This is a genomic window from Ancalomicrobiaceae bacterium S20 (assembly GCA_040269895.1).
Lineage (GTDB): Bacteria > Pseudomonadota > Alphaproteobacteria > Rhizobiales > Ancalomicrobiaceae > Methyloraptor > Methyloraptor flagellatus.
Genome location: CP158568.1, coordinates 4385168 through 4500510 on the forward strand (window position 1 = coordinate 4385168; position 115343 = coordinate 4500510).

A 115343-nucleotide genomic window follows, 5' to 3' on the forward strand; every position below is an offset into this window, starting at 1 on the left:
GCCGGGCCAGCCAGAAAGCCGCGCCGCCGCCGGATTTGCCGCCCGATCCCCCGGAAGCGATCGCCCTCGAGGTGGAGGCGATGAAGGCCCGACTGAAGCAACGGGCGGAGACGTTCCGTCTCGCCACCGGCGCGCGGCTCGCCTTTGCCGACGGCGCGCCCGACATCGTGGTGCACGCCGAGACCCGCGAGGGCTGGGCGCGCCTCTGCCGCCTGCTGACGCTCGGCAATCGGCGCGCGCGCAAGGGCGAATGCCTGATCACGCTGCCGGATCTCCTCGCCGACACGCATGGCCTGCTCCTGACATTGATGCCGCCGCGCGAGACCGCACCCTGCGCGGAGATCCTGGGCCGGCTGCGGGAAGCCGCGCCCGGCGCCGTCTGGCTGGGGCCACCATGCCGCGCCGGGGCGACGATCGACGCCGGCTCGCCGGCCTGGCGCGTCTCGCCGCACAGGCCCGCGTGCCGCTGCTGGCCACCAACGACGTGCTCTACGCCGATCCGTCGCAACGCGACCTGCAGGATGTGCTGACCGCCATCCGGACCGGCCGATCCATCGACACCGCTGGCCGGCTCCTCGAAGCCAATGCCGAGCGGCACCTGAAGCCGCCACGCGAAATGATGCGGCTGTTCGCCGACTGCCCGGGGGCCATCGCGGAAACGCAGAACCAGCTGGCGCGCATCGGCTTCTCGCTCGAGCAGCTGCGCTACGAATATCCGGACGAGGCCATCCCACCCGGTATGACGCCGCAGCAATGGCTGGAAGTGCTGACCTGGCGCCATGCCGCCATGCGCTATCCCGCCGGCGTGCCGGACAAGGTCGAGACGCTGCTGCGGCAGGAGCTGGCGCTGATCGGCATGCTCGACTACGCGGCCTATTTCCTGACCATCTACGACATCGTGCGTGTCGCCAACGACAAGGGCATCCTGTGCCAGGGGCGTGGCTCCGCGGCCAATTCCGCCGTCTGCTACGTGCTCGGCATCACCGCGGTCGATCCGGCCGAGCACAATGTACTGTTCGCCCGCTTCATCTCCGAGGAGCGGCGCGAGCCGCCCGATATCGACGTCGATTTCGAGCACGAGCGGCGCGAGGAGATCATCCAGCACATCTACCAGCGCTACGGGCGTGAACGCGCCGGCATCGCCGCGACGGTGATCCATTATCGCCCGAAGAGCGCGATCCGCGACGTCGGCAAGGCGTTGGGGCTGACCGAGGACGTGACCGCGGCGCTCGCCTCGACCCAGTGGGGCAGCTGGGGCAGCGACATCACGCGCGCCGAGGTCAAGCAGGCGGGCCTCGACCCGGACAATCCGCAGATCCTGCGCGCGGTCGGTCTGGCGCGCCGCCTGATGGGCTTTCCACGCCATCTGTCCCAGCATGTCGGCGGCTTCATCCTGACGCGCGGCCGTCTCGACGAACTGGTCCCGATCGGCAATGCCGCCATGGCGGACCGCACCTTCATCGAGTGGGACAAGGACGACATCGATGCCTTGCGGCTGATGAAGGTCGACGTGCTCGCGCTCGGCATGCTCACCTGCATCCGCAAGGCGCTCGATCTCTTGCGCACGCAGGAGGGTTTGGGCTGGGGCCTCGCCGACATCCCGAAAGACGATCGGGCCACCTACGACATGCTGTGCCGCGGCGATTCCATCGGCGTCTTCCAGGTGGAGAGCCGGGCGCAGATCAACATGCTGCCGCGCCTGAAGCCGCGGGAATTCTACGATCTGGTCATTCAGGTCGCGATCGTCCGCCCCGGTCCGATCCAGGGCAACATGGTGCATCCCTATCTGCGCCGCCGATCGGGCAAAGAGCAGGTTGTCTTCCCGTCGCCGGCGCCTGAACACGGGCCGGCGGACGAGTTGCACGCCGTGCTCGGCAAGACGAAGGGGGTACCGCTGTTCCAGGAACAGGCCATGCAACTGGCGATGGTCGCGGCAAAGTTCAGCGACATCGAGGCCAACCAGTTGCGCCGGGCCATGGCGACCTTCCGCAATCTCGGCACCATCCAGCAATTCGAGGGGCGGATGGTCGAACGCATGGTCGGCCGCGGCTATGATCGGGAGTTTGCCCAGAACTGCTTCGAGCAGATCAAGGGGTTCGGTTCCTATGGCTTTCCCGAAAGCCATGCGGCATCCTTCGCCAAGCTCGTCTATATCTCCGCCTATATCAAATGCCATCATCCGGAGATCTTCGCGGCTGCGCTGCTCAACTCCCAGCCCATGGGCTTCTATGCGCCGGCCCAGATCGTGCGCGACGCGCGCGAGCATGGCGTCGAGGTGCGCTCGATCGACATCAACTGGTCCGAATGGGACAACGTGCTGGAGGCGGATACGCCGGACGGGTCGGGTCGCGAACGCCGTCCGGCGCCTTTGCGGCTCGGCTTCCGGCAGGCGGACGGTATCCGGGAGGAGGAGGCGCGGCGCCTCGTCGCGAGCCGGCGCAGCGGGTTTGCCTCCGTCGAGGAATTGTCGGCGCGCGCCGCGCTGCATGGCCGATCGCTGAATGCGCTCGCCGATGCGGATGCCTTCCGCTCCATCGGGCTCGATCGCCGCGCCGCCTCATGGGAAGTCCGGCGTCTGCCCGACAGCGCGCCCCTGCCGCTGTTCGCCGTGCAGGACGCCCCGGAGCTCGGCGAGGAGCCCGACGCCGCCCTGCCGGCCATGAGCCTCGGCGAGCATGTCGCGACCGACTACCAGACCCTGCGCCTGTCCCTGAAGGCCCACCCCATGCAGCTTCTGCGGGCGCATTTCCGGCGCGAAGGGATTTCGACCAGTGCCGAGGTCAACGCCAGCCGAGACGGGCGCTTCGCGCGCATGGCCGGCCTCGTGCTGGTGCGGCAGCGTCCCGGCAAGGGCAATGCCGTGTTCATAACGCTCGAAGACGAGACCGGCATCGTCAATTGCGTGCTGTGGGCGCGCGATTTCGAGCGGCTGCGCCGCCCGGTCATGGCGTCGCGCCTGATGCTGGTCGCGGGGCGGGTGCAGAAGAGCGAAGACGGCGTCGTCCATCTGATGACCCGTCAGGTCATCGACCGGTCGTACGAGCTCGACAAGCTCTGGGGCGCGGACCGCGCCGGGCTCGCGCCGAGCCTGCCGCCCGAGGGCATGGCAGAAGCAGCCTCGGGCCGGCCGATCCCGGCCGCCCCCATCCTTCCACCGAGGAGCCGACACCCGCGCGACGCCCGCATCCTGCCGAAATCACGCGATTTCCATTGATGTTGGTCTGCTCGCGACCGACTGTCTTGCCGTGCGGAACGGTCGCAGAGGCTCGTCGTTTTCGGTTCGATGGACGAGGCACAAATGTAGCAAGCGTCTGTGGCGTCCCGTCGCCTCCGTCTGTTGGCTACACCCGGACCCGCCTCGCCCAACGGCGCCTTCATTCCTCGCCGAAGAAGTCTTCGTTCTGCCGCTTGAACTCGACGGTTCGGTATCCTTGCACGCCGACGCCATGTTCGATCATGAGATCGGCAAGCTCCTGACCATCGATCAAGATCACGCGTTGGGGCGAGATGTTTGACGTAGTCGCGTGCCGGCTGGCTGAAGCTAGAGGTCGTTACAAAGGCGCAAAGAGTCGCCATGATCTCGGCGATCGCGTCCACAGATGATCCACAATGTGGTATACATCTGCGGGGAATAACGTAGGATCGTTGGTTGCTCAGCCCGATTTACCAACAAGATCATATAATTTCCGCTTATAGGAAGCGAGGCGCAACTCTGTTCGAGGGCATGTAAACGCATTGGACGCATGAGTGCCGCGGCTCATCGAGCGCGAATCTTCATTGTGGCTCAAATGCGCACTCCTGATCGATTCGTAGAGCACGCCGGATCGACCAAGACGGGCTCTTTCCCGTGAACGAAATGAACAATCGTCGACATCGTGAGTTGCGAAATCAACCCGTGTCCGTGTTCTTTGATGGATGCCAAGAAAACACTTTATTCCTCATCAGGACACCCGATGACAATCCGTGAAAATCGCCCCAAATCGGGGACAGAAATACTTCAAGCCATCCAACTTGACGCGATCCGACCGAGCGCCCTGAAAGCGCGCGGAGACGAAGACGGTCCGGAGATCCGACAAGCCCCCGTCTCTGCCGGGATCGAGGTTCCCGCCGATCGCGCTCCGAGAGGCGATTGGACGCGGCGTCTGAAGCCGTATCGCAAAGCCGACCGCGGGCGGGCTGTCTTCGAATTGCTGATCACCTTCGTTCCGTTCGCCCTGGCCTGGATGCTGATGGCGGCGGCCGTGATGAACGGATGGATGGTGGCTCATGTCCTGCTGTTGCCTATCGCGGCCGGCTTGCTGGTTCGGCTCTTCATGATTCAGCACGATTGCGGTCATGGCTCGTTCCTGCCCGGCCGCCGCGCGAACGACTGGACCGGACGTCTCATCGGCATCCTCACGCAGACACCCTACGATTATTGGCGTCGCAGCCACGCAACGCACCATGCGGGCGTCGGAAACCTCGATGCCCGCGGGATCGGCGACATCGACACCTTGTCGGTCCGCGAGTACCTGAACCGCAGCCGCTTCGGAAAACTCCGCTATCGGCTCTATCGGCATCCCGTGATCATGTTCGGGATCGGACCCGCCTATCTCTTCCTGATCCAGCATCGGTTCCCGAGCGGATTGACCCGGAACGGCGCGACGCCATGGGTGAGCGCGATGGCGACCAATCTCGGCATCGTCGGTCTCGCTGTTGCAGGCATGGCGATCGTCGGGCCGGTCGTCGTCCTCGCCGTGCAGCTTCCGATCGCTCTTCTGGCCGGAACCGTGGGCGTCTGGCTCTTCTATGTTCAGCACCAGTTCGAGGAGACCTACTGGGAACCTGCGGCCGACTGGAACGCGTCCGAGGCCGCGCTCAGGGGGAGCTCACATCTCGACCTCCCTCCGGTTCTGCGCTGGTTCAGCGCCAATATCGGGCTGCACCACATCCATCATCTCTCGAGCGGAATTCCCTATTACCGGCTGCCGGCGGTTCTGCGCGACTATCCTGAACTGCGCGAGGTCAACCGGCTCACGATCGGCCACAGCGTCCGATGCCTGCGGCTCGTCCTTTGGGACGAGACGGCCAAGCGCCTGATCTCCTTCCGCGAGCTGAAGGCGCAGCAGGTGAACGACCGGATCGGCGCGGCGCCGCGATTCGAAGCTTCGGAGAGGGCAGGATGAGGATCCGGCATCGGACCACCTACCGCTACCTGGCGCCGATGGCGTTCAGCACGCATCGGCTCCTGTTGCGGCCGCGTGACGGTTTCGCCGTCCATGTCCGACGCTGCGACCTCAGGATTTCACCCGCCGCGACCGTGAACTGGGCCGAGGACGCACTCGGCAACGCCGTTGCGACGGCGAGTTTCTCCGCGATGGCGGACACGCTCGTCGTCGAGAGCGAGGTCGAACTGGACCTGTTCGCGCCCCCCTGGCCGGTCTTCAACATCGCGAGCTCCGCCACCCGCTACCCGTTCGCCTACGAGCCGGACGATTGGCGAGATCTCGGCGCCATGACCCGCACCGACTCCGCGACCGACGACGTGGCGGCCTGGGCGCGCGGCTTCGTCGCGGGACCGGACACCGATTCCCTGTCGTTGCTGCGCGACATCAACTTCGGCATCGCGCGCGGCTTCGCCTACGAAGCCCGAGAGCCGGAAGGGACGCAAGCGGCGCATGAAACCCTGGCGCTCGGGCGGGGATCCTGCCGTGATTTCGCGGTTCTGTTCGCGGAGGCTGTCAGGTCTCTGGGTTTCGCCGCGCGGCTGGTTTCCGGCTATTTCCGGGATCGCAGCGTCGGGCTCGGTCCGCTTCGCTCGACCCACGCGTGGGCCGAGGTCTTCCTGCCCGGTGGTGGTTGGATCCCGTTCGATCCGACCAATGCGACCATGGGCGGTTACGACCTCGTTCCGGTCGCGATCGGCCGGGACATGGACCGCATCATGCCGGTCTCCGGAAGCTATATCGGACCCGTCGACGCCTATCTCGGCCTGACCGTCGAAATCTTCATGACGGATTGAGCGCCGAAGCGGCCATAGCCGAGGGACACCTTGTAACGCTGTTTCGGTACTCCATATACCATCCAGACGGATGGTCATTGGATGGAGTCTGCATGTCCGAGATATCCAGAAAGACGGACGACACAGAAAAGATCACCATCAACGTCGGCTATGTCGACCTCGGCCGGATCGACCTCCTGGTCAGCGAGGGGTTCTACTCCAACCGGTCGGACTTCATCCGCACCGCGATCCGCAATCATTTGAACAGCCATCGCGACGTGCTCGATCGCTCCCTGGAGCGGCGGACGCTGGATCTCGGCCTACGGGAAATCTCGCGTGCGGAACTCGAAGCCGCCCGCGACCGCGGCACGCCGCTGCACATCCGGGTCGTCGGGCTTGCCCGCTTCTCGCCCGATGTCACGCCCGATCTTGCCGCAGCGGCGATCGGGACCATCACCGTACTCGGCGCCTTGCAGGCGCCCCCCGCGATCCGGTCGGCCATAGCGGATCGGATTCGCTGAGCCGACGAACAAGGACAAAGTCATGAATGAAATCCTGGCCGACGCGCTGAAGCGCGCCGCATCCCTTACGCGCGCCGGAGACCCTTTCGAGGCGAGCCGGGTCATCCAGTCCGCTCTCGTCGGTGCAACGGCGCGCAACCCCTCGGACCGGCCGGCCGACCGGACGGAGCGGGCAACGCCGACGTGGCCGTACGTCGCCACGGTCGACCAGATGCGGATCACAGGACCGCGGAACGACGCCGAGGCGGAGCGGCTGGCCGGCCCGGGAGCGCCATCTGCCGGCCGGGGCCGAAGCGCCCTGAAATTCGCTAGGCCCTTGGCCGAGACCTTGCGGGATATCACGGCGCTGCGCCGGACGCTGGACGCACGCCCTCAGGGACCGTCGCATGCGCCGCCGATCCCTGAGGGTGCGCGCTACCTATCCCGTACGTTCGACTGCGGGTATGGCGGCCGCGACTACCGTCTCTATATCCCCGCGGCGGCCGCCGAAGGCCGTGCCACCGGTCTCGTCCTGATGCTGCACGGCTGCAAACAGGATCCCGACGATTTCGCGACCGGTACGGACATGAATTCGAAGGCCGAGGCGGCCGGGATGGTCGTGGTCTATCCGGCGCAGACAACTGCCGCCAATGCGTCGCGGTGCTGGAACTGGTTCAGCCCGGCGGATCAGCGTCGTGGCGGTGGGGAGGCGGCGCTGCTCGCCGCACTCGCCCGCTCGGTCGCGGCCGAGTTCGAGGTTCCCGCCGATGCGGTCTTCGTCGCCGGACTCTCCGCCGGAGGAGCGATGGCGGCCATTCTGGCGGAAGCCTATCCCGATGTGTTTAAGGCCGCCGGCATTCATTCGGGCTTACCGGCAGGCGCCGCTGCGGACATGCCTTCCGCCTTCGCGGCCATGGCAGGCCGGGGCCTTGTAGCCGGCTCGACATCCGATGCGACCGCAGAGACCCGCCTGATCGTCTTTCACGGTACGGCGGACACCGTCGTGCGGCCGATCAATGGTGAGGCCATCGTCGAAACCGCGCGGCGCCGGGCGCAGACTGTCGATCACCATGACGGCCGGACCGGCACGGGCCGGACCTATCGGCGACACGTGTTCCGGAGCGCCGAGGGTCGCGCCCGGGCGGAACACTGGATCCTGAACGGTCACGGCCATGCATGGTCGGGTGGACGGTCGGAGGGCAGCTACACCGATGCGGACGGCCCCGACGCATCGGCCGAGATGATGCGGTTTTTCCTGGAGGGGCGACGCACGCGGTCGGATTGAGGCGCGGCCACGATGCCGGGCCGCCGGCTTTCTGACGAGCCGGCGGCCCGAGATCTCCTGCTCAGGCAGCCGCAGGGGTCGGGACGATCGGGTCGGCGCTGCCGGTCAGTGTCGTCTTCGTTCCGGGATTGCAGTCCGCCACTGCAACGACCGCTTTCATCTGGCGCGCGAGGGCCGAAATGAGACTGGTGCCGAGGCCGACATGCGCCTTGGCTCTATCCTTCGGCATGCCTATGCCATCGTCTTCGACCGATAGGGCCCATTTGGGCGGATCGCTTCGATAGCGGACGACGATCGAGCCGGCCCGGCTGTCCGGAAAAGCGTGCTTCAGCGCGTTGATGACCAGTTCGGTCACGATCAGGCCCATGCTGACCGCCACATTCGAATGGACGACGGATTCGTCGGCTTCCACCGTCAGCGTGACGGGGCGGTGGCCGCGAATCATCGAGGCGGACAGGCTGCCGGCGAGGCTGGTCAGGTACGGCCCGACCGCGATGTCGTCCAGACCTTCGCACAATTGTCTCTGGATCCCGGCAATGGTGAGGACCCTGTCGCAAGCGTCCTCCAGGTGCATCCGGCCCTCGTCGGATTTCACGGCACGCGCCTTGAGCATAAGAATGCTGGCGATGATCTGGAGGCTGTTGGCGATCCGGTGCCGCATCTCGCTGATGAAAAGGCTCCGGTCCTCCGCGGCCTGCGACCGTTCGCGCAGGAGCGCATCCCGCTCCCGCACCAGCCGTCTTTCGGCTTCCGCGGCAAGACGCGCGTCGGTCGTATCTTCGATGGTCAATAGAACACGCGCCTCGGCGACGCTGCCCGAGGCGACCTTGCGCGCATTGACGCGCAGACGTCGGACTGCCGTGTCCGGCCGCTTCAGATCCATCTCATAGGTGTCGATGATGGGGCCATCGCCGAGCGCGACTTCGATCAGGCTATGCAATTGCGGGACGGACCATTCGCCGAGCCCCAATTCCGCGAGCAGCCGATGTTCCGGGTTGCCATTGGTCTCGAACGTCCTGGCGAAGGAGCGGCTGGCGATCACGACGCGCGTGTCGCCATCGAGCAGCAGGGCGGGCATGAAGGACGAGAGCACCAGCTGTTCAGCCAGACCTTCTCCCGTTGTCATCGCTGAGTTGGCCACGACAGGGCCTTTCTGGATTCCCCTGCCCCGACAAAGTGATCAGGGGATGAAACCCGTTATATGCGACGGGACGACAAAGACATTGCCGTAATCCCACGCAGAATGGTAGCACGAATTCCTCATTTAACATAACTAAAATTAATCCGGTTTTCGGAATTCGCCGCTTCTACCGGTCGTGACACAAATAATACCGACAGGATGCACTTTCGTCTTGGTGCGTATATCTCCGCGCGCCGCGGATCGATTTTAAGGCCGCGCGCAGATAGCGTCCCGCCCGACTCCGTTCGCCTTCAGTGTTGGCGAGGCGGTCGCTCCGAAACCACCGCCGATGATCCGTAAAGCGGCCGTTGCGAACCGACGCCCCTGTGGCGAGGAGATCGTCACCGAGGCACGGTCCGGAATGGCTCGATCGTCTGAAGACCGCCACGATGGACTGGAGTCACGGTCCTGCCGAGCGAGGCCTCGATCGGAGCCGTGTCGGCACCGAGGTTCCTCAGACCATGCGAAGCACGCCGGTGGCGATCACGAGAGCCACGAACATCAACGGCACGACGACGAGCGGTACGAACCAATTCGGTATGACGGCGCCTCATCTCCCGAGACCAGGCCCGGGATCTCCTTTCGGTTCGATCCGGGGTCAGGGCGGCTCCGAGCGCCGCTCCATCGCAGGCTTCGGATGCTCGCTTGATCCGGTCCATCCGGAGTCCGTTCGCGGCCGCCACTGCTCGGACAATCCTGTCGCGCTCGGGCCGGGGCGCATGGTCGCGGCCCTCCGGGCCTCCTGACCACTGGGACTCCCGGGTTCGTCGTGATCATCCCTGAACGGCCTTGCTGACGCCCGGTCCGCCGGCCTCCGGGCGGAACCGAAGGCCTGAGCGATCGGCGTCCGATCGCGCGAGGACGGCTTCCAGGATCGCATGCGCGCATTCCCGACATGCCGCGGCCGCCAGTTCGAGGACGGCCAGCGCATAGGCCTCGACGTCGTCGGCGCGCTGATTGAGACTGGCGGTCGGCCCCGACGGGTCGAACGCCGATACGCCGGCACTGGCATTGGCATTGTCGCGGCCGGTATCGACCCATGTCGCAACCTTTGCGTATGCGACATCGACACTTCGAACACTGAGCGCGATGACCTCCCCCATTTCGTCCATCCGGTTCTCGGCGCGCTTGCGCACGCCCTCGGAGATTCCCAGCGGACCGGTCTGGGCCTGCTCGAGGAGGCGGTCGAGATCGTGCAGACGCAGTCGAATCTCGGCGTACCTCAGTTTGACATGGTCGTTCATGGTGGTCTCCTAGGCTTGTTCAAGTGAACGCCTCGCACTCGACGTCAGCTGTCGTACTCGAAATTCAAATCAAATTAACGCAAAGAAACCTCATCTATGAGCCATCTATATATATTTTACCATTATGAACATTATATTGTTCGGGTTGTGTTCTTTGGCCGATCAATATATATACTTTTATCACATTGCGATTCGACTGAATGTCGATCGCATTAACATTTGGTGTGACATTGCTTATTTGGCGTGGTCCAGCTCGAGGTTCGACCTGGCCTAACTCGACTGACTTTGTCCGCCATAGTGTCCGGTTCTGAGCTTGCTCAGGCGGTTGAGATTGTCGTTGTCGATGGGGGCGGCTCGAGGCGGGGCGGATCTGGTCGGCTTGCGCCGCGCCGCCGCACGACGTTGGAAGCCGCGGGCCCTGCGAAAGCGGTCGGGCTTCGTTGCCGTCAGCACGCCAGCGATCGAGCCACAGCCGGACCTGTGCCGGCGTGGCGAACAGCGTCCCGTTCCAGGTCCGTCGCGTAACCGGCCGTCGAACGGCTCGACGAGCGCGTTCTGGATCGACTTTCCCGGTGCGATTTGGCGCGCGATGAAGAAAGAAGCGAGCCGTGCCGCTGCTTCGGAGCGGCTACATTCGCGGGCAAGACAATGGGTGGCCCCACGCGCCGCGGGCCGGACGATAATCTACTGACCGCGTCGTATTCGATGGGAAATGGAGCGGCCATGAGGATGGATCGTCACCGACGTGCGGCGTTGTCCAAACCGTGATGGTGGACGCATTGGTGGACGCGACTTCGGCGATCTCTCCAAAAACCGCGCGATCCAGCCATTTTTCGATAATAAGTGGCGGAGAGGGAGGGATTCGAACCCCCGATACCCTTGCGAGTATGCCGCATTTCGAGTGCGGTGCATTCGACCACTCTGCCACCTCTCCGCGGGGCTAATGACGCGTCCCTTCCGGGACGGCCTGTCGAAAGCGGGCGGACCATACACAGGCGACAGGCGGGTGACAAGCCCGATCTCGGCCTCTGTCCACCGATGATGCGCGCGGCCTCTGTCCGCGCCTATCGCCGTGCTGCGGCTCCGGTTTCGCGCTTCGCCGGTTGAGGATGACGGCGGTCTGGGCACCCCATTGGCGAGCTCGGTCGTGGCGCCGGCCGCTAATGCCGATCGCCAATGGTTGCCGCCGCTGTTCGTCGTGAATGCGCCGTGCCAGGTCCTGGCTCCGCTGCCCGGCGATGCTGTGATCCTGAGGCTCACCGCCGCGCCGCGATCGTGTTCGCCGGTCTTGTCGGCGACCAGTCAAGATTCCGCGATCGCATGACACTGAACAGCTCGCCATCATAAGTAAAGCTACTGGATAGAAAGGCGTGCGGCGACGGTTATCGTTGGCATGGCGCGTGGTTCTACAGAAAATGGCAACAAACGACGGTCCCGACGAAAGTCTGCACCGGTGCTTGTGGACGCTCGCCCGAGAATTCGCATAATGCCGCGGGAAAGGGGAGACCAAAACCGGTGCTTGCGCTGCCGCACGCCGACACGGTCCGGATCTCCCCGATGAAAAGTTCGCTTGGGAGGAGCAGATGTCCGAGAACGTGTTCCCGGTACCGACGACGGTCGCCGAGACAGCCCTGGTCGACAACGCCAAGTATCTGGCGATGTATGAGCGCTCGGTGAAGGATCCGGCCGGTTTCTGGGGCGAGGCGGCCAAGCGCCTCGACTGGGCCAAGCCGTTCACCAAGGTCAAGAACACCTCCTACGATCCGCACAACGTCTCGATCAAATGGTTCGAGGACGGTGAGCTGAACGTCTCTTACAATTGCGTCGACCGGCATGCCGCGTCGAAGCCGGATGCGGTCGCGATCATCTGGGAAGGCGACGACCCGAAGGATTCGAAGGCGATCACCTACGGCGCGCTCAAGGACGAGGTCTGCCGCTTCGCCAATGTGCTGAAGGCGCACGGCGTCAAGAAGGGCGATCGCGTCACGATCTACCTGCCGATGATCCCCGAGGCGGCTTACGCGATGCTCGCCTGCGCCCGGCTCGGCGCGGTTCACTCGATCGTGTTCGGCGGCTTCTCGCCCGACAGCCTCGCCGGCCGCGTCGAGGACTGCGCCTCGTCGGTGATCATCACCGCCGACGAAGGTCTGCGCGGCGGCCGCAAGGTGCCGCTCAAGGCCAATGTCGATGCCGCGCTCGCCAAGTTCGCCGGCGTCTCGTCGGTGCTGGTCGTGCGCCGCACCGGCGGCGACGTCGCCATGCAGGCCGGTCGCGATTTCTATTATGACGACGAGGCGGCCAAGGTCTCGGCCGACTGCCCGGCCGAGCCGATGAACGCCGAGGATCCGCTGTTCATCCTCTATACCTCGGGCTCGACCGGCAAGCCGAAGGGCGTGCTGCACTCGTCCGGCGGCTATCTCGTCTATGCCTCGATGACGCACGAATACGTGTTCGATTATCATCCGGGCGAGATCTACTGGTGCACCGCCGACGTCGGCTGGGTCACCGGCCACAGCTACATCGTCTACGGCCCGCTCGCCAACGGCGCGACCTCGCTGATGTTCGAGGGCATCCCGACCTATCCGAGCGCGTCGCGGTTCTGGGACGTCGTCGACAAGCACAAGGTCAACATCTTCTACACCGCGCCGACCGCCATCCGCTCGCTGATGGGCGCCGGCGAGGAACTCGTGAAGAAGACCTCGCGTGCCTCGCTGCGCATCCTCGGTTCGGTCGGCGAGCCGATCAATCCGGAAGCCTGGCTCTGGTACTACAACGTCGTCGGCGACGGCCGCTGTCCGATCGTCGACACCTGGTGGCAGACCGAGACCGGCGGCATCCTGATCACGCCGCTGCCGGGCGCCACGGCGTTGAAGCCGGGCTCGGCGACGCGGCCGTTCTTCGGCGTGCAGCCGGCCGTGGTCGACGCGGAAGGCAACATCCTGGAAGGCGCGACCGAGGGGAACCTCGTGCTGCTCGACTCGTGGCCGGGCCAGATGCGCACGGTCTACGGCGATCACGAACGCTTCGTGCAGACCTATTTCTCGACCTACAAGGGTATGTACTTCACCGGGGATGGCTGCCGGCGCGATGCCGACGGATACTACTGGATCACGGGGCGCGTCGACGACGTCATCAACGTATCCGGACATCGCATGGGCACGGCGGAAGTGGAATCAGCGCTGGTCGCGCATCCGAAGGTCGCCGAGGCGGCGGTCGTCGGCTATCCGCACGACCTCAAGGGCCAGGGCATCTATGCCTATGTGACGTTGATGTCCGGCGAGGAGCCGACCGAGGCGCTGCGCAAGGAACTGGTCGCCTGGGTGCGCAAGGAGATCGGCCCGATCGCCTCGCCGGACCTGATCCAGTTCGCCCCCGGTCTGCCGAAGACCCGCTCGGGCAAGATCATGCGCCGCATCCTGCGCAAGATCGCCGAGGACGAGTTCGGCTCGCTCGGCGACACCTCGACCCTCGCCGATCCGGGCGTCGTCGACGACCTGATCGAGAACCGGCAGAACCGCCGGGTCGGGTGAGCGCACTCGGTCACCGCGACGAATTCGAGCGCGCGCCTCCGGGCGCGCGCTTTGCTTTCGGGGGATCGTCTCGGGATGCGGTCTCGGTTATGGAACGGGATCCGCCTGGGAGCGCGCGCCATGGTCTTCGACCGTCTCGACTTCCGCTTCGACACCGCCCATACCCCGCACGGGCGGCGGGAACTGGCGCGGCTCATCGAGGATGTGTTCGAGATCGACGTGACGCCGCTCGATCGGCTCGGGCATGATCCGAGCGTGGTGAGCTTCGGCTGGTGGGATGGTGAGACGCTCGTCGCCAATGTCTCGCTCTACGAACGGCGGCTGCGGCTTCTCGGGCGCGATCTGGCGGCGTTCGGGATGCAGTCGGTGGCGACGCGGCCGGAATGGCGGCGGCGCGGGCTGTTCGGCGATCTGATGCGCCGGGCTCTCGATTACGCCGATGCTCGGGCCGAACTGGTGATCCTCGGCACGGCGACGCCCGAGGTCTACGCGCCGTTCGGGTTCCGGCCGATTCGCGAGTTCTCTTGCTCCGGGCCGATCGTGCCGACGGTGGAGCCGGCCGAGGCGCGGCTCCTGTCGCTCTCCGACGACGCGGACGCCGCGTTGCTCCGGGACCTGTTCGCACTGCGAGCCCCGGTGTCGGACGTGTGCGCGGCGAGCGACCATCCGGCCTTGTTCATGCTGAAGGCGCTCGAGGACGAGGACGTCAGGCTCCTGCACCTGCCGCGGCTCGATGCAGTCGTCGCGGTCGAGGCGAGCGAACCGGGTGGGTCCGGCCGGCTCGTGCTGCTCGACGTCGTCGCGCCGCAAATCCCGCCGCTCGCGCGTATTGCGGCCGCCGTCGATGCGCGGATCCGGTTTGTCGAGGTCCAGTTGACGCCCGACAAGCTCGGCTGGACGCCGGCCGAGGTCGTCGCGGAGGATACCGGCTATCTCGTCCGTGGCGTCTGGCCGCTCGATGGCATGCCGGACTCGGTCCCGGCGATGCTGACGTCCATGGTGATCTGATCCGGGCCTGGACAGGTCACGCAGGAACCGTGGTCGGAACGCGGTTGCGCGATCAGACCGTGAAGGCGGCGCGGAAGCGGTCCAGCGCGACCTCGTCGTCGCCGGAGGGCCAGGCCTCGAGCCCGATCGTGCCGCGATAGCCCATGTCCTTCAGGGCGCGGGCGATCGCGGGATAATTGATCTCGCCGGTCCCGGGCTCCATGCGGCCCGGCACGTCGGCGACCTGGATCTCGCCGATGTGGGGCAGGGCCTTGCGGCACAGCGCGATCAGGTTCCCCTCGCCGATCTGCGCGTGATAGAGGTCGAGATTGAGCTTCAGGCCCGGGCGGTCGACGGCGGCGACCAGCGCCAGCGTGTCGGCGGCCCTGGCGAAGGGCGTCTTCGGGTGGTCGACGGCCTCGTTGAGGTTCTCGAGCACGAAGGTCACGCCGGCCTCTTCTCCGAGATCGGCGATCCGGCGCAGCGTGTCGAGGGCTTTCAGCCACATCGGACCGGTGACGACCTCGGCCTTTACGATCGGCAGCCCCTGGCCGTCGAGGCCGGTGCCGTGCAGGTTCAGTCGCGGACAGCCGAGCGTCTTGGCGACGGGGATCGACTGTCGCGCGGTGCGCAAGAGGTTGTCGGCACCGGCATCGTCGGCGAGCGTGCCGGTGATGTAGCCGGTCATCGAAGAGAAGCGGGCACCGGAGCGGGCGAGCGCGTCGATGTCGTGGCGCGTCCAGTCCCAGATTTCCACGTCGAAGCCGAGTTCGGCGATGCGGCGGGCGCGGTCCGCGATCGGGCGGTCGCGGAACATCATCTCGGCGCAGACGGCGAGAGTGAAGGGGTTTTGCATGGGGTCGCGTCCGTCGCTCGGGCGCGGTGTCGCTCGGGCCGACGTCGACCGCCGCCCGCGCCGATCCGTCGCCGCGTTCCTCCCGACGGCGGTTGCGCGCGGCCGGGCCGGCGCTCCGCCGTTCTCTCTCCGGCCGCGAACGAAAGCGGCCGGCCGCATCCATCAGGACGCGGGCCGGCCGGTCGGTCAAGTCGCCATTCCAGTTCGCACGAAAATCGAACGGGCGTTCCGTCCGATCTCAGCCGAACAGATCCTTGTCAATCTGGGCGAAATAGGTCGGCGGGGTCAGGCCGCGGCGGCGGCAGGCGGCGATCAGCGTGTTGCCGAGCAGGGTCGCGATCGTCATCGGGCCGACGCCGCCGGGCACCGGCGTGATGGCACCGGCGACTTTCGCCGCGCTCGCATAGTCGACGTCGCCGACGAGCTTGGTCTTGCCCTCGCCCTTCTCCGGCGCTGGCACGCGGTTGATGCCGACGTCGATCACGGTCGCGCCCGGCTTGATCCAGTCGCCCTTGACCAGCTCGGGAATGCCGACCGCGGCGACGACGATGTCGGCGCGCCGGCAGACGGCCGGCAGGTCCTTGGTGCGCGAATGGGCGACGGTGACGGTGCAGTTCGCCTTCAGGAGCAGCTGCGCCATCGGCTTGCCGACGATGTTCGAGCGGCCGACGACCACGGCTTCCAGGCCGGAGAGCTTGCCGAGGGTCGAGCGCAACAGCATCATCGAGCCGTAGGGCGTGCAGGGCACCAGGCTCCACTGACCGGTCGAGAGCTTGCCGACGTTGACGACGTGGAAGCCGTCGACGTCCTTGTCCGGCGCGATGGTCTCGAGCACCTTCGTCGAGTCGATGTGCTTCGGCAGCGGCAGCTGCACGAGGATGCCGTCGACGCCGGGATCCTGGTTCAGTCGCTCGACCAGCGCCAGAACATCGGCCTCGGGCGTGTCGGCCGGCAGCTTGTGTTCATAGGAGGTCATGCCGACCTCGACCGTCTGCTTGGCCTTGGACGAGACATAGACCTTGCTCGCCGGGTCCTCGCCGACCAGCACGACCGCAAGGCCCGGCACGAACCCGTGGTCGGCCTTCAGCCGCGCGACCTCTTCCGCGACCGCGCCCCGCAGCCGTTCCGCTTCCGCCTTGCCGTCGATGACCTTGGCGCTCATGTGGCTTCCGTCTCCCCCGAAAGGCCGCGCCATGCGCCGGCCGTCTCAATCCAACTCCGTCGAGGTCGCGAAGGCCGGCTCCCGGGCCTTAGCCGAGCGCGTCGATCTCCGCCAGGATCGCGGCTTGATCCCCGCGTATCTCGATGGTTTTGACGCGGCCGGTCTGGCCGGCGACGACCTCGACTTTCGTCTTCGCGACGCCGAGGCGCTTTGCGATCAGTGCGGCGATGGCGGCGTTGGCCGCCCCCTTCTCCGGCACCGCCCGGACATGGGCGAGAAGCACGGTCTCGCCGCTCGCGAGCACCTCGAACGGGCCGACGCTATCCTTGCCCGCGCGCGGGGTCAGCCGCACGCGCAGTCGCACCCCCTCGGACACGGGGACGCAGGCGGCGCGCGGGGCTGGGGCTGTCATCGCTCGGGGGCTCGTCGGGCTCGCGCCTCAGAACACCGCCGGCAGGACGTAGAGCACGAGCGAGCGCTGGACGATGTAGATGATCAGCAGCAGCACGATCGGCGACAGGTCGAGGCCGCCCAGGTCGGGCATGAAGCGCCGGATCGGGCGATAGAGCGGCTCGGTCGCGCGGTAGAGCACGTCGCCGATGGTCGAGACGATCTGGTTGCGCGGGTTGACCACGCCGAAGGCGTAGAGCCAGGAGAAGATCGCCGAGGCGATGACGATCCAGACGTAGAGATCGAGCAGGATCAGGATGGCTTCGACGATCGGGCGCATGAATTCATCCGGGGGTTCGTCAGGCGGGGACGTCAGGCGAGATCGCCAGGCGGGGTTCGTCGCGGGCGCGGCGCGCCGAGCGTCGGCGCCGCGGGGCGGGGCCGCGCGGAACCGAAGCCTGATGTAGCCTCTGGGCAGGACAATGCCAAGGTCGGGTTCGCGGCAGGGTGAACGGCGATGCGGCAGATCGGGCCGCGTGCGTGGACCGGAGCGCGGCCCGCACGAGACTTCGCTCGCCGTATGGCTCGCATCCACACCCGATGCAGGGCGCATCGCGTTCCCGCCGCGCAAGGTTTTGCCCAGGCGAAAAGAACCGGTGCGAGACACATTCGTGACGCTTGACAGGCCGGGGCGGCTCACCCTAAATGCCGCCACCTGAACGGGCCCCTCCGCGGGGCCCCCGGGGCTGTAGCTCAGATGGGAGAGCGCTGCAATCGCACTGCAGAGGTCAGGGGTTCGATTCCCCTCAGCTCCACCAGGTTCCCACCCTGGGTTTTCGACAAGGTAGACCGACGAAGCCGCGTTTGACGCGGCTTTTTTGTGCCCGGATTTCAAGATGCCTGTTCCGTCCACCCTTGGACGACGGCCCTGTCCTGGCCTGCTGCGGCTTGTGCGTAGAGGCGCCGAAATCGGGCGCGGCCTCGCCAAAAGGCAATGGCGGACCGGGCGGCCTTGCAGCGCCCGATCCGCCAATTCTTGGCTGATTCATGCCTTCAGGCGGTCGCCGGGAGTTCGGCTCCGACCGTGGACGTGCGCTCGGCCGGCACGTCGGCGGCTTCGCCGTTGAGCTCGCGGGCGAGGACCGTGCGGTCGCATTCGCCTTCCCACATCGCGATCACGATGCAGGCGACCATGTTGCTGACGAGGCTGGTCAGCGCGCGCGCCTCCGACATGAACCGGTCGATGCCGGCGATGATCACCACGCCGGCGACCGGCACCGTGTCGGGCATGGCGGCGAGGGTCGCGACCAGGGCCGCGAAGCCGCTGCCGGTGACGCCGGCGGCGCCCTTCGAGGTCAGCAGCATGACGAAGATCATCGAAGTGACCTGCCAGCCGGTCAGATGGATGTCCATCGCCTGGGCGAGGAACAGCGAGGCGAGCGTCAGGTAGATCGCTGTACCGTCGAGGTTGAACGAGTAGCCGAGCGGCAGGCTCAAGCCCACCGAACCCTTCGAACAGCCGAGCCGCTCGAGCTTGTAGAGCACGGCCGGCAGCACGGGCTCGGTCGAGGACGTGCCGAGCACGACCAGCAGTTCCTCGCGGAAGTAGCGCAGCACCTTGAACAGGCTGAAGCCGTGGAACCTGGCGAGCGCCCAGAGCACGACGAAGACGAAGAAGCCGCAGGCGACGTAGAGCGTGACGATCAGCAGGCCGAGGTTGCCGATCGTCTTGAGGCCGCTCTTCGCCACGATGAAGGCGATCGCGCCGAAGGCGCCGATCGGGGCGAGCTTCATCAGCGAGCCGAAGGCCATGAACAGCGCGGCCGAGAACGATTCCAGTCCGCGCAGGAAGGTCTCGCCGGCCAGCCCCGCCTTGCGCAGGCCGAAGCCGGCGACGATGGCGATGAACAGGACCGGCAGGACCTCGCCCTCGGCGAAGGGCGTGAAGAAGCTCTTCGGGATGATGTGCAGGAGCACGTCGACCGTATCGAGCGGCTTGGCCTGCGCGGCGTAGCGCGCGGCCTCCTTGGGGTCGATCGCGTGCACGTCGATGTGCATGCCGAGGCCCGGCTGGATGGTCTCGACCGCGATCAGGCCGGTCGCGAGACCCACGATGGTCAGGGCGTAGAACAGCAGCATCGTCTTCAGGATCGACGACCCGATGCTGCGCCCGGCATCGACATTGGCGATGCCGATCGTGATGGTGCAGAAGACGATCGGCACGATCATCATCTTGACGATCTTGATGAAGGCGTCGCCGAACGGCTTGGCGTGGCCGGCGATGTCGGGCGCGAAGTGACCGAGCGCGACGCCCAGGGCGACGCCGATCAGAACCTGGACATAGAGCAGCTGATAGATCGGTTTGCGGGTCCGCGGCGCATGGCCGGCTCCGACGGTGACGGGCGACATGGGCAATCCTCCGGATCTCTTGTTTTGCGGCGATTATGCACTCACTTCGGGTTCGCTTCACGCCGCCTCGGCGGCGGCGTGCACTTCGATGCGGGCGAAGACCGCGCCTTCGAACAGACGGCGCGCGGTCCGGATCACCGAGACGCGCGGTTCGGCGCCGACATGCCTGTCGATCTTCAGATCGAGCCGGCCGGCGGGATGACGGATCGAGAGCGCGCTCGCGGTTGCGGCATCGACCATGTCCGCCACGATCGTGCCGGGGGTCGCGCAGGCCGTGGCGAGGCCGACGCCGCCGGTCACCGCGAAAGCCTTGTGGCAGGCGTGGGGCATGAAGTAGCGCGCCGCGATCGCGGCCGGTTCGCCCGCGATCGCCGCGACGATCACCGGCTTCGGGATCACGAGTGCGCTGACGTCGCCGAGGCCCATCCGCCCGCCGGCCTCGCGGCGGATCCGCTCGAGCCGCGCCATGAACGCGCGATCGCCGTCGAGGGCGGCCGGCGTCTCGGTGGCGGTCTTGCCCAGATCGCTCGCGCGCAGGATCACCAGCGGCGTCGCGGCGTCGACGCAGCTCACCTCGACCCCGTCGATCGTGTCGCGCGCCGCGCCGGACGGCAGCAGCCTGCCGGTCTTGGCGCCGGCGGCATCGAGGAAGGTCATCAGGATCGGGGCGGCGGTGCCGGGCACGCCGTCGATCGCGGCCGCGCCCTCGTAGGTGACGCGTCCGCGCGGCGTCTCGACGGTCACGTCGATCAGCTTGCCGGTGTTGACGTTGTGGACCCGGACCGTGGTCGTCCCCGACGCCGCGGTGACCAGTCCCTGCTCGATCGCGAAAGGGGCGACAGCGGAGAGCATGTTGCCGCAGTTCGGCGAGGTGTCCACGGTGCGTTCGCCGACCTTCACCTGCGCGAAAAGGTAGTCCACGTCCGCGTCGGGCCGCGACGGGCGGCCGACGATCGCGACCTTGCTGGTCAGCGGATTGCCGCCGCCGATGCCGTCGATCTGCAGCTCGTGGCCGGCGCCGAGCGCCGAGATCAGGATCTCGTCGCGCGCGGCACGATCGGCCGGCAGATCCGTCGCCAGAAAGAACGGACCCCGTGACGTACCGCCGCGCATGAGCACGCAGGGCACTCGAACCGAGTGCTGCATCGTCCCCTCCCGAATTCGAGGCTTGCATCAATTGAACCGATTGATGCGATAATCCACGGATTCCGGCGAAGGTTAAATGCAAAGATTCGAGGTATTATTCCGATATGCGGATCAATTTCGAGCTCCTCGACATCAGGGCCTTCCTGGCGGTGGTCGACCACGGCGGCTTCAATCGCGCGGCAGAGGTGCTGAACCTGTCGCAGCCGGCGCTGACGCGTCGGATCCAGTCGCTGGAGGCGTCGATCGGCGCGCCGCTGCTCGAACGGACCACGCACCGCGTGTCGCTGACGATCGCCGGCCGGTCGTTCGCGCCGCTGGCGCGCCGGCTGATCGGCGACCTCGAGGAATCGCTGCTGAGCATCGCTGGCGTCGGCGGACGGCAGGGCGGCCACATCACGCTCGCTTGCGTGCCGACGGCGGTCGTCTACTTCCTGCCGGAAGCGATCGCGCGGTTCGCCGGCCAGTACCCGCGAATCCGGTTCCGCATCCTCGATCTGTCGGCCAACGACGGGCTGGAGAGCGTTCGCAACGGCGAGGCCGAGTTCGGCATCAACCTGATGGGAAGTTCTGATCCGGATCTGACCTTCACGCCGCTTCTCGAGGATCCATTCGTGCTCGCCTGCCGGACGGACCACCGCCTCGCGGCGGCGGAGACCGTCACCTGGCGCGATCTCGAAGGCGAGCCGCTGATCGGCGTCAGCCGCGCGAGCGGCAACCGCGTCACGCTGGAGAATGCGCTCGCCGGCGCCAACGTGCGGCTCGATTTCCAGTACGAGGTCAACCACCTCGCGACGTCGCTCGGCCTCGTCGAACGTGGTCTCGGCGTCTCGGTCCTGCCGAAGATGGCGACGCCGCCGGGCGAGCATCCGGTGCTGATCAGCAAACCGATCACGACCCCGGTCGTGTCGCGTACGATCGGGCTGGTGGAACGCCGCACGTCCCGGCTGTCCCCAGCGGCCCAGAAGTTTCGCGACATGCTGGTGGAGCACCTGCCGGCCTGAGGCCCGCCGCCGCGCGCCGGACCGCGACGGGCCTCATTCGCACCGCTGCGGTCCCGTGGGTCCACATTGTGGTCCAAGCTTTTCCGCATGGGCCCTATCGCTCATGAAACTCGTGATTCTTCGGTCCAGATTCTGTAAGTCTCGGACAGGGCGCGCGGTCATCGCGCGTTTCGTCCAATCAAGAACGACCGGAGGAGACACATGGGCCAGGAAACGGGCGGGGATATGGAGCCGGGCGCGCGCAAGGTCGCGCTGGTGACGGGCGCGGCGCGCGGGATCGGACTTGCGGCGACGCGGCGGTTTCTGGCCGAGGGGTGGTCGGTCGCGATGTTCGACATCAATGGCGAGACGCTCACCGCGGCGGTCGCGGCGCTGGCCGAGCCGGAGCGGACGCTGGCGATCGTCGGCGACGTCTCGGTACCGGCGGCGGTCGCCGGCGCGATCGAGGCGGTCACCGCGCGCTTCGGCCGGCTCGACGCGCTGGTCAACAATGCCGGCGTCGCGATCTTCAAGCCGGTGCTCGAGACCGCACTCGCCGACTGGCAGCGCATCATGGACGTCAATCTGACCGGGCCGTTCCTGATGACGCAGGCGGCCGCGCCCGTGATGGCCGAGACCGGCGGCGGCGCGATCGTCAACATCACCTCGATCTCGAGCCTGCGCGCTTCGACGCTGCGGGTGGCCTACGGCACCAGCAAGGCCGGGCTCGCGCATCTGACCAAGCAGTTCGCGGTCGAACTCGCCGGCTACGGCATCCGCGTCAACGCGGTCGCACCCGGTCCGGTCGACACCGCGATGGCCAAGGCCGTGCACACGCCGGAGATCCGTGCCGATTATCATGACACGATCCCGCTCGGCCGGTACGGCCTCGAGGAGGAACTCGCCGACATGATCGTGTTCCTGTGCTCGGATCGCGCCACTTACGTCACCGGGCAGATGATCTCGGTCGACGGCGGCTTCGAGGCGACCGGCATCGGCCTGCCGACGCTGCGCAAGGCGCGCAATCGCTGAGCGCGGGCGCGGAATTCAGGCAAGGACGTCCATCGGTACGGGCGGGTGGCCGGAGCGGCCGCCCGCCTGCATTGTTTCCGGCGCTCAATTCCTTGGCCGTTCAGGCACTTCGCCGCCTAGTCGCCGGGCAGTCCGCTGCCTTCGTGGGCGGGGCGGCGGGTGGCGGTCGTGGGCCGTGCGCCGCTGTCGGCCCGGCCCGGCCGCGTCGGCCGGCATGGCATATGGCTTGCTGATCTTTCTCGCCCTCTGCGCGCTTAGGCGCGTCCGCCTCTGGCCGGTCGGCCGGCGCGGTCGGGGCTTCGGCCCTTCCCTGTCGATCGAGGAAATCACGCCATGCGACGCTGGTTCGTTGCTCTTGCAGCCGCCTTCGCCACGACCGCCGCGCTCGCCGCCCCGGCGGCGGCGGAATCGGTGGTCCGCTACGGCATTTCGATGTCGGACATCCCGCTCACCACCGGCCAGCCGGACCGCGGCGCCGGCGCCTACCAGTTCACCGGCTACACGCTCTACGATCCGCTGGTCGCCTGGGAGATGGACGTCGCCGACCGGCCGGGCAAACTGGTGCCGGGACTCGCGACCGAATGGAAGCCCGATCCCGCAGATCCGACGCACTGGCGCTTCACGCTGCGCAAGGGTGTGAAGTTCCACGACGGCAGCGATTTCAACGCCGACGCGGTGGTCTGGAATCTCGACAAGGTGCTCGACGACAAGGCGCCACAGTTCGACAAGCGTCAGTCCGCGCAGGTGAAGCCGCGGCTGCCCTCGGTGAAGAGCTGGTCCAAGATCGATGACTACACGGTCGAGATCGTCACCAAGGAGGTCGACAGCTTCTTCCCCTATCAGATGCTGTGGTTCCTGGTGTCGAGCCCGGCGCAATACGAGAAGCTCGGCAAGGATTGGGACAAGTTCGCCGCCGCGCCGTCCGGCACCGGGCCGTTCAAGCTCGACGTGTTCAAGCCGCGCGAGAAGGCCGAGCTGGTCAAGAACACGGCCTATTGGGACCCGAAGCGGATCCCGAAGGTCGACCGCCTCGTTCTGCTGCCGATCCCGGACATCCTGTCCCGCACCAACGCGCTTCTGTCGGGCCAGGTCGACCTGATCGAGACGCCGGCGAGCGATGCCGTGCCGCAGCTGAAGGCGGCGGGCATGAAGATCGTCACCAACGTGACGCCGCACGTCTGGAACTATCACCTGAGCCAGCTGCCCGGCTCGCCCTGGACCGACATCCGGCTGCGCAAGGCGCTGAACCTCGCCATCGACCGTGCGGCGGTGGTCGATCTGATGGGCGGGCTCGCGGCGCCGGCCAAGGGGCAGGTCGACCCGTCGAGCCCGTGGTTCGGCAAGCCGAGCTTCGAGGTGAAGTACGATCTCGCGGCGGCGAAGAAGCTGGTCGCGGAGGCCGGCTACTCGCCCGAGAAGCCGCTGAAGACCACCTTCGTCATCGCCCAGGGCGGCACCGGCCAGATGGCGTCGCTGCCGATCAACGAGTTCATCCAGCAGTCGCTGCGCGAGATCGGCATCGACATCTCGTTCAAGGTCGTCGAACTCGAGGTGCTCTACACGCACTGGCGGCGCGGCGCGAAGGACGAGATGAACAACGGGATTACGGCGGAAAACGTCGCCTATGTCACCTCCGACCCGCTCTACGCGCTGGTGCGCTTCTTCCATTCGAACCAGATCGCGCCGACGGGCGTGAACTGGGGCTACTACATGAACCCCAAGGTCGATGCGCTGATCGACAAGGCGAAGCGGAGCTTCGACGTCGCCGAGCAGGACAAGCTGCTCGCCGAGGCGCATCAGCTCGTGGTCGACGACGCCGTGCTGGTCTGGGTCGTGCACGACACGAACCCGCATGCGCTGTCGCCGAAGGTGAAGAAATTCGTCCAGGCGCAGCACTGGTTCCAGGATCTGACCACGATCGGCGTCGATTGAGATCTTCGGGCGGGTCCCTATCTAAGCAGGACGCGGATGGGCATCCGCGTCCTGTTCATTTTTACCGTGTATCCATAGGTCACTGGTCCACCCGCCCACCTTGGAGGCAGTGTCGATGATCCGACCGTTCGTCGCAGCGGCCGTGTTCCTCTCCGCCGGCATGATCCCGGCTGCAGCCCAGACCATCACCGGGGTCGGCAAGGCCGACTGCCAGGTCGTCGGCTGGCTCGAACAGGATGCCGATGGCAAGCCGTTGGCGAAGAAGGACCAAGTTCCCGCGATCTCGCGCTGCCGCGGGCTCGGCGAGTGGGGCGTCTATCTGAACGATGCCAGCGAGCACCAGGGCATCGAGTTCTCGCGCGTTCCGGTCAAGGACAATGACGGGTTCCTGTGGCTGACCGGTTTCGGCACCGTGGTCGGCCGGATCGAGTGGAAGGGGCCGAAAGCGGCTGCCGGCTGGCCCGATGCGGCGATCTTCCGCTTCATCTGGAACGACCCGGATCAGCCCGATCACAAGCGCACCACGCTCGGCGTCGCGCGGCTCGGCGACAATCGCGCGACCACCTGCATCTTCGCCTTCGTCGAGATCAAGAAGGGCCGCGACGCCTATGCGATCGCGGACAAGATCGCCGCCGACGAGGCGATCGCTCACAAGTGCGGGCCGGCCGGCACGCCGCCCGAGCAGCGCTGACGGCCGTGGCGGGTCGAGCCTCGTCCTCGGCATTTTCGCCACAGGCGGACCGAAACCCCGAGGCATGCGATCGGCCGGGTGATCCGGTCGGCATGGTCCGCGGGTAAGTTCGGGCATGATCTCGATCACCGTTCCGACCCGCAATCGTCCCGGCCATTTGCTGCGCGCGCTCGCCTCGATCGCGGCGCAGACCGTGCGCGACGTCCAGATCCTCGTCGTCGACGACGGCGACGGCGCAGGGGCAGCCGCTGCGCGCGGGCTCGGCGATGCGCGGATCGAAACCTTGATTTCCGGCGGCGCCGGGCAGGTCGCGGCGCGCAACATGGCGATCGGCGCCGCACGCGGCGACATCGTCGCCTGGCTCGACGACGACGACTGGTGGGAGGAGACCGATCACCTCGCCCGGATCGTGGCGACCATTGCGGCGCAGCCCTGTCTCGCCCACGCCTCGGGGCGTCTCGTGCAGGAGACCGAGGCGCGGGCCTCGACCGGATCGCTGCCGTTCCAGGCGGCGATGACGCTCGACAGTGCGAGCCGCGACAACACGCTGCTCGCCTCGGGCATCGCCTATCCGGCGCGGCTGCATGCCGAGATCGGGCGTTTCGACGACACGCTGCCGATCTATTGGGATTGGGACTGGTATCTGCGCGTGCTCCGGCACGGCCTGCCGGCGGTCGCGACCGGGGGGACGGGCGTGTGCATCTCGGTCCGGTCCGACAACACCTCGGGCCATGGCAATACGGCATTGCGGCGGGCCGATCTCGCCCGGTTCGCGGCCAAGAACGGTCTGTCCGGACTGGTCCTGAAGAACCACGAGGATGTGGCGCGCGAGCAGGAGGCGGCGGTCGAATGACATCGACCGAGCCTGTGCGTGCCGGTCAGGGCGCTGTCCGGGCGCCGCGCGATCGTTCCCGGGCACCGAAGTCGATGTAGCCGCGCGCCTCGTGCACGATGGTCTCGCCGGTGCCGGTCTCGCGGGCCGGCGCGAGCGTCCAGCTCCAGTGGGCGTCCGGCTCGGGCAGGGTCACGCCGGCGAGCAGATCGTGGCGGTCGGTGACGGTGCCGTCCGGGCCGATGGTGATCGAGACGGTGTCGGTCAGCAGGCAGACGCGGCAGGGGAACCGCCGAAGGCCGGCAAGATGGTTCTGCACGATCCGGCGTTCGAGATCGGGCACGCGGCCGGCATAGCTGCGGTGCCGGCGCTCGGCAATGACCGCGGGACCGATCGGTAGCTGCGACAGGCAGTTCGCCGAGACGACGAGGTCGGTATCACCGATGTCGAGCAGGCGCAGAAACGGATCCGACAGGCCGGGCGCACGCTTCAGGAGCAGATCGGTCGAGCCGGTCAGGTCGAGCGAGACCAGTTCGACGTTGCGGTGGGCGAGCGCCTTCAACCGGATTGGCCAGAGGTGTACGATGTCGACCAGTACCACCCGCTCGAAACTGCGGGCGAGCAGCGGCAGCGGCACGTCGCGCATCAGGCCGGAGCCGAGCACGATGCAGGTGCGCCGGCTCGCCAGCCCCGCGACGGCGGCCGCGACGATCGCATGGCACTGCGCCTCGTGCGCGGCCCAGTCGCCGCGGCAGCGGGCGGCACGGGCGCGCAACGAGATCGCCGCGGTCAGATAGCCGAGCCGGCGGACGTCGAGGCTCGCGGGCGTCAGCAGCCACTCAGCGATTTCCACCAGCACCGGGTGCTCCTTGTCGCGTCGTCGCGAATCGGTGTGGCGATGGTAAGGTCGACGCTCCGATCACGGAACCGTGCCATTCATCGACGGTTCGGTTCCGATCCCCTATGTAGAGGGGGCGAGGGCGCGGCGGCGCCTCGAGCCGAGGCATGGGACCGTCGGTCCCCAGAGCCGAAGAACCACGAGCCGAAGCTGAAGCATGACCCTGTCGACCAGTTCCGAGACCAGGCCGCCCGAGATCAGGCCGCCCGAGGCCCGCAAGGACGATCCGCTCCTGAAGCTCGTGTTCGAACTGGGACCGCTCGCCGTGTTCTTCGGCGTCAACGCCTATGTCGGCAAGAACGGCGGCATCTTCACCGCGACGGCGGCCTTCATGATCGCGACGCTGGTCGCGCTCGGCGTCTCCTACTGGCGCACGCGGCGGCTGCCGATCATGCCGCTGGTCTCCGGCGTGGTCGTGCTGGTGTTCGGCACGTTGACGCTCGTGCTACACGACGAGCTGTTCATCAAGCTGAAGCCGACCATCGTGAACACGCTGTTCGGCGTCGTGCTGCTCGGCGGGCTCGTCTTCGGCCGGTCGCTGCTCGGCATCGTCTTCGATGCGGTGTTCCAGCTCGACGAACGCGGCTGGCGCATCCTGACCTTCCGCTGGGGCCTGTTCTTTCTCGCGCTCGCGGTGCTGAACGAGGTCGTCTGGCGCAATTTCTCGACGGATTTCTGGGTCACGTTCAAGGTCTTCGGCATCATGCCGCTGACGCTCGTCTTCGCGGCCGCACAGGTGCCGCTGATCCTGCGGCACTCGCTCGAGGAGGAGGACGGCGCCGCCGGCACGGGCGCGGGCGACGGGATCTGATCCGTCGCCACGCCGCTTTCGTGGGCAAGGGCCGGCGTTCCGCTCAGGCCCGTGACAGTGCCAGCTTGACCGCGAACAGCGCGAACACCGCCGCGGTGGTGCGGTCGAGCGCGCGGCGGATCCGGGGCGAGGCGGTGATCGTGTCGGCGACGCGCGCGGCGCCGAGAATGATGATCGAGCAGATCGGCACCGAAAGCACCACGTACCAGACGCCGAGGAACGCGATCTCGGCCGCCGCCTCAGGGCTCGCCGGGTCGACGAACTGCGGCAGGAACGTCAGGAAGAACAATACGATCTTCGGATTGGCGACATTCATCGCGACGCCGGTCGCGAAGGCCCGTGCCACGCCCGGAGCCGCATCGCCGGCGGGGCCCCGCGGATCGAAACCGGAGCCGTTGCGCCAGGCGCCCCAGGCGAGCCACAAGAGATAGGCCGCTCCGACGATCCGCAGCAGGCCGAAGGCGGTCGGCGAGGCGGCGACAAGGGCGGAGAGGCCGAGCGTAGCGAGCAGGGTGTGGACCAGAAGCCCGACCATGACGCCGGCCATGGCGGCGAAGCCCGCGGCGCGGCCGACCCCGATCGTGCGGGACAGGAACAGCGCCATGTCCGGCCCGGGCGTCAGGATCAAGAGCAGCGCCGCGCCGGAATAGGTGGCGAGCGTGGCGAGCTGGGGCACGGCGAGCATCACGGACGGGTCTCCGGGGCGGCGACGGAGGTGGTCAACCGACCGTTCCGCGCCCAGTCGATCGCCTGTTCGAGCCGGTCGTTGCCCCAGAACAGCTCGCCGTCCTCGGTGACGAAGCTCGGCGCTCCATAGAGGCCGGCGGCGGCGGCGGCCTCGGTCTCGGCGCGCAGGCGGGCCTTCACGTCCTTGTCGGCATTGGCGCGGTCGACCAGCGCCACGCCGTCGAGCCCGAGCGCGGCCAGCACCTCGACCAGTTCGTCCTGATCGGAGATATCCCGGCCGGCGGCGAATTCGAGCCGGAACACGGCGCGCGAGAACGGCGCGATCCAGCCCTCGTCGGCGCCGATCAGGGCGAGCCGCGCGGCGAGCAGTCCGTTCTGCGGGAACGGGTCCGGTCGGCCGAACGGCAGGCCCATGCCGGCGGCGATCCGTTCGAGGTCGCGCCACATGTTGGCGCCCTTGGCGGGATAGAGATTGAACGGCGAGGAGGTCCAGCCCTGGGCGGCGAAGATCGGGCCGAGCAGGAACGGCCGCCAGCGCACGGTGACGCCGGCCTCGGCCGCCACCGTTTCGATCCGCTCGGCGGCCAGATAGGAATAGGTCGAGGCGAATTCGTACCAGAAGTCGACACTTGCCATCCGGGGGCCTCCCTGCCGCACCGTCACGAGGCGGCACATGCCGCCGCGGCGTCTTTTCGAACGTGCCGTCTCACGCTACAGGAGCAGGAGGATCAGTGGGAGAGTGCATGACGGGATCCCGACCCGCGACCGAAGCCGGCCGACTGTCGCGCCTGTCGGCGCGCGCCCTCGAACGGCCGCTCGTCGCCTCGCTGGCCGTGCTGGTCGTGCTTTCGCTCCTGTTCTTGAGCCTGCCGGCGGTCGACCTCGCGGTCGCTTCCATGTTCACCGGGCCGAACGGCGGCTTTCCGGGCGTCCAGGATCCGATCCTGAAGGCGCTGCGCTTCCTCGGTCTGGCGCAGACCCGGATCGCGGTAGCGCTGATCCTGCTCGGCTTCGTCGGCAAGCTGATCGCGCCACGGCAGGTCGCCTGGATCTCCTCGCGCGCGCTCCTGTTCCTGGCCGCGACGCTGGCGGTCGGGCCGGGCCTGCTCGTCAACGCGTTCCTCAAGGAATACTGGGGTCGGCCGCGGCCGATCGAGATCGAGGTGTTCGGCGGGACCGACGCCTTCATGCGCGCCTGGGTGCCGGGCGGGAGCTGCGTCTCGAACTGCTCCTTCGTCTCCGGCGAGGCGTCGAGCTCGTTCTGGATGCTGGCGGTCGCGCTGGTGGTGCCGCGGATCTGGCGCCTGGAGGCGATCGCCGCCGCGCTGATGTGGGCGCTGATCATCTCGGTGAACCGGATGATTTTCGGCGGCCATTTCCTTTCCGACGTGATGCTGGCCTGGTCGCTCGATCTCGTGGTGATCGTGGTGTTCCATCGCCTGATCATCGTCGGCATCGGCCGGGAGGGCGACCCGCGGCTCGACACCCTGTTTGCGGCCTGGGGTCGGCCGATCCGGCGCCTGCTGCGCCAGCCTGCCTAGTCGACGCCCGTCCACAAGCCTTGTTCTCGACAAAATCGCGGACGGCGACCGGCGCGACCCTTGCGCACGGCATTTTCAAGCTTACGTGAAGCTGACAATCGATCCGGTGTTTCACGTAGACGTGTTCCGGCCGCTTGTCTCGGGGCGTGAGGAACGCCCGCCCTCGCGCGCCGGCCAGAACCGGCGGCGCGCGCGTTTCCGGGATGCCCGATGGACGATTTCCTGTTGATGTTCGCCGCCGACTGGCTCGGCAAGCCGGTCTGGGCCTGGCTCCTGTTCCTCGGTCTGGTCGGCGGACTGCTCGCCTTCGACCTCGGCATCCTGCACAAGGACGATAGCGAGATGAGCGTCTCGGAGAGCCTGAAGCTCTCCGCGTTCTACATCGGCTTCGGCCTCCTGTTCGGCGTCGGCATCTGGGTGGCGATGGGTGCCGATCGCGGCATGGAGTATTTCACCGGCTTCTTCATCGAGAAGAGCCTGTCGATCGACAATGTCTTCGTCATCTCGTTGATCTTCAGCTATTTCGCGATCCCGCCGCGCTACCAGTACCGGGCCCTGCTCTGGGGCATCGTCGGCGTCATCGTGCTGCGCGGCCTGATGATCGGCATCGGCGCGGCGCTGGTGCAGAACTTCGCCTGGGTGATGTACGTCTTCGGCGCGTTCCTGATCGCGACCGGCGTCAAGATGCTGTTCGGCCACGAGGCCGAACCGGACATGGCGAAGAATCCGATCGTGCGGGCCGCCAAGCGGCTGTTCCGCGTGACGCCCGAACTGCACGGCGAGCGCTTCTTCGTCCGGGCGCGCGATCCGAAGACCGGGCGGTTCCTGACCTTCGCGACGCCGTTGTTCCTGGCGCTGATCGTGATCAACGTCGCCGACATCGTCTTCGCGGTCGACTCGGTGCCGGCGATCTTCGCGATCACCCGCGACACCTTCGTCGTCTACACCGCCAACATCATGGCGATCCTCGGCCTGCGCGCGCTCTACTTCGCACTCGCCGCCATGGTCGCGCGGTTCCAGTACCTCAAATATGCGCTGGCGCTGGTGCTGGTGTTCATCGGCACGAAGATCTTCGCGGCCGACATGCTGGGGCTCACCAAGATCCCGCCGTGGTTCTCGCTCTTGGTCACGGCCGGCCTGATCGGCGGCGGCGTACTCTACTCGATCCGCCGCACGCGGCTCGACCTCGCGCGGAACTGAGGCCGCATCGTCGCGGCCCCTGAAACGGGGCCGCAGTTTGAGAAACGACCACGAGGGCGCCGCGCGCGAAAGCTGCGCGGCGCCCTTGACTTCCTGCAACATCTAGGGCTTTTCGACGATCCATGCGGCACGTGCCGCGATCGGGAACTCGTCAGTCATGACCGCGTCGGTTTCGGCCCTCGTCCTGAAGGCCAGCAAAAAAACCACGACGACCACGACGACGGCGACGAAAGTCGCCGGCTGACGATCGCTCTCGACCCCGCGCTGTCCTCTCCCGGCGGGTCACGAGGGCAGCGGCGGACCCCGATCCCAGTTCATGGTCGATCCGGGTCCGCGAGGAGCGGGAAGGCCTCGCGAACCGAGGCCGAGGATCAGGAACCGAGGACTTCACAATGGGTTACAAGGTCGCTGTCGTCGGCGCCACGGGCAACGTGGGCCGGGAAATGCTCGACATTCTCGCCGAACGCGGCTTTCCGGCCGATGAGGTCGTGGCGCTCGCTTCGTCGCGCTCGATCGGGACGGAGGTCTCCTTCGGCGACAAGACGCTGAAGACCAAGGTCCTCGAGCATTACGACTTCTCCGACACGGACATCTGCCTCATGTCGGCGGGCGGCGCGGTCTCCAAGGAATGGAGCCCGAAGATCGGCGCGCAGGGCTGCGTCGTGATCGACAACTCCTCGTCCTGGCGCATGGACCCCGACGTTCCGCTCGTCGTGCCGGAGGTGAACGCCGACGCCGTCGCCGGCTTCACCAAGAAGAACATCATCGCCAACCCGAACTGCTCGACCGCGCAGCTCGTGGTGGCGCTGAAGCCGCTGCATGACGCCTTCGGCATCCAGCGCGTCGTCGTGTCGACCTACCAGTCGGTCTCCGGCGCCGGCAAGGACGCCATGGACGAGCTGTTCTCGCAGACCCGCGCCGTCTTCGTCACCGATCCGATCGAGCCGAAGAAGTTCCCGAAGCGGATCGCCTTCAACCTGATCCCCCAGATCGACGTGTTCATGGAGGACGGGTTTACGAAGGAAGAGTGGAAGATGATGGCCGAGACGAAGAAGATTCTCGACCCGAAGATCAAGCTGACCGCGACCTGCGTGCGCGTGCCGGTGTTCATCGCCCACTCGGAAGCCGTCAACATCGAGTTCGAAAAGCCGGTCACGGCCGATGAAGCGCGCGACATCCTGCGCGAGGCGCCGGGTTGCCTGGTGATCGACAAGCGCGAACCCGGCGGCTACATCACGCCCTATGAGGCGGCCGGCGAGGACGCGACCTACATCAGCCGCATCCGCGAGGATGCGACCGTCGAGAACGGCATCGCGATGTGGATCGTCTCGGACAACCTGCGCAAGGGCGCGGCGCTCAACGCCGTGCAGATCGCCGAGGTGCTGGTCAACCGCAAGCTGATCCAGCCGAAGGCCGCCAAGGCGGCCTGAGGTTCGTCTCCGACTCGACAGCACTTCGTCGGCGCCCTCCGGGGCGCCGATTGCTTTTTAGCGGCGTCATGCAGAGCTGATCGTCGGAATCTGCGCGGGCCCGATCACGAGTGTGTCACGATCGGCAGCTATTTCGCCGGCCCCGGGACATGGTCGGGGTGGTGACGGGCGCGGAAATCGCGTCATGATGCCGGCCCCCGGAAGCCGCGGCGTGTCGATATCCGATCGACGCCCGGGAACCCGGAGGATCGGCCCATGTTGACCCCGCTGTTCCGCTTCTTCGAGACCCTCGTCCGGCCGACCGAAAGGGGCGCGCCCGGCGCGCCGCCGCCTGGGCTCGGCGCCTTCTACTGGTTCTTTCTGAGCCAGGCCAAGGGCCTGTTCCTTTGCCTGTTTGTGACCGGCGCGACGTTGGCTGCGATCGACGCGGCGATCCCGGTGTTCATGGGGCGCGTCGTCACCATCGTCGCCGATACGCCGCGCGAAGAGCTGATGAGCCGTGCCGGCTGGGCGCTGGCGGCAATGATGGCGATCGTGCTGATCGTGAAGCCGATCGTCGTGCTGCTCCAGAACCTGCTGCAGCACCAGGCGATCAGCCCGGGCGTGACCAATCTGGTGCGCTGGCAGAGCCATTGGCACGTGATCCGGCAGAACATGGCGTTCTTCCAGAACGACTTCGCCGGCCGGATCGGCAGCCGCGTCATGGAGACCGGCTTCGCGGTGCGCCAGAGCGCGGTGTCGCTCGTCTCGGTCGTCTGGTATCTCGCCGCGCTCGGCATCGCCAGCGCGACCGTGATGGGGCGCGCCAGCGGCTGGCTGCTCGTGCCGATGCTGATCTGGATGGCGAGCTACGTCGCCTTCCTCGCCTATGTCGTGCCGCGGCTGCGCGAGGCCTCGAAGGCGATCTCCTTCGCCCGCTCCGGCCTCGTCGGCCGGATCGTCGACAGCTACACGAACATCATGACCGTGAAGCTGTTCGCGCGACCGGAGACCGAGGACGCCTATGTCCGCGAGCAGTTCGATCTGCACACCGCGCGCATGCACGACCAGATGCGCTGGTTTACCGGCATGTCGGTCGGCCTGACCGTGCTGATCGGCCTCCTGGTCGCCGGCACCGGCGCCGTTGCCGTGCTGCTCTGGCAGCATGGCGCGATCGGCGTCGATACGGTCGCGACCGTGCTGCCGATGACCTTGCAGCTCTCCAGCACCTCGGCGCGCGTCGCCTACGAGGTCAGCGGCATCTTCGAGCAGTTCGGCACCGTCAACGAGGGCATGGAGACGATCGCCAAGCCGCACGGGCTCAGCGATCGGTCGGACGCGAAGCCGATCGCGGTCACCAAGGGGGCGATCCGCTTCGACGACATTTCGTTCCACTACGGCCGCACGCGCAGCGTGATCGAGGGACTGACCCTCGACATCCGGCCGGGCGAGAAGATCGGCCTCGTCGGCCGCTCCGGGGCGGGCAAGTCGACGCTGGTGAACCTGATGCTCAGGTTCTACGACCTCGAGGGCGGCCGCATCCTGATCGACGGCCAGGACATCGCCGGCGCCACGCAGGACAGCCTGCGCGGCGTGATCTCGGTCGTGACCCAGGACACCTCGCTGCTGCACCGGTCGATCTTCGACAACATCGCCTATGGCCGGCCGGGCGCCAGTCTGGACGAGGTGATCGCGGCGGCGAAACTCGCCCATGCCCACGAGTTCATCCTCGGGCTCGAGGACTGGCGCGGCCGCACCGGCTACGAGGCGCATGTCGGCGAGCGGGGCGTCAAACTCTCGGGCGGCCAGCGCCAGCGCATCGCCATCGCCCGCGTGATCCTCAAGAACGCGCCGATCCTCGTGCTCGACGAGGCGACCAGCGCGCTCGATAGCGAGGTCGAGGCGGCGATCCAGGAGAGCCTCGACGAGCTCATGCACGGCAAGACCGTGATCGCGATCGCGCACCGGCTGTCGACGATCGCGCGCATGGACCGGCTGGTGATTCTCGAACGCGGCGTGATCGTCGAGCAGGGCTCGCACCAGGAGCTGCTGGCGCTCCGCGGCCATTATGCGCGGCTGTGGAACCGGCAGTCGGGCGGGTTTCTCGAAGAGGAGCCGGCGGATGCCGATGCCGCGGCCGAACCGGAGCGCGGAACGGCGGTGCCGGTCGCCTGACCGGTTTGCGAGCGAAGCGAGAAACGCGAGGGCCGGCATCCGTGCGGGTGCCGGCCCTTTTTGCTTGACTTCTCTGTAAGCAATCACTAACGGTCAGTCATGGCTGACATAAACAACGCCCTTGCCGCTCTCGCCGATCCGACCCGCCGGGCCGTGTTCGAGCGCTTGCGGCCGGGGCCGAGGTCGGTCGGCGACATCGCCAAGGGCATGCCGGTCAGCCGGCCGGCGGTCTCGCAGCATCTGAAGGTTCTGAAGGACGCGGGTCTCGTCACCGACCGCGCCGAGGGAACCCGCCGCGTCTATTCGATCGATCCGCATGGGCTCGGCGCGATCCGGGCCTGGCTCGATCGGATGTGGGGTGACGCCCTGGAGGCCTTCGTGGCCGAGGTCGAACGAGAGGGGAGTTCAACATCATGACGATCGCGATCCGACCGGCGCCGGTCATCCGAAACTTCACCGTCAAGGCGACGCCCGCGCGCGCCTTCGACGTGTTCACCGCCGGCATCGGCCGCTGGTGGCCGCGCTCGCACAAGACGACAGTCGACGAGCTGGTCGATGTCGTGGTCGAGCCGGGCGTCGGCGGCCGCTGGTACGGCAAGGGTGCCGACGGCACCGAGGAGACCTGGGGCAAGGTGCTGGCCTGGGAGCCACCGGGCCGGCTGGTGCTCGCCTGGCAGATCGATGCGCGGTTCCAGTACGATCCGAGCCTCGTGACCGAGGTCGAGATCCGCTTCACCGCGCAGGCGGACGGCACCACGGCGGTCGCCTTCGAGCATCGCGATCTGGAGCGTTTCGGCGAGGCGGCCGAGCAGGTGCGCGGCATGATCGGCGGCGACGGTGGCTGGCCGATGATCCTCGATCTCTATGCCGAAGCCGCCGCGGCCTGAGCGAGGATCGGGTCCGAGAACCGAGCATGTCGCCCGCGCGCGCCGGCTCAGCCGTGGTCGTGGGCGGGATCGCGGGCGATGGCGTGGAAGAAGGTGCCGGTGACGGTACCGCGCCGGCTGCCGTCGGGCTTCGGCTCCGATCCGTAGGCGTCGGTGACGCTGGCGAGAGGCATGTCGTCGCCGCGCGCGAGAATGGTCGCGTAGTGGAATTCGTGGCCGCGCAGGCGCGTGCCGGCCGGGCCGGTCGGCGCCTCGGCGAGGAGCTCCACTGCGCGATAGCCGAGTGTCATGCGGCGCTTGGCGAAGCTGGTCCTGAGGCCGAGCAGGCCGGTCATCGGATAGGTGACGCCGTCGGCGGCTTCCAGCGTCTCGCCGAGCACCATGTAGCCGCCGCACTCGCCATGCACCGGCCTGGTCGCCGCGAAGGCCGTGAGGCCGGCCTTGAACGCATGAGCCTCGGCGAGCGTGCCGGCGTGCAATTCCGGATAGCCACCGGGTAGCCAACAGACGTCGCAATCGGCCGGCGGCGGTTCGTCGGCGAGCGGCGAGAAGAACCGCAACTCGGCGCCGGCGGCGCGCCAGCCGAGCGCGAGATGTGGATAGAGGAAAGTGAAGGCCGCATCGCGCGCGATCGCTATGCGACCGCCCGGCGGCGGGATCGCCGCCGCGTCGCTCGCCTGGCCGGGTGCGGTGCCGGGGGCCGCGACGGCGCGAATGCCGGCGATGTCGCAATGGGCCGCGACATGATCGGCCATAGCATCGAGAATGGCGCCGAGTTCGGCGGTCTCGGCCGCCTGGACGAGGCCGAGGTGGCGCTCGGGCAGGCGGATCGCCTCCGAGCGCGGGATCGAACCGAGCACCGGCACGCCGAGCGCCTCGACCGCCTGGCGCACCAGCCGTTCATGACGGCTCGAGCCGACGCGGTTCAGCACCACACCGGCGAGGCGCATGCGCGGATCGTAAGACTTCACGCCCGCGACGATCGCGGCGGCCGACTGGCTCTGGCCGCCGACATCATGGACGAGCAGCACCGGCCAGCCAGCGGCGGCCGCGACATCGACGGAGGAGCCGGTCCGGCCCGGCGCGGCCGGCACGCCGTCGAACAGGCCCATCAGGCCCTCGGCGATCACCAGTTCGGCGCCGTCGGCAACGAGGCCGGCGTTATAGGCGACCATCTCCGGCGGCATCGACCAGGTGTCGAGGTTGAGGCTCGGCCGGCCGCAGGCCGCGGCATGGAAGGCCGGATCGATGTAATCGGGTCCGCATTTGGCGCCGGCGACGCGCACGCCCGAACGGGCGAGCGCCCGCATCAGGCCGAGCGTCAGCGTGGTCTTGCCCGAGCCGGACTTCACGGCGGCGATCAACAGGCCGGGCGGGGCGCTCCCCGCGGCGGCATCGGGCAAGGGGCGCCGGTCACGGCAGCGCCCGCGCGTCGAGGCCGGCGCCGACGAGCGCGGCCTTGAGCCCGGCAATGGCGCCGATCGCGATGATCGCCGGTGCCTCGAAGCCGGCGGCGATCGCGTCGTCATGGGCGGTCGCGAGCGTCGTCACCAGCGTGCGCTGCGCCTCGGTCGAGGCGCGCACGACGATCGCAACCGGCGTATCCGGCGCCGTGCCGGCCGCGATCAGCGCCGGCGCGATCTTCGGCAGGTTCGACATGGCCATGTAGAGGATCAGCGGTGCGCCGGTCCGCGCATAGGCGGCCCAGTCGATGCCGTCGGAGCCGTCGGTGGCGCAATGGCCGGTCATCAGGATGACGGCCTGGTTGGTGTCGCGGGTGGTCGCCGGAATGCCCGCCGCCGCAAGCCCGCCGAGGCCGGCGGTGATGCCCGGCACGACCTTGAACGGCACATGCGCCGCGACGAGACCGAGCGCCTCCTCGCCGCCGCGACCGAACACGAACGGGTCGCCGCCCTTCAGCCTGAGCACGCGATGGCCGGCGCGGGCGAGCTCGATCAGCCGTTCGGTGATGTCGCGCTGCTTCGGGCTCGGCTTGCCGCCCCGCTTGCCCGCGAATTCGCGGATCGCCTCGGGCCGCGCGAGCGCCAGCACGTCGTCGGAGACGAGTGCGTCGTAAACGATGACATCAGCCGTCTGCAGCGCATGCACCGCAAGCAGCGTCAGCAGGCCCGGATCGCCCGGTCCGGCGCCGACGAGCCAGACCGTGCCGGGTTCGAAGGCGCCGAACCGGTCGGTGATGGCGTTCAATGCGACCACGTCGAAATCTCCTTCACGGCATCCGCCCCATCACGCCGGCTTTGCCGCGGGCCACGGATCGGATACTGACTTCTGCCATGACAGCCAATGGCCCGTCCCACTCCAACGAGACCGACGTATTGTCCCAGGCCGGCGCCACGCCCGCGCCGGATGGCGCGGCGCGGCTCGCAACGGACACCGGTTCCATCGATATGGGGACGCCGGCCGAGGAAATCCCGCCCGGACCGTTGCGTCGCGGCTGGACCACCGGCACCTGTGCGACCGGCGCGGCGCGCGCGGCCTATGAGGCGCTGGTCACCGGCCAGTTTCCCGATCCCGTGCCGGTCGCCCTGCCGGGCGGCGAGCGGCCGGCTTTTGCGCTCGCGACCCAAGAACTCGGCGAGGGTTTCGCGCGGGCGGGCATCGTCAAGGATGCCGGCGACGATCCGGATGTCACCCACGGCGCGCTGGTGCTGGCGACCGTGCGGCCGGGCGAGGCCGGTCGCGGCGTCGTGTTCCGCGCCGGGCCGGGCGTCGGCACGGTGACGCGGCCGGGGCTGCCGATCCCGCCGGGCGAGCCGGCGATCAATCCGGTGCCGCGCCGCATGATCGCCCAGGCGATCGCCGAGGTTGTCGCCGCCTTCGGCGCCAGCGGCGATGTCGAGGTCGAGATCTCGATCCCCGGTGGCGACAAGATCGCCGAGAAGACGCTCAACCCGCGCCTCGGCATCCTCGGCGGTCTGTCGGTGCTGGGGACGACCGGCATCGTCGTGCCCTATTCCTGCGCGGCCTGGATCCACTCGATCCATCGCGGCATCGACGTCGCACGCGCCATGGGGCTGGCCCACGTCGCCGGTTCGACCGGCTCGACCTCGGAGGCTGCGATCGCGGCCCGCCACGGGCTCGAGGAGGTGCAGCTCATCGACATGGGCGACTTTGCCGGCGGCATGCTCAAGTATCTGGCGCGGAACCCGGTCGCGAAGGTGTCGATCGCCGGCGGCTTCGCCAAGATGGTCAAGCTCGCGCAGGGCCTGCTCGACCTGCATTCCAAGCGCGGCGCGGTCGATCTCGATTTCCTGGCCGATGTGGTTGCGCGGGCCGGCGGCGATGCGGTGCTCGTCGCACGCACGAGAGCTGCGAACAGCGCGCTCGACGTCTTGGAAGTCACGCGCGCAGCCGGCATCGACGTCGGACAGCGCGTCGCCGAGGCCGCCTGGACGACCGCCGCGGCGGCGCTCAAGGGCGCCGATATCGCGCTCGAAGTCGCCGTGTTCGATCGCCAGGGCGGGCTCGTCGCGGCGACGCCGTTCCGGCCGGTCTGAAGACGGGAGGTCCGAAGGCTGAAGCTCGGGGCTCATGCCGCCGCGCCTCCGGCCGGCGGCTCGTCGGAGCCGGCGCGGCTGTCTCGGCCGCGGAACCGGCGCTGATAGCCGGCATCGTAGAGCGCGCTCTCGCGCGCCAGTTCGCCGCCGATCGCCGGGCCAACCAGGATCAGCGCGGTGCGCTCGATCGGGCTTTCGGCCACTTGCCTGGCGATCGAGCCGAGCGTGCCGGTGACGATGCGTTCGTCGGCCCAGGTCGCGCGATAGACGACCGCGGCCGGGCAGTCGGCGCCATAATGCGGCACCAGATCGGCGACGACCTTGTCGAGCACGTGGATCGACAGGTGGATCGCCAATGTCGCGCCGGTGGCGGCGAAGGCGGTCAGCGTTTCGCGCTCGGGCATGGCCGAGGCGCGGCCGGAGGTGCGGGTCAGCACGACCGACTGCGCCACCTCGGGCAAGGTCAGCTCGCGCCGCACGCGGCGGCGGCGGCGGCGAAGGACGGCACGCCGGGCGTGACGGTATAGGGAATGCCGTGCCGTTCGAGCCGGCGGATCTGCTCGCCCATGGCGCTCCAGACCGACAGGTCGCCCGAGTGCAGGCGCGCGACATCCTCGCCGGCGGCGTGCGCGCGCAGGAACTCGGCCTCGATCTCGTCGAGCGACAGCGGCGCGGTGTCGACGATCCGTGCGCCGGGCGGGCAATGCGCGAGCAGGTCGGGCGAGACGATCGACCCGGCATAGAGGCAGACCGGCGATGCGGCGATCAGGTCGCGGCCGCGCACGGTGATCAGGTCGGCGGCACCCGGTCCGGCGCCGATGAAATGCACGGTCATGACGCGGTCTCCGGTTCGGGCGCGGCGGGAGAGGGCCGGTGCCGGCGACGGCGCAGGTCACGCCGCCGGCGGTGACGCGCTTGACCAGCAGCCGCGCGCCGGGGCCCGCGCCGGCGAGCGCGGCGGTCTCGGCGACGGAGGGCACACCGAACAGTTCGACGACGCGCCCGAGCGCGTCTCGGCAGCGGGGCTCGCGGCCTGCAACGCGGCCTTGGGCAGAAAGACGAGCGCGAGGCCGAGCCGTCCGGCGGCTTCCGGGATCGCAGGCTCGCCCTGTTTCTCGACCGGTGCAAACAGCGCGGCCGGTGCGTCGTCGAGGCCGTTGTCCGTCAGCGTCTTCGCGACGAGATCGGCGATCGCCGCGCCGGTGACGCCCGAGCGGCAGCCGATGCCGATGGCGATCATTCCGCGCCCGATGATGCGGCGTGGTGCGCTCATCGGATCGCCTCCGGGGCATGTGGTTTGGTCCAGGCCCATTGCACCACCGGCATCGCGGCCCGGAAGCCATGGAAGCCGCCAATCGCATCGGCGCGGGCGACCGCGAGCTGGACGAGCTCGCCGCCGAGCGCGCCATAGCGGCGCATCAGCTCGGCCTGCGTCTCGATGGTGACGCCGCTGACGACCAGCCGTCCGCCGGCGGGCAGCGCGGCGATCGCCGCATCGATGAGCGCCGGATCGCTGCCGCCTCCGCCGACGAAGATTGCGTCGGGGCGCGGCAGATCGGCGAGGATCTCGGGCGCGCGGCCGGCGCGAATGTCGAGATCCGGCACGCCGAGGGTGACGGCGTTGGTGGCGATGCGGCCGCGACGGTCGGCGCGCGGCTCGATCGCGATGGCGCGATTGGCGGGATCGGCCAGCATCCATTCGATCGACACCGAACCGGAGCCGGCGCCAATGTCCCACAGCAGCTCGCCCCGGCGGGGCGCGAGCGCGGACAGTGTCACGGCGCGGATCTCGCGTTTGGTGATCTGGCCTTCGGAGGCGAACCAGCCGTCGGGCAGGCCCGGCGCGCGGGGCAGCACGCGGGCATCCGCGCCGACGACGACTTCGACCGCGATGGTGTTGAGCCCGTCGATCGGTTCGGTGCCGCGTTCTGCGCCGAAATGCGCGGCGGTCGCGGTACGGATCCGCTCGCGCGGGCCGCCGAGGCGTTCGAGCACGGTCAGGCGCGAGCCGCCGAAGCCGCGCTCGGTCAACGCGGCGGCGACGCGCGCCGGCGTCGTGCCGTCCCAGGACAGGATCAGCAGCCGCGCCTTCGGCTGCAGCGCCGGGTACAATCGCTCGAAGCTGCGGCCGTGCAGCGACAGCGGCACGACGTCCTGCCCCGCCCAGCCGAGCCGGTTGGCCGCGAGCGAGAAGGCCGAGGGCGCGGGCAGCGCGATCATCTCGGCGGGATCGATGACGGACGTCAGCGTCACGCCGACGCCGTAGAGAAACGGGTCGCCCGAGGCGAGCACCGCGACCGGCCGGCCGCGGCGGGCGGCGATCAGCGGCAGGGCGTCGGTCAGCGGCGAGGGCCAGGCGAGGCGCTCGGCCGTGCCGAGACCGTCGACGAGCGCGAGATGGCGCGCACCGCCGACGACGAGTTCCGCTTGATCGATCAGCGTTCGCGCGGCAGGAGAGAGACCGGCCGCGCCGTCCTCGCCGATGCCGATCACGGCGAGCCAGCGCGGAAGAGTGGCGGCCTGATCGAAGGCGGTGTCCGGAGCGGTCACGGCGACGCCTCCGGGACGAAGGAGTGAACGGCGTGCGCGTTTTGGTTCTGGGCGGAACGACGGAGGCGAGCCGGCTGGCGCAGGCGCTCGCCGGGCGGCGGGACATCGCCGCGACGCTGTCGCTCGCCGGCCGCACGGCCGATCCGGCCGCGCAGCCGATCCCGACGCGCATCGGCGGTTTCGGCGGTGTCGAGGGCTTGGCCGACTACCTCCGCGACGAGCGGATCGACGTGTTGATCGACGCCACGCATCCGTTCGCCGCGCAGATCTCGCGCAATGCAGCCGAGGCGGCGGCGCGGACGCGAGCGCCGCTCGTCGCCTACACGCGCGCGCCCTGGACGCCGGTCGCAGGCGATCGCTGGATCGAGGTCGACGATCTCGGCGCGGCCGCATGCGCGATCGGCGAGACGCCGCAGCGTGTGCTGCTGACGGTCGGCCGACTCGGGCTCGGCGCTTTCGCAGCCGCGCCGCAGCACGATTATCTGGTGCGTACCATCGACGATCCGGGGCCGCTCGCCGAACTGCCGCGCCACCGTGTGATCCTCGAGCGCGGCCCCTTCGACGAGGCCTCCGAGGCGGAGCTGATGCGGCGCGAGGCGGTCGCGGTGATCGTCACCAAGAACAGCGGCGGCGCCGCGACCTATGGCAAGATCGCCGCGGCGCGGGCGCTCGGCCTTCCGGTCGTAATCGTGCGGCCGCCGGCGCGGCCCGACGTGCCGATCGTGCACGCGCTCGATGCCGTCATGGCCTTCATCGAGGCTCATCGCCCGTCTCCGGGCTGAGCGGACGCGGATGCCGTCGGCTCGTCGGCGAGCGCGGTGGTCCAGGTGCGCGGTGAGTGCATCCAGGGTCGGGCGCCGGGGCGCTCGATCAGCCGTGTCTCGGAGGAGCCGATGATCACGCAGGTCGCCATGTCGGCGACGCCGGGATCGGCCGCGCCGAGCGTCGTCAGCACGATGCGCTCGTCCGGCCGGCCGACCGCGCGGGCGAAGGCGACCGGCGTCGATGCCGGCTTCAGGCGCCGCAGCACGGCGAAGGCTTCGAAGATCCGCTCCGGCCGCGCCTTCGAGGCCGGATTGTAGAGCGCGATCACGAATTCGGCCTCCGCCGCGGCGCGGAGCCGCTTCTCGACGATCGACCAGGGTTTCAGGTTGTCGGAGAGCGAGATGGCGCAGAAGTCGTGTCCGAGCGGCGCGCCGAGGCGGCTCGCCGCCGCCTGCATGGCGCTGACGCCGGGACTGACCACGATGTCGAGCCCGCGCCAGGCCGGATCGCCGGTCTCGACCGCCTCGAGCACGGCGGCGGCCATGGCGAAGACGCCCGGATCGCCGCCCGAGACCACCGCGACGTTGCGCCCGCTCGCGGCGAGTTCGAGCGCGTGGCGGGCGCGGTCGACCTCCACGCGGTTGTCGCTCGCATGGCGGATCTGGCCGTCGCGGATGGGGCAACGGTCGACATAGGGAATGTAGCCGACGAGGTCGGTCGCCTCCGCGATCAGGCGCGCGGCCTCCGGCGTCAGCCAGTCGGCCGGGCCGGGACCGAGGCCGACCACGGCAAGCCGACAATTAGCCGGCAAATGATGCTCGTTTTCCGGCATGTCCCGGCGCGGGTTCTGTGCGGTCGTCATGGCCGGCGGCCCTCGCCGGGGACGAGGATGATGGAGAAATACGGTGCCTCGTCATCCGCCTTGTCGGCGAGCCGCACGACCTTCTCGCCCGCCATGGTGCCGCGTTCGACGTAGATCGCGCGGTCGATCAGGCCGCAGGCTTCGAGCGCGCGGCGCACCTTCGGGAAGTTGGTGCCGAGCTTCATGATCACGGCCGCGTCGGTACGGGCGAGGGCCTCGGCGAGCGCGGCCTCGTCCATCGTGCCGGGCAGGACGGTCAGGACGTCGTCGCCCCAGGTGATCGGCGCGCCGGCGGCGGTCCAGCAGCCCGCCATGCCGGTCACGCCGGGGCAGATCGAGACCCGGTAGCGGTCCTTCAGGCGCACGTAGAGGTGCATGAAGGAGCCGTAGAACAGCGGGTCGCCCTCGCAGACCAGCACGACGTCGTCGCCGCGATCGAGCCGGGCGGCGATCGCGGCCGCTGCGGTCGCATAGAAGCCCGCCAGCGCGTCGACATAGGCGCCGTCGGCGAAGGGGATCTCGGTCGTGACCGGGTAGTAGAGCGGCATCTCTTCGGTGCCCGGGCGGATCCAGCCGTCGACGATGGTGCGGGCGTTGCCGCGCCGGCCTTGCTTGGCGAAATAGGCAATCACCCGTGCCGCCTCGATCCGGCGCACCGCCTTGACCGTCAGCAGTTCCGGGTCGCCCGGCCCGAGGCCCACGCCGTGGAACGTGCCGGCGACGACGGTCGCAGGCTCCGTCGCGTCGGTGCTGCCGGCCGCCAGATCGCCGGTCAGGTCCGGAGCGAGGCGCGGGTCGATCACGTTCATTCGCGGGCACTCGCGAGCGCGTTGACGGCCGCCGCGGCCATGGCGCTGCCGCCCTTGCGGCCGCGCACGACGATGAAGGGATTTTTCCGTGCGCCGCCAGCGCGTCCTTTGATTCCGCCGCGCCGACGAAGCCGACCGGCATGCCGATCACGCAGGCCGGCAGGCCGGCGCCGGCGTCGATCATTTCGAGAAGCCGGAACAGCGCGGTCGGCGCGTTGCCGATCGCCACCACGGAGCCCTGGAGCCGGTCGCGCCAGAGTTCCATGGCGGCGGCGGAGCGCGTGTTGCCGATCGCCTTGGCGAGGCCCGGCACCGATGGATCGTCGAGCGTGCAGACGACATCGTTCGCCGCCGGCAGGCGCGTGCGCGTCACGCCGTTGGCGACCATCTTGGCGTCGCACAGGATCGGCGCGCCGGCCTTCAGCGCGGCCTCGGCGGCCTCGGCCGCACCGGGCGCGAAGTCGATGTCGGCGGCGACCTCGACCATGCCGCAGGCATGGATGATGCGCACGGCGACACGCTCCTCGATGCCGCGAAAGCGGGCGAGGTCCGCTTCGGCGCGGATGATGGCGAAGGAGCGGCCGTAGATGGCGTCGCCGTCGCGGATGTAGTCGTAGCCCTGTTCCATCTCGTTCCGTCGTGCCGGGGGCCCGAGCCCCCGGAAAATGGGCGCCGCGAAGGGTCTTCGCGCTCAGAAGCATGCGCGGGATTCTTCCCGCGGGATCGTTCAGCCGGCTTCGGCCAGTTCCGCAAGCGCGGCCTTGGCCTGTGACGGCGAGAGCCCGCGCGCGACAGGCTCATCGCACGCGCGGCCGCGGATGACCAGATCATAGCGTCCATCGTGGCCGACCAGCGTCACGGCGGTCTCGCCAGGACGCGCACAGCCCTTCTCGCAGCCCGACACGTGCAAGGCCAGTCCGTCATTGGTCAGGCGACGCGCGAGCGGGGCGAGCGCGCGGGCATTGGTCCGCGCATCGACCGAGGCCGAGCGGCAGGCCGGCCGGCCCGGACAGGCCACCACCGCCAGCAGCGGATCGTCGGCCGCGACGATCAGTCCGGCCGCGTCGAGCCCGGCAAGCGCCTGCGCCGCCGCTTCCGGCCGAACGTGCGGCACCAGCACCGCCCGCCAGGGTGTCAGGCGCAGTTCGCCCTTGCCGAACACGTCGGCGACATCGGCGAGCGTGACCAGCTGTTCGGCGTCCAGCCGGCCGAACGGCGCGCCGGCGCCGATCACCTTGCCGGCGCCGACGATCTCGGCGATGCCGATCAGCGAAGTGCGGCGATCGTCGGCGAGCAGGGGGCGGGCTCGACGAGCTGCGCAACGGCCGCGGCAAAGGGCGCAGTCCCGGTCCGGGCCAGGATCGAGGCGAGCCGGCGCGGCCGGTCGGTGGTTGCGGCGCGCTCGTCGAGGAACACGCGCGCGATGGCTTCGGCCGCATCGGCGATGGCCTCGGGCGCGATCGTGCCGAGCACCACGGCCGAAGCCGGCTCGGTGCCGCCGATCTCGACCAGAAGGCGGGGGCCGGTCGCGGTCATGACGCCTTGGAAGCGGATGTCGGCGGTCGCGTGGGCGAGCGACAGCGCGCCGCCATCATCGACGACATAGCCGAACTTGCCCGGCAGGGCCCAAAGCGCGCGCTCCGCACGCAGCCGGCTCTCCAGCGCTGCGACGAGGGCGCGGCCGTCGGTGGGCGCGGTCCGGTCGAGGCCGGCGAGGGGCGGGGCCACGATGTTGCGGATCGCCTCCGTGTCGGGGGTGATCGTCGAGGACGTCGAGTTCGGAGAGCGCGGCGATCAGCGGCGCGAAACTCTGGGTCGAGACACCACGGATCTGCAGGTTGGCGCGCTGGCTGAGGTCGATCTGGCCATTGCCGTGGATATGGGCGAGCTCGGCGATCTTGCGCGCGGCGGCGCAAGCCAGGATCCCGCCGGTCAGCCTCAGCCGGACGACCAGCCCGTCGCCGGTCTCCATCGGGCGCAGGGCCCCCGGGCACCATCCCTTCACGCTCGCGCCCGTCACGTTCGCGCCCGTCACGTTCGCCGGTTCGGCGGCCATCGTCTCGCTGGTCATGCTGCTGTTCCCAGCACTTCGTCGATGCGGCCGCGCACGGAATTGCGGCGGCTCGCCCAGAGCCCTCGGCGCAGTGCTTCGTCGAAGGCCCGCGCGACGGCTCGGGCCGCGGCCGGATTGGCCGCGACGAGAAAGTCGCGCACTCGGTCGTCGCCGAGCGTGGCGTCGAAGACAAGATCGTATTGCCGCGGTCCCACCGCGTCGGCGGTGGCGGAGAAGGCGACCAGATTGCCGACGGTCTCGGCGATCTCGGCCGCGCCGCGATGGCCATGGCGCATCTGGCCGGCGATCCAGCGCGGGTTGGTCGCCCGTGCCCGAACCACGCGCGCGACCTCTTCCGCGAGGCCGCGTACCTTGGGCGCCTCCGGGCGGGTCGCGTCGACGTGGTAGAGCGCCGGGGCATTGCCGAGCCGGTCGGCGGCGGCGGCGAAGCCGCCTTCGTGCTCGGCGAAGGCGTCGGAATCGAGCACGTCCTGGCCGGCCATGTCCTGGACGTGGACGAAGGCGTCGGCGGTCGCGACCTGCGCGGCGAAGGCGCCTGCCGCCGGGCGGTCGCCGTCGGCGCCGAAGGCATGGGTGGTCGCGGCGAGATAGGCGTCGCCGAGTTCGGCGCGATCGGTCCAGTCGCCGGTCGCAATCCGGGTCGCGAGCCCGATGCCATAGGCGCCGGGTGCCGCGCCGAACACGCGGGCGAGCGTGTCGGCGTCGCCGGCGCGGACGGAGGCCGCGAGCGGGTTGGTCTCGGCGTCTTCTTCCAGAGCGGCGACCGTGCGCGCCGCCTCGTCGAAGAGGGTGATCTGGGCGGGAAATACGTCGCGGAACAGGCCCGAGACACGGAGGGTGACATCGACACGCGGCCGGCCGAGCCTGGCCGGTGCGATCACCTCGAGCCCGGAGACGCGCGCGCTCGCGGCATCCCAGCGCGGCCGGACGCCGAGAAGCGCGAAGGCCTGCGCCAGCTCGTCGCCGCCGGTCCGCATGGTGGCGCTGCCCCAGAGGTCGACGACGATGCGCCGCGGCCAGTCGCCGTGGTCCTGCACATAGCGGGCGATCACCTCCTCCGCCGTGCGCCGGCCGATCTCCCAGGCGGTCGGGGTCGGCACTGCGCGCGGATCGACCGTGTAGAGATTGCGGCCGGTCGGCAGCACGTCGATGCGGCCACGCGTCGGCGCGCCGGCCGGGCCGGGCGCGATGAAGCGGCCGTCGAGCGCGGCGATCAGCGCATCGCGCTCGGCATTGGCCGAGGCGGCGAGGCGCTCGCGCAGGGACGCGGCGATTTCCGGGGTCTCGGCCAATGCGGCGACGGTCTCGTCCAGGCGGGCGGCTTCGGGTGCGCGGCCGAACACGTGCAGGCCGTCGCCGATGCGCATGTCCTTGAGGTCGCACATCCAGGCGTCGAGCCTGGCGAGCGCGGCGGCCTGGTCCATGGCCGGATCGAGGCCGCATTCCTCGGCGAGGCCCGTCTCGACCGCGCGGGCGAGGATCGTCTCGGCGAGCCGCTTCGCCCGGCGCGCGTCCATGGTCTGCGCGGCGGCGAACTCGTCGAGCATCGCCTCGATCTCCTCGGTCGCGCCGTGACTGCCGGCGCGGGCGAGCGGCGGCGTCAGGTGGCCGAGGGTGACGGCCGCGATGCGGCGTTTGGCCTGGCAGGCTTCGCCGGGGTTGTTGACGATGAAGGGATAGACGACCGGCGTCGCGCCGATCAGGGCCGCCGGCGCGCAGGCGTTCGATAGCGCGACGGCCTTGCCGGGCAGCCATTCGAGCGTGCCGTGGGTGCCGAGATGGATCATCGCGTCGATGCGCGCGTGCATCCGGAGCCACAGGTAGAAGGCGACATAGCCGTGGCGCGGCGGGCGGGTCGGGTCGTGATAGTCGCCCTTGCGGGTCGCGCGCGCGCCGCGATCGGGCTGGACCGCGATGGTCAGATGACCGGCCTCGCAGACCGACAGCGCGAACGCATCGCCGTCGCAGGCCGGGTCGGCCTCCGGCTCGCCCCAGGCGGCGGCGACGGACGCGCGGAACGGCTCGGGCAGCGTCGCGAAGGCGGCGTGGTAGGCGGCGAGCGGCCAGCGGATTGTATGCAAGCCGGCCTCAAGCCGCCGGATCAGGTCTTGCGGATCGCCGATCGCGGTCGCGCGATAGCCGGCACTCGCGAGATCCTCGGCGATCGCGCCGATGCTGGCCGGGCCGTCGAGGCCGACCGCATAGGCGGCGCGACCGCCCTTGGCCGGGTAGTCCGACAGCACGAGCGCCAGTTTGCGTTCGCTGCGCGGCGTGCGGCCGAGCCTCGCCCAGGCCTGAGCGAGATCGGCGACGGCCGCGACGCCGTCCGTCTCCGGCGCATGGGTCAGCCGGGCGAATTCGAATGCCTCGGAGCGCGGCTGCCGGGCCTTGAACGAGATCGCGCGGGCGACGATGCGGCCGTCGACCTCGGGCAGCACCGCGTTCATGGCGAGGTCGGCGGCGCCGATGCCGCGGTTCGACGTTTCCCATGCCTCGCGGGTCGCGGTCGAGAGAATGGCCTGGATGACGGGCACGTCGGCGCGGTCGAGTACGGTGGTGCCGTCGTCAAGCTTGGCGGAGAAAGCCGTCGTGTTGAGGATCACCGTCGGCAGATGCCGGTCGAGATGGGCGGCGAGCGCTTCGACCGCGACCGGATCCTTGAGGCTGGTGACGAAGGCCGCGTCGACCGTGAAGCCGCGCGCGGCGAGCGCCTCGGCGAGCGCGGCGATCGGCGCCGTGTCGCCGGCGGCGAGGATCGAGCGGTAGAACAGGACGAGCGCGCGGGGCGCGTCGGCCGCGGCGGCGCTGGTCTCGAAGGCGCTCGTCGGTTCGCGGCAGAGGTCGCCGGGCAGGCCGAAGGCCGGCAGCGGCGCGGGATCGCGCCAGCGCCGGGTCGGCTCGTCGGCGACGGTCGGCCGTACCTGCTCCGCCATCCAGGCGAGGAACGACCGGATGTTGTCCGGCCCGCCGTGCTGGAACCAGCCCCAGATCCGGCGCAGATCCGCGATCGGCACGGTCGAGGCGGCATCGAGGCGCGGATCCTCGCGGTAGTCGCCGGGGACGACGGCGAGCGCAAAGCCGTGCCGGCGCGCGCTCGCGGCCAGTTCCTCGACGCCGTAGCGCCAGTAGTCGAGCCCGCCGAGCAGGCGCACGACCACCAGCTTCGCGTGGCGCGCGACCATGTCGACATGGGTATCGACCGAGAAGGGATGGCGCAGGTCGGCGAGGCTGGCGAGGCGAAGCGAGGGGGCGGCGGCGGTCGCGACCTCAGGCGCGGCCAGGGTCTCGGCGACCGACGCTACGATCGACAGGTCGGAATCGGTGAAGGACAGAAACACCGTTTCCGCCGGCGTCTGGGCGAGATCGACCGCCTGGACGGTGTCGTCCAGCGTGCGGATCGTCTCGGCGAGGACGTGCATCGTCCTGTTCCTCCAGACACGACCCGCGAGGTGCCCGCGGGTCCAGTGTTTCGAACGCGGCGCTCAGGCCGCGATGGCGGTCCGGATCGCCTCGGCGTCGAGGCCCTTCTCGCCGATCACGACCAGCCGGCTGCGGCGCGCCTCGCCGGCGTTCCACGGGCGGTCGAACTGGTGGCGGAAGCGGTTGCCGACGCCCTGCACGAGCAGGCGCATCGGCTTGCCGGCGACCTCGACGAAGCCCTTGATCCTGAGCACGTCGTGGTCCTCGGCGACCTTGGCGAGCTTCGCCACCAGCGCCTCCGGATCGGCGGTCGCCGGGATCTCGACGACGAAACTGTCGAAGTCGTCGTGGTCGTGCTCGGGTTCGGCGTCGTGGTGCGACGGGCGATTGGCGAGGTCGTCCTCGGCGGCGGCCGCGATGCCGAGCAGCACGGCCGGATCGATGCGGCCCTCGCGGGCCTCGACCACCTTCACCGCGCGCGGGATCGCGCTGGCGATCTCGCCGCCGACGCGGCTCGCGGTCTCGGCGTCGAGCAGGTCGGTCTTGTTCAGCACGACGAGATCGGCGGCGAGGAGCTGGTCCTCGTAGACCTCCTCGAGCGGATTGTCGTGATCGACCGCCTGATCGTCCGCGCGCTGCTGCAGCACCGCGTCGGGATCGTCGGCGAAGCGGCCGTCGGCGACCGCGCGGCCGTCGACCACGGCGATCACGCCGTCGACGGTCAGCCGGGCGCGCACCTCGGGCCAGTCGAAAGCCTTGATCAGCGGCTTCGGCAGCGCGAGACCCGAGGTCTCGACGATGATGTGTTCCGGCCGGCGCTCGTGGGCGATCAGCGCCTCGATCGCGGGCAGGAAGTCGTCGGCGACCGTGCAGCACAGGCAGCCGTTCGCCAGTTCGACGATGTTCTCCTCCGGGCAGCTCTCGACGCCGCAGGCGCGCAGCACCTCGCCGTCGACGCCGACATCGCCGAACTCGTTGACGATCAGCGCCAGCCGGCGACCCTTCACGGTCTCCAGCACGTGGCGGATCAGCGTGGTCTTGCCGGCGCCGAGGAAGCCGGTGACGATCGTGACCGGGATTTTCGAAAACGCGTTCATGACGCCAATGACTCCGTGGCGTTCGGGCGCGGCGCCCGAACGCATCTGCCTCAGACAGGCTTGATCGGGGGAATGCGGGCGACGACGCCCTTCTTCAGGCTGTCGGGACGCTCGCGCCAGGGGATCAGCCCCTCCGGCGCGACCGCATATTGACGGGCGGCGGCGAGGATGCCCTCGGCCGCGGTCTCGGGCACGAAGTCGCCGTAGACGTAGGTCCACTTGCCGGCGGCGGTGAAGCCGATCGTGACCGGGCGCTTGCAGACGCTCAGGCACTCCACGCCGACGACGGCGACGTCGGTCGCATCGTTCGCTGCCTCGGCGACCGCGGCATGCAGCCGGGCGCCGGCGCGCGGCGCCTCGGCCGGGTCCTCGGCCCGGCGGCAGGTGGTGCAGACGTAGATCGTGACCGGTGCGGTCATCGGGCCGCGACCTTCACAGCCGCGGCCGTCTTCTCGGTCCGGGTCCAGAACAGGCCGACGAGCGCGCCGACGCTGAGCCAGAGCGCGGCGTGGAGCGCCAGCGACGTCGAGGCGAAATGCGCGGCGAGTTCGGCCGGCACTGTGCTGGTCAGCGTCGCGGGATGCGGTGCGCCGATCAGGTGCGGTGCGACGAGGAACAGGAGGCCGAAGCTCTTGGCCGGCATGCGGTCGACCCGCACCAGGAGCCAGAGCGCCAGCGCCGTCGACGCGGCCGTGCCGACCCACCAGAGCTGGCGGGCGGTCAGGTCGGCGGCGGCCGCACCGGGCAGTTCCGGCGCCAGGCCGAGGCCGGTCGCCAGACCGGTGGCGGCGAAGGCGCCGGCGGCCCAGGCGAGGCCGGTGCGCGGCGTGATCCGGTCACCCGCGACCAGCATGCCCGCGATCAGCACCAGCGCATAGCCGATCGCGGTCAGCACGGTGGCGAGCGAGGTGAACAGCGTCCGCTTGAGGCCGTCGCGCGGCTGCCAGCCCTCGTCCGCCTCGGCCTTCGGCGCGGCGGCGCCGGCCTCGGGCCCGTGCGAATGGGCCAGGATCACCGGCGCGCCGGACGCGGTCCAGCCGGCGACCGACGGCGTCGGAAGGGCCAGCGCGGCGTGATGCTCCGCGGCCTTCTCATAGACCTCGGCCTTCAGGATGATCGGAGTCGTGGTGAATTGTTGCAGGACCGCAATCGCAAGCCCGGCGACAAGGCCGGCCAACAGGCCGACCGTGAACACGCGGTTCAACATGGCTGTCGAACCTGCGACGAGGTTCCCCGCCTCAATGGCAGGGGAAGCTCATCGCATGACGGCTGTCGTGAGCGGCATTGTGCAGCACGTTCGCGCCGGCGAAGCCGGTCGTGAACACGAGCGCGACGCCGAGAGCGGCGGCGGCGAAGGCGACCTTCAGCGTGTCGGCGCGCGAGATCTCGCGGGTGGCCGGAACGGTGTGGCCGAGAGCGGCGGTGTTGGTCTGCATCGTGGTTCTCCTGGCGCGCCCCACCGGCGGCCGAAAGAGGTTGCGCTGCGACGGCAGGTCTCCTGGCTCGCGGATCGCTGCCGGTTTCGCCGCCTTCCCGGTCTCCCCGAAAGGACCAGTGGCATGAGGCGTCCGGCTAACCGCTCACAGTTGCGGGGGCAGCTGCGGCATTCTCTGCCGGCCTTTGTCTGGCCGGCGAAGACCGCATTCCCTTTTCACCCTCGGAGAGAGGGACCGTCGCTTCTTTGATGCGGTTTATGACGGTCGCTGTCAATGAGCGATGCGACCGGGGGCGTCGCGAAAACGACGCATTCCGCCACGGGAGCGGCGCCCGGCCGCCAGCCTGCGGCGCATCCGGACTTGCGGCCGGCGCTCGCGCGTGGTCACTGTCCGGCCCCGAACGGTCCTTGGATGGAGAGCGGCATGACCACGCCGGACAACGACGAACAGGCCCGCCACAAGGCGAAGATGGAGAAGCGCAAGGCGGTGCAGGACGCCGAGGTCGCCTCCAAGACCATCGCCGAAAAGGGGCTGCTGATCGTCAACACCGGTCCGGGCAAGGGCAAGTCGACCGCCGCCTTCGGCCTCGTGCTGCGCGCGCTCGGCTACGGCTGGCGGATCGGCGTCGTGCAGTTCGTCAAGGGCGCCTGGGACACCGGCGAGAAGCATGCGCTCGAGCGCTTCGGCGACCTCGTTTCCTGGCACACGATGGGCGAGGGCTTCACCTGGGAGACGCAGGATCGCGCGCGCGACGTTGCGGCGGCGAACCGCGCCTGGGCCAAGGCCCGCGAATTGATGGCCGATCCGACGATCCGGCTCGTCGTGCTCGACGAACTCAACATTGCGCTGCGCTACGATTACCTGCCGCTCGCCGAGGTGGTCGAGACGCTGAAGGCGCGGCGCGGCGACCTGCATGTCATCGTCACCGGTCGCAATGCCAAGCCGGAGCTGATCGAGGCGGCGGATCTCGTCACCGAAATGACGCTGGTGAAGCACCATTTCGCCAGCGGCGTGAAGGCGCAGCAGGGCATCGAGTTCTGACCGGCACAGGATCGGCGCGAGGGTTTCGGAAACGGGCGGTTCGAGAAGGGGGCGGGGAACGCATGGACGGACGGCGCGCCAGGGCGCTCATGCTGCAAGGGACGGGCTCCGACGTCGGCAAGAGCCTGCTCGTCGCCGGGCTCTGCCGCGCCTATGCCAACCGCGGCCTCGTCGTCCGGCCGTTCAAGCCGCAGAACATGTCGAACAATGCCGCCGTGACCGCCGACGGCGGCGAGATCGGCCGCGCACAGGCGCTGCAGGCGCGCGCGGCCCGGGTCGCCCTGAGCGTGCACATGAACCCGGTGCTCCTGAAGCCGCAGAGCGAGGTCGGCTCGCAGGTGATCGTGCAGGGCCGCATCCACGGCAACGCCAAGGCGCGCGAATACCAGGGCATGAAGCCCGGCCTGATGGCCGCGGTGCTCGACAGCTGGGACAAGCTCCGCGCCGAGGCGGATCTCGTGCTGGTCGAGGGCGCCGGCAGCGCGGCCGAGGTCAACCTGCGCGCCGGCGACATCGCCAACATGGGTTTTGCGCGCGCCGCCGACGTGCCGGTGGTGCTCGTCGGCGACATCGATCGGGGCGGTGTGATCGCGCAGATCGTCGGCACGCGCGCGGTGCTCGATCCGGACGACGCCGCGATGATCGCGGGCTTCGTGGTCAACAAGTTCCGCGGCGATCCGAGCCTGTTCGAGAGCGGTATGGCGCTGATCGCCGAGAAGAGCGGCTGGCCGGCGCTCGGGCTGATCCCGCATTTCCGCGACGCGGGGCTCCTCCCGGCCGAGGACGCGGTCGCCCTGGACAAGCGCGACTTCGCCGGCACGGGCACGGGGGCAGCCGTCACCATCGCCGTGCCGCAACTGCCGCACATCGCCAATTTCGACGATCTCGATCCGCTCAAGGCCGAGCCGTCGGTCCGGCTGGTCATGGTCCGGCGCGGCGAGGTTATTCCGCCCGAGGCCGACCTGATCCTGCTGCCGGGTTCCAAGGCGACGATCGCCGATCTCGCTGCGCTGCGCGAGAGCGGCTTCGACATCGACATCGCGGCGCATCTGCGTCGCGGCCGCCGCGTGTTCGGGATCTGCGGCGGCTACCAGATGCTCGGGTGCACGGTCGCCGATCCCGAGGGCATGGAAGGGCCGCCCGGCACCGTGCCGGGGCTCGGCGTGCTCGCGGTCGATACCGTGCTGACCGGCTCGAAGGCGCTGCGCCGGGTCGAGGGCGCGACCGTCGCCGACGGGGTGCCGTTCTCGGGCTACGAGATGCATATCGGCGTCACCGAGGGGCCGGACCGCGCGCGGCCGGTGCTGCGCTTCGACGACGGTCGCACCGACGGTGCGACCCGGGCCGACGGGCTGGCGAGCGGCGCCTATGTGCACGGGTTCTTCGCCGACGACGCGCAGCGGCGGGCGTTTCTCGCCTCGCTCGGCGCGGCGGCGTCCGGCCGGTCGCATGAGGCGACGGTCGAGGCGACGCTCGATGCGCTGGCGGCGCATGTCGCCGCCCACGTCGACCTCGATCGGCTGCTCGATCTCGCGCGCTGAGATTTGGTTCGGCGTCGGGCTGATTCAGAGCAGCGTCAGGGCGAGGCCCGAGGCCGCCGCGATCCCGCCCGCGCCGGCACCGACCGTGCCGAGCGCGCCATAGCGCGGCATCGGGCCGGTGGCGTCGATGACTTCGAGATCGTCGAGCGCGTTCAGCGTGTGGACGCCCCAGGGCGGGCCGCCCGGCGGCGGGTCGAGGCGCTTGACGATCGTCTGCTCAAACCGGCCTTCGCCGATCGCATCGATGCGCGCGAGCGTCAGCGCCGCGCCGTAGCCGTCGCGGCAGTCCTGTGCTGGGCGGTAGAGCACGCCGTCGCGCTCGACCACGTGGCCGGCCGGACGTACCGAACTCGCATCGATCAGCAGCGGCTCTGACGATGCCGGCCGCCAGGGGCCGAGCGGATCGTCGGCGACATAGACCATCAGCGCGTCCCAGGACGAGGTTGACGGTTCCTGGATCGCCGCGGTGATCCAGAACCGGCCGGCATGGGCGAACAGGGTCGCGTCGGCGAGCGAGACGCCCGAGACCAGCGTCGCCACCCGCTCCCAGCGATCCGGAAATGCGATCGCGCGCCAGAGCTCCAGCGTCTTCGCGCCGGAGCTCTCCGGCATCATGTAGATCGCTCCGGCGTGGCGGAACACGAAGGGATACGAGAGATGCGTCTCGGTCTCGAGGATCGGGCGCGGCGTCTCGGGGATGCCGTCGGCATCGACGCGCGCGACCGACAGAATACCCTTGCGGGTCGCATAGGGGTATTCTTCGCAGAAGAGCCAGGTCGTGCCGCCGTCGCGGAACAGGAACGGGTCGGCGTAATAACGGCGCCGATCGTCGGCGAGCCAGTGGTAGCCGTTCGCCGGCCAGGCGAGGCGGTCGAGGACGCCGTCGGCGGGCGAGGCCAGCCGGCGGATGCCGATGCGCCAGTGGTCGTCGTGGACGAGCAGACGCTTCAGTTTCCTGCTCGCAGCGGCGGCGATCGATTCGAACATGAAGCGTGCCGGGTGCGTGCCGGCGAGGGCGCCGCCAGCCCTGACGACCGTGCGCGCCGGGGCTGCGCCTTGTCCGATCCGCTCGATCGTCCGTCGCACGAGGCCGGGCAGACGGCCGCAGACGGCGTCGCGGCCGACCAGGAAGACGTCGGGCCGCTCGAGCGCGGGCCGGCCTTCCTCGAAGATCGCCAGTGCATCCGCGCCGACGGCGACGATCGAGACGACCGGCAGGCGCCGTTCGAGCAGGGCCGCGGTCAGCGCCGCGTCGCCGGGGGCGCCGTCGAACAGGATCGCGAGGGTCACACCCGCCGCGATCTCGGCCGCACCGGAAAGATCGATGGTCACATCGGCTTCGGTCTCGAAACCGGTCGGCCGCAGGTCATCGGCGCGGGCGTCGTCGATCCGGTCGGAGGGGCCGCTCGCGCCCCGTCGGGTCAGAATGGCTTCAAATTGCTCGAGAAATCCGACCGCATAGGGCAGCACCGGCGCCTGTGCATCGAAACGCAGCGCGACCGCATGGCCGTCGGCGATCAGCCGGTCGGCCAGATCGACATGCCAGCGGCGCAGGTTTCCGGGGGCGAGGAGCAGCGCGACCTTCATATGGCCGATTATTGCTGGCAACTCTGGATGGAGCGTTAAGACCGGTTGTCATGTCAGCCATAGCGTCGGTCGGCCCCGCACGGCCGGCGCGGCGGATCGCCGCTTCCGGATCCAGACGGGCAAGGCCGGTCAGGCGGGGCCGGCGGCGACCAGCCAGGCCGGATCGAACCAGGTGTCGGCGTCGCCGTCATAGGGCAGGCGATTGATGTCCCAGTGCCGGATCAGATGCGCATAGGCGGTCCAGACCGACGGGCCGCCGCCGATATAGACGACGCGATCATGGAACGGCGCCAGCACCTGTTCGGGTGTCATGTGCGAGCGGATCTCGACGATGGTGCGATCGAGGAACGCCCATTTCGGAAACGACGCATAGGTGCGCGGGCCGGTGACGATCACGTGGCCGCGGGTGATGTCGAAGAAGCGCGCGACATCGGCAACGAAGTCCGGATCGGTATTGCCCTCCCAGGGCAGCACGCCGTGCAGGCCGAGCTGCCCGCGCTTGCCGATCGCACAGATGCTGCGCACGTCCGCCATCGTCGCCATTCCTTCTCGCCGGATCCGTTCGTTCCGGAACAACGCCGGAATCGCCGATTTACCCCTCTGAACCACGCCTCGGGGCGAGGCAACAGCGGAAATCGCCGCGGCCCTCGTCGCGTCGGGTGCATGGGCGGGGAGGCGGCGATCGTCGAAGAGATGAGGGAGGAGCCGGAGCGGGCGGCGCGCGCGTCCGGCGAGAGCGGCGCCATCGGCGAGGCGGCCTATGTCCGGCGTGTGCTGATCACGCTCGGGCTCGTCGCCTTGGCCTTGTTTCTCTGGGAGGTGCGGCATGCGCTGCTGCTCACCTTCACGGCCGGGGTGCTCGCCGTACTGATCGGCGCGGCGGTCGGGCCGATCCATCGCACGACCGGGCTCGCTCGCCCCCACGCCGTGGCGCTCGTCGTCGTGTCGGTGCTGGCGCTGCTCGTGCTGGTCGGCTCGCTGGTCGGCACGCAGGTGGGGGTGCAGGTCCGGGCGCTGGCGACGGCGGTGCCGGAGCGGCTCGACGCGATCGGGCAGCGCTACGGTCTCGATCTCGCCCATGCCGGCAACAGTCAGAGCGGCGGGCTCGGGCAGATCTACGAGACCGTGGTCGGCCCGATGACGACCTTCGGCCTCGGGGCCGCGACAGCGCTGACCGAGGCCGTGCTGGTCCTGATCGGCGCGGCCTATCTGGCGATCGCGCCGGAGGTCTATGTCTCCGGTGCGGTGAAGCTGTTTCCGAAGGCGCAGCAGGAACGGGCGGCAGCAACCATCCTCGCCTGCGGCAATGCGCTCAGGCTCTGGGCCCTGGCGCAGGGCATCGCCATGGTCCTGATCGGCATCATGGCCGGGTTCGGCGCCTGGGCGATCGACCTCCCCGCGCCGATCGCGATCGGGCTCTTCGCCGGACTGACGGAATTCGTGCCGGTGCTCGGGCCGATCGCCGGTGCGGTGCCGCCGCTCCTGCTGGCGCTCGGCCAGGGGCTCGAGCCGGCGGCCTGGACGCTGGCGCTGTTCGTCGCGATCCAGCAGGTCGAATCGAACGTGATCACGCCACTCCTGCAGAAGCGCATGGTCTCGATCCCGCCGGCGCTGCAGCTCTTCGCGGTCATCGCCTTCGGTCTCGTGTTCGGCACGCTCGGCCTGCTCGTCGCCGCACCGTTGACCGTGGTCGTCTATGTGGCGGTCCAGAAGCTCTATGTGCGCGAGACGCTCGGGGTGCCGGTGGTGGTGGCAGGGCAAGAAGGCGAGGGGCAGAAGGGAACGGACGGCGAGGAGCCGGACGCGGATCGCGCGGGGCAGGCGCCGGCCCGCGCGGCGAGCAGGGCTAGGCGATGGCCGTCGGCGGCGCGCCGGCGGCGAGCAGCGCCTCGTCGCTGCGGTCCTTGAGGCCGGTGCCGGTCAGCTCCAGACGCAGCGCCTCGCGCGCGAGCCAGCCGATGCGGCGGCGGGCCTCGTCGAGCGGCATGCCGGCGGGGCGGATGTTCGAGACGCAGTTGCGGTCGGCATCGGTCAGGCCGACACGCGGGCGGAACGTCACATAGGCGCCGATCGCGTCGGCCGAGGTCAGGCCCGGCCGCTCGCCGACGATGACGACAACGAGGCGCGCGCCGAGCCGTTCGCCGATCGCGTCGCCGAGCGCGACGCGGCCGAATTCGACCACCGGCACGGAGGCGGTCTTCAGGCCGGCGGCTCGGAAGTCGGTGATGAGGCCGGCGACCAGTTCGGCCGCGTGCAAGCCGATGCCGGCGGCGGACAGGCCGCCGAAGACCGCGACGGCGACGTCCGGGCGTTCGCCGGCGGCACCGGCGAGTGCCGCGGCCGCGGCGGGATCGAGGCTGCGGCCGAGGTCGGGGCGGGCGAGATAGGTCGTGCGGTCGGTCGCGCCGCTGGCGAGCACCGTCGTCGCTACGCCGGCCGCCTCCAGCGCTCCCGTCAGCGCCTCGACGTCGAGCCGCGATAGCACGGCGTCGCGGGCGGCGGCGTGGGCGGCCTGGAAGGCGAGGTGATCGGCGGTGGCGATGCTGGCGCCGGCGCGGCCGAGGCCGATGCGGGCGACGGTGCGCGCTTTCAGCAGCGCCCAGGGATCGAGAGGGCGCCGCTCATGCCGCGCGCTCCGAGGGCGCCGGCAGCAGGCGGCGGAAGGCATCCGGCAGCGCGGTCGAGGGCGCGATGCGGCCGGCCTCGTCCATCAGGCCGACCTTCAGGAGCCAGGCCTCGAATTCCGGCGCGGGCTTCAGGCCGAGCATGCTGCGCGTCGCCATGACGTCATGGAACGAGGTCGACTGATAGCCGAGCATGATGTCGTCGGCGCCGGGCAGGCCCATGACGAAATTGACCCCCGCCGCCGCGAGCGACAAGAGCAGCACGTCCATGTCGTCCTGATCGGCCTCGGCGTGGTTGGTATAGCAGACGTCGCAGCCCATCGGCACGCCGAGCAGCTTGGCGCAGACATGATCCTCGAGGCCGGCGCGCAGGATCTGTTTGCCGTCGTACAAATATTCCGGGCCGATGAAACCGACCACCGTGTTGACCAGGAACGGCGAGAAGGCGCGCGCCACTGCGTAGGCCCGCGCCTCGACCGTCTGCTGGTCGACGCCGTGATGGGCGTTGGCCGACAGCGCGCTGCCCTGACCGGTCTCGAAATACATGACTTCATCGCCGACCGTGCCGCGCTTCAGCGACCGCGCCGCGTCGTTGCCCTCCTTCAGGATCGCCAGATCGATGCCGAAGGAGCGATTGGCGGCTTCGGTGCCGGCAATCGACTGGAACGGTAGATCGACCGGCGCGCCGGTCTCGATCAGGCCGATGGTCGTGGTGATGTGGGTCAGCACGCAGCTCTGCGTCGGCACGTCGAGCGCGCGGCGGATGTCGTCGATCATCATCAGCAGTTCGCGGCAGCGCTCGGGGCTGTCGCCGGCCGGATTGATGCCGATGACGGCATCGCCGGAGCCGAGCAGCAGGCCGTCGACGATGCTGGCGAGGATGCCGGCGGGATCGTCGGTCGGGTGGTTCGGCTGCAGGCGGGCCGAGAGCCGGCCGGGCAGGCCGACGGTGGTGCGGAAGCGCGTCACCACCCGGCGCTTGGCGGCGATCAGGATCAGATCCTGGTTGCGGCAGATCTTGGAGACCGCCGCGACCATTTCCGGCGTCAGGCCGGGGGCGAGGGCCGCGAGCGCCTCGGCATCGGCGGCATCGGACAAGAGCCAGTCCCGGAAGCCGCCGACGGTCAGATGCGCGATCGGGCGGAACGCCTCAGGGTCGTGGCTGTCGACGATCAGGCGCGTGACCTCGTCGGTCTCGTAGGGCACGACCGCCTCGTCGAGAAAGCGCCTGAGCGGCACGTCGGCGAGCGCGATCTGGGCCGCGACCCGTTCGGCCCGGCTCGCGGCCGCGATGCCGGCGAGCTCGTCGCCCGAGCGCTTCGGCGTCGCCTTGGCGAGCAGGGTCTTCAGGTCGGGAAAGACGTAGCGGGTGCCGCCGAGATCGGTCCTGAACATGTCGAACTCTCCGAACACGGAAATTGCCCAGTCGGACCGGGAGAGTAATGACCGGTTCGCGCGGCGCAAGCCGATCTGTCGAGCGCTATCGTTCCTGGCCTGCCGCAATGCTGGGCAGAGCCGGGACATGCTTACCGATCGGGATCCGGTCTGGCCCTCCGGTGGACACGATCCGTCCTAATTCGCATACTGGTTGTGTTTAACGCCGGGAGCGCGCGATGGGACTACGATTGGCTATGGTCCTAGCGCTTTTTACCACGGTCCTCCTGCTCCTGCTCGGACCATTTCCATCAAAGTCCGTGCGCGTGCTCATCGCAGCGGACGTTCGCCAGCCTGAAGGGTTCGTCAGCGATTTTCTACCGCTCGCCACGAGAGCGTTCGCCGATGCCGGGATGGATCTGGTGTTCAAGCCGGGTGCTCCGGGGTTCGGCCGGGTCGGCCCGTCGATCGCGGTGGTTCACTTTCGCACCATGGAGAAAGCCGTCGCGTTTCTCTCTTCTCCTGCCTTTCGCCATGCCGAGGGGGTCGGAGGGAAATACGCGCTCATTCGTGTCTACCTGATCGATCCGTCGGCCCCTCTGGTCGATGAATAACGATAGCGGGCCTGCATGAGGAGGCGCCCGAAAGACCTGCGACAGGTGAGCCACGGGTCGGCGCTGTTTGGAGTAGTCGTGGTAGGACGGACGTCTTTCGCTCCGATGTCAAATGTAATGTTATAACATATCAATACATGGATTTCGTCATATTGTCATAATCGCTTTATGGAGCTTCTTTAGTCCGTGGAGCCGCGGTCAGGTTTTCGAGGGCAAACCGGTCCACCCGGCCGCAGCTCCTGGGGGTACTCACCGATGCGTCTTTCCACGCTGCTTCTCGCCACCGCGCTGACCGCGGCCGGCACCGCCGCCGCCGGCGCGCAGACGATCTATCCGCTGACCCGCGCCGAGATCCTGGTCGGCTCCAAGTTCGACTTCAAGGTCGAGTTCCCGGGCGCGCCGGCGCAGGGCGCGGTCAAGGTCACCATCAACGGCCAGGATCCGGCCGCCGTGCTCGGGCAGTCGGCGACCTTCGTCGAAAAGGAAGACGGCCTGGAGCACTCGGCCTACTGGATCCGCGGCGCTTCGGTCGCCAAGCCGGGCAGCTACACGGTCGAGGCGACCGCCGGCGACAAGACCGCCAAGGTCACCTGGGAGGTGTTCGGCACCGAGGCCCGCAAGGCCAAGAACGTGATCCTGTTCATCGGCGACGGCATGTCGGTCACCGACCGGACCGCCGCGCGCATCCTGTCGAAGGGGCTGGTGGAAGGCCGTTACGGCGGCGAACTCGCGATCGACGACATGCCCTACATGGCGCTGGTCTCGACCTCGGGCACCGACTCGGTCGTCACCGACAGCGCCAATTCGATGAGCGCCTACACGACCGGCCACAAGTCCTGCGTCAACGCGCTCGGCGTCTACTGCGCCAAGAACAAGTCGACGCTCGACCATCCGAAGGTCGAGACGATCGGCGAGCTCCTGAAGCGGACCTACGGCATGTCGGTCGGCGTCGTGACCAACTCCGAGATCGAGGACGCGACCCCGGCCGGCGTCGTCTCGCACACGCGCAAGCGCTCGGACTATAACGACATCGTCAAGATGTTCTATGCCGTCAAGCCGGACGTCATCATGGGCGGCGGCTCGCCGAACTTCCTGCCGAAGTCGATCCCGGGCTCCAAGCGCACCGACGAGGAGAACTTCGTCGAGAAGTTCAAGGCCGACGGCTACACCTTCGTGTCGACCGCGACCGAGATGCGCGCCGCGGCCGCCGAAGGCAAGACCAAGGTGCTCGGCCTGTTCAACACCGGCAACGTCGACGGTGCCTACGACCAGAAGTTCAAGCTCGGCACCACGTCGAAGTTCCCCGATCAGCCGGACCTCGCCGAGCAGACCAGGATCGCGATCGACGCCCTGTCGAAGAACGACAAGGGCTTCTTCCTGATGGTCGAGAGCGCCCGCATCGACAAGTACAAGCACTCGCTCGACTGGGAACGCGGCGTCTTCGACACCATCCTGCTCGACAACGCCGTCAAGCAGGCCAAGGCCTTCGCCGAGAAGAACAACGACACGATGATCATCGTGGTCCCTGACCACGCCCATATGGTCGGCATCATCGGCTCCTACGACGACAGCCTGCCCGGCCAGACCCCGCGCGAGAAGCTCGGCGTCTACGACAAGTCGAAGTTCCCGCAGTACAAGCCCGACGCGAACGGCTATCCGGAGAGCGTCGATCTGCCGGTGCGCCTCGGCTACACCTTCGGCTCGTATCCGGATCACTGCTTCGACGCCAAGCCGCACCTCGACGGCGAGTTCGTGCCGGCGGTCGCCGGTGCCGAGAAGGGCACCTTCATCGCCAACGAAAAGTACTGCAAGCCGGGTTCGGTGCGCGTGACCGGTAATCTGCCGGCCGAGGCCAACAGCGGCGTGCATGCGGCCGACGACGTGCTGCTGACCGCGATGGGTCCGGGTGCGGACGTCTTCCACGGCCGCGTCGACAACACCCGCGTGTTCCGCGCCATGGTCTCGGCCCTCGGCCTCGGCCAGGTGCTGGCGGCGAAGTGAGTGACGGGAGCGCGGCCGGCGATCCGGCCGCGCTCGCCTCGAGCCAGAAGGCGGCCGAGATGAGACCGTTCGATTTGGCCTTTGATCTGAACCGCCGCGGTGTTCTCGCCGCGGCGTTCGCCGTTGCGAGTGCCGCGCTGGTCCGTGGCGCCCGGGCCGGCGCCGCGATCACTTTCGAGGGGCTCTACAAGAGCTTCGGCGTGCTCGGCTACGAGTTCGCCGACGGGGTCAGGGCGCTCGCCGGCCAGGAGGTGACCATGATCGGCTACATGGCGCCGCCCCTGAAGCCGGAATCGACCTTCTTCGTGCTGACGCGCGAACCGCTGGCGATCTGCCCGTTCTGCCAGTCGGATGCCGACTGGCCGCTCGACATCGTCGTCATCTACATGGACGCCGCGACGCCGCTGGTCAGTGCCGGCGAGAAGGTCGCCGTCACGGGCCGGCTCGCGATCGGCTCCTGGATCGATCCGGAGACCGGTTTTGTCAGCCAGATCCGCATCGAGAAGGCGCAGTATCACCGTGCTTGATGCGCCCGCCGCGATCTCCCGTCACTCGTCCGACGCGGCCTCGAGGCCGCCGGAGCGGCTGGTGCTGGAGCATATCGCGGTCGATCATCGCGACGCGGGTGGCGCGAAGGTGCGCGCGCTCGAGATCGATCGCTTCGCGGTCGCCGCCGGCGAGCGGGTCGTGCTGACCGGACCGTCGGGGGCGGGCAAGACCACGGCGCTGCATGTCGCGGCCGGCATCGCCCGGCCGGACACGGGCCGTGTGCAGTGGGGCGACCGCGTCGTCTCGGCCGAGCGCGAGGCGGTGCGCGACCGCTGGCGGCGCGAGACGATCGGCTTCGTGTTCCAGAACTTTCACCTCGTGCCCGAGCTCGACATTCTGTCGAACATCCTGATCGCGCGCTGGTTTTCCGCGTGGCGGGTCGATGGCGCCTTGCGGGCGCGTGCGGTGGCGCTGGCCGAGCGCATGGGCCTGCCGGACCCGCGCCGGCGCGCTGGCGTCTTGTCGCGCGGCGAGCAGCAGCGCGTCGCGATCGCGCGCGCGCTGGTACACCGGCCGGCGATCGTGTTCGCCGACGAGCCGACCGCGAGCCTCGACGCCGAGACCGGCGCCGTGATCGGCACACTCCTGGTTGAGGCGGTCGCGGAAACCGGGGCCAGCCTGGTGGCGGTCAGCCATGACGCACGCCTGATCGAGCGCTTTCCGCGCGTCGTCCAGGTTCTCGGCGGGCGGCTGGTCGAAGACGCGCCGGCGCTGCCGCGCATCTCGGAGGCGGCGCGATGAACCCGTTCCCCATCGTGCTCGCGGACCTTCGCTCGATGCGCTGGGTCGGCCTGACGGTCGTCCTGCTGGTGGCCATCGCCGTCGCGGTCGGCGTGGCGCTGTCCGCGCAGGAACGGGCGTTCCGCAAGAGCAGCGCGCGCGCCGCCGACGATTTCGATCTGATCGTCGCCGCGCCGGGCAGCCAGGCGCAGACCGTGCTGACCACGATCTACCTGCAGCCGGAGGCGCTGCCGCTGATCGACGGCCGGATCATCGATACGCTGGCCGCCGATCGCCGCGTTGCGGCCGTGGCCCCGATCGCGTTCGGCGACTTCTTCCATGGCTATCCGATCGTCGGCACCACGGCGCCGTTCGTGACGCGCTGGGGCCGTGTCGCGCCGACCGAGGGGCGTCTGTTCGAGCGCGAGGACGAGGCGGTGATCGGCGCCGACGTGCGCGCCGCGATCGGCGACCGCGTGCTGCCGTCGCACGGCGCGGGACCGCATCCGCTGCTCGGCGCCGAAAGCGCCGAGGAGGCCGCGCATCGCCATGCCGGCGCCGGCCTGCGGATCGTCGGCCGGCTGCCGCGGCTCGGTTCGCCCTGGGACCGGGCGATCCTGGTGCCGGTCGAGAGCGTCTGGGCGGTGCACGGGCTCGGCAACGGCCATGCGAGCGATCCCGCGCCGCTCGGACCGCCGTTCGGCGCGACCAAGATGCCGGGCGTTCCGGCATTGGTCGTCAAGCCGCGCGGCGTGGCGGACGCCTATGCGCTCCGGGCGCAGTATCGGCAGAACGGCACGATGGCGTTCTTCCCGGCCGAGGTGCTCGTGTCGCTCTACAAAACCATGGGCGATGTCCGCGACGTGCTGGTCTGGGCCTCGATCCTCGACAACATCCTGGTCTTCGCGGCGATCCTGCTCGTGGTCGTCGCGCTCGCCGGGCTCCGGCGCCGGCGCTATGCCGTGCTGCGCGCGCTCGGGGCGCCGCGGATCTATGTGCTGGCGGTGGTCTGGATCGGCGCGGCGGGGCTGATCGCCGCCGGCGCGCTTCTGGGGCTGGTCTTCGGCTGGGGCGGGGCGGTCGCGGTCTCCGCCGCGCTGGAGGCGCGCACCGGGCTCGGCCTGCCGTTCCTGCCGGCGTGGAGCGATCTCGGTTTCGTCGCGGCGCTGATCCTCGCCGGCAGCACCATGGCGCTGGTGCCGGCGCTCATGAGCTACGCCCGGCCGATCGCGGCGGGGCTCGGCGACTGATCGCGCGCCGTCACAGCCGCCGGAACAACGCGTCACGAGATGCTGAACGCTCGTTCGACAAGTCGACGGTTTTCCTGTTTTCAAAGTCGCATTTCGCGATAACATTCGCGCCAGGGGCCCATCAAAACGCCCTGACATCTTTTTGAGCACGCCGTGCGGATCCCACGGTGCGACCGGTGTGCTCGCGTCGATCTGTTCTCAGCCACAGAGGCAGTCAAACATGAAAACCGCGTCGAAGATCCGCCTCGGCCTCGCTCTGGCCGTGTCCATGCTCGCTGCCGCGCCCGCGCTCGCGGCCGACAAGATCGGCAACTGCGAGGTGACCGGCAAGAAGGGCGAATTCTCCATGACCCCGGCCAAGCCCGGCCAGCTCACCGTCGAGGTGAACCTGCCGGCGCCGGCCTGGTGGAACGGCGATACCCCGGAGGCGATCAAGGACGGCTACGAGTATTGCCTCGCCGCCAACATCGCCTGGCGCCTCGGCCTGACCAAGGTCGAGACCGTCAACGTCGCCTGGGACGCGCTCGTCGCCGGCCAGACCAAGGATTACGACCTCGCGCTGTCGCAGGCCTCGATCACCGAGGAGCGCAAGAAGGTCGTCGACTTCTCGGTGCCCTACTTCAACTCCGACATCGGCGTGCTCGCCAAGAAGGGCAAGAAGGTCGACGAGAAGTCGATCAAGGATCTCAAGATCGGCGTGCAGCAGGGCACGACCGGCGCCGACTTCGTCACCGGCACGCTGAAGCCGAAGACCGAGGCCAAGGTGTTCCCGGACACCCCGCCGCTGTTCACCGCGCTGATGGCCGGCCAGATCGACGTCGCCATGACCGACACCGCGATCGTGCTCGGCCAGGCCTCGGAATCGAAGGGCAAGGTCGTCGTGGTCGGCCAGTACACGACCGGCGAGCAGTATGGCGCGATCTATCCGAAGGGCTCGGCCAACAAGGCGGTGCTCGACAAGGTGATCCAGGCGCTGATCGACGACGGCACCACCAAGAAGCTCGCGGCCAAGTATCTCGCCGCGGTCTGGGGCGCCGATCCGACCAAGATCCCCTACTTCAAGCCCTGAGATCCAAGGGCCTCGGCGGATTCGTCCGCCTGATCGAAGTCGAGGGGATGCCGCCCGCATTCCCTCGACCGGTCCAGCCGGCGAAACGGGCGCGACCGTCCGTTTCGATCGGGACGGCGTGATGCAGCCGCTTCGCTTTTCCGTTTCGTTTGGGTAGAGTTGCGAAATGCGCATGGGTCGGCGCCGCTGTCCGGTCGAGGCCGGAGGCGGGACGGCCCGTGAGAGCCGAGGATCGCAACGGCCGGATCATGCCGGCGGCTTGCGAAATTTGCGTGACGTGCTGTTTGCGTGACGTGTTCTTGCGTGACGTGTTCTGGCGTGACGTGTTCCGTGACGAGGGGGTTCCGGGCTCGCCGATGTCCGTTGAAGAAGTTGCTCCGGCGGCCGTGCCGCCCTCCAGCCCGTCGGCTGCCGCCGTCGTTTCGCCGCGCGCGCCACGGGCCTGGACCCCGGCACCGCCGCAATCGAACCTGGTCTGGGCCTATGTCTCGCTCGGCGTGGCGGCACTGACGGTCGCGGCGGCGTTCTTCACCGCCTGGTTCGTCAGTTCCGCGCTCGCGGAACTCGATTTCCGCTCGGTACCAGTCGACACAGCGCTCTATGCCTTCGCGGCTTCGACATTGTTCCTGCTCCGGCCGGCGATCCAGGGTGTGCAGTCGGCGCGTGCGGCGGAGGCGGCGCGACGGTCCGATGTCGCCGAGGCGCGCGTCCTGATCGCCGATTCGAAGGAATGGGCCTGGACGGCGGCCGGCTATGCGGCGGCCTTCGTGCTCGTGCTCTTGTTCGGCATGTTCATCGTCGCCAACGAGGTCGCGGTCGGCCAGACCTTCTTCGATCTCGGCCTGATGTCGAAGACGTTCTGGCTGATCTTCAAGGCATTCTGGGTCAACATCGAGATCTTCGTGATCGCCGAGATCCTGGTGCTGGTCTGGGGTCTCGTGATCGCCATCGCGCGGCTGGCGCCCGGCCGCGCCGGGGCGCCGGTCCGGCTGATGGCGACGGCCTATGTCGACCTGTTCCGCGGCCTGCCGGCGATCATCGCGATCTATCTGGTCGGCTTCGGCCTGCCGCTGACCGGTCTGCCGCTGGTCAAGGACATGAACCCGACCTGGCTCGCGATCCTGGCGCTGACGCTGACCTACGGCTCCTACGTCTCGGAGGTCTATCGCTCCGGCATCGAGAGCGTGCACTGGAGCCAGACGGCGGCGGCGCGCTCGCTCGGCCTGTCGCAGGGCCAGACGCTGCGCTACGTGGTCGTGCCGCAGGCGGTGCGCCGGATCATTCCGCCGCTGCTCAACGACTTCATCTCGCTGCAGAAGGACACCGCGCTCGTGTCCATCATCGGCACGGTCGACAGCTTCAACCAGTCGAAGATCATCGCGTCGAACCACTTCAACCTGTCGTCGGTGACGACGGTGGCGATCCTGTTCGTGCTGATCACCATCCCGCAGGCCCGTCTGGTCGACCGGCTGATCGAGGCCGATCAGCGGCGGATGCGCGCCGGCGGCTGACCGGCGCCGCCCTCCACGCCCGCCGGCGGCCCGCCGCCCGCGTCTCCAGCGTCTCTCGTCTTTCGGGGCTCGTCCCATGGCACTCGTCGAAATCCGCAATGTCCGGAAGACCTACGGCACGTTCAACGTGCTGAACGGCATGACACTCGATGTCGAGGAACATCAGGTCGTCTGCCTGATCGGCCCGTCCGGCTGCGGCAAGTCGACCCTGCTTCGCTGCATCAACGGGCTCGAGCCGATCTCGGGCGGCGAGATCAAGCTGCACGGCGACCGGGTGAGCGGCGCCGGCGTCGACGTCAACGCGCTGCGCCGCGACGTCGGCATCGTGTTCCAGAGCTTCAACCTGTTCCCGCACATGTCGGTGATCGAGAACATCTGTCTCGCACCGATGAAGGTGCTCGGCCAGTCGCGCGACGAGGCGGAGGCGCGGGCGATGCAGCTCCTGAAGCGCATCAAGCTCGATCACAAGGCCAAGGAATTCCCCGATCGGCTCTCCGGCGGCCAGCAGCAGCGCGTCGCCATCGTGCGCGCGCTGGCGATGGACCCGATCGTGCTGCTGCTCGACGAGATCACCTCGGCGCTCGATCCGGAACTGGTCTCGGAGGTGCTCAACATCGTGCGCGACCTCGTGACCGAGGGCATGACCATGATGCTCGCCACCCACGAGATGGGCTTTGCCAAGGAAGTCGCCAGCAAGGTCTGCTTCCTCTATGGCGGCGTCGTCCACGAGGAAGGTCCGCCGGAGCAGATCTTCACCGAGCCCAAACAGGAACGCACGCGGCAGTTCCTGGACAAGATCATCGAGGCCGGCCGGCTCTGAGGGGGCATCCGGCGCTCGATCGATCACGCCCGTCGAACGATCGGTTCGCCGTCCGGGCTCTTTCCGCGATCGGTCCGTCGCGCCATGTTCGCCTCGAGAGCGACCGCATCGATCCTGAAGCGCGGTCCGGCCGGAGGCGCGCCCCATGACGACCCTGTCCCCCTCGATCGAAAACCTGATCGTGCCGCGCGTCACCGATCTCGGCGGCTTCAATGTCCGGCGCGCGCTGCCGACGGCCGGGCGGAAGATGGTCGGACCGTTCATCTTCCTCGACCAGATGGGGCCGGCCGAGTTCCTGACCGAGACCGGCCTCGACGTCCGGCCGCACCCGCATATCGGGCTCGCGACCGTCACCTATCTGATCGAAGGCCAGATCTTCCATCGCGACAGTCTCGGCACCGAGCTGCCGATCCAGCCGGGCGACGTCAATTGGATGAGCGCAGGGCGCGGCATCGTCCATTCGGAGCGCACGCCGCCGGAACTGCGGCCGACCGGTTCAAAACTGTTCGGCCTGCAGAGCTGGGTGGCGCTGCCCGAAGACAAGGAAGAAGGCGACCCGAGCTTCAGCCACATCGGCATCGGCGCGCTGCCGATGATCGAGGCCGAGGGCAAGGTGATCCGCGTGATCGCGGGCACGCTCTGGGGCGCGACCGCGCCGACGCCGACCGCCTCGGACACGATCTATGCCGACGTGACGCTCGAGCCCGGTGCGAGCCTGCCGCTCGATGCCGTCACCGAGGAGCGCGCCGTCTATACGCTGTCGGGCGAGATCGACGTCGCCGGCGACCGCCTGGAAGCGGGCGCGCTGGTGGTGTTCCGGCCTGGCGACCCGATCACGATCCGGGCACTGACCCCGACCCGGTTGTTCGTGCTCGGCGGCGCGTCGATGAACGGGCCGCGCTACATCTGGTGGAACTTCGTTTCCAGCCGGCGCGAGCGGATCCTGTCGGCCAAGGCCGACTGGGAGGCCGGCAAGTTCGACGCCGTGCCGAACGAGAGCGAGTGGATCCCGACCCCGGTCGGCAATCCGCGTATCATCGGCTGAGGCGGGTTCGGTCGAGGTGACGGGTGGCAACAGCGCGGGGCATTATGCGTCCCGCGCTCCGCAATGGCGCCGCGCGCCTCAGAGTGCGGCGCTGCCGGCGGACAGATCCTGACGCAGCTGCGAGGCCAGAACGTCGATCGTCGGGCTGCCGCGGCGGCGGCTGGCGCTGTCGTGGCCGGTCGCGAGCGATGACGACACGCGGCCGGGCGAGCCGGCGAGCGCGATCACCCGGTCGGCGAGATAGACCGCCTCGTCGATGTCGTGGGTCACGAACAGGATCGTCGTGCCGGTCGCGGCGCGGATGCGCAGGAGCTCGTCCTGGAGCTGCTCGCGCGTGATCGCGTCGAGCGCCGAGAACGGCTCGTCCATCAGCAGCACCTGCGGCCGGACCGCGATGGCGCGAGCGAGGCTGACGCGCTGGCGCTGGCCGCCGGAGAGCTGGTGCGGCCAGCGGTCGGCGAGATGTGCGAGACCGACGAGCTTCAGCGCTTCCATGGCGCGCTCGCGCCGCTCGGCGCGCCCGATACCGCCGTGTTCGAGGCCGAAGCCGACATTGTCGAGCACGCGCCGCCACGGCAGCAGCCGCGCGTCCTGGAACACGAGCGCGACCGGCTGGATCGCATCGCCGCGCCGGTCGCCGGCCTGCGCGACGGTGACCGTGCCCTCGCTCGGCCGCGACAGGCCGGCGATGACGCGGAGGAGCGTCGATTTGCCGACACCGGACGGGCCGACGATCGCCACGAACTCGCCCGGCGCGATAGCGAGATCGAGGCCCTCGAGCACGCGGGTGAAGCGGCCGCCCTGATTGAAGGCGAGGCCGAGCTTTTCGATCGAGATCACGCTCGCCATCGGAGCAACCAATCCTGCAGCCGCACGAAGCCAGCATCGATGAGGCCGTAGAACAAGGCCATGGTGAGCATGTAGACGACGACGATGTCGGTGGCGAGCAGGCTGGAGGCCTGCATCATGCGCTGGCCGAGACCGGGTACGCCGAAGATCTCGGCCGCGACGACCGCCATCCAGGCCTGGCCGAGCGCGGTCCTGAGGCCGACCAGGATGCCCGGTGTCGCCGCCGGCAGCATGATCTTCAGGAGCCGCGCGCGCGCCGAGCGGAAGCCGAATGCCTCGGCGACCTCGACCAAGTCGCGGTCGACCGCCCGGATCGCGCCGTGGGTCGCGAAGTAGACGATCCAGAACACGCCGATCGCGATGATGAACACCGCCGCCTTGGCCTCGACGCCGAACCAGATGATCGCGAAGGGCACCCAGGCGAGGCCGGGGATCGGCCGCAGCATGCGGAACACCCAGGCGAGCAACTGCTCGGCCGAGCGGGCCATGCCGGTCAGCACGCCCATGGCGACGCCGACGCCGGCGCCGATCGCGAGGCCGAGCACATAGTGCGACAGGCTGGAGGCCAGCGCCTCCTGCCAGATCCCGCTGCGGAGTTCCTTGAGGAACGTCGCCGGCAGGCTGCTCGGGCGCGGCAGCAGCGTCTCGTCGGCGAGACCGAGCCGGCTCGCCGCTTCCCACAGGCCGAAGAACAGCACGAGCCCCAGGCCCGCGAGGGCGAGGGGCCGCACCTTGGCGATTGCGCTGTCGCTCACTTGGCGGTGGCTTTCGCGTAGAAGCTGGCGTCGATCAGGCCGTCGAGCGGGATGTCCTTCTCGAGCGTGCCGATCGAGACCTGGAACGCCTGCATCTCGGCGGTCGGCGCGGCGATCACGCGGGGGTCGGCGAGGAACTTGGTGGCGGGCGAGGTCAGCGCGGTCTTGACGATCGCGTCGTCGACGATGCCCTTGCCGAGCGCCGCGCCGACGGCCGGCACCGCCTTGTCCGGATCCTTCTTCAGGAGATCGATCGCCTTGACGACGGCGTTGACCAGTTTCTGCACGCCGTCCGGGTTCTTGGCCGCCCAGGCGCCCGAGACGCCGACGACCGTGCCGGGCTGGTTCGGGAACATCACGCCGCCGAGCGCGATGATCTTCACGTTCGGATTGCGCGCGCGGATGATCGAGACGGCCGGTTCGCGGACGGTCGCGCCGTCGATCGCGCCGGCGAGCACGGCCTGCTGGGTCGCGTCGATGCCGAGCGCGACGATGTCGGCATCGGCCTTGTCGACAGCGCCGACCTTCCAGAGCCAGTGCTTCAAGGTCGTGTCCGGCACCGAGCCGGGCGGCTGGGTGCCCAGGCGGGCGTTCTTGCCCTCCTTGGCCTTGAACGCCTTGAAGGCATCGGCCGCCTTGGTATCGGCACCGAAATAGGGCGCGAGCTTCGGACCGGCGACGAACACCATCTCCTCGATCGCGGTCGCGGCGACGACCTTGACGTCGATGCCCTTGGAGCGCGCCACGGCCAGCGGCGCGATGCCGGCGACATAGACGTCGATCGTGCCCGAGGCGAGCGCCTGGATCATGTTCGGGCCGGATTCGAACGTCGTGAACTTCGGCTCGAGCCCGCCTTCCTTGAGCCAGCCCTCCTTGTCGGCGACGAAGATCGGCGCGGCGCCGATGATCGGGATGTAGCCGACGCGGATCTGCTCGGCCGGCGCCGGGGTGGCGGCGAGGCCGAGCATGACGGCGGCCGGCGCGACCGCGCGCACGAGCGTTCTGAACAGCGACATGGATCCTCCTCGGGACGCCCGTCCGTCCGGCCAGTGCCGACAGCGGGATGTCATGATCGAATTGTCCGGCAAAATAGCAGGCGGGATCGCGTGGCATAAGAAAAACGGTTCGTGCCCATGGTTGCTTTGGCGCGACTGCCGCCACGGTTATCGCAAAGCCATGGAAGAAAATTCTCTTTCCCGGCGCCTTGCCCTCCGACGGTGCCGCTCCAGATCGATGGTGTCCGCCGAGCCCCGTGCCCATGGACGCGCCCGGCGCTTGCCGCCACAATCGGCTGGCGCGGGCACTTGGGACGGACGTTCGGCAGCGTGGGGCCGGCCGTCGGGGACGCCGTCGGCGGTGAGGGAGACAAGCGTGGCGGAAGCGACGGGTGATCTCGGTCTGCTGCTCAAGGCCAGCGCCGGCGGCGACCGGCGCGCCTTTGCGGCGCTCTATGACGCCTCGGCCGCGAAACTCTTCGGCATCGTGCTGCGTATCCTGAACGACAGGGGCCGGGCCGAGGAGGTGCTCCAGGAGGCCTATCTGCGCATCTGGCGCAACGCCGATCGGTTCGACCCGACCGTCGGGCGGCCGATCACCTGGATGGCCGCGATCGCCCACAATGCCGCGATCGACGCGCGGCGTCGGAACGGACCGGCGACCGTGTCCTCGGTCGCGAACGGCGACGGCGAGGAGACCGACATCCTGGCCGACATCGCCGATCCGACGGAAGCGCCTGACGGCGCCGATCTCGAGGCGTTGCGCAAGTGTCTCGGCCAACTCGAGACGGACCACCGAACCTGCGTGCTGCTCGCCTATTACGAGGGCTGGTCGCGCGAGGAACTGAGCGAGAAATTCGATCGGCCGGTCGGCACGATCAAGACATGGCTCCACCGCGCGCTTGCCGCGCTCAAACTCTGTATGGGAACACCGTGACGCCCGAGCAACGCGACGCATTGGCCGGTGAATACGTGCTCGGAACGCTCTCGCAGGCGGACCGGACGGCGGTCGCGCGGCAGCGGGCGGACGATCCGGATCTCGACCGGGCGATCCGGGAATGGGCGATGCGGTTCGCGCCGCTCGCCGGACGGATCGAGCCCGTCGAACCGCCGCCGGGCGTTTTCGCGCGCATCGAGGCGGCGCTCGATCGGGAGGCGCTGGTGGAACTGCCGCGCGGCGCGGCCGAGGGGCGAGCATCGTCGTGCGTCTCGCGGCGCGGGCACGGCGCTGGCGCGCCGTCGCGGTGACGACCGGCGCGATCGCGGCGAGCCTCGCCGGCGTGCTGGTCTATGAGCGCGCACTGCGGCCGAACGAGACGGCGGGCGGCCAGTTCATCGCGGTGGTCAATCGCGATGCCCAACAGCCCGCGTTGATCGTGCGGGTCGATACCCGCGCCGGCACCGTCTCGGTCCGGTCGGTCGCGACCGAGCAACCCGCCGACAAGAGCCTCGAGCTCTGGTACGTCGCCGGTGGAGCGGCGCCGAAGTCGCTCGGGCTGGTGCCGGAGGGCGCGGGCAGCGCGCAACAGCGTCTGCCGGTGCCGCGGCTCGCGACTGACGCGGTGTTTGCCGTCACGGTCGAACCGAAGGGCGGTTCGCCGACCGGCGGGCCGACCGGACCGATCGTCTATTCGGGCAAGCTCATTGCGGAGTGACGGGCGCGCGAGCCGGGCTTTCCTGATCGCGGTCGGCGGTGTCGTGCCGGCAGCCATCGTAGCCATAAAATGAAAGAACCCGCCGCGGGGGCGCGCGGCGGGTTCGGGTCGGGAGGCGGGCGGCCCGAGTCGCGATCGCCTCGCGACGGTCGGGATCACTTCGGCAGCAGCACCGTGTCGACGACGTGGATCACGCCGTTCGACTGGTCGACGTCGGAGACGGTGATCTTCGCCTTGTCGCCGGAGGCGTCGGTCACCATCAGGTGCCCCTTGCGCGCGGTGATCGTCAGCGGCTCGCCCTGCACCGTCTTCAGCGTCACCGAGCCGCCCATCGCCTTGGCCTTCGTCATCAGATCCTCGGCCGAGTACTTGCCGGCGACCACATGATAGGTCAGCACCTTGGTGAGACCGGCCTTGTTCTCCGGCTTCAGCAGCGTCGGCACGGTGTCCCTCGGCAGCTTGGCGAAGGCGGCGTTGGTCGGGGCGAAGACGGTGAAGGGGCCGGCGCCGGACAGCGTGTCGACCAGACCCGCGGCCTTCACGGCGGCGACCAGCGTGGTGTGATCCTTCGAGTTGACCGCGTTCTCGACGATGGTCTTCGAGGGATACATCGGTGCGCCGCCGACATACTTCACCGCCGCATCGGCCGCGAAGGGCAGCGCCACGGCGAGCGCGAGGCCGAGTGCGGCGGGGCGCAGGAAACGATGGAACGACATGAGCATCTCCCTGTTGCCTCGAACCGACCGGGGGCCCGGTCGGTTCGGGATGTCGGCAGCTACGGAGCGCTTCGATCAAGGGTTTCTCGCGGCTGATCACGGATGCGCGAGGTGCGCTCGGGGGCGGCATGCCGAATCGCGGGCGTGACCCGGCGTTGGACCTTTTGCCTGGACGGTACGTTATTCCCGCGCTCACGCTCCGCGACCCGTGGCGCTGCCGCTCTGTGCCTGACGATTGGCTGACCTGAAACGAGCCGCCTGGACCGATTCTGTTGCATGGCTGCCGCACCGGCCGGGCTTCAGCGACGGCAGGTCATGAATTCGGTGTTTGGCCACGGTTCATCTCGCCGATGTCACGATCGTAAGGATTAAACCGGAGCAACGGCGGCGCGCGGCGCGTCGGAACGTTTCTCTACCCCGGGCGGTCAGCCCGCGGTCTTTCATTCGGGATGGATCATGACGGAGATTTCCAAGCGCATGGAACGGGCCTCGACCGAGGCTGCTGCTGCGGGCCTGAGCCGTCGCGCTTTCGTGGCCGGCGTGCCGCTGCTGCTGGCCGGCTGCGTCACCGGTAATCCGGAGCGCGTGCGCCTGTCGTCGGTCGACGGCGACATCGACGGTGTCGACTACGCGATGATGTATGCCGCGATCGACGACGAGCCGTTCCCGGTTCCGGCGGTCGACTGGCGCAAGATCGATCGCGCCTTCCTGCGTCAGGAGGTCGAATACCGCGGCACCGAGCGTCCGGGCACGATCGTGGTCGTGCCGGAAGAGCGGCATCTCTATCTCGTGCGCGAGGGCGGCATGGCGATGCGCTACGGCGTCGGCGTCGGCCGCGAGGGTTTTGGCTGGTCGGGCCGCGCCACGATCAAGCGCAAGGCGCCGTGGCCGACCTGGACCCCGCCGGCGGAGATGGTCGCCCGCGACGAGCGCGCCGCGAAATATGCCGGCGGCATGCCGGGCGGCATCGAGAACCCGCTCGGCGCCCGCGCCATGTATCTCTACCAGGGCGACCGCGACACGCTCTATCGCCTGCACGGCACCAACGAGCCCTGGTCGATCGGCCAGGCCGTGTCGAGCGGCTGCGTGCGCATGCTGAACCAGGACGTCATCGACCTCTATCGCCGCGTGCCGGTCGGCACGCCGGTGTTCGTGGTCTGATCGACTTTCGTGGTCTGACGATCCGCACCGTCCCGATCGATCAGGCGGCCGTCCCGGCATCCGGGACGGCCGTCGTCGTTTCCGCGATCGGTGCTTCCGGCGCGACCAGACGTCGATAGAGGTGCCAGGTGGTGTGGCCGAGCACGGGCAGCACGACCGGCAGGCCGGCGAAGGCCGGGACGATCGCCAGCACCAGCAACGCGACGACGATCGCGCCCCAGGCGAGCATCGGGCCGGGGCTCTTCGTCACGGCGCGGACGCTGGTGATCATGGCGGTGACGAAGTCGACGTCACGTTCGAGCAGCAGCGGAAACGACACCACCGTCAGTGAGAACACCACCAGCGACAGCACCGCTCCGTCGATATGGCCGGCGGCGAGGAACATCAGGCCCTCGGGCGTGCCGGTCACGACCGTGACGAATTCCTGCAGGCTCGCGAAGGGTTTGAAACCGAGGAAGATCGCGAGCAGCATCCGGATCTGGTACATCCAGATCACGAAGATGAACAAGGTCACGAAGGCCATCCAGCCGAACTCGCGTGCGCTCTGCGCGAACATGCTGCTGAGGATCGGGCCCCAGGCGAGCGGCAGGCCGGCCTCGCGGCGGCGGCTCACCTCATAGAGGCCGACGGCGACGAAGGGGCCGAGCAGCGCGAAGCCGGCGGCGGCCGGATAGGCGAGATAGCCGAGCCCGGCGATGAACGCGCCCCAGACCACGAACAGGCCGCCGAACGCGTAGATCGCGCCGAAGAACAGCCCGAACTGCGGCGCGGCGCGGAAGTCGCGCAGGCCGGCGGCGAGCGCGTCGAGGATCTCGGCCGGTGTGATCGATCGGACCACCGGCTCCGGCTTCAGCGGCGATACGGTGTGTTCCCCCTCGTCCGACATGCGTCTCTCCCGGGCGCGCGTTGGCTCGCCGCAAGGATAGGCACGGTCGGGCCGCACTCAGAAGAGGGGATGAGGCGGCCCCCGATTCCTACTTAGAGTGGCTCGGGGAGTGGCTCGGCGAGTGGCTGGGGGAGCGGCTCGGGAGGGTGCGGCGCGGGTCCGGAACGGCCTCCCGAGGGGGCGCGCTTCAGAAGTGCGCCGCCGCGTGGGTCATGTAGTCGAGTACGCCCAACCGACACATGTCCGGGCTGAGCCCGGCGCAGGCGACCTGATGGGTCCCGCGCCAGATCATCGACAGCGCGACGTAGAGAATGACGCCGAGGCCGGCCCAGGCGATCCAGCGGAACCGGTGCAGGACCTTGGCGATCAGCGTCGCGGCCGCACCCATCAGGCCGACCGACAGGACGAGGCCGGCGACCATGACCCAGAGGTGGTCCTTGGCGGCGCCGGCGACGGCCAGGACGTTGTCGATCGACATCGACAGGTCGGCGACGATGATCTGCGTCATCGCCTGGCCGAAGGTCTTCGACGTCCCTGCATCGACGGCGAAACCGGCGCTCTCGCCGGCGGTGGCGAGGGCCGGGGCGTCTTCCTCCGCGGTCATTTCGCGGTACATCTTCCAGCCGACCCACAGCAGCAGCACGCCGCCGGCCAGCGTCAGGCCGACGATGGCCAGGATCTGCGTCGCGATCAGCGCGAAGACGATGCGCAGCGCGACCGCGCCGGCGATGCCGAAGAAGATCACCTTGGCGCGGATCGACGGATGCACGCCGGCCGCGGCCATGCCGACCACCACGGCATTGTCACCGGCGAGCACGACGTCGATGAACACGACCTGCGCGAGGGCGACGAGTTCGGGATAGAGGGAGGCTGCGTTCAACGGGGGTCTCCGACGGCACGATCGTTCGGGCATCGCCATCCCGCCGCGACGCGATCGCCTCGGGGTGTGCGGTGCCGGTTGTCGGCGGTCGGCAAGGATCCGGTGTCCCCACTGCGCAACGTCGGTTGGCGGAGACACGACCGGCGTTCGGCAATGGGGAGCGGGCAACTGTCTGACCGCGCGCTGACACTCATGTGCGCCGTCTCCCAACGAAACGCAATGAGTCTTGTTCCTATCTGCACGCATGGCGACCCGGCAGGCCGGCCGGTCGTCGAGGTCGGGACCGGTCCGGATCTCACCAGCGAACCGCCGCATCGGCCTGCGTCGGGCGTTCGCTTCCTCCCGTGCGCGCGGTTGCTTCGGTGATCACGGGCACCTCGACCACATCGACACCGACGCTGAGGCCCTGGCCGCCGGCGCTGGTGACGACGCCGGTCACGGGCGCGACGTCGGCATAGTCGCGGCCGCGGCCGATCGCAATGTGATCGGTCCCGACGAGAATGCCATTGGTCGGATCGATGCCGATCCAGCCGAGCGTCTCGCCGCACCAGACGTCGACCCAGGCATGGGTCGCGTCGGCGCCTTCGAGGCGCGGCCGGCCGGGCGGCGGTTCGGTGCGCAGGTAGCCGCTGACATAGGCGGCGCCGATGCCGAGGCTGCGCAGGCCCGAGATCATCACCTGCGCGAAATCCTGGCAGACGCCGCGCCGGGTCGCGAAGGCGGCCGCAAGCGGCGTCGCGACGTCGGTCGCGGTCGGGTCGTAGACGAAATCGGCCTTGATCCGGCGGGCGAGCTCGATCGCGCCGGCGAGGATCGGCCGGCCCGCGGGGAAGGACTTGCGCGCGTAGCTCTCGATCGGCTCGGCGAGCGGCACGAAGCGGCTCGGGAACACGTAGTGCACCGGCGCATCGGGGCTGAGCGCGCGGCCGAGCGGGACGGCGTCGCGCACGACCTCGAAGGGCGGGGTCGTCTGCGCGACCGGCAAGGCGCGCGGAACGATGTCGACGAGCGCGGTCTGGCGGATCGTCAGGCGGCGATGCGGAACGCGGAAGGACACGCGCGTGACCCGGTTGCCGAACCAGTCGACCTCGATGGCGGTGTGCTCGGGGCGGGGCTCGACCGAGATCTCGGTCGAGACGAGAGTCTGGCCGTCGCGGGAGGCCGGCGTCAGGCGCAGCCGGCAGTCGGCGAAGGGAACGGTGGCGAAATAGTCGTAGGTGGTGACATGGGTGATCCGGTAGCGCATCGCCTCACGCTCCCTCCTCGGCGACGGTCGGCGGGCCGAAATAGCGCGCTGTCACCGCGTCGGAGACGTCCATCAGCAGCTTCTCGATGCCGCTGAGCCGAGCATCGTCGAAGCTCGCGGGATCGGCGGTCTCGAAATCGATGGCGAGCTTGCGGGCGAGCTTTTCCGCCAGATCGCGCGGTGCGCCGTCGCGGCGGTGCGCGAGGTGCTCCAGATGTTCGAGGATGCGGTCGACCTGGAAGGCGACCGAGCGCGGATGGGCGGCGTCGAGCACGACGAGGTCGAGCACCGGCCGGCGCGCGATCCCCGCAATATAGCGGGCGCGGTAGGAGATGCGCGCGTCGACCAGCTCGAGCAGCAGGTCGAGCGCTTCCGGCGAGCCGTCGCCGAGCTGGCGGGCGAAGCGCACGAGCGCGATCGCCCGCTCGATGCGCCAGCCGAGATCGAGGAAGCGCCAGCCCTCGACGCGGTTCATGGTCTCGTGCGCGAGGCCGACGATCGAGGAGACCGAGCGCAGCTCGGTCTCGGCGATCTCGAACACGTCGTCGCGGATCCGCTCCGGTGCGGCGCCGGCGATGCGGCGGGCGAGCTGCACGAGCGCGCGCCAGGCGTCGGGCGACAGCCGGTCGCGCAGTGCGGCGGCGGCCCGGCGGGCGGCCCCGATCAGCGCGGGCAGGGCCGACGGATGCGGGCCGCCGATCGCCTCGGCCGCGGCGAGCCGCGGGTCGGCGATGCCGTAGGGTGTCGCTCCCCAAAGCGACAGCAGACCGACGATATCCTCGCCGACCGCGACGCGCGGCTCGATCGCGCCGTCGTCGGAGGTGCCTTCCAGGCCGCGGACGAGACGCAACGTCGCCTCGGCGCGTTCCAGATAGCGGCCGAACCAGAACAGGTTGTCGGCGGCGCGGCTCGGCAGCGGGCCGGTCTGGCGCCGGATCTCGATCTGCTCGGGCTCGGGCACCAGCACCGGCTGCTGCGACGGGCCGACGCCCGAGCCGAGCACCCAGACGTCGGCCGAGCGGCCGCCGCGCTGCATGGAGAGCGCGCGGGCGTCCTTGCGCGGCGAGATGCGGCAGAGCCCGCCGGACATGACGACCCAGCCGTCCGGCCCGCGCGCGGCGAAGACACGCAGCGCGTAGGGTTTCGGCACCAGCCGGCCGCCCTCGTAGACGGGGGTGGTCGCGAGCCGGATCGGCTCCTGGGCGACGAAATCCATGCCGCGCTGGCGGATGCGCTCGGCGAGGCGGGCGCGTTCGGCAGCCGTGAAGCCGCGGCCGTCGACGCCGGTCGAATCGAGTACGCCGGGGATCGAGCGCCCGAAGGCCGGCACGATCGCGCGTGCATCGAGATCGGCGAGCACGGCGTCGCGCGCGGCGGGTTCGCCGCACCACCAGCTCGCGACATTGGGCAGCTTCAGGTCCTCGCCGAGCAGCCGGCGGGCCAGCACCGGCAGGTAGCCGGTCAGGCCCGGCGCCTCGACCAGGCCCGAGCCGAGCGCATTGCCGACCACGATGCGGCCGTTGCGGACCGCCTCGACCAGGCCGGGCACGCCCAGATGCGAGGTGCCGTTCAGTTCGAGCGGGTCGGCGAAGTCGCCATCGACGCGGCGCAGGATCGCATCGACCGGCTCGGTGCCTTCGATGGTCCGCAGCGCGATCCGGTCGCCGGCGACGGCGAGGTCGCCGCCCTCCACCAGCATGAAGCCGAGCGAGCGGGCGAGATAGGCATGCTCGAAATAGGTCTCGTTCCAGGGACCGGGCGTCAGCAGCGCGATGCGCGGATCCTCCCGGCCGGTGGCGCGGCCGAGGCCGGAGCGCAGCGCTTGGAAGAAGCCGGTCATCCGGCTGACCTTGTTGGCCTCGAACAGGTCGCGCAGGCCGCGCGAGATCGCGATGCGGTTCTGGATCACGTAGCCGGCGCCGGAGGGCGCTTGCGTGCGGTCGGACAGCACCCACCAGCGCCCGTCGGGCGCGCGGGTGACGTCCGCGGCATAGACCTGCAGATGCCGGCCACCGGCGGGCGTCACGCCGACGAGCGGGCGCAGGAACTCCGGATTGCCGGCGATCAGCGCCGCCGGCACCAGGCCCTCGCCGACCAGCCGCGCCTCGCCATAGAGATCGCCGAGCAGTGCCTCGAACAGTTCGGCACGCTGCACGATGCCGTCGGCGAGGCTCTGCCAGGCCTCGCGCTCCAGGATCAGCGGCACATGGGTGAGCGGCCAGGGCCGCTCGCCGTCGGCCTCGCCGTAGACCCGGTAGACCACTCCCGATTCGCGCAAGTAGCGATCGGCTGCGGCGAAGCGGGCGGCGATGCCGTCCGGTCCCCGCGCCGCCATGCCCGCGATGAACGGGCGCCAGACCGGTCGCGGCGTGCCGTCGGCATCGACGAGCTCATCGTAGACGCCGGGATCGGCGCGGTAGCCGTGCATGAGCCGGGCAAGCGCCGGGTCGACGGGCGCGTCCCAGCCGATGCCGAGTTCGAGTTGATCCGGCTCGCGGCCGATCGGGAGCGAGGCAGGCATCGGTGTGGCGGGAATCGCGCCGGCCGGTATCGCGGCGGCGGGCGAGGCGCCCGACACCGTCAGACCGATCGGGTCGATGTCCGTCTCACTCGGCGACACGCGGCTCGGATCCTCGACAGCGTGGTTTCAGGGACAAGGCGGCTCACGCCTCGCGACGCGGCCGGGCACGGGCGCCCAGCCTGGCACAGCAGGCTCGGCGAACTGTATACGATTCTCGTGCCCGGCACGGCCAGAGCTTCTCCGGCCGATCAGGCGCATGCCAGTTCGGCTCCGGTCGCACGCTCAAAACCGCGTCCTCAGATCCGCGCCGGCGGTCGGCGCAGATCGAGTGTCAGCGGATATTCGCCGGTGCGCTCCGGTGTCGGCACATGCACGAAGCCCGGCGTATGGCCGTGGTCCATGAAGCGCGCGAGCCGGCGGGCCTCGGCCTCGTAGTTGTTGACCGGCGGCGTATCGTAATTCCGGCCGCCCGGATGCGCCACGTGGTAGACGCAGCCGCCGAGCGAGCGGCTCGTCCACTTGTCGACGACGTCGAAGGTCAGCGGCGAGTTGACCGGCAGCGTCGGGTGCAGGCCCGAGGCCGGGTGCCAGGCCTTGTAGCGCACCCCGGCGACCGCCTCTCCGAACCGGCCCGTGGACGTCATCGGCAACGGCCGGCCGTTGCAGGTGACGACGTGGCGCGCCGGGTTCAGACCCTCGGCCTTGACCTGCAGCCGCTCGACCGAACTGTCGACGTAGCGGACCGTGCCGCCGGCCGCGCCCTCCTCGCCGGTGACGTGCCAGGGCTCCAGCGCCTGGCGGATCTCCAACGCGACGCCACCGTGCTCGACGCGGCCGTAGAACGGGAAGCGGAACTCGAACTGCGCCGCGAACCAGAGCGGATCGAAGGCGTAGCCGGCGTGCTTCAGGTCGTCGAGTACGCCCTGGAAATCCTCCCAGACGAAGTGCGGCAGCATGAACCGGTCGTGCAGTGCCGTGCCCCAGCGCACGAATTCGCCGTCCTGCGGCTCCTTCCAGAACCATGAGATCAGCGCCCGCAGCAGCAATTGTTGTGCGAGGCTCATGCGCCAGTCCGGCGGCATCTCGAAGGAGCGGAACTCGACCAGGCCGAGCCGGCCGGTCGGGCCGTCGGGCGAGAACAGCTTGTCGATGCAGACTTCGGTCCGGTGCGTGTTGCCGCTCGAATCGACCAGCAGATTGCGGAACAACCGGTCGGTCAGCCACGGCAGCGGCGGCAGGCCGTAGCCGGGCGCCGGCACGTTGGCGAGCGCGATTTCCAGCTCGTAGAGCGCGTCGTGGCGCGCCTCGTCGATGCGCGGCGCCTGGCTGGTCGGGCCGATGAACAGGCCGGAGAACAGATAGCTCAGCGACGGCCGACGCTGCCAGTAGAGGATCGTGCTCTTCAGGAGGTCCGGACGGCGCAGGAACGGGCTGTCGGCCGGGTGGCGCGCGCCGACCACGACATGGTTGCCGCCGCCGGTGCCGGTGTGGCGGCCGTCGACCATGAATTTTTCCGTGCCGAGCCGCGACTGCCGGGCGTCCTCATAGAGACCCGCCGTGATCGCGACGCATTCGTCCCAGGACTGCGCCGGCTGGACGTTGACCTCGATGACACCGGGGTCCGGCGTCACCTTGATCACGTCGATGCGCGGATCGACCGGCGGCGGATAGCCTTCGATATGGACGGGCAGGCCGAACTCCTCGGCGGAGACCTCGATGGCGGCGATCAGCTCGAGATAGTCGTCGAGCCGCTCGGTCGGCGGCATGAACACGGTCAGCACGCCGTCGCGCGGTTCGATCGCCATGGCGGTTCGCACGGCGGAGGTGCCGGACATGGCTTGTTCGTGGCGCTCCTGACGATCCTGGCCAAGGTCGCGCTTGTAGATCTGGCGCAGCTCGTCGGGGTCGGGCAGGTCACCGCGCGGTGCGAAGGGGTCCGTCTCGACGATATAGGGGTAGCTCGCGGGCGGGATCCAGGGCAGCGATTCGAGCGGCAGGCGGTAGCCGACCGGGCTGTCGCCGGGCAGCAGGAACAGTCGGCCGCGCCGGAAGTTCCAGCGCTCCGACACCCAGCCCCGGCCGGCGCGCGACTGCCAGCGCTGGATCGGCAGAACGTAGCCCGTCGGCTTGCCGAGACCGCGCTCGAACACCTTGATCATGCGCGCCCGCGCCTCGGCATCCTCCATCTTGGGATCGAGCGGATCGACGTTCTCCGGCAGCTGACCTTCCTTGACCATCCAGTGCGCCGGATCCTCGTAGGCCGGCACGACGTGGTCGGCGCCGACCTTCAGCGCCGTCGCCAGCGCGGTCAGCAACTGCTCGGCCTGAGCGGTGGTGGCGTCCTTGCGGCCGGCCACGGTGGCGATCAGGTTCGGGTCGGTCCAGATCGGCTTGCCGTCCTTGCGCCAGTAGAGCGCGAAGCTCCAGCGCGGCAGGCTCTCGCCCGGATACCATTTGCCCTGGCCGTAATGCAGGAAGCCGCCGGGCGCGAAGCGTTGGCGCAGGCGGCGGATCAGGTCGTCGGCGCGCTGGCGCTTGGTCGGACCGACGGCTGCGGTGTTCCACTCGGCCGACTGATAGTCGTCGATCGACACGAAGGTCGGCTCGCCGCCCATGGTCAGCCGCACGTCGCCGGCGATCAGGTCCTCGTCGACCTTGCGGCCGAGATCGTCGAGCGCGGCCCAGGCCTCGTCGGAGAACGGGAAGGTCACGCGCGGCTTCTCGGCGATGCGCGTCACCTTCATCTGGAAATCGAATTCGGTCTCGGTGCCGGGCAGAGCGGCGAAGGAGCCCGAGATCGGCGCGGCCGAACGATAGTGCGGCGTGCCGGCGAGCGGCAGGTGGCCCTCGCCGGCGAACAGGCCCGAGGTCGGATCGAGGCCGATCCAGCCGGCGCCGGGGATATAGACCTCGCACCAGGCGTGCAGGTCGGTGAAGTCGTGATCGGTGCCGGAGGGACCGTCGAGCGCGGCGACGTCGGGCTTCAGCTGAATCAGGTAGCCGGAGACGAAGCGGGCGGCGAGGCCGAGCCGGCGCAAGAGGTTGACCAGCAGCCAGCCGGTGTCGCGGCAGGAGCCGGACTTGAGCTCCAGTGTCTCGTCCGGCGCCTGCACGCCGGGCTCCATGCGGATCACATAGCGGATGTGGTTCGACAGTGCCTGATTGATCGCGACCAGAAAGTCGACCGTCTGCATCGGCTCGCGCGGAATGGTGGCGAGATAGGCCTCGAAGGCTTCGCCGGCCAGCTCGGGCTGCAGGTAGGGTTTGAGCTCCTCGGCCAGTTCCGGCTTGTAGGCGAAGGGAAACTTCTCGGCATAATCCTCGATGAAGAAGTCGAACGGATTGTAGACCGCCATCTCGGCGACGAGGTCGACCTCGATCTTGAACTCGGTGGTCGGCTCGGGAAACACGAAGCGCGCCAGCCAGTTGCCGTGCGGATCCTGCTGCCAGTTGACGAAATGGGTCTCCGGGGTGACTCGCAGCGAATAGCTCGGCACCTTGGTCCGGCAATGCGGTGCGGGCCTCAGCCGGATGACCTGCGGGCCGAGCTCGACCGGCTTGTCATAGGAATAGGCGGTGACGTGGTGCAGGGCCGTGAGGATCGCCAAGGGATGTCTCGCGCTGGTGTCGGGCGGGTCCAGCCTATTCCTTGGGCAGGGCCTCGCAAGCCCGGTCTTTGAACGCCGCGTGCGGAAAATTTAGGCGATCGTGGTCTCGAGAGCAAAAAGGCCGCGGCTCGGTTGGAGCCACGGCCTTGTCATCGTTCGGACTTCTCGTTTCCGGACCTCAGCGCGCCAGCGCTTCCAGTTCCTTGACGATCGCCGCGCCCATGTCCTTGGTGCCGACGGCGTTCTGGCCGGCCGCGGCGATGTCCTTGGTGCGGACGCCGCTCGCCAGCACGTTGGCGATCGCCTTGTCCAGCATGTCGGCGGCCTCGCCGAGGCCGAGCGAGTAGCGCAGCGCCATCGCGAAGGAGCCGATCATCGCGATCGGGTTGGCGATGCCCTTGCCGGCGATGTCCGGCGCGGACCCGTGCACCGGCTCGTAGAGCGATTTCCTCTTGCCGGTCGCCGCGTCGGGGGCGCCGAGCGAGGCCGAGGGCAGCATGCCGAGCGAGCCGGTCAGCATGGCCGCGACGTCGGACAGGATGTCGCCGAACAGGTTGTCGCAGACGATGACGTCATACTGCTTCGGCCAGCGGACCAGCTGCATGGCGCAATTGTCGGCGAGCACGTGTTCGAGCGCGACGTCGGAATACTCTTCCTTGCCGATCTTGGTGACGACCTGGTTCCAGAGCACGCCCGATTTCATCACGTTGCGCTTCTCGGCCGAGGCGACCTTCTTGCCGCGGGTGCGGGCGAGGTCGAAGGCGACGCGCGCGATGCGCTCGATCTCGTGGGTCGTGTAGAGCTGGGTGTCGACGGCGCGCTTCTCGCCGTTCTCGAGCGTGACGATCTCCTTCGGCTCGCCGAAATAGACGCCGCCGGTCAGTTCGCGCACGATCAGGATGTCGAGGCCCTCGACGACCTCGCGCTTCAGCGACGAGGCGTCGGCGAGCGCCGGGTAGCAGATCGCCGGACGCAGGTTGGCGAACAGGCCGAGATCCTTGCGCAGGCGCAGAAGGCCCGCCTCGGGACGGACGTCATAGGGCACGCTGTCCCATTTCGGGCCGCCGACCGCGCCGAACAGCACCGCGTCGGCCGCTTGCGCGAGCTTCATGTCCTCTTCCGAGATCGCCTTGCCATGCGCGTCGTAGGCCGAACCGCCGACGAGACCGGCCTCGGTCTCGAAGGTCGCGACGCCGCGCGCCTGGAACCAGGAGAGGATGCTCTTCACCTCCACCATGATCTCGGGGCCGATGCCGTCGCCGGGGAGAAGGAAGAGGTTGAAGGAAGCCATGGCGTTTCGTCCTGTCGGTTTCTCAATGCCGGCCGATCTCGACGACCGGCCTCTCGGCATTCAAGGGTGGCCGGTCTCGGGGACCGGCGGGGCGTCTCGGCCGCGTCCTTTATCAAGGGCCGCCCGGAGCGGCAACGGCATGCGGCAACGCGATACGGCAGCTTTGACGTGGCAACGGGGCTGCGGGAGTGGGCGCTGGTCGCGGGCTTCCGGTTAACCACGCGCCCGTTCGGTGGTCCGGTGTTTGCTGTTCCGTAAGGAGAAGCGCCGGAATGTCCCGAAACGACACGTCCGAAACGACACGAAGGCGCGGCTCGGGAAGCGATCCGGGCCTGGTCCGCCTCGATGGGGAACGCGCCGATGAATGTTCGTCTGATCCGCCGTCTCGCCCTCGGCGCCGCCCTCGTCGTGGCGACCGCCGGCACCACCTATTTCTTCGTGACGCGTCACGGCCACGCCGGGCTCCATCCCGTGCCGGCCGCGGCGGCGCGCTCCTATGAGGGGCAGAAGGTCATCTACCACATCAGCGAGGGCGTCGGTCTCCTGAACCGTAACGCCAAGCGCTGGGTCGGCAACATGGAGAACCACTTTGCGGCGACGCCGAACGGCGACCTGTCGCTGGTGGTGGTCATGAACGGCGACGGCGTCGACCTGCTCGCGGCCGCGAAGTCCGATCCGGACCTCGCCGCGCGCATCGACCGGCTGCGGGCCAAGGGCGCGCGGTTCCTGGTCTGCCGCAACACGCTGGTTTCGCGTGGCATCGATCCGCAGGCCGACCTGTTCGGCGTCGGGCCGCAGGACATCGTGCCGGCCGGCGTGGCGGAGATCGCCTATCTGGAAACCAAGGGCTACGGCTATCTGCGACCGTGAGTGACGGCGGGCAGCGCGCGCGGCGAAGCTGCCCTCGATCCTTACTCGGCCGCGTGCGGCGCGTCGGAGAGGCCGTGCGCCTCGGGCCGGGTCCACTGGCCGGTCTCCGGCTCGTAGACATGCAGCTCGCCGAGGCTGATGTCGAACCAGGCGCCGTAGAGCGACAGGCGCCCCCGGCCCTCGAGATGCTGCACGCAGGGGAAGCTGCGCAGGTTGTCGATCGAATGCAGGATCGACGCCCGTTCCAGCCGCAGCCGCCGCTCGTCCGGCGTATCGTCCGGATGGCAGGCGCATTCGGCGACCGGCTTCTCGAGCAGCGAGATCCATTTGCCGATGAAGTCGCCGGGGGTCAGCGGCTCCGGGTTCTCGGCCAGCGCGGCCGCGATGCCGCCGCAGCGGCCGTGGCCCATCACGACGACGTTCTTCACCTTCAGCGCGACGAGGGCGAACTCCAGCGCGGCCGACGTGCCGTGGTGCTTGTCGTCGGGCGAGAACGGCGGCACCAGATTGGCGACGTTGCGGACCACGAACAACTCGCCCGGCGCGGAATCGAAGATCGTCTCCGGCGCGGCGCGGCTGTCGCAGCAGGCGATGATCAGCGTTTCGGGGCGCTGGCCGGTCTCGGCGAGATGGCGATAGCGGTCGTTCTCGGACGTGTAGCGGCCGGCCCGGAAGTTCCGGTAGCCCTCGACCAGTTTCGTCGGAAACATCGATATCCTCCTTCACGCGCCGTTGCCTCGTCGGCATCCGGACGGATCCGACCCGGTTGCGGCGTCGCAGCCGGGCGATCGCGATCGTATCGCGTCCCCGTTGTTGCGGTGCAAGATGCCGAGGTGCGACCCGGCTTGTCGAGGGCCGGTTTCGTCGCAGCGCGCAAGCGGGCCTGCAACGGGAAACGGCGGGCCTGGGTTGCACGGCCGCTTCTCGCCGCCGACGAAACGCGACCGAAACAATGCCGACGCTGACAATTCCCTATCGATCGAGCGATCACGCCGCTGGGGCCGCGGCGTCTCTCAAGTCGCCGTCGGACGGGTGGGAGCGAGAGTGATGAGAGTGAAAACCGTGGCCGCACTCGGGGCGCTGCGCCAAGCGGCGCTGGCCGTCGCGCTGATCGCGGCGGCGCTCGGCGTCGTCGGGCCGGCCGCTGCGCAGTCGCTGGGCGGCGACTACCGGGTCGAAGGCACCAACTTCGACGGCTCGCGCTACAAGGGCACGGCGCGGATCACCATCACCAGCAACACCACCTGCCGCATCACCTGGTCGACCGGCACCGAGGCGAGCGGCATCTGCATGCGCACCGACGATGTGATCGCGGCCTCCTACAAGATGGGCGGCAGCCTCGGTCTGATCATCTATCGCCTGCAGTCGGACGGCTCGCTCGACGGCGTCTGGACCATCGCCGACCAGTCGGGTGCGGGCACCGAACGGCTGATCCCGCGCTGATCCCGCGGGGCATCGCGCCGTCTCAGACCGCCAGGGCCGCCAAAGCGGCGAGGTCGACGTTGCCGCCGCAGACCAGCACACCGACGCGCTCGCCGCGCGGGCTCATAGCCCTTCGACAAGAGGGCCGCGAGCGCGGCCGCGCCGCCCGGCTCGGCCGCGATCCTCAGCCGGTCCCAGAGCCGGCGCTGCGCTTCGGCGATGGCGCCGTCCGGCACCAGCACGACCCGGTCGACCGCCTGTTCCGCGATCGAGAGCACCAGATCGCCGACGCGCCTGGCGCCGAGACTGTCGGCCGCGATCGACTCGACCTCGACATCGACGGTGCGGCCCGCCTCCATCGCCGCATGCAGCGCGCGCGAGCCCTGGGGCTCGACCGCGACGACCTTGACGCGCCGGCCGAACCACAGCGCCGCGCCGGCGACGAGGCCGCCGCCGCCAGCGGCGATCAGCACCGTGTCGAGATCCGGTACGTCCGCGTCCCATTCGCGCGCGACCGTGCCCTGGCCGGCGATGGTGAAGGCGCTGTCGAAGGGGTGCACCATCAGCGCGCCGCTCTCGGCCGCATAGGCCTCCGACAGCACCGCGGCATCGGCGTATCGTTCGCCGGCGACGACCACTTCGGCCCCATAGCCGCGGATGCGCTCAATCTTCACCGGGCTCGAGATCGTCGGCACGAAGATGCGTGCCCTGTGGCCGAGACAGGCGGCGGCATAGGCGACGGCGGCGCCATGATTGCCGCCCGAGGCTGCGGTGACGCCGACCGGCGGCACGGTGCGGGCGAGCAGGTTGTTGAAGGCGCCGCGCGCCTTGAACGAACCGGTGTGCTGGAAGAGTTCGAGCTTCAGGCTCACCGGCTCGGCGAGACCGAAGGCGGCGCCCTCGACGTCGAACGCCGGTGTGTGGCGGACATGCGGCCTGATGCGGCCGGCGGCGTTTGTGATCGCCGACGGGTCGAGCAGTTCTGCCATGGAATCCTCTCTCGTTGCCGGCATCCTAGTGTGGCGGTCGACGCAATCCAACGGTCGCTGGGCGCAGCCGCCGGATTTTGCCGCGGGATGGTCTCCCGGATCGTGGGCGAAATGTCCTGATCTCAGCCCTTCGACCCGGTTTTCTCCTGCCTCATTCCCCCGGCCTCATGACGACCTCGTGATGGGTGCGGCGCGGCCTGCGACCATGGGGGGCTTTCCTGATGGTGCCGTAAGGGTTAGCGTTATCCCCTATCGAGGAGTTCGTGCATGGAGCCTTTCCGTCCCGACCTGATGTTCGCTTCGGGTGTCATGGCCTTCGCCGCGCTCGGCGAGGTCATGGGGGAGATCGCGGCCCTGTCACCGGTGGTGATCGCGCTCCGTTCGGATCAGATGGTGCAGTCGCTGTTCAATCCGCTCGCGGCCGGTTCGGTCGAGCCGGTGCGGATGGTGACCGAAAAGATGAGCGCGGCGGCCGAGGCGACGTTCGAAACCGCCGCGGCGGTCGGCGTCGCGCTTGGCGGGGCGGTTTTCGGCGGCGCGCCGCAATATGATGCCGGCGCGCGGATCGCCCGGGCGGCGACCTTCCCGGTCCGCCGTCGCCTGCGTGACAATGTCCGGCGCCTGTCGCGCCGCGACGACGACGCGGACGCGTGACCTTCGTTATCTCCTGACGCCGCCGGCCAGATCGTCATTCCTCCTGTCTTCTCGTCTGCACTGGACGCGCGGGAGCTGCGACCTTTGTTCGGGGGCTCGCGTTCTTGCCGCCGGCGAGACGAGCGGCTAACCCTGTCGCCCTTGTTGCGATGCAGCAGCATCGCATGCGAGCCGTGACCCGGCTTTCGGGCGCGGTTCGGGCGCGGACGAGAGGGGTCATGAGCCAAGCCGAGCTACCGATCAGGACGGTCGTCGAGCGCTACGACGCGCTGGTCGCCCGGGGCAGCATCGATCGAGATCCCGCCCAGGCGGCGCTGGCCGCCCGGCTCGATGCCCTCAACGAGCGGCTGGAGACGGCCGATCTGGCGGTCAAGGGCTCGTCGCTCGGCTGGCTGTTCGGGCGCAAGACGCCGAAGCGCGAGCCGATCCGCGGCCTCTACATCCATGGCGAGGTCGGCCGCGGCAAGACCATGCTGATGGATCTGTTCTTCGACCTCGCGCATGTGAAGCTGAAGCGGCGGGTGCACTTCCACGCCTTCATGGCCGATGTGCAGGGCCGCATCCATGCGGCGCGCACCGCCATTCTCGAAGGCCGGATCAAGGGCGACGATCCGATCGCGCCGGTCGCCGACGCGATCGCGGCCGAGACGCGGCTGCTCTGCTTCGACGAATTCGCCGTCTACGACATCGCCGATGCGATGATCCTCGGCCGGCTGTTCACGCGCCTGTTCGAGAAGGGCGTCGTGATGGTGGCGACCTCGAACGTGATGCCGGACCGGCTCTATTGGGACGGGCTCAACCGCGCGCTGTTCCTGCCGTTCATCGAGCTCCTGAAGACCTATGTCGACGTCGTCCGGCTCTCCAGCGCGACCGACTACCGGCTCGAGAAGACCGATCTCGACCGCTCCTACCTGACGCCGCTCGGGCCGGACGCTGACATGGTCCTGGAAGAGGTCTGGTTCCGGCTGACCGGGCACAAGCGCGGCGCGCGCGTGGTGCTGCCGTTTCGCGGCCGCTCGATCGAGGTGCCGCAGGCCTGCGGGGAGGCGGCGCGGTTCGATTTCCGTGATCTCTGCGAGAAGCCGCTCGGCGCGGCCGACTATCTCGAAATCGCCGGACACTATGGCACGATCTTCGTGGAACACGTTCCGGTGATGACGGCGCAGAACCGCAACGCCGCGAAGCGGTTCATCAATCTGATCGACGCGCTCTACGACCGCCATGTCCGGCTGGTCATCTCGGCCGCCGCGGAGCCGGACAGGCTCTGGGCCGGGGAGGACGGCGTCGAAACCTTCGAGTTCCAGCGCACCGCGTCGCGTCTCACGGAGATGAGATCGGTCGAATATATTGCGGCGCGGAAAGATGCTGCGTCAACCGGGGGCTGACCGGCCGGAACACCGTCGAATTGCTCGGAAATCCGGCGCTTTTTGCATCACGGAATAAACCTTCGAACGACTTGTCTCCCCACCCGGAAGGGAGTATTGCGACCACGACAGGATGTCGCACCCGACCTCCACCTCAACAATCCAGGGAAACGTCACGCATGGCGCGGAAGAAGATCGCACTGATCGGCTCGGGTCAGATCGGTGGCACGCTCGCCCATCTCGCCGGCCTCAAGGAACTCGGCGACATCGTCCTTTTCGACATCGCCGAAGGCATCCCGCAGGGCAAGGCGCTCGACATCGCCGAGTCCTCGCCGGTCGACGGCTTCGACGCCAAGCTCTCGGGTGCGAACGGCTACGAGGCGATCGCCGGTGCCGACGTGATCATCGTCACCGCCGGCGTGCCGCGCAAGCCCGGCATGAGCCGTGACGACCTGCTGTCGATCAACCTCGGCGTCATGGAGCAGGTCGGCGCGGGCATCAAGCAGTATGCCCCGAACGCCTTCGTGATCTGCATCACCAACCCGCTCGACGCGATGGTGTGGGCGCTGCAGAAGTTCTCCGGCCTGCCGGCGAACAAGGTCGTCGGCATGGCCGGCGTGCTGGACTCGGCCCGCTTCCGCTATTTCCTCGCCGAGGCGCTCAACGTTTCGGTCAAGGACGTGCACGCCATGACCCTCGGCGGCCACGGCGACGACATGGTGCCGCTGGTGCGCCACTCGACCGTCGGCGGCATTCCGCTGCCGGATCTGGTCAAGATGGGCCTCCTCTCCCAGGAGAAGCTCGATGCGATCGTCGAGCGCACCCGCAAGGGCGGCGGCGAGATCGTCGCGCTCCTGAAGACCGGCTCGGCTTTCTATGCGCCGGCGGCTTCGGCGATCGCGATGGCCGAGAGCTACCTCAAGGACCAGAAGCGCATCCTTCCCGTGGCCGCGCAGCTCTCGGGCCAGTATGGCCTCGACGGCACCTATGTCGGCGTGCCCGTCGTGATCGGCGAGAACGGCGTCGAGCGCATCTTCGAGATCGAATTCGACGAGGCCGAGAAGGCGATGTTCGCCAAGTCGGTGGCGTCGGTTTCGGGCCTGATCGAGGCCTGCAAGCAGATCAAGCCGTCGCTCGCCTGAGCGACGAGGGGGCAGGTTTCCCGCGCCTCCCCCGTGGGAGGCCGCCGGGTCTTCCTCCACGCACATGCGGCGCAATCGCGCCAACGGACGACGGATCGGCCGGACGCCTTCGGGGGCGTCCGGTGCGGCGTCGGACGGAATACGCGGGCTCAATCGGTTCGATCGATCCCGTGGAACCCTGAGAATTCACTCGTGTCCACCTTCGGAGGCGTGACGGGGCGATGAATATTCACGAGTATCAGGCGAAGGCCGTCCTTCGCGACTATGGCGCACCGGTGTCGAAGGGCGTGCCCGCCTTCACCGTGGAGGAGGCCGTCGAGGCGGCGAAGCAGCTCCCCGGACCGCTCTATGTGGTCAAGAGCCAGATCCATGCCGGCGGCCGCGGCAAGGGCAAGTTCAAGGAACTCGCCCCCGACGCCAAGGGCGGCGTGCGCCTTGCGTTCTCGATCGACGAGGTCGCGGCCCATGCCAAGGAAATGCTCGGCAACACGCTCGTCACCGTGCAGACCGGCCCGGCCGGCAAGCAGGTGAACCGCCTCTACATCGAGGACGGCTCGGACATCGAGCGCGAGCTCTATCTCTCGGCGCTGGTCGACCGCGCGACCGGCTCGATCGGCTTCGTCGTCTCGACCGAAGGCGGCATGGACATCGAGCAGGTCGCCCACGACACGCCTGAGAAGATCCAGACCTTCCACGTCGATCCGGCCGCGGGCTACCAGCCCTATGTCGGCCGCAACGTGGCCTACGCGCTGAAGCTGCAGGGCAACCAGATCAAGCAGTGCGTCAAGCTGGTCGGCGACCTCTACAAGGCCTTCGTCGACAAGGACATGGCCATGCTCGAGGTCAACCCGCTGATCGTCACCAAGCAGGGCGACCTCAAGGTGCTCGACGCCAAGGTGAACTTCGACAGCAACGCGCTCTACCGGCATCCCGAGATCGTCGCGCTGCGCGACGAGACCGAGGAAGATGCCAAGGAGATCGAGGCCTCGAAGTACGACCTCGCCTATATCGCGCTCGACGGCACGATCGGCTGCATGGTCAACGGCGCCGGCCTCGCCATGGCGACGCTCGACATCATCCAGCTCTACGGCGAGACCCCGGCGAACTTCCTCGACGTCGGCGGCGGCGCTTCGGAAGAGAAGGTCACGGCTGCCTTCAAGATCATCACCGCGGATCCGCAGGTGAAGGGCATCCTGGTCAACATCTTCGGCGGCATCATGAAGTGCGACATCATCGCCCGCGGCGTCATCGGCGCCGTCAAGGCGGTCGGCCTCAAGGTTCCGCTGGTCGTGCGCCTCACGGGCACCAACGAAGAGCTCGGCAAGCAGATCATCCGCGAGTCGGGTCTCAACGTCATCCCGGCGGACGATCTCGACGACGCCGCGCAGAAGATCGTCAAGGCGGTGAGGGGCTGAACCAATGTCCGTTCTGGTCGACAAGAACACCAAGGTCATCACCCAGGGCTTCACCGGCGCCCAGGGCACGTTCCACTCCGAGCAGGCGATCGCCTACGGCACCAAGGTCGTCGGCGGCGTGACGCCGGGCAAGGGCGGCTCGACGCACATCGGTCTGCCGGTGTTCGACACCGTGCAGGAGGCCAAGCGCGAGACCGGCGCGACCGCGACCGCGATCTACGTGCCGCCGCCGTTCGCGGCCGACGCGATCCTCGAGGCGATCGACGCCGAGATGGAGCTGATCGTCACCATCACCGAGGGCATCCCGGTCATGGACATGGTCAAGGTCGGCAAGGCGCTCAAGGGCTCCAAGTCGCGCCTGATCGGCCCGAACTGCCCGGGCGTGCTGACGCCGGGCGAATGCAAGATCGGCATCATGCCGGGCCACATCTTCTCGAAGGGCTCGGTCGGCGTCGTGTCGCGCTCGGGCACCCTGACCTATGAGGCGGTCAAGCAGACCACCGACGTCGGCCTCGGCCAGACGACGGCGGTCGGCATCGGCGGCGATCCGGTCAAGGGCACCGAGTTCATCGACGTGCTCGAGATGTTCCTCAACGACCCCGAGACCAAGTCGATCATCATGATCGGCGAGATCGGCGGCTCGGCCGAGGAAGAGGCGGCGGAGTTCATCAAGTCGCACCCGATCAAGAAGCCGATGGTCGGCTTCATCGCCGGTGTCGCGGCCCCTCCGGGTCGCCGCATGGGCCATGCGGGCGCGATCATCTCCGGCGGCAAGGGCGGCGCCCAGGACAAGATGAAGGCCATGGAGGCCGCGGGCATCCGCGTGTCGCCGTCGCCGGCCAAGCTCGGCAAGACCCTCGTCGAGGTTCTGGCCGGCAAGTGATCCGGGTCGATCGGCCGGGCCGATCGCTCGATCGTGACGAAGGTTGTTCCGGCGCTGGGGCCGTTGCCCCGCGCCGGCGCATGTTTCGGACGGGCCGCGCCCCCATATGGGAGAGCGGTGCCGTGTCTGATCGGCGCAAGGCCGATCGCACCAGTTTCGCTCCGGTCGGCGGCAGCCGACAGGGCGACCGACCCGGACGGAGCGGCGTCGACGGCGAATGCGGTCATGACGCCGCGCGGGGCTGATCCCCGACGGAGGGGCGCATCGTGGCCGGTTCAGGCGGAACCGGGCGCGGGCGAGATGCAAGGAGCGGGGCCGAGGGTCCCGGTGAGGCAATGGATCGTGACGGCGGCAATTCCGGCCTGCAACTGACCTCGTTCCTCTACGGCGGCAACGCCGAGTACATCGAGGATCTCTACGCGCGCTACGAGGAGAACCCCGCGTCGGTCGACGCGAGCTGGCGCGAGTTCTTCGGGTCGCTGACCGACGACAAGCAGACGGTGGTCAAGAACGCCAAGGGCGCCGCCTGGGAGCGCAAGGACTGGCCGCCGAAGCAGAACGGCGACCTGGTCTCCGCGCTCGACAGCGACTGGGCCTGGCTCGAGAAGCAGACCGCCGACAAGGTCAAGGGCAAGGCCAAGGAGAAGGGCGTCGAGCTCTCCGCCCAGCAGATCCAGCAGGCCGCCCGCGACAGCGTCCGCGCGATCATGATGATCCGCGCCTACCGCGCCCGCGGTCACCTGCATGCCCAGCTCGATCCGCTGGCGCTCGCGCCGGAGAAGGACCACGAGGAGCTGCATCCGTCGAGCTACGGCTTCACCGATGCCGATCTCGACCGCAAGATCTTCATCGACAACGTGCTCGGCCTCGAGTTCGCGACCGTCCGCGAAATGCTCGAGATCCTGCGCCGGACTTACTGCTCGAGCATCGGCGTCGAGTTCATGCACATCTCCGATCCGGCCGAGAAGAGCTGGATCCAGGCGCGCATCGAAGGGCCGGACAAGACCATCGCCTTCACGAAGGAAGGCAAGCGCGCGATCCTGAAGAAGCTGATCGAGGCCGAGGGCTTCGAGAAGTTCCTGGACGTGAAGTATACCGGCACCAAGCGCTTCGGTCTCGACGGCGGCGAGGCGCTGATCCCGGCGCTCGAGCAGATCATCAAGCGCGGCGGCAATCTCGGCGTGCGCGAGATCGTGCTCGGCATGGCCCACCGCGGCCGCCTCAACGTGCTCTGCCAGGTGCTCGGCAAGCCACACCGGGCGCTGTTCCACGAGTTCAAGGGCGGTTCCTTCGCCCCCGACGACGTCGAGGGCTCGGGCGACGTCAAGTACCACCTCGGCGCCTCGTCGGACCGCGAGTTCGACGGCAACCGGGTGCATCTGTCGCTGACCGCCAACCCGTCGCACCTCGAGATCGTCAATCCGGTCGTGCTTGGCAAGGCGCGCGCCAAGCAGGACCAGCTCGCCGACAATCCGAAGAGCGAGATCATCAATCTCGATCAGCGCGCGCGCGTGCTGCCGCTGCTCCTGCACGGCGACGCGGCCTTCGCGGGTCAGGGCGTGGTGGCGGAGTGCTTCGGCCTGTCGGGCCTGCGCGGTCACCGCACCGGCGGCTCGATCCACGTCATCATCAACAACCAGATCGGCTTCACGACGAACCCGCGCTTCTCGCGCTCGTCGCCGTATCCCTCCGACGTCGCCAAGATGATCGAGGCGCCGATCTTCCACGCCAACGGCGACGATCCGGAAGCGGTGGTGTTCGCGGCCAAGGTCGCGACCGAGTTCCGGCAGAAGTTCCACAAGCCGGTCGTCATCGACATCATCTGCTATCGCCGCTTCGGCCATAACGAAGGCGACGAGCCGGCGTTCACGCAGCCGATCATGTATCGGAAGATCCGCAATCATCCCTCCACGCTGGCGCTCTACTCGGAGAAGCTGGTCGCCGAGGGCGTGGTCACGCGCGGCGAGATCGACCAGTGGCAGGCCGACTGGCGCAAGCACCTCGACGTCGAGTTCGAGGCGGGCGCGTCGTTCAAGCCGAACAAGGCCGACTGGCTCGACGGTCGCTGGTCGGGCCTCAAGGCCGCCGGCATGAACGATCCGGACGAGGCGCGCCGCGGCACGACCGGGCTCGAGTTCGACGCGCTGAAGAAGCTCGGCCAGAAGCTGACCGAGGTGCCGAGCGGCTTCAACGTGCATCGCACGATCGGCCGTTTCCTCGACAATCGCCGTCAGGCGATGGAGACCGGCGAAGGCATCGACTGGGCGACCGGCGAGGCGCTGGCCTTCGGGTCGCTGCTGCTCGAAGGCCACCCGATCCGTCTTTCGGGTCAGGACGTCGAGCGCGGCACGTTCAGCCAGCGGCATTCGGTGCTCTACGATCAGGAGACCGAGGCGCGCTACATCCCGCTCAACAACATCGAGCCGGGCGTGCAGGCCAAGTACGAGGTCATCAACTCGATGCTCTCGGAAGAGGCCGTGCTCGGCTTCGAATACGGCTATTCGCTCGCCGAGCCGAATGCGCTGACGCTCTGGGAAGCGCAGTTCGGTGATTTCGCCAATGGTGCGCAGGTCGTGTTCGACCAGTTCATCTCCTCGGGCGAGCGCAAGTGGCTGCGCATGTCCGGTCTCGTCTGCCTCTTGCCGCACGGCTATGAGGGCCAGGGACCGGAGCATTCCTCCGCGCGTCTGGAGCGCTATCTCCAGATGTGCGCCGAGGACAACATGCAGGTCGCCAACTGCACCACGCCGGCGAACTACTTCCACATCCTGCGCCGTCAGCTCAACCGCGACTTCCGCAAGCCGCTGATCCTGATGACGCCGAAGTCGCTGCTCCGTCACAAGCGGGCGGTGTCGAAGCTGGAGGCGTTCGGGCCGGAGTCGAACTTCCACCGCGTGCTCTACGACACCGCGCAGACGCACCCGGAGACGACGACGGTCAAGCTCGTGGACGACGCCAAGATCCGGCGCGTCGTGCTCTGCTCGGGCAAGGTCTACTACGACCTGTTCGAGGAGCGCGAGAAGCGCGGCATCGACGACGTCTATCTGCTGCGCGTCGAGCAGCTCTACCCGGTGCCGGCCAAGGCGCTGGTGCGCGATCTCAGCCGGTTCAAGAACGCCGAGATCGTCTGGTGCCAGGAAGAGCCGAAGAACATGGGCGCCTGGTCGTTCATCGAGCCGTATCTGGAATGGGCGTGCGAGCAGGTGAAGGGCAAGTCGAAGCGGGCGCGCTATGCCGGCCGCCCGGCTTCGGCCGCGACCTCGACCGGCCTGATGGCCAAGCACAACGCCCAGCTCGCGGCCTTCCTCAATGAAGCGCTCGCCTGACGGCTCACCTCCTTTCGCAGGGCCCGCGTCCGTCGCGGGCCCGCTCCTCCGACAGCCCATCCGAACAACGAGATCCACCACCATGGCAACCGAGATCAAGGTTCCGACCCTCGGCGAATCCGTCACCGAGGCGACCATCGCCCGATGGTTCAAGCAACCCGGCGAGGCCGTGAAGGCCGACGAGCCGCTCGTCGAACTGGAAACCGACAAGGTCACGGTCGAGGTTCCGGCCCCGGCCTCGGGCGTGATCGAGGCGATCGTCGCCAAGGAAGGCGACACCGTCGGTGTCGGCGCGCTGCTCGGCACGCTGACCGAAGGCGCGGCCGCCGCCGCGGCCCCGAAGGCGGCCGCCCCGGCGGCGGCTCCGGCGCCCGCCGCGGCTGCTCCGGCACCGGCCGGCGCCGTGCCGCCGGCGCCGAGCGCCGCCCGCCTGATGGCCGAGACCGGCGTCAGCGTCGCGGAAGGCTCCGGCAAGCGCGGTCAGGTGCTGAAGGGCGACGTGCTCGCCGCGATCGAGGGTGGCGCCAAGCCGGCGCCCGCTCCGGCGCCGATGCCGGCTCCGGTCGTCGCGGCCGCGCCGCGTCCGACCCCGCAGGCCGATGATGCCGCGCGCGAGGACCGCGTGCGCATGACCAAGCTGCGCCAGACCATCGCCCGTCGCCTCAAGGAGGCGCAGACCAACGCCGCGATGCTGACGACGTTCAACGACGTCGACATGTCGGCGCTGATGGCGATGCGCACGCAGTACAAGGACCTGTTCGAGAAGAAGCACGGCGTCCGCATGGGCTTCATGGGCGCCTTCGTGAAGGCGGTCGTCGCCGCGCTGAAGGAGATCCCGGCGGTCAACGCCGAGATCGACGGCCAGGACATCATCTACAAGAACTACTACCACATCGGCGTCGCGGTCGGCTCGGACAAGGGTCTGGTCGTGCCGGTGGTGCGCGATGCCGATCGGCTGTCGATCGCCGGCGTCGAGAAGGCGATCGGCGACTTCGGCCGCCGCGCCCGCGACGGCCAGCTCAAGATCGACGAGATGCAGGGCGGCACCTTCACGATCTCGAACGGCGGTGTCTACGGCTCGCTGATGTCGACGCCGATCCTCAACGCGCCGCAGTCGGCCATTCTCGGCATGCACCGCATCGAGGATCGTCCGGTCGTGCGCAACGGCCAGATCGTGATCCGGCCGATGATGTATCTGGCGCTCTCCTATGATCATCGGATCATCGACGGCAAGGAAGCCGTGACCTTCCTGGTCCGGATCAAGGAGATGGTCGAGGATCCGCAGCGCCTCGTGATGGATATCTGATCGGGTCGCGGGTCGGGCCTTCCCTTGCAGGGGAGGTCGCGACCCGGATCCCGTGGTATCGATACCGCCGGCGGCCCCCAGCCGTCGGCGCTTCTCTGTCGGTGCTCTTCTGTCGGCGCTTCTTTGTCGGCGATGGTGTGCGGAGAGGGGCGGGGCCGGATCCCGCAGACCCAGGCGAGGTGGCGATGTCGCAATACATGCTCGAATTCGCCGGCCTGATGGCCGTGTTCTCGATCATCATCGTGGCGCCGGGCGCGGATTTCGCGATCGTGCTGCGGCAGGCGATCGTCCACGGCCGCCGCGCCGCGATCCTGACCAGCATCGGCATCGGCTGTTCGCTCCTGTTCCACATCGGCTACACGATCCTCGGCCTCGGCCTGATCGTGTCGAAGTCGCTGTTCCTGTTCGGGCTCCTGAAGTGGGCGGGTGCCGCCTATCTCGTCTGGCTCGGCGTGAAGTCCTGGTTCTCGGCGCCGTTCGAGGCCTCCGTCGCGGTCGACGAGACCGCCGACCGCAAGCCGCTCTCGGGGCTGAAGTGCTTCGCGATGGGCTTCGCGACCAACGCGCTCAATCCGAAGCCGGTGATGTTCTTCCTGTCGCTGTTCTCGGCGCTGGTCAGCCACGAGACGCCGGCGGCGGTGCAGGCGGTCTATGGCGTGCTGATGGCCTCGGCGCTGATCGCCTGGTTCGTCGGCGTGTCGATGTTCTTCACCGTCGCGGCGGTGCGCGAGCGCTTCGTCGCCTGCGGGCGCTGGTTCAACCGGATGACCGGCGCGGCGCTGGTCGGACTCGGCGTGCGGCTGGCGATCGCCAAGGCGGCGGACTGACGGGTTCGGGTGACGGGTCGAGCGAAACGGGGGAGCGGCGGATGAGCAAGGGCGTGGTGATCGTGACGGGCGGCAGCCGCGGCATCGGGCGCGCGTGCGTGCTGCTCGCGGCCGAGCGCGGCTATGATGTCGTGTTTTCCTGGGTCTCGGGCGAGGACGCGGCGAAATCGCTGGTCGCGGAGGTCGAAGCGGCCGGCGGCAAGGCGATCGCGGTCAGGTCCGACATCGCGGCGGAGGCCGATATCCTGAGCCTGTTCGCGGTCGCCGACGCGGTCGGGCCGCTCGTCGGTCTCGTCAACAACGCCGGCGTGGTCGACAAGACCGCGCGGGTCGAGGACATGAGCGTCGCCCGGCTCGAACGCATGTTTCGCATCAACGTGATCGGCAGCATGGTCGCCGCGCGCGAGGCGGTGAAGCGCATGTCGACGCGTCACGGCGGCAAGGGCGGCTCGATCGTCAACATCGCGTCGGTCGCCTCGGTGCTCGGCTCGCCGGCGCTGTTCGTCGACTACGCCGCCTCCAAGGCTGCGATCGACACGTTCACGCTCGGGCTCGGTCGCGAGGTCGCCGACGAGGGCATTCGTGTCAACGCGGTGCGCCCGGGCATCATCGCGACCGACATCCATGCCTCGGCCGGAGAGCCGGACCGGGTCGCCAACATCCGGTCGCAGATCCCGATGAAGCGCGAGGGCAGTCCGGACGAGGTCGCCCGCGCGGTGCTCTGGCTCCTGTCCGACGAGGCGTCCTACACGACCGGTTCGATCGTGACCGTCAGCGGCGGCCGGTGATCCGGACCCGCAGCGCAGCGGCGCGTCCGGAGAAGCCCGGACGAGACCAATTCCCCGCTTGCCGGGTCCGGAAAACCGGGCGATAGGCGGGCGGACGACGTGATGCCGGGGGCCTCCGATCTGTCGGATCGGGCGGTCCCCCGAGATCTTTGACATGCGCGGGTCCGCGCCGGAGCCTCCCCTCCGCCGCGGCCCCGTTCGAAGGGGAACTCGACATGACCTACGACCTGATCGTCATCGGCACCGGCCCCGGCGGCTATGTCTGTGCCATCCGCGCGGCCCAGCTCGGCCTCAAGGTCGCGGTGGTCGAGAAGCGCAAGACCCACGGCGGCACCTGCCTGAACGTCGGCTGCATCCCGTCGAAAGCGCTGCTGCATGCCTCGGAACTGTTCGAGGAGGCCGGCCACGAGTTCGCGCATCTCGGCATCAAGATCCCGAAGCCGGAGCTCGACCTGCCGGCGATGATGAAGCACAAGCAGGAGACGATCGACGCGAACGTCAACGGCGTCGGCTTCCTCCTGAAGAAGAACAAGATCGACGTGTTCTTCGGCCACGGCCGCATCGTCAGCCGAGGCTCGGTCGCGGTGACGGCCGAGGACGGTTCGAACCAGGTCGTGCAGACCCGCAACATCGTGATCGCCACCGGCTCGGACGTCGCGAAGCTCCCGGGCGTCGAGATCGACGAGACCGTCGTGGTATCCTCGACCGGTGCGCTGGAACTGGGCAAGGTTCCGGGCAAGCTGGTCGTGGTCGGCGCCGGCGTGATCGGTCTCGAACTCGGCTCGGTCTGGGGTCGCCTCGGCGCCGAGGTGACTGTGGTCGAATACCTCGACCGCATCCTGCCGGGCATGGACGGCGACGTCGCCAAGAACTTCCAGCGCATCCTCGAGAAGCAGGGCTTCAAGTTCAAGCTCGGCCACAAGGTCACCGGCGTGGCCAAGACCGACAAGGGCGCGACCGTGACGATCGAGCCGGCCGCCGGTGGTGCCGCGACCGCGATCGAGGCCGATATCGTGCTCGTGGCGATCGGCCGCGTGCCCTACACGGCGGACCTCGGCCTCGAAGGCGTCGGCATCGCGACCGACGGTCGCGGCCGGATCGAGATCGACCATCATTTCCGCACCAACGTCCAGGGCATCTATGCCATCGGCGACGTGGTGAAGGGCCCGATGCTCGCCCACAAGGCAGAGGACGAGGGCATGGCCGCGGCCGAGATCATCGCCGGCAAGGCGGGCCATGTGAACTACGAGGTGATCCCGGGCGTCGTCTACACGATGCCGGAGGTCGCGTCGGTCGGTCGGACCGAGGAAGAGCTCAAGGCGGCCGGCATCGAGTACAACGTCGGCAAGTTCCCGTTCATGGCCAACGGCCGCGCTCGCGCCATGCGCCACACCGACGGTTTCGTGAAGGTGCTGGCCGACAAGAAGACCGATCGCGTGCTCGGCGTGCACATGATCGGCGCCGGCGTCGGCGAGATGATCCACGAGGCGGCGGTGCTGATGGAGTTCGGCGGCTCGGCCGAGGATCTGGCCCGTACCTGCCACGCGCATCCGACCATGTCGGAAGCGGTCAAGGAAGCCGCGCTCGGCGTCGAGAAGCGCTCGATCCATATCTGATCGGGGCCATATCTGATCGGGACGGCCGGGAACGGTCGTCGCGGGCAACAAAAAGGCGGCGCGCGAGGGTCTCGCGCGCCGCTTTCTGTTTCGGTCGGCCTCAGCGACGAGGCCGGGCGGCTCACTGCGCCCGCGTCAGCTCATAGGTCGAGCTCAGCGGCGATAGCGGCAGGCCCTTGAAGCGGGTCGTGACCGTGACGCGCAGATGGTCGGCGCTCGGGCGCTCGATCGCGACGCTGCGCTCGAAACGCTCCTGATCGAAGTGGGCGGCGAGCACGGCCGTGTCATCGGCGGAGGGCTTGCGCCAGGACGCGGACGCCGTGCCCCAGTCGCAGACGAAGTTCAGGCAGCGCACCTCCAGGCCGATCTCGACGGCCGGCGGAACGATCTTGTTTGCCGACGAAGGATCGCAGGTCATGTGAATCCGCGCGGCGGCGACGTCGGATCCCTTCGGCCGCGCGACATTGACCCAGCGACCGGCGAGGCCGTCGATGTCGCAGGCATCGGCCTTGGTCGCCGCCTGGGGGGCCGACTGTGCCACCGACTGCGGGATGGCCATGGTCGCTGCCAGGCCGGCGAGGGCGCCGACCGAGACGAGCGCGGCCCGGGCAATGTGCTTCGCGTTCATGGGAGCAAACTCCGCGTGTCCCATTCAAACTCATGGCGACACCATGGCGGAGCGTGGCTGAACCGACTTCAAAGCCGTCGTTCAGATGGCATTCATGCGGCGAGCCGGATTTGCGCGTTAACGTTTTTGCGCTCAGGCGCGCGGGTGCGCCTTGCGATAGACGTCGAGCAGGCGGCCGGCATCGACGCCGGTGTAGACCTGGGTCGTCGACAGGCTGGCGTGGCCGAGCAGTTCTTGGATCGTGCGCAGGTCGCCGCCGGCGGACAGGAGATGGGTGGCGAAGGAGTGACGCAGTGCGTGCGGCGTGGCGGTGTCCGGGAGATCGAGCGCGCCGCGCAGCCGCTCGATCGCGAGCTGGACGATCCGGGGCCCGAGCGGGCCGCCCTTGGCGCCGCGAAACAGTGCTTCCTCCGGCGCCAGCGTCCAGGGGCACAAGGCGATGTAGTCCTCGACCGCGCGGCGGATCGCCGGCAGGATCGGCACCAGACGCGTCTTACCGCCCTTGCCGGTGATGCGCATGGTCTCCACGCCGTCGATCGGCGCGGCGGCTCGGGTGATCGCCAGCGCTTCGGAGATGCGCAGGCCGGCGCCATAGAGCAGCGTCATCACGGCGGCATCGCGGGCGGCGATCCAGGGTTCCTCGGCGAGGCTTTCGCCCGGATCGGTCAGCCGGCGCGCCGCGTCGACGGCGAGCGGCTTCGGCAGGCCACGCGGCGCCTTCGGGCTGCGCACGGCGGCGAAGGGCGCGGCATTGGCCTCGCCCCGTTTCTCCAGAAAACGCACCAGCGAGCGGATGCCGGCGAGGTGGCGGCCGAGGCTGCGGGCGCCGGAGCCCTCCTGCCGCCGCCGCGCCATGAAGGCGCGGACATCGGCCGGCCGAAGCTCCGAGAAGGTCTCGATGCGCGGCGGCTCGCCCATATGGGTGGTCAGGAACGACGCGAACTGCCGGACGTCGCGGCCGTAGGCTTCGAGCGTCTCGGCCGAATAGCGCCGCTCGGTGAGGAGATGTCGCTGCCAATCCGCCACGGCGGCGGCGAGATCGGGCGCCATGATCAGGAGCGGCGCGTTCATGGGGCGAAGTCCTCGTCGGGGCGGGAATGATCGGTGCATCTTGACGCCGGTGCCGTGAACCGGCCGTTACTTCGCGCCCCAAGGGCGACGCGAGCCGCTATGATCGCGGCGCCCCGGCCGGCACCCGAATCGTGCCGCCCATTAAACAAGACAGATCAGCGCCCCCGTGTCGGACCTCTTCGCCCAGGATCGAACCGCTCGCCCGACCGGCCCCCGCGTGGTGTCGGTGCTGGTGCCGGTCGCGCTCGACCGGGCCTATTCCTACCGGCTGCAGCCGGGCCAGACCGTCGAGCCGGGGTCGATCGTCGAGGTGCCGCTCGGTCCCCGCAAGGTGCTCGGCGCGGTCTGGGACGAGGAGGCGGCCGACGGGCTCAGGGCCGGCGACAATCGGCTGCGCGAGGTCGAGCGGGTGTTCGCCGTTCCGCCGCTTCGGTCCGAGATGCGGCGGCTCGTCGACTGGCTGTCGCGCTACTACCTGATGCCGCGCGGCATGGTGCTGCGCATGGTGCTGCGCTCTCCGGAGGCGCTGGAGCCCGAATCGCCGATCCGGGGCGTCGCGCTCAAGGGACCGGCGCCGGAGCGGCTCACGACCGCGCGCAGGCGGGTTCTGGACGTGCTCGGCGACGGCTTCGCCTGGTCGCGCATGGGCCTGTCGGCCTCGGCCGGCGTATCGGCGAGCGTGATCGACGGGCTGATCGCCGCCGGCACGCTCGAGGAGGTCTGGTTGCAGCCGGGTCGCGCGGCCGAGATCCCGGACGTCGACGCGCAGGGCAAGCCGCTGACCGAGGATCAGGACGCCGCGGCGGAGGCGCTGCGCGCTGCGGTGGCCGAGAAGGCCTTCTCGGTCCACCTGCTCGACGGCGTCACCGGCTCGGGCAAGACGGAAGTCTATTTCGAGGCGGTCGCCGAGGCGATCCGGCAGGAGCGGCAGGCCTTGGTGCTGCTGCCCGAGATCGCGCTGACCGCGGAATTCCTCGACCGGTTCATCGCGCGTTTCGGGGTGAAACCCGGCGAGTGGCATTCCGAAGTCTCGCCGAAGCAGCGGGCACGGATCTGGCGCGGCGTCGCGACCGGCGATGTGCGGGTCGTCGTCGGCGCGCGTTCGTCGCTGTTCCTGCCGTTCCGGGATCTCGGCGTCATCGTCGTCGACGAGGAGCACGACGGCGCCTACAAGCAGGAGGACGGCGTCGTCTATCACGCCCGCGACATGGGCGTGGTGCGCGGCCGGCTCGACCGCGCGACCGTGATCCTCGCCTCCGCGACGCCTTCGATCGAGAGCCGCGTCAACGCCGATCAGGACCGCTATCGCCGCATCGTACTGCCGTCGCGCGTCGGCACGGCCAAGCTGCCGGACATCACCGCGATCGACCTGCGCCGGCACGCGCCGCCGAAGGGAAGTTCATCTCGCCGATCCTGTTCGCGGCGGTGCGCGACGCGGTCGCGCGCGGCGAGCAGGCGCTGCTGTTCCTGAACCGGCGCGGCTATGCGCCGCTGACCCTGTGCCGGACCTGCGGGCATCGCTTCGAGTGTCCGAACTGCTCGACCTGGCTGGTCGAGCACCGGTTCCGCGGCGTGCTGACCTGCCACCATTGCGGCCATACCGTCCGCCGACCCGACCATTGCCCGAGCTGCGGCGAGGTCGACAGCCTGATCGCCTGCGGACCGGGCGTCGAGCGGATCGCGGAGGAGGCGGCCGAGCTGTTCCCCGACGCGCATCGGCTGGTCTTGTCCTCCGACATGCCCGGCGGTACGGCGCGGCTGAAGCTGGAGCTCGCCGCCATCGCCAAGGGCGAGGCCGATATCGTCATCGGCACCCAGCTGGTCGCCAAGGGGCACAATTTCCCGAAGATGACCGTGGTCGGCGTCGTCGACGCCGATCTCGGCCTTGCGCATGGCGATCCGCGCGCGGCCGAGAAGACGTTCCAGCTGATCCAGCAGGTCACCGGCCGCGCGGGCCGGGCCGGCGGGGCCGCGAACGGCTACCTGCAGACCCATGCGCCCGAGCATCCGGTTCTGCGAGCCATCGTCACCGGCGACCGCGAAGGTTTTTACGAGACCGAGATCGAGGAACGCCGCCGGGCCGGCCTGCCGCCGTTCGGCCGGCTGGCCGGCCTAGTGGTCTCGGCCGAGGAACGCGACCCGGCGCATGCCTATGCGCGGGCACTGGCGCTCGCCGCGCCGCGCGTCGCAGACGTGCAGGTGCTCGGGCCGGCGGACGCACCGCTTGCGGTTGTGCGCGGTCGGCACCGGTTCCGCCTTTTGGTCCGCACGGGGCGGACTCAGGACCTGCAGGCCTATCTGAGACGCTGGCTAGGGGCCGTCGAGGCGCCGAAGGGCAGCGTGAAACTCCATGTCGATGTCGATCCGCAGAGCTTTCTCTGACAGCGCGCGGATTCGGGCGTTCGCGACGGCCCGGCTCCAATGCGTTGTTGTCACGGGCCTTTCGCGAATGGATTGCCGCCGTTCCGGCGCGGCTCGGACAAGCTGTCGTCATACTTTCGGAAATGTCGCAGCGCGGCGTGTTGCGCGGGCGAAACCCGTGTGCTAGGACACGCCCGGCTTCGGGGGGATGCGGCCAAAACGTCGCGGATCTGCCGAAAAAACCCAAGATTTTCAGGGGCGTGCAGGGCGAGTCCCGCTCTTCGCGCCCCGCGTGCATGGGGACCCTGACCCGGTGACTGACACGAGTTCGTTCGTATCCGGCGTCGCGCACCGCTATGCGAGCGCGTTGTTCGAACTGGCGCTCGAGGCGAATGCGCTCGACAAGGTCGCCGCCGACCTCGACGCCTTCGGTGCGCTCCTTTCCGAGAGTGCCGACCTCGACCGGCTCGTGAAGAGCCCGGTGTTCCGGGCCGAGGATCAGAGCCGCGCCATCGGCGCCGTGCTCGATCGCGCCGGCATCGCCGGCTTCGCCGCCAACTTCATCCTGCTGGCGGCGCGCAACCGTCGCCTGTTCGCGATCGCCGACATGATCCGCGGCTATCGGCAGCTCGTCGCCGCCCACAAGGGCGAGGTGACGGCCGAGGTCGTGTCCGCCGAGCCGCTCGGCGAGGCGCAGCTCGCGGCGCTGAAGCAGGCACTGATCGGCGCCAGCAGTGCCAAGGAAATCCGGGTCGCCGCCAAGGTCGATCCGTCGATCCTGGGTGGCCTGATCGTCAAGGTCGGCTCCCGCATGATCGATACTTCGCTCAAGACGAAACTTTCTTCCCTCAAGGTCGCACTGAAAGAGGTCCGCTGATGGATATCCGGGCGGCGGAAATTTCCGCAATCCTCAAGGAGCAGATCAAGAACTTCGGCCAGGAAGCCGAAGTCTCTGAGGTCGGCCAGGTTCTCTCCGTCGGCGACGGCATCGCGCGCGTCTACGGCCTGGACAAGGTCCAGGCCGGCGAGATGGTCGAGTTCGCGAACGGCACCCGCGGCATGGCGCTGAACCTCGAGGTCGACAACGTCGGCATCGTGATCTTCGGCACCGACCGCGACATCAAGGAAGGCGATCTCGTCAAGCGGACGGGCGCCATCGTGGACGTGCCGGTCGGCAAGGGTCTGCTCGGCCGCGTGGTCGACGGTCTCGGCAATCCGATCGACGGCAAGGGCCCGATCGAGGGTGCCGAGCGTCGTCGCGTCGACGTCAAGGCCCCGGGCATCATCCCGCGCAAGTCGGTGCACGAGCCGATGTCGACCGGCCTCAAGGCCATCGACGCGCTGATCCCGATCGGCCGCGGCCAGCGTGAGCTGATCATCGGCGACCGCCAGACCGGCAAGACCGCGATCGCGCTCGACACGATCCTGAACCAGAAGCCGCTGAACGGCGCCGACGCGCCGGAAGGCCAGAAGCTCTACTGCGTCTACGTCGCCGTCGGCCAGAAGCGTTCGACCGTCGCGCAGTTCGTGAAGGTTCTCGAGGAGCAGGGCGCTCTCGAGTACTCGATCGTCGTGGCCGCCACCGCCTCCGACCCGGCGCCGATGCAGTTCATCGCGCCGTTCGCCGGCTGCGCCATGGGCGAGTACTTCCGCGACAACGGCATGCACGCGGTCATCATCTATGACGACCTGTCGAAGCAGGCCGTCGCCTACCGCCAGATGTCGCTGCTGCTGCGCCGTCCGCCGGGCCGCGAAGCCTATCCGGGCGACGTGTTCTATCTGCATTCCCGCCTGCTCGAGCGCGCGGCGAAGCTGAACAAGGACAACGGCCTCGGCTCGCTCACGGCGCTCCCGGTCATCGAGACCCAGGCGAACGACGTGTCGGCCTACATCCCGACCAACGTGATCTCGATCACCGACGGTCAGATCTTCCTCGAGACCGACTTGTTCTACCAGGGCGTCCGCCCGGCGGTGAACGTCGGCCTCTCGGTGTCGCGCGTCGGCTCGTCGGCCCAGATCAAGGCGATGAAGCAGGTCGCCGGCAAGATCAAGGGCGAGCTCGCCCAGTATCGCGAGATGGCCGCCTTCGCCCAGTTCGGTTCGGACCTCGACGCGGTCACGCAGAAGCTCCTGAACCGTGGTGCCCGTCTGACCGAGCTCCTGAAGCAGCCGCAGTTCTCGCCGCTGAAGACGGAAGAGCAGGTCTGCGTGATCTACGCCGGCATCAACGGCTACCTGGATCCGCTGCCGGTCGCTCGCGTCCGTGCCTTCGAGGACGGTCTGCTGACCCTGCTGCGCACGCAGCACGTGGATCTCCTCAACGGCATTCGCGACAAGAAGGAACTCACCGACGAACTCGGCGCCAAGCTGAAGTCCGTCGTCGAGGGCTTCGCGAAGACCTTCGCCTGATGGCGCGCCCGTTCCGCCCCGGTGAAGCCGGGGCGGGGCGGACCGCGAGCGACTTCCTCCGTTACGAAAGCAGGACGGCCCGATGCCGAGCTTGAAGGATCTGCGCAATCGTATCGCCTCGGTGAAGGCGACGCAGAAGATCACGAAGGCCATGCAGATGGTCGCCGCGGCCAAGCTCCGCCGCGCGCAGACCGCTGCCGAGGCCGCGCGTCCCTTCGCCGAGCGGATGCAGACCGTGCTGGCCAATATGGTCGGCGCCTTCGAAGGTCAGCCGGACGCCCCGGTGCTGCTCGCCGGCAACGGCCGCGATCAGGTGCACCTGCTCGTCGTCTGCACGGCCGAGCGCGGCCTGTGCGGCGCGTTCAATTCCTCGATCGCGCGTCTCGCCCGCGATCATGCCAATCGGCTTCTGGCCGAGGGCAAGACGGTCAAGATCCTGTGCGTCGGCCGCAAGGGCGCGGACCAGCTCCGCCGCCTGTTCGCCGACAAGATCATCGAGGTGATCGAGCTGAAGGGCGTGCGCGCGCTCGGCTTCGAGCACGCCGATCCGATCGGCCGCAAGATCATCAAGATGTTCGAGGATGGCCAGTTCGACGTGGCCACCCTGTTCTATTCGCGCTTCCGTTCGGTGATCCAGCAGATCCCGACCGCGCAGCGCCTGATCCCCGCCGAGATCCCGGCGGAGGCCCAGACGGCGTCGGTTGCCGGCGCCATCTACGAATACGAGCCGGACGAGGCCGCGATCCTGGAGGATCTGCTGCCGCGCAACGTGTCGATCCAGGTGTTCCGGGCCCTGCTCGAGAACGCCGCGTCCGAACAGGGCGCGCGCATGTCCGCGATGGACAGCGCCACGCGGAACGCCGGCGAGATGATCAAGAAGCTGACCACGAACTACAACCGTTCGCGTCAGGCGATGATCACCAAGGAACTGATCGAAATCATCTCGGGCGCCGACGCTGTCTGAGACCGGACTTACGAGGGTTTGAACGATGGCTGAGAATAAGATCGGTCGTATTCGGCAGGTGATGGGCGCCGTCGTCGACGTGCAGTTCGATGATCATCTGCCCGCGATCCTGAACTCGCTCGAGACCGACAACCGCGGCACGCGTCTCGTCCTCGAGGTCGCCCAGCACCTCGGCGAGAACACCGTCCGCACGATCGCGATGGACTCCACCGAGGGTCTCGCCCGCGGTCAGGAAGTCACCGACACCGGCGCCGCGATCCGCGTGCCGGTCGGCGACGGCACGCTCGGCCGCATCATGAACGTCATCGGCGAGCCGGTCGACGAGCTCGGCCCGATCGTCCATAGCGACACGCGCCCGATCCACGCCACCGCGCCGGAGTACGTCGAGCAGTCGACGGAAGCCGAGATCCTGGTGACGGGCATCAAGGTCGTCGACCTGCTCGCCCCGTACGCCAAGGGCGGCAAGATCGGCCTGTTCGGCGGCGCCGGCGTCGGCAAGACCGTGCTGATCATGGAGCTGATCAACAACGTCGCGAAGGCGCACGGCGGCTACTCCGTGTTCGCCGGCGTCGGCGAGCGTACCCGCGAGGGCAACGACCTCTATCACGAGATGATCGAGTCGAAGGTCAACGTCGACCCGCACGAGAACGGTGGCTCGGCCGCCGGTTCGAAGTGCGCGCTCGTCTACGGCCAGATGAACGAGCCGCCGGGCGCCCGCGCCCGCGTCGCGCTCTCCGGTCTGACGGTCGCCGAGTACTTCCGCGACCAGGGCCAGGACGTGCTGTTCTTCGTCGACAACATCTTCCGCTTCACCCAGGCGGGTTCGGAAGTGTCGGCGCTGCTCGGCCGTATCCCGTCGGCGGTCGGCTATCAGCCGACGCTCGCCACCGAGATGGGCGCGCTGCAGGAGCGCATCACGACCACGACCAAGGGCTCGATCACCTCGGTGCAGGCGATCTACGTGCCCGCCGACGACCTGACCGACCCGGCGCCGGCGACCTCGTTCGCCCACTTGGACGCCACGACGGTTCTGTCGCGCTCGATCGCCGAGAAGGGCATCTACCCGGCGGTGGACCCGCTCGACTCGACATCGCGCATGCTGTCGCCGGCGATTGTCGGCGAGGAGCACTACAACGTCGCTCGCCGCGTGCAGGCGATCCTGCAGCGCTACAAGGCGCTCCAGGACATCATCGCGATCCTGGGCATGGACGAGCTCTCGGAAGAGGACAAGCTCACCGTCGCCCGCGCCCGCAAGATCGAGCGCTTCCTGTCGCAGCCGTTCCATGTCGCCGAAGTGTTCACGGGTTCGCCGGGCAAGCTCGTCGACCTCAAGGACACCATCCGCGGCTTCAAGGGCCTCGTCGAGGGCGAGTACGACCATCTGCCGGAAGCGGCGTTCTACATGGTCGGCTCGATCGAAGAGGCGGTCGAGAAGGCCAAGCGCCTGGCGGCTTCGGCGGCCTGATCATCGGACGAACGGCGGCCGCGCGGCGGGATCCAAGTCCCCGCGCGGCCGTTTTCCTGGAATTCCCGTGCCTGAGAGGCTGCCATGGCTGAAGCGTTCAAGTTCGAGCTGGTTTCCCCCGAGCGTCTCGTGATCTCCGCCGAGGTCGCGCAGGTCGTGGTGCCCGGTTCCGCGGGCGAGTTCACCATGCTCAAGGGCCATGCGCCGTTCATGACGACGATCCGTCCGGGCGTCATCGCCGTGACCGGCGCCGACGGCAAGCAGAGCCGGATCTTCGTGCGCGGCGGCTTCGCCGACGCCTCGCCGGCCGGTCTGACGATCCTCGCCGAGAAGGCGATCCCGGTCGAGGAGATCAAGCCGGAGCACCTCGCGGCCGAGATCAAGAACGCCGAGGAAGACGTCGCTGATGCGACGACCGACGAGGCCAAGGCGGCCGCGTCCTTCAAGCTCGAGCAGCTGAAGCAGGTGTTCGCGGCCGTCGGCACCGGTCCGGGCGCGACCGCCCATTGATCCGACGCGCTGTTCTCGCGTTGAAAACCCGGCTTCTGCCGGGTTTTTTATTGTCTAGGGTCGAGGCGAGGCATCTCCCGCGGCGCCCCGGGGGGCGTGGTCCGCGCCGGCTCGGGCCGAAACGGATGCGGACGCGGTCGGGCGGCCGAACCGTCCGGTTGCGCCGACCTCACCCGCCGCAATTGACCTTGCCGGCGTTGACCCAGCCGGTCTTGCCGTTGAAACGGACGCGGATCCAGGTCCGGTTCCATTCGTCGTCGGTGTTCGGGAAGGCGACCGGCTTGCCGATCACCTTGCCGCCGAGGACCTTGACGGGCGTGTCCTCCGGCAGCTTGCCGACGGTCCTGGCGCCCGGGTCGGTCGACTCGACCAGCGTCGCGGCCTGGTTGGAGACGCAATCGAGGCCGGTGATTTCGCCGATATAGGTTCGGGCGGCGGCGCTGGCCGGGGCGATCGATGCGCATAGCGCAAGGCCGGCGAAGGCGGCGAGGATGGCTTGGCGCGTGGCTTGCGACATGGACGGGCTCCATTCCGTAGGGGAGCGGAATTGGGCAGCATCCATGTTTCGGAAACAAGTCGACGGGCTGGCGGTTTCGGGGGAGACCGCGATCGCCCGATCCGCCAATGGTCGCGGGGCGCGCGCCGGGGGCGGCTGCTCAGCGCGCGATCCAGCTCTGGTATCCGACCATGCGTAGCGCGCAGGCGGGGCAGCGGCCGCAGCCGGGGCCCCAGGCGTGCGGCGTGCGGTCGCCGAGATAGCAGGTGTGGGTATCGCGGCGGATGATCTCGATCAGGTCGTCGCCACCGAGCTCGGCGGCGAGCGCCCAGGTCGCCGCCTTGTCTATCCACATGAGCGGCGTATGGAGCACGAAGCGCGCCTCCATGCCGAGATTGAGCGCGACCTGCAGGGCCTTCACCGTATCGTCCCGGCAGTCCGGATAGCCGGAGTAGTCGGTCTCGCAGACGCCGGTCACGATATGCCTGAGGCCGCGCCGGTAGGCGATCGCCGCGGCGTAGGTCAGGAACAACAGGTTGCGGCCCGGCACGAAGGTGTTCGGCAGGCCGGTCGCCGACATCGCCAGGGCGACGTCGGCGGTCAGGCTGGTCTCGGAAATGCGGCCGAGCGTGCGCAGGTCGAGGACATGGTCGTCGCCGAGCCGGTCGGTCCAGTCCGGGCGTTCGCGCAGCCGGTCGCGCACGACCAGCCGCTGCTCCATCTCGACGGCGTGACGTTGGCCGTAGTCGAAGCCGATCGTCTCGACGCGACCGAAGCGCGTCAGCGCCCAGGCGAGGCAGGTGGTGGAATCCTGCCCGCCGGAAAACAGGACGAGCGCGCCGCGGTCGTCGAGCGTGATCGGCGACGACATCAGACCCAGGCGCCCTTGCGCATGACCGGCTCGACGGTGCCGTCGGCATGGACGCCGTCGACGTCGATCTGGTCGGAACCGATCATCCAGTCGATGTGGATCAGGCTCTGGTTGACGCCGCGGGCGAGCTGGGCGGCCGTGTCCATCTCGGAGGCGCCTTCGACGGTCTTGGCGTAGGCCTGGCCGAGCGCGATGTGGCTCGCGGCATTCTCGTCGTAGAGCGTGTTGAAGAACAGGAGCCCGCTCTGCGAGATCGGCGAGGCATGCGGCACGAGCGCGACCTCGCCGAGCCGGTACGAGCCTTCGTCGGTTTCGAGGATCCGCTTCAGCACGTCCTCGCCGGCCGAAGCATGCGCCTCGACGATGGCGCCCGCCTCGAAGCGGACCGAGATGTCGCGGATGAGCGTGCCCTGGTAGCTGAGCGGCTTGGTCGCCGAGACCGTGCCGTTCACGCGCTCGCGGTGCGGCGTGGTGAAGACCTCTTCGGTCGGGATGTTGGCGTTGTAGGTGATGCCGTTCTCGGCCTTGCCCGAGCCGCCGGCCCAGCGGTGGCCGTCGCAGAGCCCGACCTCGAGGTCGGTGCCGGGGCCCTTGAAGCGCAGCGCCGCGAAGCGCTTGTCGTTCATGATCTTGGCCCGGGCGTGCAGGTCGCCGTTGTGCTTGTGCCAGCCGGCGATCGGGTCGTCGCCGTCGATGCGGCTCGCCTTGAAGATCGCGTCCCAGAGTTTTGCGACCGCCTGATCGTCGGGGAGACCGGGGAACACCTGCCGCGCCCAGGCGGGGGTGGCGGCGGAAACGATCGTCCAGTTGATCGCCGAGCCGGCGATCAGCTCGAGCGCCGGGCGATAGGCGGTCGAGCGCGCGCGGTTGGCCCGCGAGACCTTGGCGGGATCCTGCGCCGACAGGAGCGAGGGGTCGTCGCCGACGATGGCGAGGCGGGCCGCGCCGGAACGGAACGCGCTCGCCATGCCGTCGTAGAGCCACTTGGTCGCGTGGTCGAAGCTGTCGTCGTGGCCGAAGCGGAAGCGGGCGAGCGTGGTCTCGTCGTCGGTGAACAGCGTGGTCACGACGGTCGCGCCGGCCTTGTAGGCGTGCTCGGTGATGCGGCGGACGAGGCCGATCGCCTCGAGCGGCGCGGTCATCAGCAGTTCCTGGCCCTTGATCGAACCGAGGCCGACGTGGACGGCCACCTCGGCGAGGCGGTCGAGACGGGATGCGAAATCGTTGGCGATGCTCATCGGCTTCCTTCCGGCGACGAGAGGGCGCCCGGCCGGACGCACAGGCCGGGGCTTCGGGAATGCCACTTTCGCGGATGGGACGCCAGTGGTCAAAGCCGAACGGGCATGCCGCCCGTCTTCGGGCCGATCGGACTTCGGCCGTGG

General features: G+C 68.8%; 97 protein-coding genes, 2 tRNA genes, 6 pseudogenes and 1 riboswitch (1 of these 106 cut by a window edge). Of the genes and pseudogenes, 56 read left to right on the top strand and 49 right to left on the bottom strand.

The window, feature by feature from the left end; translation table 11 throughout:
• From ABS361_19805 to ABS361_19825, 5 genes and pseudogenes are all read left to right on the top strand, one after another.
• A pseudogene (locus ABS361_19805) lies at positions 1-3214 on the top strand (error-prone DNA polymerase); it begins 265 nt to the left of the window's first position.
• 697 nt (positions 3215-3911) lie between these two features.
• Positions 3912-5165 carry a fatty acid desaturase gene (locus ABS361_19810; protein ID XBY44252.1) on the top strand — a complete coding sequence of 418 codons (1254 nt, stop codon included), beginning with the start codon at positions 3912-3914 and terminating at the stop codon, positions 5163-5165.
• The gene (locus ABS361_19815; protein XBY44253.1) at positions 5162-6001 is read left to right on the top strand and encodes a transglutaminase family protein; all 840 of its coding nucleotides are present in this window, start codon (positions 5162-5164) and stop codon (positions 5999-6001) included. The genes ABS361_19810 and ABS361_19815 overlap by 4 nt, the downstream gene beginning before the upstream one ends.
• 92 nt (positions 6002-6093) lie before the next feature.
• Complete coding sequence (locus tag ABS361_19820; GenBank protein XBY46958.1) at positions 6094-6501, top strand: CopG family transcriptional regulator; 408 nt, start codon at positions 6094-6096, stop codon at positions 6499-6501.
• A 22-nt stretch (positions 6502-6523) separates the two neighbouring features.
• A complete protein-coding gene (locus tag ABS361_19825) occupies positions 6524-7765 on the top strand; it encodes a PHB depolymerase family esterase (protein ID XBY44254.1) in 1242 nt (413 codons plus the stop codon).
• A gap of 61 nt (positions 7766-7826) precedes the next feature.
• On the opposite strand, the gene ABS361_19830 is transcribed toward ABS361_19825, so the two are convergent.
• The 3 genes from ABS361_19830 to ABS361_19840 form a co-directional block, all read right to left on the bottom strand.
• Positions 7827-8906 carry a histidine kinase dimerization/phosphoacceptor domain -containing protein gene (locus ABS361_19830; GenBank protein ID XBY44255.1) on the bottom strand — a complete coding sequence of 360 codons (1080 nt, stop codon included), beginning with the start codon at positions 8904-8906 and terminating at the stop codon, positions 7827-7829.
• A gap of 812 nt (positions 8907-9718) precedes the next feature.
• Positions 9719-10189 (bottom strand): hypothetical protein, encoded by a 471-nt coding sequence (locus tag ABS361_19835; protein ID XBY44256.1) that lies wholly within the window; start codon positions 10187-10189, stop codon positions 9719-9721.
• A gap of 844 nt (positions 10190-11033) precedes the next feature.
• Positions 11034-11123: transfer RNA gene (locus ABS361_19840), tRNA-Ser, on the bottom strand.
• Between the two features lie 649 nt (positions 11124-11772).
• On the opposite strand from ABS361_19840, the gene acs reads away from it, so the two are divergent.
• Positions 11773-13719, top strand: coding sequence for an acetate--CoA ligase (gene acs, locus ABS361_19845; GenBank protein ID XBY44257.1), 1947 nt, complete (start codon positions 11773-11775; stop codon positions 13717-13719).
• A 51-nt stretch (positions 13720-13770) separates the two neighbouring features.
• Positions 13771-14727, top strand: a complete 957-nt coding sequence (locus ABS361_19850; protein XBY44258.1) for a GNAT family N-acetyltransferase — start codon at positions 13771-13773, stop codon at positions 14725-14727.
• Between the two features lie 52 nt (positions 14728-14779).
• On the opposite strand, the gene ABS361_19855 is transcribed toward ABS361_19850, so the two are convergent.
• The 4 genes from ABS361_19855 to ABS361_19870 all read right to left on the bottom strand — a co-directional run bounded on the left by ABS361_19855 (position 14780) and on the right by ABS361_19870 (position 17454).
• Complete coding sequence (locus ABS361_19855; GenBank protein ID XBY44259.1) at positions 14780-15562, bottom strand: TIM barrel protein; 783 nt, start codon at positions 15560-15562, stop codon at positions 14780-14782.
• 238 nt (positions 15563-15800) lie between these two features.
• Positions 15801-16724, bottom strand: coding sequence for a bifunctional methylenetetrahydrofolate dehydrogenase/methenyltetrahydrofolate cyclohydrolase FolD (folD, locus tag ABS361_19860; GenBank protein ID XBY44260.1), 924 nt, complete (start codon positions 16722-16724; stop codon positions 15801-15803).
• An 88-nt stretch (positions 16725-16812) separates the two neighbouring features.
• On the bottom strand, positions 16813-17136 hold the full coding sequence (locus ABS361_19865; protein XBY44261.1) for a DUF167 family protein: 324 nt from the start codon (positions 17134-17136) through the stop codon (positions 16813-16815).
• Between the two features lie 27 nt (positions 17137-17163).
• Positions 17164-17454: a YggT family protein gene (locus ABS361_19870; protein ID XBY44262.1), complete on the bottom strand. Its 291-nt coding sequence runs from the start codon at positions 17452-17454 to the stop codon at positions 17164-17166.
• Positions 17455-17856: 402 nt separating this feature from the next.
• On the opposite strand from ABS361_19870, the gene ABS361_19875 reads away from it, so the two are divergent.
• Positions 17857-17932 (top strand) — tRNA-Ala (locus tag ABS361_19875).
• A 235-nt stretch (positions 17933-18167) separates the two neighbouring features.
• On the opposite strand, the gene ABS361_19880 is transcribed toward ABS361_19875, so the two are convergent.
• Both ABS361_19880 and ABS361_19885 read right to left on the bottom strand, forming a co-directional pair.
• On the bottom strand, positions 18168-19523 hold the full coding sequence (locus ABS361_19880) for a cation:dicarboxylase symporter family transporter (protein XBY44263.1): 1356 nt from the start codon (positions 19521-19523) through the stop codon (positions 18168-18170).
• 57 nt (positions 19524-19580) lie between these two features.
• Complete coding sequence (locus ABS361_19885; GenBank protein ID XBY44264.1) at positions 19581-20669, bottom strand: 4-oxalomesaconate tautomerase; 1089 nt, start codon at positions 20667-20669, stop codon at positions 19581-19583.
• A 104-nt stretch (positions 20670-20773) separates the two neighbouring features.
• On the opposite strand from ABS361_19885, the gene ABS361_19890 reads away from it, so the two are divergent.
• The 5 genes from ABS361_19890 (at position 20774) to ABS361_19910 (ending at position 26157) form a co-directional block, all read left to right on the top strand.
• Positions 20774-21670 carry a LysR family transcriptional regulator gene (locus ABS361_19890; protein XBY44265.1) on the top strand — a complete coding sequence of 299 codons (897 nt, stop codon included), beginning with the start codon at positions 20774-20776 and terminating at the stop codon, positions 21668-21670.
• Between the two features lie 225 nt (positions 21671-21895).
• Positions 21896-22681, top strand: a complete 786-nt coding sequence (locus tag ABS361_19895; protein XBY46959.1) for an SDR family oxidoreductase — start codon at positions 21896-21898, stop codon at positions 22679-22681.
• Between the two features lie 333 nt (positions 22682-23014).
• Positions 23015-24613, top strand: a complete 1599-nt coding sequence (locus ABS361_19900; GenBank protein ID XBY44266.1) for an ABC transporter substrate-binding protein — start codon at positions 23015-23017, stop codon at positions 24611-24613.
• A 115-nt stretch (positions 24614-24728) separates the two neighbouring features.
• The gene (locus tag ABS361_19905; protein ID XBY44267.1) at positions 24729-25304 is read left to right on the top strand and encodes a hypothetical protein; all 576 of its coding nucleotides are present in this window, start codon (positions 24729-24731) and stop codon (positions 25302-25304) included.
• Between the two features lie 115 nt (positions 25305-25419).
• Complete coding sequence (locus tag ABS361_19910; protein ID XBY44268.1) at positions 25420-26157, top strand: glycosyltransferase family 2 protein; 738 nt, start codon at positions 25420-25422, stop codon at positions 26155-26157.
• A gap of 25 nt (positions 26158-26182) precedes the next feature.
• On the opposite strand, the gene ABS361_19915 is transcribed toward ABS361_19910, so the two are convergent.
• Positions 26183-26989 (bottom strand): hypothetical protein, encoded by an 807-nt coding sequence (locus ABS361_19915; protein ID XBY44269.1) that lies wholly within the window; start codon positions 26987-26989, stop codon positions 26183-26185.
• A 202-nt stretch (positions 26990-27191) separates the two neighbouring features.
• Between ABS361_19915 and ABS361_19920 the strand changes: the two genes are divergently transcribed.
• A complete protein-coding gene (locus ABS361_19920) occupies positions 27192-27845 on the top strand; it encodes a septation protein A (GenBank protein XBY44270.1) in 654 nt (217 codons plus the stop codon).
• Positions 27846-27888: 43 nt separating this feature from the next.
• On the opposite strand, the gene ABS361_19925 is transcribed toward ABS361_19920, so the two are convergent.
• Positions 27889-28530, bottom strand: coding sequence for a LysE family translocator (locus ABS361_19925; GenBank protein XBY44271.1), 642 nt, complete (start codon positions 28528-28530; stop codon positions 27889-27891).
• Complete coding sequence (locus ABS361_19930; GenBank protein ID XBY44272.1) at positions 28530-29168, bottom strand: 2-hydroxychromene-2-carboxylate isomerase; 639 nt, start codon at positions 29166-29168, stop codon at positions 28530-28532. Before ABS361_19930 ends, ABS361_19925 begins: the two co-directional genes overlap by 1 nt.
• A gap of 107 nt (positions 29169-29275) precedes the next feature.
• On the opposite strand from ABS361_19930, the gene ABS361_19935 reads away from it, so the two are divergent.
• The 6 genes from ABS361_19935 to ABS361_19960 all read left to right on the top strand — a co-directional run bounded on the left by ABS361_19935 (position 29276) and on the right by ABS361_19960 (position 35744).
• Positions 29276-30073, top strand: coding sequence for a phosphatase PAP2 family protein (locus tag ABS361_19935; GenBank protein ID XBY44273.1), 798 nt, complete (start codon positions 29276-29278; stop codon positions 30071-30073).
• A 210-nt stretch (positions 30074-30283) separates the two neighbouring features.
• Positions 30284-31273, top strand: a complete 990-nt coding sequence (locus tag ABS361_19940) for a TerC family protein (GenBank protein ID XBY44274.1) — start codon at positions 30284-30286, stop codon at positions 31271-31273.
• A 392-nt stretch (positions 31274-31665) separates the two neighbouring features.
• Positions 31666-32703: an aspartate-semialdehyde dehydrogenase gene (locus ABS361_19945; GenBank protein ID XBY44275.1), complete on the top strand. Its 1038-nt coding sequence runs from the start codon at positions 31666-31668 to the stop codon at positions 32701-32703.
• Positions 32704-32958: 255 nt separating this feature from the next.
• The gene (locus ABS361_19950) at positions 32959-34857 is read left to right on the top strand and encodes an ABC transporter ATP-binding protein (GenBank protein ID XBY44276.1); all 1899 of its coding nucleotides are present in this window, start codon (positions 32959-32961) and stop codon (positions 34855-34857) included.
• 99 nt (positions 34858-34956) lie between these two features.
• Positions 34957-35274, top strand: coding sequence for a metalloregulator ArsR/SmtB family transcription factor (locus ABS361_19955; GenBank protein ID XBY44277.1), 318 nt, complete (start codon positions 34957-34959; stop codon positions 35272-35274).
• Positions 35271-35744 (top strand): SRPBCC family protein, encoded by a 474-nt coding sequence (locus ABS361_19960; protein XBY44278.1) that lies wholly within the window; start codon positions 35271-35273, stop codon positions 35742-35744. Before ABS361_19955 ends, ABS361_19960 begins: the two co-directional genes overlap by 4 nt.
• A gap of 47 nt (positions 35745-35791) precedes the next feature.
• Here ABS361_19960 and ABS361_19965 read toward each other — a convergent pair whose 3' ends face one another.
• Complete coding sequence (locus ABS361_19965; protein ID XBY44279.1) at positions 35792-37108, bottom strand: cobyrinate a,c-diamide synthase; 1317 nt, start codon at positions 37106-37108, stop codon at positions 35792-35794.
• A gap of 49 nt (positions 37109-37157) precedes the next feature.
• The gene (gene cobA, locus ABS361_19970; GenBank protein XBY46960.1) at positions 37158-37952 is read right to left on the bottom strand and encodes a uroporphyrinogen-III C-methyltransferase; all 795 of its coding nucleotides are present in this window, start codon (positions 37950-37952) and stop codon (positions 37158-37160) included.
• Positions 37953-38152: 200 nt separating this feature from the next.
• Here cobA and ABS361_19975 point away from each other — a divergent pair, with 200 nt between their 5' ends.
• A complete protein-coding gene (locus ABS361_19975) occupies positions 38153-39262 on the top strand; it encodes a cobalt-precorrin-5B (C(1))-methyltransferase (GenBank protein ID XBY46961.1) in 1110 nt (369 codons plus the stop codon).
• Between the two features lie 32 nt (positions 39263-39294).
• Here the strand turns inward: ABS361_19975 and cobM are convergent.
• The 3 genes and pseudogenes from cobM to cbiE form a co-directional block, all read right to left on the bottom strand.
• A pseudogene (gene cobM, locus ABS361_19980) lies at positions 39295-40097 on the bottom strand (precorrin-4 C(11)-methyltransferase).
• Between the two features lie 112 nt (positions 40098-40209).
• Positions 40210-40574 (bottom strand): annotated as a pseudogene (locus ABS361_19985) (cobalamin biosynthesis protein).
• Complete coding sequence (gene cbiE / locus ABS361_19990; protein XBY44280.1) at positions 40532-41812, bottom strand: precorrin-6y C5,15-methyltransferase (decarboxylating) subunit CbiE; 1281 nt, start codon at positions 41810-41812, stop codon at positions 40532-40534. The pseudogene ABS361_19985 and the gene cbiE overlap by 43 nt, the downstream one beginning before the upstream one ends.
• Before the next feature lie 32 nt (positions 41813-41844).
• Here cbiE and ABS361_19995 point away from each other — a divergent pair, with 32 nt between their 5' ends.
• The gene (locus ABS361_19995; protein XBY44281.1) at positions 41845-42594 is read left to right on the top strand and encodes a cobalt-precorrin-6A reductase; all 750 of its coding nucleotides are present in this window, start codon (positions 41845-41847) and stop codon (positions 42592-42594) included.
• Here ABS361_19995 and cobJ read toward each other — a convergent pair.
• The 11 genes and pseudogenes from cobJ to ABS361_20050 form a co-directional block, all read right to left on the bottom strand.
• A complete protein-coding gene (gene cobJ, locus ABS361_20000; GenBank protein ID XBY46962.1) occupies positions 42573-43409 on the bottom strand; it encodes a precorrin-3B C(17)-methyltransferase in 837 nt (278 codons plus the stop codon). The genes ABS361_19995 and cobJ overlap by 22 nt on opposite strands.
• Positions 43410-43435: 26 nt before the next feature.
• Positions 43436-44248, bottom strand: a complete 813-nt coding sequence (locus tag ABS361_20005; GenBank protein XBY44282.1) for a precorrin-2 C(20)-methyltransferase — start codon at positions 44246-44248, stop codon at positions 43436-43438.
• Positions 44245-44876: pseudogene (locus ABS361_20010) on the bottom strand (precorrin-8X methylmutase). The gene ABS361_20005 and the pseudogene ABS361_20010 overlap by 4 nt, the downstream one beginning before the upstream one ends.
• A gap of 99 nt (positions 44877-44975) precedes the next feature.
• A complete protein-coding gene (locus ABS361_20015) occupies positions 44976-45482 on the bottom strand; it encodes a hypothetical protein (GenBank protein XBY44283.1) in 507 nt (168 codons plus the stop codon).
• A gap of 32 nt (positions 45483-45514) precedes the next feature.
• Positions 45515-46009: a hypothetical protein gene (locus ABS361_20020; GenBank protein XBY46963.1), complete on the bottom strand. Its 495-nt coding sequence runs from the start codon at positions 46007-46009 to the stop codon at positions 45515-45517.
• A gap of 28 nt (positions 46010-46037) precedes the next feature.
• A pseudogene (locus tag ABS361_20025) lies at positions 46038-46319 on the bottom strand (hypothetical protein).
• Positions 46316-49741 carry a cobaltochelatase subunit CobN gene (cobN, locus tag ABS361_20030; GenBank protein XBY44284.1) on the bottom strand — a complete coding sequence of 1142 codons (3426 nt, stop codon included), beginning with the start codon at positions 49739-49741 and terminating at the stop codon, positions 46316-46318. The pseudogene ABS361_20025 and the gene cobN overlap by 4 nt, the downstream one beginning before the upstream one ends.
• Before the next feature lie 63 nt (positions 49742-49804).
• Complete coding sequence (gene cobW / locus ABS361_20035) at positions 49805-50839, bottom strand: cobalamin biosynthesis protein CobW (GenBank protein ID XBY44285.1); 1035 nt, start codon at positions 50837-50839, stop codon at positions 49805-49807.
• A 50-nt stretch (positions 50840-50889) separates the two neighbouring features.
• Positions 50890-51258, bottom strand: a complete 369-nt coding sequence (locus ABS361_20040; GenBank protein XBY44286.1) for a DUF1636 domain-containing protein — start codon at positions 51256-51258, stop codon at positions 50890-50892.
• A complete protein-coding gene (locus ABS361_20045) occupies positions 51255-52046 on the bottom strand; it encodes a CbtA family protein (protein ID XBY44287.1) in 792 nt (263 codons plus the stop codon). Before ABS361_20045 ends, ABS361_20040 begins: the two co-directional genes overlap by 4 nt.
• A 31-nt stretch (positions 52047-52077) precedes the next feature.
• Positions 52078-52275, bottom strand: a complete 198-nt coding sequence (locus tag ABS361_20050) for a CbtB domain-containing protein (protein ID XBY44288.1) — start codon at positions 52273-52275, stop codon at positions 52078-52080.
• 34 nt (positions 52276-52309) lie between these two features.
• Positions 52310-52529, bottom strand: a riboswitch (cobalamin riboswitch).
• A 169-nt stretch (positions 52530-52698) separates the two neighbouring features.
• Between ABS361_20050 and cobO the strand changes: the two genes are divergently transcribed.
• Both cobO and ABS361_20060 read left to right on the top strand, forming a co-directional pair.
• Positions 52699-53316, top strand: a complete 618-nt coding sequence (gene cobO / locus ABS361_20055) for a cob(I)yrinic acid a,c-diamide adenosyltransferase (protein XBY44289.1) — start codon at positions 52699-52701, stop codon at positions 53314-53316.
• 89 nt (positions 53317-53405) lie between these two features.
• Positions 53406-54857, top strand: a complete 1452-nt coding sequence (locus tag ABS361_20060; protein ID XBY46964.1) for a cobyric acid synthase — start codon at positions 53406-53408, stop codon at positions 54855-54857.
• A 24-nt stretch (positions 54858-54881) separates the two neighbouring features.
• On the opposite strand, the gene ABS361_20065 is transcribed toward ABS361_20060, so the two are convergent.
• Together ABS361_20065 and ABS361_20070 are read right to left on the bottom strand one after the other, a co-directional pair.
• Entirely contained in the window at positions 54882-56444 is a 1563-nt protein-coding gene (locus ABS361_20065; protein XBY44290.1) for a hypothetical protein, read from the bottom strand.
• A 129-nt stretch (positions 56445-56573) separates the two neighbouring features.
• Positions 56574-56978, bottom strand: coding sequence for a dihydrofolate reductase (locus ABS361_20070; protein ID XBY46965.1), 405 nt, complete (start codon positions 56976-56978; stop codon positions 56574-56576).
• A 159-nt stretch (positions 56979-57137) separates the two neighbouring features.
• On the opposite strand from ABS361_20070, the gene ABS361_20075 reads away from it, so the two are divergent.
• Complete coding sequence (locus tag ABS361_20075; GenBank protein XBY44291.1) at positions 57138-58352, top strand: AI-2E family transporter; 1215 nt, start codon at positions 57138-57140, stop codon at positions 58350-58352.
• On the opposite strand, the gene eutC is transcribed toward ABS361_20075, so the two are convergent.
• Positions 58291-59112, bottom strand: coding sequence for an ethanolamine ammonia-lyase subunit EutC (gene eutC / locus ABS361_20080; protein ID XBY44292.1), 822 nt, complete (start codon positions 59110-59112; stop codon positions 58291-58293). The two genes, ABS361_20075 and eutC, sit on opposite strands and share 62 nt — an antisense overlap.
• A complete protein-coding gene (locus ABS361_20085) occupies positions 59066-60463 on the bottom strand; it encodes an ethanolamine ammonia-lyase subunit EutB (protein XBY44293.1) in 1398 nt (465 codons plus the stop codon). The genes eutC and ABS361_20085 overlap by 47 nt, the downstream gene beginning before the upstream one ends.
• A 305-nt stretch (positions 60464-60768) precedes the next feature.
• Here ABS361_20085 and ABS361_20090 point away from each other — a divergent pair, with 305 nt between their 5' ends.
• The 9 genes from ABS361_20090 (at position 60769) to ABS361_20130 (ending at position 70021) form a co-directional block, all read left to right on the top strand.
• Positions 60769-61056 (top strand): hypothetical protein, encoded by a 288-nt coding sequence (locus ABS361_20090; protein XBY44294.1) that lies wholly within the window; start codon positions 60769-60771, stop codon positions 61054-61056.
• A 255-nt stretch (positions 61057-61311) separates the two neighbouring features.
• Entirely contained in the window at positions 61312-63057 is a 1746-nt protein-coding gene (locus tag ABS361_20095; GenBank protein ID XBY44295.1) for an alkaline phosphatase, read from the top strand.
• A gap of 59 nt (positions 63058-63116) precedes the next feature.
• Complete coding sequence (locus ABS361_20100; GenBank protein ID XBY46966.1) at positions 63117-63584, top strand: hypothetical protein; 468 nt, start codon at positions 63117-63119, stop codon at positions 63582-63584.
• A gap of 61 nt (positions 63585-63645) precedes the next feature.
• Entirely contained in the window at positions 63646-64347 is a 702-nt protein-coding gene (locus ABS361_20105; protein ID XBY44296.1) for an ATP-binding cassette domain-containing protein, read from the top strand.
• Positions 64344-65576 carry an FtsX-like permease family protein gene (locus ABS361_20110; GenBank protein ID XBY44297.1) on the top strand — a complete coding sequence of 411 codons (1233 nt, stop codon included), beginning with the start codon at positions 64344-64346 and terminating at the stop codon, positions 65574-65576. Before ABS361_20105 ends, ABS361_20110 begins: the two co-directional genes overlap by 4 nt.
• Positions 65577-65796: 220 nt before the next feature.
• On the top strand, positions 65797-66645 hold the full coding sequence (locus ABS361_20115; protein ID XBY44298.1) for an ABC transporter substrate-binding protein: 849 nt from the start codon (positions 65797-65799) through the stop codon (positions 66643-66645).
• A 356-nt stretch (positions 66646-67001) separates the two neighbouring features.
• Positions 67002-68156: an amino acid ABC transporter permease gene (locus ABS361_20120; protein ID XBY44299.1), complete on the top strand. Its 1155-nt coding sequence runs from the start codon at positions 67002-67004 to the stop codon at positions 68154-68156.
• A gap of 76 nt (positions 68157-68232) precedes the next feature.
• Positions 68233-68976 (top strand): amino acid ABC transporter ATP-binding protein, encoded by a 744-nt coding sequence (locus tag ABS361_20125; protein XBY44300.1) that lies wholly within the window; start codon positions 68233-68235, stop codon positions 68974-68976.
• Positions 68977-69121: 145 nt separating this feature from the next.
• On the top strand, positions 69122-70021 hold the full coding sequence (locus ABS361_20130) for a pirin family protein (GenBank protein XBY44301.1): 900 nt from the start codon (positions 69122-69124) through the stop codon (positions 70019-70021).
• Between the two features lie 78 nt (positions 70022-70099).
• Here the strand turns inward: ABS361_20130 and ABS361_20135 are convergent, their stop codons facing one another.
• Genes ABS361_20135 through ABS361_20145 form a run of 3 tightly spaced genes read right to left on the bottom strand, consistent with a single transcriptional unit; the run spans position 70100 to position 72593 of the window.
• The gene (locus tag ABS361_20135) at positions 70100-70870 is read right to left on the bottom strand and encodes an ABC transporter ATP-binding protein (GenBank protein ID XBY44302.1); all 771 of its coding nucleotides are present in this window, start codon (positions 70868-70870) and stop codon (positions 70100-70102) included.
• Positions 70858-71625: an ABC transporter permease gene (locus ABS361_20140; GenBank protein ID XBY44303.1), complete on the bottom strand. Its 768-nt coding sequence runs from the start codon at positions 71623-71625 to the stop codon at positions 70858-70860. The genes ABS361_20135 and ABS361_20140 overlap by 13 nt, the downstream gene beginning before the upstream one ends.
• The gene (locus ABS361_20145) at positions 71622-72593 is read right to left on the bottom strand and encodes an ABC transporter substrate-binding protein (protein ID XBY46967.1); all 972 of its coding nucleotides are present in this window, start codon (positions 72591-72593) and stop codon (positions 71622-71624) included. The genes ABS361_20140 and ABS361_20145 overlap by 4 nt, the downstream gene beginning before the upstream one ends.
• Before the next feature lie 403 nt (positions 72594-72996).
• Between ABS361_20145 and ABS361_20150 the strand changes: the two genes are divergently transcribed.
• The 3 genes from ABS361_20150 to ABS361_20160 are packed head-to-tail and all read left to right on the top strand — an operon-like array spanning position 72997 to position 74275.
• Complete coding sequence (locus ABS361_20150; GenBank protein ID XBY44304.1) at positions 72997-73557, top strand: sigma-70 family RNA polymerase sigma factor; 561 nt, start codon at positions 72997-72999, stop codon at positions 73555-73557.
• The gene (locus tag ABS361_20155) at positions 73506-73868 is read left to right on the top strand and encodes a hypothetical protein (protein XBY44305.1); all 363 of its coding nucleotides are present in this window, start codon (positions 73506-73508) and stop codon (positions 73866-73868) included. The genes ABS361_20150 and ABS361_20155 overlap by 52 nt, the downstream gene beginning before the upstream one ends.
• The gene (locus tag ABS361_20160; GenBank protein ID XBY44306.1) at positions 73823-74275 is read left to right on the top strand and encodes an anti-sigma factor; all 453 of its coding nucleotides are present in this window, start codon (positions 73823-73825) and stop codon (positions 74273-74275) included. Before ABS361_20155 ends, ABS361_20160 begins: the two co-directional genes overlap by 46 nt.
• 155 nt (positions 74276-74430) lie before the next feature.
• Here the strand turns inward: ABS361_20160 and ABS361_20165 are convergent, their stop codons facing one another.
• Positions 74431-74991, bottom strand: a complete 561-nt coding sequence (locus ABS361_20165) for a fasciclin domain-containing protein (protein ID XBY44307.1) — start codon at positions 74989-74991, stop codon at positions 74431-74433.
• Positions 74992-75447: 456 nt separating this feature from the next.
• On the opposite strand from ABS361_20165, the gene ABS361_20170 reads away from it, so the two are divergent.
• Positions 75448-76152 (top strand): L,D-transpeptidase, encoded by a 705-nt coding sequence (locus tag ABS361_20170; protein XBY44308.1) that lies wholly within the window; start codon positions 75448-75450, stop codon positions 76150-76152.
• Positions 76153-76192: 40 nt separating this feature from the next.
• On the opposite strand, the gene ABS361_20175 is transcribed toward ABS361_20170, so the two are convergent.
• The 6 genes from ABS361_20175 to leuB all read right to left on the bottom strand — a co-directional run bounded on the left by ABS361_20175 (position 76193) and on the right by leuB (position 86584).
• On the bottom strand, positions 76193-77038 hold the full coding sequence (locus ABS361_20175) for a DUF2189 domain-containing protein (GenBank protein XBY44309.1): 846 nt from the start codon (positions 77036-77038) through the stop codon (positions 76193-76195).
• 187 nt (positions 77039-77225) lie between these two features.
• Positions 77226-77951, bottom strand: a complete 726-nt coding sequence (locus ABS361_20180) for a TerC family protein (GenBank protein XBY44310.1) — start codon at positions 77949-77951, stop codon at positions 77226-77228.
• Between the two features lie 262 nt (positions 77952-78213).
• Positions 78214-79164, bottom strand: a complete 951-nt coding sequence (locus ABS361_20185) for a transglutaminase family protein (protein XBY44311.1) — start codon at positions 79162-79164, stop codon at positions 78214-78216.
• 4 nt (positions 79165-79168) lie between these two features.
• The gene (locus ABS361_20190; GenBank protein XBY44312.1) at positions 79169-81685 is read right to left on the bottom strand and encodes a circularly permuted type 2 ATP-grasp protein; all 2517 of its coding nucleotides are present in this window, start codon (positions 81683-81685) and stop codon (positions 79169-79171) included.
• Positions 81686-81981: 296 nt separating this feature from the next.
• Positions 81982-85293: a transglutaminase family protein gene (locus tag ABS361_20195; protein XBY44313.1), complete on the bottom strand. Its 3312-nt coding sequence runs from the start codon at positions 85291-85293 to the stop codon at positions 81982-81984.
• A 178-nt stretch (positions 85294-85471) separates the two neighbouring features.
• Positions 85472-86584: a 3-isopropylmalate dehydrogenase gene (leuB, locus tag ABS361_20200; GenBank protein ID XBY44314.1), complete on the bottom strand. Its 1113-nt coding sequence runs from the start codon at positions 86582-86584 to the stop codon at positions 85472-85474.
• Positions 86585-86944: 360 nt separating this feature from the next.
• On the opposite strand from leuB, the gene ABS361_20205 reads away from it, so the two are divergent.
• Positions 86945-87454, top strand: coding sequence for a DsrE family protein (locus ABS361_20205; GenBank protein ID XBY44315.1), 510 nt, complete (start codon positions 86945-86947; stop codon positions 87452-87454).
• Between the two features lie 41 nt (positions 87455-87495).
• On the opposite strand, the gene ABS361_20210 is transcribed toward ABS361_20205, so the two are convergent.
• Entirely contained in the window at positions 87496-88170 is a 675-nt protein-coding gene (locus tag ABS361_20210) for a carbonic anhydrase (GenBank protein XBY46968.1), read from the bottom strand.
• A gap of 331 nt (positions 88171-88501) precedes the next feature.
• Here ABS361_20210 and ABS361_20215 point away from each other — a divergent pair, with 331 nt between their 5' ends.
• On the top strand, positions 88502-88897 hold the full coding sequence (locus tag ABS361_20215) for a hypothetical protein (protein XBY44316.1): 396 nt from the start codon (positions 88502-88504) through the stop codon (positions 88895-88897).
• Here the strand turns inward: ABS361_20215 and ABS361_20220 are convergent.
• On the bottom strand, positions 88807-89865 hold the full coding sequence (locus ABS361_20220; GenBank protein XBY44317.1) for a serine/threonine dehydratase: 1059 nt from the start codon (positions 89863-89865) through the stop codon (positions 88807-88809). The two genes, ABS361_20215 and ABS361_20220, sit on opposite strands and share 91 nt — an antisense overlap.
• Before the next feature lie 267 nt (positions 89866-90132).
• Here ABS361_20220 and ABS361_20225 point away from each other — a divergent pair, with 267 nt between their 5' ends.
• The 10 genes from ABS361_20225 to lpdA all read left to right on the top strand — a co-directional run bounded on the left by ABS361_20225 (position 90133) and on the right by lpdA (position 103186).
• Entirely contained in the window at positions 90133-90519 is a 387-nt protein-coding gene (locus tag ABS361_20225) for a hypothetical protein (protein XBY44318.1), read from the top strand.
• 218 nt (positions 90520-90737) lie between these two features.
• Positions 90738-91904 carry a cell division protein ZapE gene (gene zapE, locus ABS361_20230; protein XBY44319.1) on the top strand — a complete coding sequence of 389 codons (1167 nt, stop codon included), beginning with the start codon at positions 90738-90740 and terminating at the stop codon, positions 91902-91904.
• A gap of 158 nt (positions 91905-92062) precedes the next feature.
• The gene (gene mdh, locus ABS361_20235; protein XBY44320.1) at positions 92063-93025 is read left to right on the top strand and encodes a malate dehydrogenase; all 963 of its coding nucleotides are present in this window, start codon (positions 92063-92065) and stop codon (positions 93023-93025) included.
• A gap of 221 nt (positions 93026-93246) precedes the next feature.
• On the top strand, positions 93247-94440 hold the full coding sequence (gene sucC / locus ABS361_20240) for an ADP-forming succinate--CoA ligase subunit beta (protein XBY44321.1): 1194 nt from the start codon (positions 93247-93249) through the stop codon (positions 94438-94440).
• A 4-nt stretch (positions 94441-94444) separates the two neighbouring features.
• Complete coding sequence (gene sucD, locus ABS361_20245; protein ID XBY44322.1) at positions 94445-95323, top strand: succinate--CoA ligase subunit alpha; 879 nt, start codon at positions 94445-94447, stop codon at positions 95321-95323.
• A 335-nt stretch (positions 95324-95658) separates the two neighbouring features.
• The gene (locus ABS361_20250) at positions 95659-98649 is read left to right on the top strand and encodes a 2-oxoglutarate dehydrogenase E1 component (protein ID XBY44323.1); all 2991 of its coding nucleotides are present in this window, start codon (positions 95659-95661) and stop codon (positions 98647-98649) included.
• 82 nt (positions 98650-98731) lie between these two features.
• Positions 98732-99955, top strand: a complete 1224-nt coding sequence (gene odhB, locus ABS361_20255; protein XBY44324.1) for a 2-oxoglutarate dehydrogenase complex dihydrolipoyllysine-residue succinyltransferase — start codon at positions 98732-98734, stop codon at positions 99953-99955.
• A 185-nt stretch (positions 99956-100140) separates the two neighbouring features.
• Positions 100141-100782, top strand: coding sequence for a LysE family transporter (locus tag ABS361_20260; protein XBY44325.1), 642 nt, complete (start codon positions 100141-100143; stop codon positions 100780-100782).
• A 41-nt stretch (positions 100783-100823) separates the two neighbouring features.
• The gene (locus ABS361_20265; protein XBY44326.1) at positions 100824-101570 is read left to right on the top strand and encodes an SDR family oxidoreductase; all 747 of its coding nucleotides are present in this window, start codon (positions 100824-100826) and stop codon (positions 101568-101570) included.
• A 215-nt stretch (positions 101571-101785) separates the two neighbouring features.
• Entirely contained in the window at positions 101786-103186 is a 1401-nt protein-coding gene (gene lpdA, locus ABS361_20270) for a dihydrolipoyl dehydrogenase (protein XBY44327.1), read from the top strand.
• 121 nt (positions 103187-103307) lie between these two features.
• Here lpdA and ABS361_20275 read toward each other — a convergent pair whose 3' ends face one another.
• Positions 103308-103814, bottom strand: coding sequence for a hypothetical protein (locus tag ABS361_20275; protein ID XBY44328.1), 507 nt, complete (start codon positions 103812-103814; stop codon positions 103308-103310).
• A 132-nt stretch (positions 103815-103946) separates the two neighbouring features.
• Complete coding sequence (locus ABS361_20280; protein XBY44329.1) at positions 103947-104885, bottom strand: tyrosine recombinase XerC; 939 nt, start codon at positions 104883-104885, stop codon at positions 103947-103949.
• A gap of 166 nt (positions 104886-105051) precedes the next feature.
• Between ABS361_20280 and ABS361_20285 the strand changes: the two are divergent.
• The 6 genes and pseudogenes from ABS361_20285 (at position 105052) to ABS361_20310 (ending at position 112594) form a co-directional block, all read left to right on the top strand.
• Positions 105052-107267 (top strand): annotated as a pseudogene (locus ABS361_20285) (primosomal protein N').
• A 292-nt stretch (positions 107268-107559) separates the two neighbouring features.
• Positions 107560-108123: a F0F1 ATP synthase subunit delta gene (locus ABS361_20290; protein XBY44330.1), complete on the top strand. Its 564-nt coding sequence runs from the start codon at positions 107560-107562 to the stop codon at positions 108121-108123.
• Positions 108123-109655 (top strand): F0F1 ATP synthase subunit alpha, encoded by a 1533-nt coding sequence (atpA, locus tag ABS361_20295; GenBank protein ID XBY44331.1) that lies wholly within the window; start codon positions 108123-108125, stop codon positions 109653-109655. The genes ABS361_20290 and atpA overlap by 1 nt, the downstream gene beginning before the upstream one ends.
• 82 nt (positions 109656-109737) lie before the next feature.
• Complete coding sequence (locus ABS361_20300; GenBank protein XBY44332.1) at positions 109738-110619, top strand: F0F1 ATP synthase subunit gamma; 882 nt, start codon at positions 109738-109740, stop codon at positions 110617-110619.
• A 25-nt stretch (positions 110620-110644) separates the two neighbouring features.
• Positions 110645-112084: a F0F1 ATP synthase subunit beta gene (gene atpD / locus ABS361_20305; GenBank protein XBY44333.1), complete on the top strand. Its 1440-nt coding sequence runs from the start codon at positions 110645-110647 to the stop codon at positions 112082-112084.
• Between the two features lie 84 nt (positions 112085-112168).
• Positions 112169-112594 carry a F0F1 ATP synthase subunit epsilon gene (locus ABS361_20310; GenBank protein XBY44334.1) on the top strand — a complete coding sequence of 142 codons (426 nt, stop codon included), beginning with the start codon at positions 112169-112171 and terminating at the stop codon, positions 112592-112594.
• 169 nt (positions 112595-112763) lie between these two features.
• On the opposite strand, the gene ABS361_20315 is transcribed toward ABS361_20310, so the two are convergent.
• From ABS361_20315 to ABS361_20325, 3 genes are all read right to left on the bottom strand, one after another.
• Positions 112764-113111 carry an SH3 domain-containing protein gene (locus tag ABS361_20315; GenBank protein ID XBY44335.1) on the bottom strand — a complete coding sequence of 116 codons (348 nt, stop codon included), beginning with the start codon at positions 113109-113111 and terminating at the stop codon, positions 112764-112766.
• A gap of 139 nt (positions 113112-113250) precedes the next feature.
• Entirely contained in the window at positions 113251-113961 is a 711-nt protein-coding gene (queC, locus tag ABS361_20320; GenBank protein XBY44336.1) for a 7-cyano-7-deazaguanine synthase QueC, read from the bottom strand.
• Entirely contained in the window at positions 113961-115199 is a 1239-nt protein-coding gene (locus tag ABS361_20325; protein ID XBY44337.1) for an aminopeptidase, read from the bottom strand. Before ABS361_20325 ends, queC begins: the two co-directional genes overlap by 1 nt.
• Positions 115200-115343 lie beyond the last annotated feature (144 nt).

What these genes read in the sequence shown, in the direction of transcription:
- ABS361_19810 (XBY44252.1), top strand. Translation starts at nt 3,912, where the DNA reads ATGGATGCCAAGAAAACACTTTATTCCTCATCAGGACACCCGATGACA.
- ABS361_19815 (XBY44253.1), top strand. Translation starts at nt 5,162, where the DNA reads ATGAGGATCCGGCATCGGACCACCTACCGCTACCTGGCGCCGATGGCG.
- ABS361_19820 (XBY46958.1), top strand. Translation starts at nt 6,094, where the DNA reads ATGTCCGAGATATCCAGAAAGACGGACGACACAGAAAAGATCACCATC.
- ABS361_19825 (XBY44254.1), top strand. Translation starts at nt 6,524, where the DNA reads ATGAATGAAATCCTGGCCGACGCGCTGAAGCGCGCCGCATCCCTTACG.
- ABS361_19835 (XBY44256.1), bottom strand. Translation starts at nt 10,189, where the DNA reads ATGAACGACCATGTCAAACTGAGGTACGCCGAGATTCGACTGCGTCTG.
- acs (XBY44257.1), top strand. Translation starts at nt 11,773, where the DNA reads ATGTCCGAGAACGTGTTCCCGGTACCGACGACGGTCGCCGAGACAGCC.
- ABS361_19855 (XBY44259.1), bottom strand. Translation starts at nt 15,562, where the DNA reads ATGCAAAACCCCTTCACTCTCGCCGTCTGCGCCGAGATGATGTTCCGC.
- folD (XBY44260.1), bottom strand. Translation starts at nt 16,724, where the DNA reads ATGAGCGCCAAGGTCATCGACGGCAAGGCGGAAGCGGAACGGCTGCGG.
- ABS361_19865 (XBY44261.1), bottom strand. Translation starts at nt 17,136, where the DNA reads ATGACAGCCCCAGCCCCGCGCGCCGCCTGCGTCCCCGTGTCCGAGGGG.
- ABS361_19870 (XBY44262.1), bottom strand. Translation starts at nt 17,454, where the DNA reads ATGCGCCCGATCGTCGAAGCCATCCTGATCCTGCTCGATCTCTACGTC.
- ABS361_19880 (XBY44263.1), bottom strand. Translation starts at nt 19,523, where the DNA reads ATGTCGCCCGTCACCGTCGGAGCCGGCCATGCGCCGCGGACCCGCAAA.
- ABS361_19885 (XBY44264.1), bottom strand. Translation starts at nt 20,669, where the DNA reads ATGCAGCACTCGGTTCGAGTGCCCTGCGTGCTCATGCGCGGCGGTACG.
- ABS361_19890 (XBY44265.1), top strand. Translation starts at nt 20,774, where the DNA reads ATGCGGATCAATTTCGAGCTCCTCGACATCAGGGCCTTCCTGGCGGTG.
- ABS361_19895 (XBY46959.1), top strand. Translation starts at nt 21,896, where the DNA reads ATGGAGCCGGGCGCGCGCAAGGTCGCGCTGGTGACGGGCGCGGCGCGC.
- ABS361_19900 (XBY44266.1), top strand. Translation starts at nt 23,015, where the DNA reads ATGCGACGCTGGTTCGTTGCTCTTGCAGCCGCCTTCGCCACGACCGCC.
- ABS361_19905 (XBY44267.1), top strand. Translation starts at nt 24,729, where the DNA reads ATGATCCGACCGTTCGTCGCAGCGGCCGTGTTCCTCTCCGCCGGCATG.
- ABS361_19910 (XBY44268.1), top strand. Translation starts at nt 25,420, where the DNA reads ATGATCTCGATCACCGTTCCGACCCGCAATCGTCCCGGCCATTTGCTG.
- ABS361_19920 (XBY44270.1), top strand. Translation starts at nt 27,192, where the DNA reads ATGACCCTGTCGACCAGTTCCGAGACCAGGCCGCCCGAGATCAGGCCG.
- ABS361_19925 (XBY44271.1), bottom strand. Translation starts at nt 28,530, where the DNA reads ATGCTCGCCGTGCCCCAGCTCGCCACGCTCGCCACCTATTCCGGCGCG.
- ABS361_19930 (XBY44272.1), bottom strand. Translation starts at nt 29,168, where the DNA reads ATGGCAAGTGTCGACTTCTGGTACGAATTCGCCTCGACCTATTCCTAT.
- ABS361_19935 (XBY44273.1), top strand. Translation starts at nt 29,276, where the DNA reads ATGACGGGATCCCGACCCGCGACCGAAGCCGGCCGACTGTCGCGCCTG.
- ABS361_19940 (XBY44274.1), top strand. Translation starts at nt 30,284, where the DNA reads ATGGACGATTTCCTGTTGATGTTCGCCGCCGACTGGCTCGGCAAGCCG.
- ABS361_19945 (XBY44275.1), top strand. Translation starts at nt 31,666, where the DNA reads ATGGGTTACAAGGTCGCTGTCGTCGGCGCCACGGGCAACGTGGGCCGG.
- ABS361_19950 (XBY44276.1), top strand. Translation starts at nt 32,959, where the DNA reads ATGTTGACCCCGCTGTTCCGCTTCTTCGAGACCCTCGTCCGGCCGACC.
- ABS361_19955 (XBY44277.1), top strand. Translation starts at nt 34,957, where the DNA reads ATGGCTGACATAAACAACGCCCTTGCCGCTCTCGCCGATCCGACCCGC.
- ABS361_19960 (XBY44278.1), top strand. Translation starts at nt 35,271, where the DNA reads ATGACGATCGCGATCCGACCGGCGCCGGTCATCCGAAACTTCACCGTC.
- ABS361_19975 (XBY46961.1), top strand. Translation starts at nt 38,153, where the DNA reads ATGGGGACGCCGGCCGAGGAAATCCCGCCCGGACCGTTGCGTCGCGGC.
- cobJ (XBY46962.1), bottom strand. Translation starts at nt 43,409, where the DNA reads ATGCCGGAAAACGAGCATCATTTGCCGGCTAATTGTCGGCTTGCCGTG.
- ABS361_20005 (XBY44282.1), bottom strand. Translation starts at nt 44,248, where the DNA reads ATGAACGTGATCGACCCGCGCCTCGCTCCGGACCTGACCGGCGATCTG.
- cobN (XBY44284.1), bottom strand. Translation starts at nt 49,741, where the DNA reads ATGCACGTCCTCGCCGAGACGATCCGCACGCTGGACGACACCGTCCAG.
- cobW (XBY44285.1), bottom strand. Translation starts at nt 50,839, where the DNA reads ATGAACGCGTTTTCGAAAATCCCGGTCACGATCGTCACCGGCTTCCTC.
- ABS361_20040 (XBY44286.1), bottom strand. Translation starts at nt 51,258, where the DNA reads ATGACCGCACCGGTCACGATCTACGTCTGCACCACCTGCCGCCGGGCC.
- ABS361_20045 (XBY44287.1), bottom strand. Translation starts at nt 52,046, where the DNA reads ATGTTGAACCGCGTGTTCACGGTCGGCCTGTTGGCCGGCCTTGTCGCC.
- ABS361_20050 (XBY44288.1), bottom strand. Translation starts at nt 52,275, where the DNA reads ATGCAGACCAACACCGCCGCTCTCGGCCACACCGTTCCGGCCACCCGC.
- cobO (XBY44289.1), top strand. Translation starts at nt 52,699, where the DNA reads ATGACCACGCCGGACAACGACGAACAGGCCCGCCACAAGGCGAAGATG.
- ABS361_20060 (XBY46964.1), top strand. Translation starts at nt 53,406, where the DNA reads ATGCTGCAAGGGACGGGCTCCGACGTCGGCAAGAGCCTGCTCGTCGCC.
- ABS361_20065 (XBY44290.1), bottom strand. Translation starts at nt 56,444, where the DNA reads ATGAAGGTCGCGCTGCTCCTCGCCCCCGGAAACCTGCGCCGCTGGCAT.
- ABS361_20070 (XBY46965.1), bottom strand. Translation starts at nt 56,978, where the DNA reads ATGGCGGACGTGCGCAGCATCTGTGCGATCGGCAAGCGCGGGCAGCTC.
- ABS361_20075 (XBY44291.1), top strand. Translation starts at nt 57,138, where the DNA reads ATGAGGGAGGAGCCGGAGCGGGCGGCGCGCGCGTCCGGCGAGAGCGGC.
- eutC (XBY44292.1), bottom strand. Translation starts at nt 59,112, where the DNA reads ATGCCTTCCGCCGCCTGCTGCCGGCGCCCTCGGAGCGCGCGGCATGAG.
- ABS361_20085 (XBY44293.1), bottom strand. Translation starts at nt 60,463, where the DNA reads ATGTTCAGGACCGATCTCGGCGGCACCCGCTACGTCTTTCCCGACCTG.
- ABS361_20095 (XBY44295.1), top strand. Translation starts at nt 61,312, where the DNA reads ATGCGTCTTTCCACGCTGCTTCTCGCCACCGCGCTGACCGCGGCCGGC.
- ABS361_20100 (XBY46966.1), top strand. Translation starts at nt 63,117, where the DNA reads ATGAGACCGTTCGATTTGGCCTTTGATCTGAACCGCCGCGGTGTTCTC.
- ABS361_20110 (XBY44297.1), top strand. Translation starts at nt 64,344, where the DNA reads ATGAACCCGTTCCCCATCGTGCTCGCGGACCTTCGCTCGATGCGCTGG.
- ABS361_20115 (XBY44298.1), top strand. Translation starts at nt 65,797, where the DNA reads ATGAAAACCGCGTCGAAGATCCGCCTCGGCCTCGCTCTGGCCGTGTCC.
- ABS361_20120 (XBY44299.1), top strand. Translation starts at nt 67,002, where the DNA reads ATGTCCGTTGAAGAAGTTGCTCCGGCGGCCGTGCCGCCCTCCAGCCCG.
- ABS361_20125 (XBY44300.1), top strand. Translation starts at nt 68,233, where the DNA reads ATGGCACTCGTCGAAATCCGCAATGTCCGGAAGACCTACGGCACGTTC.
- ABS361_20130 (XBY44301.1), top strand. Translation starts at nt 69,122, where the DNA reads ATGACGACCCTGTCCCCCTCGATCGAAAACCTGATCGTGCCGCGCGTC.
- ABS361_20135 (XBY44302.1), bottom strand. Translation starts at nt 70,870, where the DNA reads ATGGCGAGCGTGATCTCGATCGAAAAGCTCGGCCTCGCCTTCAATCAG.
- ABS361_20145 (XBY46967.1), bottom strand. Translation starts at nt 72,593, where the DNA reads ATGCTCGGCCTCGCCGCCACCCCGGCGCCGGCCGAGCAGATCCGCGTC.
- ABS361_20155 (XBY44305.1), top strand. Translation starts at nt 73,506, where the DNA reads ATGGCTCCACCGCGCGCTTGCCGCGCTCAAACTCTGTATGGGAACACC.
- ABS361_20165 (XBY44307.1), bottom strand. Translation starts at nt 74,991, where the DNA reads ATGTCGTTCCATCGTTTCCTGCGCCCCGCCGCACTCGGCCTCGCGCTC.
- ABS361_20170 (XBY44308.1), top strand. Translation starts at nt 75,448, where the DNA reads ATGACGGAGATTTCCAAGCGCATGGAACGGGCCTCGACCGAGGCTGCT.
- ABS361_20175 (XBY44309.1), bottom strand. Translation starts at nt 77,038, where the DNA reads ATGTCGGACGAGGGGGAACACACCGTATCGCCGCTGAAGCCGGAGCCG.
- ABS361_20180 (XBY44310.1), bottom strand. Translation starts at nt 77,951, where the DNA reads ATGCCCGAACGATCGTGCCGTCGGAGACCCCCGTTGAACGCAGCCTCC.
- ABS361_20185 (XBY44311.1), bottom strand. Translation starts at nt 79,164, where the DNA reads ATGCGCTACCGGATCACCCATGTCACCACCTACGACTATTTCGCCACC.
- ABS361_20190 (XBY44312.1), bottom strand. Translation starts at nt 81,685, where the DNA reads ATGCCTGCCTCGCTCCCGATCGGCCGCGAGCCGGATCAACTCGAACTC.
- leuB (XBY44314.1), bottom strand. Translation starts at nt 86,584, where the DNA reads ATGGCTTCCTTCAACCTCTTCCTTCTCCCCGGCGACGGCATCGGCCCC.
- ABS361_20205 (XBY44315.1), top strand. Translation starts at nt 86,945, where the DNA reads ATGAATGTTCGTCTGATCCGCCGTCTCGCCCTCGGCGCCGCCCTCGTC.
- ABS361_20215 (XBY44316.1), top strand. Translation starts at nt 88,502, where the DNA reads ATGAGAGTGAAAACCGTGGCCGCACTCGGGGCGCTGCGCCAAGCGGCG.
- ABS361_20220 (XBY44317.1), bottom strand. Translation starts at nt 89,865, where the DNA reads ATGGCAGAACTGCTCGACCCGTCGGCGATCACAAACGCCGCCGGCCGC.
- ABS361_20225 (XBY44318.1), top strand. Translation starts at nt 90,133, where the DNA reads ATGGAGCCTTTCCGTCCCGACCTGATGTTCGCTTCGGGTGTCATGGCC.
- zapE (XBY44319.1), top strand. Translation starts at nt 90,738, where the DNA reads ATGAGCCAAGCCGAGCTACCGATCAGGACGGTCGTCGAGCGCTACGAC.
- mdh (XBY44320.1), top strand. Translation starts at nt 92,063, where the DNA reads ATGGCGCGGAAGAAGATCGCACTGATCGGCTCGGGTCAGATCGGTGGC.
- sucC (XBY44321.1), top strand. Translation starts at nt 93,247, where the DNA reads ATGAATATTCACGAGTATCAGGCGAAGGCCGTCCTTCGCGACTATGGC.
- sucD (XBY44322.1), top strand. Translation starts at nt 94,445, where the DNA reads ATGTCCGTTCTGGTCGACAAGAACACCAAGGTCATCACCCAGGGCTTC.
- ABS361_20250 (XBY44323.1), top strand. Translation starts at nt 95,659, where the DNA reads ATGGATCGTGACGGCGGCAATTCCGGCCTGCAACTGACCTCGTTCCTC.
- odhB (XBY44324.1), top strand. Translation starts at nt 98,732, where the DNA reads ATGGCAACCGAGATCAAGGTTCCGACCCTCGGCGAATCCGTCACCGAG.
- ABS361_20260 (XBY44325.1), top strand. Translation starts at nt 100,141, where the DNA reads ATGTCGCAATACATGCTCGAATTCGCCGGCCTGATGGCCGTGTTCTCG.
- ABS361_20265 (XBY44326.1), top strand. Translation starts at nt 100,824, where the DNA reads ATGAGCAAGGGCGTGGTGATCGTGACGGGCGGCAGCCGCGGCATCGGG.
- lpdA (XBY44327.1), top strand. Translation starts at nt 101,786, where the DNA reads ATGACCTACGACCTGATCGTCATCGGCACCGGCCCCGGCGGCTATGTC.
- ABS361_20275 (XBY44328.1), bottom strand. Translation starts at nt 103,814, where the DNA reads ATGAACGCGAAGCACATTGCCCGGGCCGCGCTCGTCTCGGTCGGCGCC.
- ABS361_20280 (XBY44329.1), bottom strand. Translation starts at nt 104,885, where the DNA reads ATGAACGCGCCGCTCCTGATCATGGCGCCCGATCTCGCCGCCGCCGTG.
- atpA (XBY44331.1), top strand. Translation starts at nt 108,123, where the DNA reads ATGGATATCCGGGCGGCGGAAATTTCCGCAATCCTCAAGGAGCAGATC.
- ABS361_20300 (XBY44332.1), top strand. Translation starts at nt 109,738, where the DNA reads ATGCCGAGCTTGAAGGATCTGCGCAATCGTATCGCCTCGGTGAAGGCG.
- atpD (XBY44333.1), top strand. Translation starts at nt 110,645, where the DNA reads ATGGCTGAGAATAAGATCGGTCGTATTCGGCAGGTGATGGGCGCCGTC.
- ABS361_20310 (XBY44334.1), top strand. Translation starts at nt 112,169, where the DNA reads ATGGCTGAAGCGTTCAAGTTCGAGCTGGTTTCCCCCGAGCGTCTCGTG.
- ABS361_20315 (XBY44335.1), bottom strand. Translation starts at nt 113,111, where the DNA reads ATGTCGCAAGCCACGCGCCAAGCCATCCTCGCCGCCTTCGCCGGCCTT.
- queC (XBY44336.1), bottom strand. Translation starts at nt 113,961, where the DNA reads ATGTCGTCGCCGATCACGCTCGACGACCGCGGCGCGCTCGTCCTGTTT.
- ABS361_20325 (XBY44337.1), bottom strand. Translation starts at nt 115,199, where the DNA reads ATGAGCATCGCCAACGATTTCGCATCCCGTCTCGACCGCCTCGCCGAG.